Origin of the sequence: Mycobacterium sp. D16R24, assembly GCF_002013385.1 — a bacterium.
Lineage (GTDB): Bacteria > Actinomycetota > Actinomycetes > Mycobacteriales > Mycobacteriaceae > Mycobacterium.
The window spans coordinates 1-113814 of sequence record NZ_MAEV01000002.1; the positions used below are offsets into that span (position 1 = coordinate 1).

Annotated in this window: 115 protein-coding genes and 1 pseudogene (1 of these 116 only partly in view); 78 read left to right on the forward strand and 38 right to left on the reverse strand. The window is 64.1% G+C overall.

Annotated features, from left to right (window positions below):
* Together B4383_RS26130 and B4383_RS00970 are read right to left on the reverse strand one after the other, a co-directional pair.
* Nucleotides 1-367, reverse strand: a pseudogene (locus B4383_RS26130) (hypothetical protein); the annotation flags it as partial.
* Between the two features lie 9 nt (nucleotides 368-376).
* Nucleotides 377-1312: a DMT family transporter gene (locus tag B4383_RS00970; RefSeq protein ID WP_078287825.1), complete on the reverse strand. Its 936-nt coding sequence runs from the start codon at nucleotides 1310-1312 to the stop codon at nucleotides 377-379.
* Nucleotides 1313-1478: 166 nt separating this feature from the next.
* Between B4383_RS00970 and B4383_RS00975 the strand changes: the two genes are divergently transcribed.
* On the forward strand, nucleotides 1479-2345 hold the full coding sequence (locus tag B4383_RS00975) for a LysR family transcriptional regulator (RefSeq protein ID WP_078287581.1): 867 nt from the start codon (nucleotides 1479-1481) through the stop codon (nucleotides 2343-2345).
* On the opposite strand, the gene B4383_RS00980 is transcribed toward B4383_RS00975, so the two are convergent.
* The gene (locus B4383_RS00980) at nucleotides 2342-2995 is read right to left on the reverse strand and encodes a class I SAM-dependent methyltransferase (protein WP_078287582.1); all 654 of its coding nucleotides are present in this window, start codon (nucleotides 2993-2995) and stop codon (nucleotides 2342-2344) included. The genes B4383_RS00975 and B4383_RS00980 overlap by 4 nt on opposite strands.
* Nucleotides 2988-3929 carry an NAD(P)/FAD-dependent oxidoreductase gene (locus B4383_RS00985; protein ID WP_078287826.1) on the reverse strand — a complete coding sequence of 314 codons (942 nt, stop codon included), beginning with the start codon at nucleotides 3927-3929 and terminating at the stop codon, nucleotides 2988-2990. The genes B4383_RS00980 and B4383_RS00985 overlap by 8 nt, the downstream gene beginning before the upstream one ends.
* A 100-nt stretch (nucleotides 3930-4029) precedes the next feature.
* Here B4383_RS00985 and B4383_RS00990 point away from each other — a divergent pair, with 100 nt between their 5' ends.
* Both B4383_RS00990 and rlmN read left to right on the forward strand, forming a co-directional pair.
* Nucleotides 4030-4605: an XRE family transcriptional regulator gene (locus B4383_RS00990; RefSeq protein ID WP_176134248.1), complete on the forward strand. Its 576-nt coding sequence runs from the start codon at nucleotides 4030-4032 to the stop codon at nucleotides 4603-4605.
* 26 nt (nucleotides 4606-4631) lie between these two features.
* Nucleotides 4632-5753 (forward strand): 23S rRNA (adenine(2503)-C(2))-methyltransferase RlmN, encoded by a 1122-nt coding sequence (rlmN, locus tag B4383_RS00995; RefSeq protein WP_078287583.1) that lies wholly within the window; start codon nucleotides 4632-4634, stop codon nucleotides 5751-5753.
* On the opposite strand, the gene B4383_RS01000 is transcribed toward rlmN, so the two are convergent.
* Nucleotides 5754-6014: a DUF2631 domain-containing protein gene (locus tag B4383_RS01000; RefSeq protein WP_078287828.1), complete on the reverse strand. Its 261-nt coding sequence runs from the start codon at nucleotides 6012-6014 to the stop codon at nucleotides 5754-5756.
* A 145-nt stretch (nucleotides 6015-6159) separates the two neighbouring features.
* On the opposite strand from B4383_RS01000, the gene B4383_RS01005 reads away from it, so the two are divergent.
* From B4383_RS01005 to B4383_RS01035, 7 genes are all read left to right on the forward strand, one after another.
* The gene (locus B4383_RS01005; RefSeq protein ID WP_078287584.1) at nucleotides 6160-6630 is read left to right on the forward strand and encodes a toxin-antitoxin system HicB family antitoxin; all 471 of its coding nucleotides are present in this window, start codon (nucleotides 6160-6162) and stop codon (nucleotides 6628-6630) included.
* Between the two features lie 18 nt (nucleotides 6631-6648).
* Nucleotides 6649-7401 carry a DUF4097 family beta strand repeat-containing protein gene (locus tag B4383_RS01010; protein WP_078287585.1) on the forward strand — a complete coding sequence of 251 codons (753 nt, stop codon included), beginning with the start codon at nucleotides 6649-6651 and terminating at the stop codon, nucleotides 7399-7401.
* Nucleotides 7402-7422: 21 nt separating this feature from the next.
* Nucleotides 7423-8598, forward strand: a complete 1176-nt coding sequence (dxr, locus tag B4383_RS01015) for a 1-deoxy-D-xylulose-5-phosphate reductoisomerase (protein ID WP_078287586.1) — start codon at nucleotides 7423-7425, stop codon at nucleotides 8596-8598.
* Nucleotides 8598-9833 (forward strand): M50 family metallopeptidase, encoded by a 1236-nt coding sequence (locus tag B4383_RS01020; RefSeq protein ID WP_078287587.1) that lies wholly within the window; start codon nucleotides 8598-8600, stop codon nucleotides 9831-9833. The genes dxr and B4383_RS01020 overlap by 1 nt, the downstream gene beginning before the upstream one ends.
* A 20-nt stretch (nucleotides 9834-9853) precedes the next feature.
* Nucleotides 9854-11017 carry a flavodoxin-dependent (E)-4-hydroxy-3-methylbut-2-enyl-diphosphate synthase gene (gene ispG, locus B4383_RS01025; RefSeq protein WP_078287588.1) on the forward strand — a complete coding sequence of 388 codons (1164 nt, stop codon included), beginning with the start codon at nucleotides 9854-9856 and terminating at the stop codon, nucleotides 11015-11017.
* A gap of 100 nt (nucleotides 11018-11117) precedes the next feature.
* Nucleotides 11118-11930, forward strand: a complete 813-nt coding sequence (locus tag B4383_RS01030) for a GNAT family N-acetyltransferase (RefSeq protein WP_078287589.1) — start codon at nucleotides 11118-11120, stop codon at nucleotides 11928-11930.
* Between the two features lie 60 nt (nucleotides 11931-11990).
* Nucleotides 11991-13808, forward strand: a complete 1818-nt coding sequence (locus tag B4383_RS01035; RefSeq protein WP_078287590.1) for a penicillin-binding transpeptidase domain-containing protein — start codon at nucleotides 11991-11993, stop codon at nucleotides 13806-13808.
* On the opposite strand, the gene B4383_RS01040 is transcribed toward B4383_RS01035, so the two are convergent.
* On the reverse strand, nucleotides 13805-14170 hold the full coding sequence (locus B4383_RS01040) for a VOC family protein (RefSeq protein ID WP_078287591.1): 366 nt from the start codon (nucleotides 14168-14170) through the stop codon (nucleotides 13805-13807). The two genes, B4383_RS01035 and B4383_RS01040, sit on opposite strands and share 4 nt — an antisense overlap.
* A gap of 116 nt (nucleotides 14171-14286) precedes the next feature.
* Here B4383_RS01040 and B4383_RS01045 point away from each other — a divergent pair, with 116 nt between their 5' ends.
* The 5 genes from B4383_RS01045 (at nucleotide 14287) to B4383_RS01065 (ending at nucleotide 18859) form a co-directional block, all read left to right on the forward strand.
* Complete coding sequence (locus B4383_RS01045; RefSeq protein ID WP_078287829.1) at nucleotides 14287-15027, forward strand: L,D-transpeptidase family protein; 741 nt, start codon at nucleotides 14287-14289, stop codon at nucleotides 15025-15027.
* A 31-nt stretch (nucleotides 15028-15058) separates the two neighbouring features.
* A complete protein-coding gene (gene map, locus B4383_RS01050; RefSeq protein WP_078287592.1) occupies nucleotides 15059-15919 on the forward strand; it encodes a type I methionyl aminopeptidase in 861 nt (286 codons plus the stop codon).
* Nucleotides 15916-17439 (forward strand): cobyric acid synthase, encoded by a 1524-nt coding sequence (locus B4383_RS01055; protein ID WP_078287593.1) that lies wholly within the window; start codon nucleotides 15916-15918, stop codon nucleotides 17437-17439. The genes map and B4383_RS01055 overlap by 4 nt, the downstream gene beginning before the upstream one ends.
* Before the next feature lie 54 nt (nucleotides 17440-17493).
* Nucleotides 17494-18123, forward strand: a complete 630-nt coding sequence (locus B4383_RS01060) for a hypothetical protein (RefSeq protein ID WP_078287830.1) — start codon at nucleotides 17494-17496, stop codon at nucleotides 18121-18123.
* Between the two features lie 109 nt (nucleotides 18124-18232).
* On the forward strand, nucleotides 18233-18859 hold the full coding sequence (locus B4383_RS01065) for an alpha/beta hydrolase (protein ID WP_078287594.1): 627 nt from the start codon (nucleotides 18233-18235) through the stop codon (nucleotides 18857-18859).
* A gap of 1 nt (nucleotide 18860) precedes the next feature.
* Here the strand turns inward: B4383_RS01065 and B4383_RS01070 are convergent, their stop codons facing one another.
* Nucleotides 18861-19850, reverse strand: coding sequence for an alpha/beta hydrolase (locus tag B4383_RS01070; protein WP_078287595.1), 990 nt, complete (start codon nucleotides 19848-19850; stop codon nucleotides 18861-18863).
* Nucleotides 19851-19957: 107 nt separating this feature from the next.
* Here B4383_RS01070 and mqo point away from each other — a divergent pair, with 107 nt between their 5' ends.
* The 12 genes from mqo to B4383_RS01130 all read left to right on the forward strand — a co-directional run bounded on the left by mqo (nucleotide 19958) and on the right by B4383_RS01130 (nucleotide 30934).
* Nucleotides 19958-21442 carry a malate dehydrogenase (quinone) gene (gene mqo / locus B4383_RS01075; RefSeq protein WP_078287831.1) on the forward strand — a complete coding sequence of 495 codons (1485 nt, stop codon included), beginning with the start codon at nucleotides 19958-19960 and terminating at the stop codon, nucleotides 21440-21442.
* Entirely contained in the window at nucleotides 21439-21885 is a 447-nt protein-coding gene (locus B4383_RS01080) for a GNAT family N-acetyltransferase (RefSeq protein WP_078287596.1), read from the forward strand. Before mqo ends, B4383_RS01080 begins: the two co-directional genes overlap by 4 nt.
* A complete protein-coding gene (locus tag B4383_RS01085) occupies nucleotides 21878-23758 on the forward strand; it encodes a VWA domain-containing protein (RefSeq protein WP_078287597.1) in 1881 nt (626 codons plus the stop codon). The genes B4383_RS01080 and B4383_RS01085 overlap by 8 nt, the downstream gene beginning before the upstream one ends.
* A gap of 18 nt (nucleotides 23759-23776) precedes the next feature.
* Nucleotides 23777-24391, forward strand: coding sequence for a cob(I)yrinic acid a,c-diamide adenosyltransferase (cobO, locus tag B4383_RS01090; RefSeq protein WP_078287598.1), 615 nt, complete (start codon nucleotides 23777-23779; stop codon nucleotides 24389-24391).
* Nucleotides 24392-24429: 38 nt separating this feature from the next.
* Nucleotides 24430-25761 (forward strand): cobyrinate a,c-diamide synthase, encoded by a 1332-nt coding sequence (locus tag B4383_RS01095; RefSeq protein ID WP_078287832.1) that lies wholly within the window; start codon nucleotides 24430-24432, stop codon nucleotides 25759-25761.
* 35 nt (nucleotides 25762-25796) lie between these two features.
* Complete coding sequence (locus B4383_RS26875) at nucleotides 25797-26219, forward strand: hypothetical protein (protein ID WP_217697785.1); 423 nt, start codon at nucleotides 25797-25799, stop codon at nucleotides 26217-26219.
* 200 nt (nucleotides 26220-26419) lie between these two features.
* Nucleotides 26420-26707, forward strand: coding sequence for a hypothetical protein (locus B4383_RS27350; protein ID WP_078287833.1), 288 nt, complete (start codon nucleotides 26420-26422; stop codon nucleotides 26705-26707).
* A gap of 236 nt (nucleotides 26708-26943) precedes the next feature.
* Nucleotides 26944-27582 (forward strand): MspA family porin, encoded by a 639-nt coding sequence (locus B4383_RS01110; RefSeq protein WP_078287834.1) that lies wholly within the window; start codon nucleotides 26944-26946, stop codon nucleotides 27580-27582.
* A gap of 2 nt (nucleotides 27583-27584) precedes the next feature.
* Complete coding sequence (locus tag B4383_RS26560) at nucleotides 27585-27884, forward strand: hypothetical protein (protein WP_078287835.1); 300 nt, start codon at nucleotides 27585-27587, stop codon at nucleotides 27882-27884.
* On the forward strand, nucleotides 27881-28174 hold the full coding sequence (locus B4383_RS01120; protein ID WP_078287600.1) for a hypothetical protein: 294 nt from the start codon (nucleotides 27881-27883) through the stop codon (nucleotides 28172-28174). Before B4383_RS26560 ends, B4383_RS01120 begins: the two co-directional genes overlap by 4 nt.
* Nucleotides 28175-28443: 269 nt before the next feature.
* A complete protein-coding gene (locus tag B4383_RS01125) occupies nucleotides 28444-28728 on the forward strand; it encodes a DUF1490 family protein (protein ID WP_078287836.1) in 285 nt (94 codons plus the stop codon).
* A gap of 7 nt (nucleotides 28729-28735) precedes the next feature.
* Nucleotides 28736-30934, forward strand: coding sequence for a cation-translocating P-type ATPase (locus B4383_RS01130; RefSeq protein ID WP_078287601.1), 2199 nt, complete (start codon nucleotides 28736-28738; stop codon nucleotides 30932-30934).
* 5 nt (nucleotides 30935-30939) lie between these two features.
* Here B4383_RS01130 and B4383_RS01135 read toward each other — a convergent pair whose 3' ends face one another.
* The 3 genes from B4383_RS01135 to B4383_RS01145 are packed head-to-tail and all read right to left on the reverse strand — an operon-like array spanning nucleotide 30940 to nucleotide 34804.
* Entirely contained in the window at nucleotides 30940-31551 is a 612-nt protein-coding gene (locus B4383_RS01135; RefSeq protein ID WP_078287602.1) for a TetR/AcrR family transcriptional regulator, read from the reverse strand.
* The gene (locus B4383_RS01140; protein ID WP_139360472.1) at nucleotides 31548-34376 is read right to left on the reverse strand and encodes an RND family transporter; all 2829 of its coding nucleotides are present in this window, start codon (nucleotides 34374-34376) and stop codon (nucleotides 31548-31550) included. Before B4383_RS01140 ends, B4383_RS01135 begins: the two co-directional genes overlap by 4 nt.
* Nucleotides 34373-34804, reverse strand: a complete 432-nt coding sequence (locus tag B4383_RS01145; RefSeq protein WP_078287603.1) for an MmpS family transport accessory protein — start codon at nucleotides 34802-34804, stop codon at nucleotides 34373-34375. Before B4383_RS01145 ends, B4383_RS01140 begins: the two co-directional genes overlap by 4 nt.
* Before the next feature lie 848 nt (nucleotides 34805-35652).
* On the opposite strand from B4383_RS01145, the gene pks2 reads away from it, so the two are divergent.
* The 3 genes from pks2 to B4383_RS01160 are packed head-to-tail and all read left to right on the forward strand — an operon-like array spanning nucleotide 35653 to nucleotide 44050.
* Nucleotides 35653-41934, forward strand: a complete 6282-nt coding sequence (gene pks2 / locus B4383_RS01150) for a type I polyketide synthase (RefSeq protein ID WP_078287604.1) — start codon at nucleotides 35653-35655, stop codon at nucleotides 41932-41934.
* Nucleotides 41935-41945: 11 nt separating this feature from the next.
* Nucleotides 41946-43361, forward strand: a complete 1416-nt coding sequence (locus tag B4383_RS01155; RefSeq protein ID WP_078287605.1) for a condensation domain-containing protein — start codon at nucleotides 41946-41948, stop codon at nucleotides 43359-43361.
* Between the two features lie 2 nt (nucleotides 43362-43363).
* The gene (locus B4383_RS01160) at nucleotides 43364-44050 is read left to right on the forward strand and encodes a GAP family protein (RefSeq protein WP_078287606.1); all 687 of its coding nucleotides are present in this window, start codon (nucleotides 43364-43366) and stop codon (nucleotides 44048-44050) included.
* Here the strand turns inward: B4383_RS01160 and B4383_RS01165 are convergent.
* The 3 genes from B4383_RS01165 to B4383_RS01175 form a co-directional block, all read right to left on the reverse strand.
* Nucleotides 44016-45326: an HNH endonuclease signature motif containing protein gene (locus B4383_RS01165; protein WP_078287607.1), complete on the reverse strand. Its 1311-nt coding sequence runs from the start codon at nucleotides 45324-45326 to the stop codon at nucleotides 44016-44018. The genes B4383_RS01160 and B4383_RS01165 overlap by 35 nt on opposite strands.
* An 87-nt stretch (nucleotides 45327-45413) precedes the next feature.
* A complete protein-coding gene (locus B4383_RS01170) occupies nucleotides 45414-46190 on the reverse strand; it encodes an energy-coupling factor transporter transmembrane protein EcfT (RefSeq protein WP_078287608.1) in 777 nt (258 codons plus the stop codon).
* Nucleotides 46187-48154, reverse strand: coding sequence for a DUF2232 domain-containing protein (locus tag B4383_RS01175; RefSeq protein ID WP_078287609.1), 1968 nt, complete (start codon nucleotides 48152-48154; stop codon nucleotides 46187-46189). The genes B4383_RS01170 and B4383_RS01175 overlap by 4 nt, the downstream gene beginning before the upstream one ends.
* A 76-nt stretch (nucleotides 48155-48230) precedes the next feature.
* On the opposite strand from B4383_RS01175, the gene cobA reads away from it, so the two are divergent.
* Both cobA and B4383_RS01185 read left to right on the forward strand, forming a co-directional pair.
* Nucleotides 48231-49430: a uroporphyrinogen-III C-methyltransferase gene (gene cobA, locus B4383_RS01180; RefSeq protein ID WP_078287610.1), complete on the forward strand. Its 1200-nt coding sequence runs from the start codon at nucleotides 48231-48233 to the stop codon at nucleotides 49428-49430.
* A gap of 37 nt (nucleotides 49431-49467) precedes the next feature.
* The gene (locus tag B4383_RS01185) at nucleotides 49468-50985 is read left to right on the forward strand and encodes an MFS transporter (protein ID WP_078287611.1); all 1518 of its coding nucleotides are present in this window, start codon (nucleotides 49468-49470) and stop codon (nucleotides 50983-50985) included.
* On the opposite strand, the gene B4383_RS01190 is transcribed toward B4383_RS01185, so the two are convergent.
* The gene (locus B4383_RS01190) at nucleotides 50982-51341 is read right to left on the reverse strand and encodes a hypothetical protein (protein ID WP_078287612.1); all 360 of its coding nucleotides are present in this window, start codon (nucleotides 51339-51341) and stop codon (nucleotides 50982-50984) included. The genes B4383_RS01185 and B4383_RS01190 overlap by 4 nt on opposite strands.
* Nucleotides 51342-51426: 85 nt before the next feature.
* Here B4383_RS01190 and B4383_RS01195 point away from each other — a divergent pair, with 85 nt between their 5' ends.
* Entirely contained in the window at nucleotides 51427-53184 is a 1758-nt protein-coding gene (locus B4383_RS01195) for a proline--tRNA ligase (RefSeq protein ID WP_078287613.1), read from the forward strand.
* The gene (locus B4383_RS01200; RefSeq protein ID WP_078287614.1) at nucleotides 53181-53669 is read left to right on the forward strand and encodes an SRPBCC family protein; all 489 of its coding nucleotides are present in this window, start codon (nucleotides 53181-53183) and stop codon (nucleotides 53667-53669) included. The genes B4383_RS01195 and B4383_RS01200 overlap by 4 nt, the downstream gene beginning before the upstream one ends.
* Here the strand turns inward: B4383_RS01200 and B4383_RS01205 are convergent.
* Both B4383_RS01205 and B4383_RS01210 read right to left on the reverse strand, forming a co-directional pair.
* Complete coding sequence (locus B4383_RS01205) at nucleotides 53666-54136, reverse strand: ferritin-like domain-containing protein (protein ID WP_078287615.1); 471 nt, start codon at nucleotides 54134-54136, stop codon at nucleotides 53666-53668. The genes B4383_RS01200 and B4383_RS01205 overlap by 4 nt on opposite strands.
* Nucleotides 54133-54603, reverse strand: a complete 471-nt coding sequence (locus tag B4383_RS01210; protein ID WP_078287616.1) for a hypothetical protein — start codon at nucleotides 54601-54603, stop codon at nucleotides 54133-54135. Before B4383_RS01210 ends, B4383_RS01205 begins: the two co-directional genes overlap by 4 nt.
* A 141-nt stretch (nucleotides 54604-54744) precedes the next feature.
* Between B4383_RS01210 and rimP the strand changes: the two genes are divergently transcribed.
* From rimP to B4383_RS01260, 10 genes are all read left to right on the forward strand, one after another.
* Nucleotides 54745-55272, forward strand: coding sequence for a ribosome maturation factor RimP (rimP, locus tag B4383_RS01215; RefSeq protein ID WP_078287617.1), 528 nt, complete (start codon nucleotides 54745-54747; stop codon nucleotides 55270-55272).
* The gene (gene nusA / locus B4383_RS01220; RefSeq protein WP_078287618.1) at nucleotides 55269-56264 is read left to right on the forward strand and encodes a transcription termination factor NusA; all 996 of its coding nucleotides are present in this window, start codon (nucleotides 55269-55271) and stop codon (nucleotides 56262-56264) included. Before rimP ends, nusA begins: the two co-directional genes overlap by 4 nt.
* A gap of 69 nt (nucleotides 56265-56333) precedes the next feature.
* Nucleotides 56334-56747, forward strand: coding sequence for an Rrf2 family transcriptional regulator (locus tag B4383_RS01225; protein WP_078287619.1), 414 nt, complete (start codon nucleotides 56334-56336; stop codon nucleotides 56745-56747).
* Nucleotides 56748-56751: 4 nt separating this feature from the next.
* Nucleotides 56752-57942, forward strand: a complete 1191-nt coding sequence (locus tag B4383_RS01230) for a globin domain-containing protein (RefSeq protein WP_078287620.1) — start codon at nucleotides 56752-56754, stop codon at nucleotides 57940-57942.
* Entirely contained in the window at nucleotides 57939-58373 is a 435-nt protein-coding gene (locus B4383_RS01235) for a hypothetical protein (protein ID WP_078287621.1), read from the forward strand. Before B4383_RS01230 ends, B4383_RS01235 begins: the two co-directional genes overlap by 4 nt.
* Nucleotides 58374-58467: 94 nt before the next feature.
* Complete coding sequence (locus tag B4383_RS01240) at nucleotides 58468-58764, forward strand: YlxR family protein (protein WP_078287838.1); 297 nt, start codon at nucleotides 58468-58470, stop codon at nucleotides 58762-58764.
* A gap of 88 nt (nucleotides 58765-58852) precedes the next feature.
* Complete coding sequence (gene infB, locus B4383_RS01245; protein ID WP_078287622.1) at nucleotides 58853-61621, forward strand: translation initiation factor IF-2; 2769 nt, start codon at nucleotides 58853-58855, stop codon at nucleotides 61619-61621.
* 1 nt (nucleotide 61622) lies between these two features.
* Nucleotides 61623-62099 (forward strand): 30S ribosome-binding factor RbfA, encoded by a 477-nt coding sequence (gene rbfA / locus B4383_RS01250; protein WP_078287623.1) that lies wholly within the window; start codon nucleotides 61623-61625, stop codon nucleotides 62097-62099.
* A complete protein-coding gene (locus tag B4383_RS01255) occupies nucleotides 62080-63075 on the forward strand; it encodes a bifunctional oligoribonuclease/PAP phosphatase NrnA (RefSeq protein WP_078287624.1) in 996 nt (331 codons plus the stop codon). Before rbfA ends, B4383_RS01255 begins: the two co-directional genes overlap by 20 nt.
* Before the next feature lie 16 nt (nucleotides 63076-63091).
* Nucleotides 63092-64399, forward strand: a complete 1308-nt coding sequence (locus B4383_RS01260) for an MATE family efflux transporter (protein WP_078287625.1) — start codon at nucleotides 63092-63094, stop codon at nucleotides 64397-64399.
* Here the strand turns inward: B4383_RS01260 and B4383_RS01265 are convergent, their stop codons facing one another.
* Nucleotides 64400-64762 carry a hypothetical protein gene (locus B4383_RS01265; protein WP_078287626.1) on the reverse strand — a complete coding sequence of 121 codons (363 nt, stop codon included), beginning with the start codon at nucleotides 64760-64762 and terminating at the stop codon, nucleotides 64400-64402.
* Between the two features lie 120 nt (nucleotides 64763-64882).
* On the opposite strand from B4383_RS01265, the gene B4383_RS01270 reads away from it, so the two are divergent.
* Nucleotides 64883-65104 carry a hypothetical protein gene (locus tag B4383_RS01270; protein ID WP_078287627.1) on the forward strand — a complete coding sequence of 74 codons (222 nt, stop codon included), beginning with the start codon at nucleotides 64883-64885 and terminating at the stop codon, nucleotides 65102-65104.
* A gap of 99 nt (nucleotides 65105-65203) precedes the next feature.
* Here the strand turns inward: B4383_RS01270 and B4383_RS01275 are convergent, their stop codons facing one another.
* Genes B4383_RS01275 through B4383_RS01285 form a run of 3 tightly spaced genes read right to left on the reverse strand, consistent with a single transcriptional unit; the run spans nucleotide 65204 to nucleotide 68309 of the window.
* Entirely contained in the window at nucleotides 65204-65962 is a 759-nt protein-coding gene (locus B4383_RS01275) for an enoyl-CoA hydratase (RefSeq protein WP_078287628.1), read from the reverse strand.
* Nucleotides 65959-67092, reverse strand: coding sequence for an acyl-CoA dehydrogenase family protein (locus tag B4383_RS01280; RefSeq protein WP_078287629.1), 1134 nt, complete (start codon nucleotides 67090-67092; stop codon nucleotides 65959-65961). Before B4383_RS01280 ends, B4383_RS01275 begins: the two co-directional genes overlap by 4 nt.
* Entirely contained in the window at nucleotides 67068-68309 is a 1242-nt protein-coding gene (locus B4383_RS01285; RefSeq protein WP_139360474.1) for an acyl-CoA dehydrogenase family protein, read from the reverse strand. The genes B4383_RS01280 and B4383_RS01285 overlap by 25 nt, the downstream gene beginning before the upstream one ends.
* A gap of 81 nt (nucleotides 68310-68390) precedes the next feature.
* On the opposite strand from B4383_RS01285, the gene B4383_RS01290 reads away from it, so the two are divergent.
* Complete coding sequence (locus B4383_RS01290) at nucleotides 68391-68660, forward strand: DUF2277 domain-containing protein (protein ID WP_078287630.1); 270 nt, start codon at nucleotides 68391-68393, stop codon at nucleotides 68658-68660.
* A gap of 11 nt (nucleotides 68661-68671) precedes the next feature.
* On the opposite strand, the gene B4383_RS01295 is transcribed toward B4383_RS01290, so the two are convergent.
* Nucleotides 68672-69277 carry a DUF3558 family protein gene (locus B4383_RS01295; RefSeq protein WP_078287631.1) on the reverse strand — a complete coding sequence of 202 codons (606 nt, stop codon included), beginning with the start codon at nucleotides 69275-69277 and terminating at the stop codon, nucleotides 68672-68674.
* A gap of 119 nt (nucleotides 69278-69396) precedes the next feature.
* Here B4383_RS01295 and B4383_RS01300 point away from each other — a divergent pair, with 119 nt between their 5' ends.
* From B4383_RS01300 to truB, 4 genes are read left to right on the forward strand one after another with little or no spacing between them, the layout of a single operon-like run.
* Nucleotides 69397-69873 (forward strand): carboxymuconolactone decarboxylase family protein, encoded by a 477-nt coding sequence (locus B4383_RS01300; protein WP_078287632.1) that lies wholly within the window; start codon nucleotides 69397-69399, stop codon nucleotides 69871-69873.
* Nucleotides 69874-69886: 13 nt separating this feature from the next.
* Nucleotides 69887-70840, forward strand: a complete 954-nt coding sequence (locus tag B4383_RS01305) for a metallophosphoesterase (protein WP_078287633.1) — start codon at nucleotides 69887-69889, stop codon at nucleotides 70838-70840.
* Nucleotides 70841-70844: 4 nt separating this feature from the next.
* On the forward strand, nucleotides 70845-71486 hold the full coding sequence (locus tag B4383_RS01310; RefSeq protein WP_176138381.1) for a 4'-phosphopantetheinyl transferase: 642 nt from the start codon (nucleotides 70845-70847) through the stop codon (nucleotides 71484-71486).
* Entirely contained in the window at nucleotides 71483-72379 is an 897-nt protein-coding gene (truB, locus tag B4383_RS01315) for a tRNA pseudouridine(55) synthase TruB (protein WP_078287635.1), read from the forward strand. The genes B4383_RS01310 and truB overlap by 4 nt, the downstream gene beginning before the upstream one ends.
* Nucleotides 72380-72382: 3 nt before the next feature.
* On the opposite strand, the gene B4383_RS01320 is transcribed toward truB, so the two are convergent.
* From B4383_RS01320 to B4383_RS01345, 6 genes are all read right to left on the reverse strand, one after another.
* Nucleotides 72383-73117, reverse strand: a complete 735-nt coding sequence (locus B4383_RS01320) for a hypothetical protein (protein WP_078287636.1) — start codon at nucleotides 73115-73117, stop codon at nucleotides 72383-72385.
* On the reverse strand, nucleotides 73114-74427 hold the full coding sequence (locus tag B4383_RS01325; protein WP_078287637.1) for a polymorphic toxin type 37 domain-containing protein: 1314 nt from the start codon (nucleotides 74425-74427) through the stop codon (nucleotides 73114-73116). The genes B4383_RS01320 and B4383_RS01325 overlap by 4 nt, the downstream gene beginning before the upstream one ends.
* A 1-nt stretch (nucleotide 74428) precedes the next feature.
* Entirely contained in the window at nucleotides 74429-74740 is a 312-nt protein-coding gene (locus B4383_RS01330) for a WXG100 family type VII secretion target (protein ID WP_078287638.1), read from the reverse strand.
* A 4-nt stretch (nucleotides 74741-74744) separates the two neighbouring features.
* A complete protein-coding gene (locus B4383_RS01335; protein WP_078287639.1) occupies nucleotides 74745-75062 on the reverse strand; it encodes a WXG100 family type VII secretion target in 318 nt (105 codons plus the stop codon).
* A 105-nt stretch (nucleotides 75063-75167) separates the two neighbouring features.
* Nucleotides 75168-75740, reverse strand: a complete 573-nt coding sequence (locus B4383_RS01340; protein ID WP_078287640.1) for a DUF4262 domain-containing protein — start codon at nucleotides 75738-75740, stop codon at nucleotides 75168-75170.
* 1 nt (nucleotide 75741) lies between these two features.
* Entirely contained in the window at nucleotides 75742-76464 is a 723-nt protein-coding gene (locus B4383_RS01345; RefSeq protein ID WP_078287641.1) for a metal-dependent transcriptional regulator, read from the reverse strand.
* A 77-nt stretch (nucleotides 76465-76541) separates the two neighbouring features.
* On the opposite strand from B4383_RS01345, the gene B4383_RS01350 reads away from it, so the two are divergent.
* From B4383_RS01350 to B4383_RS01360, 3 genes are all read left to right on the forward strand, one after another.
* The gene (locus tag B4383_RS01350; RefSeq protein WP_078287642.1) at nucleotides 76542-77504 is read left to right on the forward strand and encodes a bifunctional riboflavin kinase/FAD synthetase; all 963 of its coding nucleotides are present in this window, start codon (nucleotides 76542-76544) and stop codon (nucleotides 77502-77504) included.
* 93 nt (nucleotides 77505-77597) lie between these two features.
* The gene (gene rpsO / locus B4383_RS01355) at nucleotides 77598-77867 is read left to right on the forward strand and encodes a 30S ribosomal protein S15 (RefSeq protein WP_078287840.1); all 270 of its coding nucleotides are present in this window, start codon (nucleotides 77598-77600) and stop codon (nucleotides 77865-77867) included.
* A 17-nt stretch (nucleotides 77868-77884) separates the two neighbouring features.
* A complete protein-coding gene (locus B4383_RS01360; protein WP_078287841.1) occupies nucleotides 77885-78391 on the forward strand; it encodes a hypothetical protein in 507 nt (168 codons plus the stop codon).
* A 48-nt stretch (nucleotides 78392-78439) separates the two neighbouring features.
* On the opposite strand, the gene B4383_RS27355 is transcribed toward B4383_RS01360, so the two are convergent.
* Nucleotides 78440-78619, reverse strand: coding sequence for a hypothetical protein (locus B4383_RS27355; protein WP_078287643.1), 180 nt, complete (start codon nucleotides 78617-78619; stop codon nucleotides 78440-78442).
* 58 nt (nucleotides 78620-78677) lie between these two features.
* On the opposite strand from B4383_RS27355, the gene B4383_RS01370 reads away from it, so the two are divergent.
* The 6 genes from B4383_RS01370 to B4383_RS01395 all read left to right on the forward strand — a co-directional run bounded on the left by B4383_RS01370 (nucleotide 78678) and on the right by B4383_RS01395 (nucleotide 86554).
* Nucleotides 78678-80945: a polyribonucleotide nucleotidyltransferase gene (locus tag B4383_RS01370; protein ID WP_078287644.1), complete on the forward strand. Its 2268-nt coding sequence runs from the start codon at nucleotides 78678-78680 to the stop codon at nucleotides 80943-80945.
* Nucleotides 80929-82242 carry a pitrilysin family protein gene (locus B4383_RS01375; RefSeq protein WP_191986382.1) on the forward strand — a complete coding sequence of 438 codons (1314 nt, stop codon included), beginning with the start codon at nucleotides 80929-80931 and terminating at the stop codon, nucleotides 82240-82242. The genes B4383_RS01370 and B4383_RS01375 overlap by 17 nt, the downstream gene beginning before the upstream one ends.
* 29 nt (nucleotides 82243-82271) lie before the next feature.
* On the forward strand, nucleotides 82272-83048 hold the full coding sequence (locus tag B4383_RS01380) for a DUF2182 domain-containing protein (RefSeq protein WP_078287646.1): 777 nt from the start codon (nucleotides 82272-82274) through the stop codon (nucleotides 83046-83048).
* A 9-nt stretch (nucleotides 83049-83057) separates the two neighbouring features.
* Nucleotides 83058-83879, forward strand: a complete 822-nt coding sequence (locus B4383_RS01385; protein WP_078287647.1) for an SDR family oxidoreductase — start codon at nucleotides 83058-83060, stop codon at nucleotides 83877-83879.
* Between the two features lie 132 nt (nucleotides 83880-84011).
* Nucleotides 84012-85532, forward strand: a complete 1521-nt coding sequence (locus tag B4383_RS01390; protein ID WP_078287842.1) for an NAD(P)/FAD-dependent oxidoreductase — start codon at nucleotides 84012-84014, stop codon at nucleotides 85530-85532.
* On the forward strand, nucleotides 85529-86554 hold the full coding sequence (locus B4383_RS01395) for a hypothetical protein (protein WP_078287648.1): 1026 nt from the start codon (nucleotides 85529-85531) through the stop codon (nucleotides 86552-86554). Before B4383_RS01390 ends, B4383_RS01395 begins: the two co-directional genes overlap by 4 nt.
* Before the next feature lie 79 nt (nucleotides 86555-86633).
* Here the strand turns inward: B4383_RS01395 and ald are convergent, their stop codons facing one another.
* Complete coding sequence (gene ald / locus B4383_RS01400) at nucleotides 86634-87749, reverse strand: alanine dehydrogenase (RefSeq protein ID WP_078287649.1); 1116 nt, start codon at nucleotides 87747-87749, stop codon at nucleotides 86634-86636.
* Between the two features lie 96 nt (nucleotides 87750-87845).
* Here ald and B4383_RS01405 point away from each other — a divergent pair, with 96 nt between their 5' ends.
* Entirely contained in the window at nucleotides 87846-88361 is a 516-nt protein-coding gene (locus B4383_RS01405) for an Lrp/AsnC family transcriptional regulator (RefSeq protein WP_078287650.1), read from the forward strand.
* 10 nt (nucleotides 88362-88371) lie between these two features.
* Here B4383_RS01405 and B4383_RS01410 read toward each other — a convergent pair whose 3' ends face one another.
* Nucleotides 88372-90621, reverse strand: a complete 2250-nt coding sequence (locus tag B4383_RS01410) for a SulP family inorganic anion transporter (RefSeq protein ID WP_078287651.1) — start codon at nucleotides 90619-90621, stop codon at nucleotides 88372-88374.
* Nucleotides 90622-90743: 122 nt separating this feature from the next.
* Nucleotides 90744-91019, reverse strand: coding sequence for a hypothetical protein (locus B4383_RS01415; protein WP_078287843.1), 276 nt, complete (start codon nucleotides 91017-91019; stop codon nucleotides 90744-90746).
* Nucleotides 91020-91495: 476 nt separating this feature from the next.
* On the opposite strand from B4383_RS01415, the gene dapB reads away from it, so the two are divergent.
* From dapB to B4383_RS01460, 9 genes are all read left to right on the forward strand, one after another.
* A complete protein-coding gene (dapB, locus tag B4383_RS01420) occupies nucleotides 91496-92224 on the forward strand; it encodes a 4-hydroxy-tetrahydrodipicolinate reductase (RefSeq protein ID WP_176138382.1) in 729 nt (242 codons plus the stop codon).
* On the forward strand, nucleotides 92224-92685 hold the full coding sequence (locus B4383_RS01425; protein WP_078287652.1) for a hypothetical protein: 462 nt from the start codon (nucleotides 92224-92226) through the stop codon (nucleotides 92683-92685). The genes dapB and B4383_RS01425 overlap by 1 nt, the downstream gene beginning before the upstream one ends.
* Nucleotides 92682-93134 (forward strand): flavodoxin family protein, encoded by a 453-nt coding sequence (locus B4383_RS01430; RefSeq protein ID WP_078287653.1) that lies wholly within the window; start codon nucleotides 92682-92684, stop codon nucleotides 93132-93134. Before B4383_RS01425 ends, B4383_RS01430 begins: the two co-directional genes overlap by 4 nt.
* A gap of 10 nt (nucleotides 93135-93144) precedes the next feature.
* Nucleotides 93145-93615, forward strand: a complete 471-nt coding sequence (locus B4383_RS01435) for a hypothetical protein (RefSeq protein ID WP_078287654.1) — start codon at nucleotides 93145-93147, stop codon at nucleotides 93613-93615.
* 180 nt (nucleotides 93616-93795) lie between these two features.
* Nucleotides 93796-95073 (forward strand): acyltransferase, encoded by a 1278-nt coding sequence (locus B4383_RS01440; RefSeq protein ID WP_078287845.1) that lies wholly within the window; start codon nucleotides 93796-93798, stop codon nucleotides 95071-95073.
* Nucleotides 95074-95147: 74 nt separating this feature from the next.
* Nucleotides 95148-95948, forward strand: a complete 801-nt coding sequence (locus B4383_RS01445; RefSeq protein WP_078287655.1) for a thymidylate synthase — start codon at nucleotides 95148-95150, stop codon at nucleotides 95946-95948.
* A complete protein-coding gene (locus tag B4383_RS01450) occupies nucleotides 95945-96451 on the forward strand; it encodes a dihydrofolate reductase (protein ID WP_078287656.1) in 507 nt (168 codons plus the stop codon). The genes B4383_RS01445 and B4383_RS01450 overlap by 4 nt, the downstream gene beginning before the upstream one ends.
* 8 nt (nucleotides 96452-96459) lie before the next feature.
* Entirely contained in the window at nucleotides 96460-97125 is a 666-nt protein-coding gene (locus B4383_RS01455) for a thioredoxin domain-containing protein (RefSeq protein ID WP_078287846.1), read from the forward strand.
* Complete coding sequence (locus B4383_RS01460) at nucleotides 97122-98345, forward strand: crosslink repair DNA glycosylase YcaQ family protein (RefSeq protein ID WP_139360477.1); 1224 nt, start codon at nucleotides 97122-97124, stop codon at nucleotides 98343-98345. The genes B4383_RS01455 and B4383_RS01460 overlap by 4 nt, the downstream gene beginning before the upstream one ends.
* Here the strand turns inward: B4383_RS01460 and B4383_RS01465 are convergent.
* The gene (locus B4383_RS01465; protein WP_078287657.1) at nucleotides 98308-98850 is read right to left on the reverse strand and encodes a YceI family protein; all 543 of its coding nucleotides are present in this window, start codon (nucleotides 98848-98850) and stop codon (nucleotides 98308-98310) included. The genes B4383_RS01460 and B4383_RS01465 overlap by 38 nt on opposite strands.
* 22 nt (nucleotides 98851-98872) lie before the next feature.
* Nucleotides 98873-99565, reverse strand: a complete 693-nt coding sequence (locus B4383_RS01470) for a hypothetical protein (RefSeq protein WP_078287658.1) — start codon at nucleotides 99563-99565, stop codon at nucleotides 98873-98875.
* A 100-nt stretch (nucleotides 99566-99665) separates the two neighbouring features.
* Here B4383_RS01470 and thyX point away from each other — a divergent pair, with 100 nt between their 5' ends.
* From thyX to B4383_RS01485, 3 genes are all read left to right on the forward strand, one after another.
* On the forward strand, nucleotides 99666-100418 hold the full coding sequence (thyX, locus tag B4383_RS01475; protein WP_078287659.1) for an FAD-dependent thymidylate synthase: 753 nt from the start codon (nucleotides 99666-99668) through the stop codon (nucleotides 100416-100418).
* A 69-nt stretch (nucleotides 100419-100487) separates the two neighbouring features.
* Nucleotides 100488-101363: a 4-hydroxy-tetrahydrodipicolinate synthase gene (gene dapA / locus B4383_RS01480; protein WP_078287660.1), complete on the forward strand. Its 876-nt coding sequence runs from the start codon at nucleotides 100488-100490 to the stop codon at nucleotides 101361-101363.
* Nucleotides 101364-103055, forward strand: coding sequence for a ribonuclease J (locus tag B4383_RS01485; RefSeq protein ID WP_078287661.1), 1692 nt, complete (start codon nucleotides 101364-101366; stop codon nucleotides 103053-103055). It abuts the gene before it with no gap.
* Here the strand turns inward: B4383_RS01485 and B4383_RS01490 are convergent.
* Genes B4383_RS01490 through B4383_RS01500 form a run of 3 tightly spaced genes read right to left on the reverse strand, consistent with a single transcriptional unit; the run spans nucleotide 103052 to nucleotide 105061 of the window.
* Nucleotides 103052-103927 carry an SAM-dependent methyltransferase gene (locus tag B4383_RS01490; RefSeq protein WP_078287662.1) on the reverse strand — a complete coding sequence of 292 codons (876 nt, stop codon included), beginning with the start codon at nucleotides 103925-103927 and terminating at the stop codon, nucleotides 103052-103054. The genes B4383_RS01485 and B4383_RS01490 overlap by 4 nt on opposite strands.
* Nucleotides 103928-103929: 2 nt before the next feature.
* Nucleotides 103930-104748, reverse strand: coding sequence for a mycofactocin-coupled SDR family oxidoreductase (locus tag B4383_RS01495; RefSeq protein WP_078287663.1), 819 nt, complete (start codon nucleotides 104746-104748; stop codon nucleotides 103930-103932).
* 1 nt (nucleotide 104749) lies between these two features.
* Entirely contained in the window at nucleotides 104750-105061 is a 312-nt protein-coding gene (locus B4383_RS01500; protein ID WP_078287664.1) for a putative quinol monooxygenase, read from the reverse strand.
* Nucleotides 105062-105161: 100 nt separating this feature from the next.
* Between B4383_RS01500 and B4383_RS01505 the strand changes: the two genes are divergently transcribed.
* Entirely contained in the window at nucleotides 105162-105743 is a 582-nt protein-coding gene (locus tag B4383_RS01505) for a hypothetical protein (RefSeq protein ID WP_078287665.1), read from the forward strand.
* Here the strand turns inward: B4383_RS01505 and B4383_RS01510 are convergent.
* Complete coding sequence (locus B4383_RS01510; RefSeq protein ID WP_078287666.1) at nucleotides 105703-106269, reverse strand: TetR/AcrR family transcriptional regulator; 567 nt, start codon at nucleotides 106267-106269, stop codon at nucleotides 105703-105705. The genes B4383_RS01505 and B4383_RS01510 overlap by 41 nt on opposite strands.
* Before the next feature lie 167 nt (nucleotides 106270-106436).
* Between B4383_RS01510 and B4383_RS01515 the strand changes: the two genes are divergently transcribed.
* On the forward strand, nucleotides 106437-106940 hold the full coding sequence (locus tag B4383_RS01515; protein ID WP_078287848.1) for a hypothetical protein: 504 nt from the start codon (nucleotides 106437-106439) through the stop codon (nucleotides 106938-106940).
* Here the strand turns inward: B4383_RS01515 and B4383_RS01520 are convergent.
* Complete coding sequence (locus tag B4383_RS01520) at nucleotides 106937-108301, reverse strand: oxygenase MpaB family protein (protein ID WP_078287667.1); 1365 nt, start codon at nucleotides 108299-108301, stop codon at nucleotides 106937-106939. The two genes, B4383_RS01515 and B4383_RS01520, sit on opposite strands and share 4 nt — an antisense overlap.
* 147 nt (nucleotides 108302-108448) lie before the next feature.
* Here B4383_RS01520 and B4383_RS01525 point away from each other — a divergent pair, with 147 nt between their 5' ends.
* The 4 genes from B4383_RS01525 to B4383_RS01540 form a co-directional block, all read left to right on the forward strand.
* On the forward strand, nucleotides 108449-108991 hold the full coding sequence (locus B4383_RS01525) for a hypothetical protein (protein WP_078287668.1): 543 nt from the start codon (nucleotides 108449-108451) through the stop codon (nucleotides 108989-108991).
* A 127-nt stretch (nucleotides 108992-109118) separates the two neighbouring features.
* Nucleotides 109119-111611 (forward strand): DNA translocase FtsK, encoded by a 2493-nt coding sequence (locus B4383_RS01530; RefSeq protein WP_078287669.1) that lies wholly within the window; start codon nucleotides 109119-109121, stop codon nucleotides 111609-111611.
* A gap of 610 nt (nucleotides 111612-112221) precedes the next feature.
* Nucleotides 112222-113640: a cytochrome P450 gene (locus tag B4383_RS01535; RefSeq protein ID WP_078287670.1), complete on the forward strand. Its 1419-nt coding sequence runs from the start codon at nucleotides 112222-112224 to the stop codon at nucleotides 113638-113640.
* A gap of 13 nt (nucleotides 113641-113653) precedes the next feature.
* Nucleotides 113654-113814, forward strand: the beginning of a protein-coding gene (locus tag B4383_RS01540; RefSeq protein WP_286150495.1) for a polyprenyl synthetase family protein. Its footprint extends 826 nt past the window's final position; the window shows 161 of its 987 coding nt (coding positions 1-161); it begins with the start codon at nucleotides 113654-113656; its stop codon lies off the right edge, out of view.

Consider the following 113814-nt stretch of genomic DNA (forward strand, 5'->3'; position numbering starts at 1 on the left):
GTGTGTCCGGATCGATATTGCTCGTCATGCATCGTGTCTTGCCCGACGGAGTCTTGAACGCGACGTTGCCACCGAGATCGGTCTTCTGCCCGTCCTGGCTGGTGGCCGAGTGGAAGTTGGTGGCGTCCACCGGGGCTCCCTTGGAAATCCACTGTGCCACAGCGTCATATGGCGCACCTGCGGTGGGTTCCGGTAACTCGATGGGAGTCGTGGTGGTGGTCGAGGTGGGAGCCTTGCTTGTGGCGCTGCTTGATGGCGGAGCACTCGATGAGGGAGTGGTCGGCGAGACCGACGCTCCCTTCGAGCATCCGGCGACCAGGAGCACTGCTCCCAGCATGGTCAGACCACCGAGCAACAGGGCACGCATGCAGCCAGGCTAGCTGGCCGCCACCGGCTGATGGGTAGGCGCGGCGGCTACCACCTCGATTGCGGCGTTCTCGCGAGCCTTGACGGGCCGGCTTGCCCGGGCGTTGAGCCAGCAGGCCAGCGCGCCGATCACCAGGCCGATTCCCATTCCGATATCCACCCGCTGGCCCAGCAGGATCCAGGACAACAGCCCCGCCACGGCGGGGATGACGCAGAACAGCATGGCCACTGCCGCCGCGCCGAACTTGCTGACCGACCGAACGTAGAGCGAGGTGCACAGCGTGGCGTTGAACAGCACCACCGCCGCGACGGCTCCCGCGGCCTTCCATGGGTCGTGCACGGCACTGGGTGTCAGTAACGCCAGCGCTCCGGCGGGCAGCAGCCCGGCGAGATTCTGGATGGCGCTGTTGGCCCGGAAGTCGACATCGGCACAAAACCGCTGCTGGTACACCCCGCCCGCCGCCAAGCCCAACAACGCGACCAGAAGCAGCACCAGCACGGTGTCGATACCGCCCGTGGCGAGCAGTCGATTGGCACATGCGGCCAACACCGCCAGCACTCCCAGGCCAAGGGCGACAATCCGCCAACCATTGAGTCGTTCACCCAGGAACAGGGCTGCCAACACGGCAGTGACCACGGGATTCATGGAGATGACGACGGCGCCCAGGACGGCAGGAGCCCCGTGTTCGAGCGCTTCGTACAGCGCGCAGAACTGCACGGCCTGCATCAGCAGCCCGGCGACGATGACGTGGCCGAGCTTGCGGCCTGTCGGCCAGGCGACCTTCGAGAAGAACGCCCAGGCGGCGAGGATTGCTCCGGCGAGGGCGAACCGGGCGACCAGGACCAACATCGGCGTCATGGCCGACACCGAGAGCGCGCCAATCGGGTAGCCAAGCGCGTACAGAAACGTCAGTGCGACCGCGTAAGACGCCGGCATCTTCTGCATGTCAGCCATCGTCGCCGGTTCGGGCGGCTGATGTCCAACGATAATTACTGATCAGAATCAATCAGTAATTGTGATCGATTGATGTTCAAGCTGCGCGCCAGCACGGTACTAGGTGCGTGGCTGAGGAAATATTGATCAAATATTGTGATCGGACTACGGTGACGATATGGCGAGTTCGACACTCGATATCGCGCCGCTGCGGTCACTGGTCGCGGTCGCGGACTGCGGAGGATTCCATCGGGCCGCGGCCGTGCTGCATCTGACCCAATCCGCGGTGAGTCAGCATGTGCGCAAGCTGGAGACCGCGATCGGGGAGCCGGTGGTTCGACGTGCGGGGCGCGGTGTGGTGTTCACCGACAGGGGCACGCAGCTGCTGGCGCATGCCCGTCGCATCCTGGCCGCGCACGATGCCGCGGTCGACGATCTGATAGCCGGCCAGGAGCGCACGGTGATTCTCGGGGTCACCGAGCACGGCGCGGACTTGATACTGCCGAGCATCACCACGGCACTGCGTAGTCATCTCCCGGACTGGTCGGTGCGCGTGCGCTTCGATCGCAACGTCTATCTCGCCGAGTCCGTCGACCGGGGGAGCATGGACCTGGCCGTCATTCTCGACGGGTCGGGTCTGGACCGTGCCAACGCGGTGGGCACGGTTCGCCTGCAGTGGGTGGCGGCGCGAGGCTACAAGGCGAGTGCCGCTGGTTCTCTGCAGGTCATGACCTTCACCGAGCCGTGTACCTTGCGCGCACCCATGTTCAGCGCGCTGCATACGTTGGGCCGTCAGTACCAGATTGTCGGTGAATCACCGGATTTGTCGGGGCTGTACGCGGGTCTGCGGTCGGGTCTGGGAATGGCCCTGCTGCCCATCATCGGGTGGCTGCCCGACGGCATCGCTCCGGTGGAGGCCATGCCCGCGGCGAACCTGGCGACGCTATCGGTCGTCGGCCGCCGCGGCCTCGACCCCGCGGTGTATGCGGCCGTGGAAGGGGCTGCACGCGAGGCACTTTCGGGAGAGTCCGCGGCTATCGCCTAGATCGTTTCCCCGGCCGGCTTGCGCTCGGCGCGCAGCACCGTATCGGCGATATCGAACTCTTCATCGTCCCGCGTGAAGGTGCGATTGCGTGACTCGGCGACAACGACATTCCATTGGTCCGGGTCGAGGCCGTCGGCGATGTCCTCGGCGGTGAAGTACCAGTCGGGCAGGTCCGGCCGCCCGATCGCCGCTTGCATGTCCGACGGATGGTGACCGACGATCAGCAAGGTGCCCCCCGGGGCCACCGCTGCGGCCAGCGCGGTGAACACGGGCTCGCGAAGCTTTGTCGGCAGGTGCATGAAATGTGATGTCACCAAATCGAATCGACGACTCGGCTGCCATGTGGTCAGGTCGGCTTGCATCCAGGTGATCCTGGTGGCGAGCTCGGGATCTGCCCGGGTGGCATTGTCGGCGGCACGGCGCAAGGCGGTCTCCGCGAAATCCATTCCGGTGACCTGCCAACCCTTCTGGGCGAGCCAGATCGCGTCACCGCCCTCGCCGCAGCCGGCATCGAGTGCGGTGCGTGGCGGCAGTGTCGAAATCTCATTCACCAGTTGCGGATTGGCATTGCCACTCCATAACGCGTCGTGCGATTGGTAGAACTCATCCCACGACTTCTCGTCGGAGGGCGGGTTGTGGTGATCAGACATGTTGTGGCTCCTGGGCGTCGGCGACCGCGAGGTCGGCATTGATGGTTGCGGCGGCCTCGGTTCCGGCCGCCGCCGAGGTGATGACCTGCGCTTTGATATCAGTGACGTTCCCGGCGGCGTAGATCCCCGGCACCGTGGTGGCACCCCTCGTGACCGGCAGGTACGTCCCCAGCAGGTGGTCTCCGAGTCGCATCTCCTGGGGCGTCAGGCCAGTGGGCGCAAGCATGTCGATGCGTGCCGACACCACTGTTGCGACGACCAACGCATCACACGGAACCGTGGCTCCGGTTTCCAGCTCCACCCCGGTGAGTGCGTCATCGGCGATCTGCAGTCGTGTCGCCGGTCCGTCGACGACGCCGATGTCCCGGCGGGTCAACTGCGCGGCGTCCTCGGGTGAAAGCGGAAAATCGTTGTGCCGCAGCAGGGTGACGTTATCGCTGAGCTGGCGGAAGATGAGGGCGTGGTGCACCGCGAGGGGGCCGGTGCCCAGCACCACGATGGCGCGATCGCGCACCTCCCAGCCATGGCAGTAGGCACAGTGCAGGACGTCGCGGCCCCAGCGCTGCGCCAGTCCCTCGATGTCGGGTAGTTCATCCACCGCTCCCGTGGCCACCAGGACCCGGCGGGCGTGGACCGTCGAGCCGTCGTCATTGGTAGCCACGTCGAAATGGCTGTCCGCGTGAGATACCGACGTAACGCGCGCGTCGCGGAAGGTCGCGCCGTACTGCGCGGCCTCACCGCGTCCGATGCCGAACAGCTCCACCGGAGGCGTTGACTCACGCCCGAGGTAGTTGTGAACCCGATCCGCAGGCGCGTTACGCGGATGGTGATCGTCTATCACGACGACCGACCGCCGCGACCGAGCGAGGGTGATGGCGGCCGACAGGCCCGCGGCACCGCCACCGATGATGGCCACATCCCAGAGTTTGTTCATGACACCACTATTGGGGCGAACCTGCGAAACACGCAAGCTTTCTTGCCAAAGTAGCAATTTCATGGTCACTATGGTCGGTATGGACGATCAGAATCAGCGGTTGGAGGCCGTGCTCGATGCCCTGGGGCCGCGGCTGCGGGCCTTGCGCCTGCATCGTCAGGTCACCCTGGCCCAACTGTCCGAGACGACGGGTATTTCTGAAAGCACACTGTCTCGCCTGGAATCCGGACAGCGCCGACCCACCCTGGAGCTTCTTCTGCTCCTTGCCGAGGCACATCAGGTGCCCCTCGACGAGCTGGTGAACGCACCCGCCACGGGGGACCCGCGTATTCACCCTAAACCGTTCACCCGACACGGATCGGTGTATCTGCCGCTGTCACGCCGGCCCGGAGGGGTGCAGTGCTACAAGCAGATCATCCCGCCACATTCGCCGAAGGGGGAACCGAACCTGAAGGTCCACGACGGTTATGAATGGATGTATGTGCTTTCCGGGAAGGTCCGCCTGCTGCTCGGCGAGCTGGATCTGATCCTGCCCGCCGGTGAGGCGGCCGAGTTCGATACGCATATCCCGCATTGGTTCGGTAATCCGACCGATAAGCCCGTCGAGGTATTGCATATTTTCGGCCCGCAAGGGGAGCGGATGCATGTGCGGGCACGTTCTGGTTCGGGGAATTAGCGCGGGCCTGGGATACTGAGTGGGTTATGTCTGCCGACAAAGGGTCCCTGCCGCTGGTGTTCGACGCTCCGCGTCGGGCCATGCCGCCGCGTCACCTGGCCGATATGACCGCCGAGCAGACGCGCGAGGCCGTGACCGCTCTGGGGCTTCCGGCGTTTCGTGCCAAGCAGCTCGCGAACCAGTACTACGGCCGGCTGGTGGGCGACCCGGCGGCGATGACGGACCTGCCTGCGGGTGCGCGCGATGGGGTGGGTGCGGAGCTGTTTCCTCGACTGCTCCACCCGCTGCGCCAGGTGGCCTGCGATTCCGGCGATACTCGAAAGACATTGTGGCGCTTACATGACGGCAGCACCGTCGAGTCGGTGCTCATGCGCTATTCCGACCGCAACACGCTGTGTATCTCCTCTCAGGCCGGGTGCGGTATGGCCTGCCCGTTCTGTGCCACCGGACAGGGCGGACTCACGCGTAATCTGTCGGCCGCCGAGATTCTGGAACAGGTCCGTGACGCCGCGGCATCATTGCGCGACGGCGAGCTGCCGGGCGGGCCCGGCCGGTTGTCGAACATCGTCTTCATGGGTATGGGTGAGCCCCTCGCCAACTACAACCGGGTGCTGACGGTGCTGCGCAAGATCACCGCGCCGCCTCCCGACGGTTTCGGCATATCGCAGCGTGGTGTCACGGTGTCGACAGTGGGACTGGCTCCGGCCATTCGCAAACTTGCCGACGAGGGGTTGGGCGTCACGCTCGCGGTGTCGCTGCACTGTCCGGATGACGAGCTGCGCGACACCCTGGTACCGGTTAACACCCGCTGGGCGATCGGTGAGGTGCTCGATGCCGCGCGTTATTACGCCGATGCCACCGGACGGCGGGTGTCCATTGAATACGCGCTTATTCGCGATGTGAACGACCAGCCGTGGCGTGCCGATCTACTTGCCAAAAAGCTGCGAAAAGCCTTGGGCCAGTTGGTTCACGTCAATCTGATTCCCCTGAACCCGACGCCGGGCAGCCAATGGGACGCCAGTCCGAAGCCGGTGGAGCGGGAGTTTGTGCGACGCGTGCGCGAGCAGGGAGTCTCCTGCACGGTGCGTGACACGCGGGGTAGGGAGATTGCCGCCGCATGCGGACAATTGGCGGCGTCCGAACGCTAGCTAGCGGATGCGGCCCGAGCGGCGGCCGAGGTAGTCGTTCACGGTGAAGGCCAGCACGATGACGGCGAAACCGACGCAGAAGATGTCCTCAACCTTGCCGGCGTGATTTCCCTTGAGCAGGAGCAGCAAGAAGGCCGCGATGGCGAGGCCGAGGATGTGGAAGATCCGGGGGTTCTGGCCCGAGAGCCCGCGCCCGAACGCTGCGGACGGCACGTCCTCGACGTCGACTCCGTCGTGCTTGACAACCTCAGTCGTGGCCACCGCCAGCCCTCCAATCTCAGACATCTACTACAGCCCATAGTGTGCCACGCCCACCCGCTTCTGGGTGAAGGCGGCACCCCCGCCCGGCGGGGAGTCTAGAGAAGTGACACTTGCGATGACACTGAAATGGTGTCACCATGACACCATGGATCTGCAACCGTATGTCGACGCGGTGCGTCAGGAACTCGCTGTTGCCGCTCGAGCCGGAGGGCCTGAGACGGAGGAGCTCGCGGATCGGTTGACCGCCCCGCTGGAATCGGCGTTCCGGCTCGCCCTGCTCGACGCGCTGTCGGCGGCGGCCGAGCAGATCACCCGAGAGCTCGCCCCCGCTTCCGTTGATCTGCGGCTGCGCGGCCGCGAGCCGGAATTCGTGGTGAGCCGGCCGGTGGATCAGCAGCAGGCCGAACCCGCCGTCGCGATCGACGAGGGCGCCGGCACCTGGCGAGTGACGCTGCGACTCCCGGAAAGCCTGCGCGCCATCGTCGAGGCCGCCGCCGGGAACGAAGGGATCTCGCTCAACGCCTGGTTGGTGCGCGCCGCGGCCGCTGCGGCCAAAAAGTCCTCCAGTTCAACAACATTCAGTACAGGTCGCACCATCAGCGGCTGGGTCCGCTAACAAGGGAAAGGGAACACCATGACTGCTCTGCCGGAATTCGAAACGCTCGACCCCATCGCCGCCAAGGTTGAACTCGCCCGCGGCACACTTCAGATCGTTGCGAGCCAGCGCACCAACACCGTTGTGGACGTCCGGCCACGCGATGCCGCCAAGGCGTTGGACGTCAAGACCGCCGAGCGCACCAAGGTCACCTTCTCCAAAGGCGTGCTGTCGGTGTTGTCTTCGCAGGGGCTGACCTTCCGCACCGGCACCATCGACATCATCATCGAGCTGCCCACTCAGTCGATCCTGGACATCGCGGTGGCCTCGGCCGAGGTGCGGGCCGACGGCGCGTTCGGCGATGTGCAATTCCAATCGGCGAGCGGTGACTTGTTGATCGACGTCATCACCGGGGACGCCCGCCTGAACACTGCCTCCGGTGGGGTATCGATCCGTGAGCTCACCGGCGATGCCGGCTTCAACACCGCGCGCGGGGAGCTCGCCGTGAAGGTACTGCGCGGCAATATCAAGGCCGCTTCGTCCTCCGGATCGGTGACCATCGGATCCGCGGTGGTCGGCGGACTGATCTTCGACACGGCCAGCGGCGATACCTCCGTCGGTATTGCGACGGGCACCGCAGCCCGGCTGCAGATCGACACCGCCAGCGGTGTCCTCACCAACTCGCTGGACTCGGTGGACGGACCGTTGGCGGGGGACGAGAAGTTCCTGGTGAAGGTGCGCTCGGCCTCCGGTGATGTCGAACTGCACCGTCCGGTGGGAGTCGCGGGCTAGCGCAGGCCGCACAATATCTAGGTGACACGTAGTTCAAAGGTCTGCCGGGTGCTACTGCTCGGCAGTACTGGGTCCATCGGGACCCAGGCGCTCGAGGTCATCGCCGCCAACCCCGATCGCTTCGAGGTGGTGGGCCTGGCGGCCGGCGGCGGCAACATCGACCTGCTGAGGCAGCAGATCGCCGACACCGGGGTGACCAACGTCGCGGTGGCGGACGCGAGTGCGGCCGAACGGCTCGACATACCCGTATTGAGCGGGCCGGGTGCCGTCACCGAGTTGGTGGAGAACACCGAGGCCGATGTGGTGCTCAACGCGCTCGTCGGTGCCCTGGGTCTGCGTCCCACCCTGGCCGCGCTGAAGACGGGGGCACGACTGGCGCTGGCCAACAAGGAGTCCCTGGTGGCCGGAGGGCCGCTGGTCACCAAGGCCGCCGCCCCCGGCCAGATCGTCCCCGTCGACTCCGAACACTCCGCGCTCGCGCAATGTCTGCGCGGTGGGACCCGTGGCGAGGTGGCGCAGCTGATCCTGACCGCGTCAGGAGGGCCATTTCGGGGCTGGACCTCGCAACAGCTCCAGGACGTCACCCCCGAACAGGCCGGTGCGCATCCCACCTGGTCGATGGGACCGATGAACACCCTCAATTCGGCCTCTCTGGTCAACAAGGGGCTCGAACTCATCGAGACGCACCTGCTGTTCGATGTGCCGTACCGGCAGATCGGTGTGGTGGTGCACCCGCAGTCGATCGTGCACTCGATGGTGACGTTCACCGATGGGTCGACGCTGGCGCAGGCCAGCCCACCCGATATGAAGCTGCCCATCGCCCTGGCGCTGGGATGGCCGGACCGGGTACCCGCCGCGGCCGTGGCCTGCGACTTCAATACCGCCTCTACCTGGGAGTTCGAGCCGCTGGATGCCCAGGTTTTTCCCGCCGTCGACCTGGCCCGGAGTGCCGGAGAGGCCGGAGGATGCATGACCGCCGTCTACAACGCCGCCAACGAAACCGCGGCCGCCGCCTTCCTGGACGGACGTATCGGATTCAGGTCCATCGTGCGAACAATCGCCGATGTGCTCGATGCGGCAAGTAGGTGGGAGGGAACCTCTGCGGAACCCGCTACCGTTGACGATGTACTTGATGCGCAGAACTGGGCTGACCAGCAGGCTGCGCAACTCATCTCCGCGGAGGAAAATCGAACCTGATGGCTGCGTACGTGATCGGAATCGCGCTCTTCGCGCTGGCGATCTTGGTGTCGGTGGCGCTGCATGAGTGCGGGCACATGTGGGTGGCGCAGGCCACCGGCATGAAGGTGCGCCGCTACTTCGTGGGATTCGGTCCGACGCTCTGGTCGACCAAGCGCAAGAGTAACCGCGGCGCCAACGACGTCATCGAGTACGGCTTCAAGGCCGTCCCGTTGGGCGGCTTCTGCGATATCGCGGGCATGACCTCGGTGGAACAGCTCACCCCCGAGGAATCCGACCGCGCCATGTACAAGCAGAAGGTCTGGAAGCGGGTCGCGGTGCTGTTCGCCGGACCGGCCATGAACTTCCTGATCGGCATCGTGGTCTTCTACGGCGTCGTCCTGTTCTGGGGCCTGCCCGACAACAACGCGCCTACACATCCTGAGATCAAGCAAACGAGCTGTGTGGCACCGCAGAAGAGTGCGGATCCCAAGGACATGGCGACGTGCACCGGGGAGGGACCGGCGGCGCTTGGAGGCCTGCGTGAGGGTGACCAAGTACTCGCGGTCGCCGGCAAGCCGCTCAGCACATCCAGCGACATGGTTACCGCCATTCGAGAGTTGCGCGGTCCGCAGGTGTTCGAGATCGTCCGCGACGGTAAGCAGCAATCGCTCCTCGTGACCGTGACCGAGACGCAGCGCTGGGATGAGAAGGCGGGCAAGCTCATCTCGGTGGGTGCAGTCGGTGCCTCACTGGGTACCTATGTGCCGCAGAAGCACTACAACCCGTTGACCGCGGTTCCCGCCACCGGAAACCTCATCGGGACCGTTGCCGTCGAAACCGTGAAGGCGATCGGGAAGATCCCCACCAAGGTCGGCGCCCTCTGGGACTCGATCACCGGCAGTGAGCGGGCGATGGACACTCCCATGAGCATCGTCGGCGCGAGCCGCATGGGTGGCGAGACAGTAGAGCACGACATGTGGATCATGTTCTGGATACTGTTGGCGCAGCTCAACTTTGCGCTCGGCGCCATAAATTTGTTGCCGTTGTTGCCTTTTGATGGTGGACACATCGCGGTGGCCACCTACGAGAAGATCCGCAACATGATCCGGTCGGCCCGCGGCCTCACGGCGGGCGCGCCTGTCAACTACATGAAGTTGATGCCGGCGACCTATCTCGTCCTAGTGGTGGTTGTCGGTTACATGCTGCTGACGATCACCGCCGACATCGTCAATCCGATCAGACTTTTTCAATAGCGATCCAAACGGAGGATCACATGACCAGCCTGGGCATTCCGAGCGCACCGCCACCGACACTGTCGCCGCGGCGTAAGACACGTCAGCTCATGGTCAAAAACGTCGGGGTGGGCAGCGACTCGCTGGTCTCGGTGCAGTCGATGTGCACCACCAAGACCCACGACGTGAACTCCACCCTGCAGCAGATCGCCGAGCTGACCGCTTCCGGCTGTGACATCGTGCGTGTCGCCTGCCCGCGACAGGAGGATGCCGACGCCCTCGCCGAGATCGCCCGCAAGAGCAAGATCCCGGTGATCGCCGATATCCACTTTCAGCCCAAGTACATTTTCGCGGCGATTGACGCCGGCTGTGCCGCAGTGCGCGTGAATCCGGGGAACATCAAGGAGTTCGACGGTCGCGTCAAGGAGGTCGCCAAGGCCGCCGGTGAGGCCGGGATACCGATCCGCATCGGCGTGAACGCGGGGTCGCTCGATCCACGCATTCTGGGCAAGTACGGCAAGGCCACGCCGGAGGCGCTCGTCGAGTCGGCGCTGTGGGAGGCGGGCCTGTTCGAGGAGCATGGCTTCGGCGACATCAAGATCAGCGTCAAGCACAACGACCCGGTGATCATGGTCGCCGCATATGAACTATTGGCCTCGCAGTGTGATTACCCGCTGCACCTGGGTGTCACCGAGGCCGGCCCGGCATTCCAGGGCACCATCAAGTCGGCCGTTGCGTTCGGTGCGCTGTTGTCCAAGGGCATCGGCGACACCATCCGGGTATCCCTTTCTGCGCCGCCCGTTGAGGAGGTCAAGGTCGGCAATCAGATTCTGGAGTCCCTCAACCTGCGACCGCGTGGGCTGGAAATCGTGTCCTGCCCGTCCTGTGGTCGCGCGCAGGTAGACGTCTACACCCTGGCCAACGCGGTCAGCGCAGGCTTGGAGGGGCTGGATGTCCCGCTGCGCGTCGCGGTCATGGGCTGCGTCGTCAATGGTCCGGGGGAGGCCCGTGAGGCCGACCTCGGCGTGGCATCCGGCAACGGCAAGGGGCAGATCTTCGTGAAGGGCGAGGTCATCAAGACCGTGCCCGAGGCGCTGATCGTCGAAACGCTGATCGACGAGGCCATGCGGTTGGCTGAAGAGATGGGCACGGAGATCGGAACCGATGGAACTCCTACAGGCCAGCCGGTCGTCACCGTAAGCTGAACGAAGCTCGGCGTAACGGGACACACGGGAGCGATTGCCGATGACGACAACACTGCCGGCGCCAGGAGCGCCCGGAGCATCGTCGTCCGACGCCGTTCGTGTGCTCGGGTTATCGGATACCGCGGCGATACGCGCCGTCCTGGACCTCGACCCGGTGGCATCCTGCATGCTCGCCGCTCGTGTGGAGGCCCGCGGAGCCGATCCCACGGCCATCGGCGGCGAAATCTGGTCGACGGGAACGTTGGCGGACTCCCTGTGCTTCGTCGGCACCACGATCATTCCGTTGGCGGGCGGGCCCGAGGCCACTCGGCTGTTCGCCGAACGTGCCGTCGAGCAGCACCGCATCTGCCCCTCCCTGGTCGGTCCGGCCGATGTGGTTCTTGACATGTGGTGCCATCTCGATCCGGTCTGGGGACCTGCGCGCGAGGTGCGCGCCTGCCAGCCGCTGCTGGCGATGCTGGATGCGCCGACATGTGCTGTTGACCCCGCGGTGCGGCAGGTACGTGCCGAGGAGCTCGACCAGTATTTGAACGCGTCGATCCAGATGTTCATCGGTGAGATGGGCGTCGACCCGCGTAACGGTGACGGAGGCCGCGGGTACCGACGGCGAGTGGCCGGTCTCATCGAAGCGGGTAGGGCGTGGGCACGTTTCGAGGATGGGCGGGTCATCTTCAAGGCTGAGATCGGATCGCAATCGCTGTCCGTCAGCCAGATTCAGGGTGTGTGGGTTGACCCCGAGTTCCGTGGCCGCGGGCTCGGTACCGCGGGCGTGGCCGCCGTGGCGGCGGCTGTCCATCACAGCGGGCGCATCCCCAGCCTGTACGTGAACAGCTTCAATGAGGTGGCCCGCGCGTCCTATGCCAGGGCGGGATTCACTCGTATCGGCACATTCGCGACGGTTCTCGTTAGCTAATCTCCGGTACATCCGTGTGCCTGCGGGGTTTTGCGGGTTCACGGTCATAGCATCGACCCGATGTTCAGACGTGTTTTGTCCCTGTCGTTGTTCGGCACCGCGCTGCTGGTGGCCGGGGCGGTCGCGTGCACCCCGCGCCCCGATGGGCCGGGGCCGGTGGCGGAGAAGTTCTTCGAGGCACTTGCCAGCGGCGACACCGCCTCGGCGGCGAAGCTCACCGACGACCCGGATGATGCGAAAGTTGGCCTGGATCAAGCATTCTCGGGCCTGCAGGCGACGTCATTCAAGGCCGCCGTGAACGGATCGCAGTACACCCAGGACACGGGCAGCGCCGATGCGACGTACGTCTGGCAACTGCCCAAGAAACGCACCTGGACCTACAACGGGCGCCTGGAAATGCTGCGCACCGGCGGCAGCTGGCAGGTCCGGTGGGCCCCGAGTGATCTGCATCCCAAACTCGGTGAACGCCAATTACTCTCGTTACGCACTGATCCGGCCAAGCGGGCAACGGTCAACGAGGCGGGTGGTACGACCGTGCTGGCGCCGGCCAACCTGTACAAGATCTCTTTCGACGCCTCGCAGGCCGGTACGTCGCTGATGAGCACCGCCACCGCGCTGGCCGATGCCATTCGGCCCTACGACGACCAGATGAACGCCGCGGCGCTCGCCGAGCAGGCGAGCGCGCAAACCTCGCCGATGAACATCATCACGTTGCGCAAGGACGATTGGGACAAGGTGTCCGTTGCGCTGGAGACCCGGCCGGGGGCGTTGCGGCCGGGTGTGGTGATGACACCGATCGCCGACATTCTGCCCACCGATGACAGGTTCGCACCCGACATCGTCGCGCAGGTCAAGAAGGCAGTGCTCGATGAGCTGGACGGCGAGGCCGGCTGGCGGGTGGTCAGTGTCAACCAGAACGGCGTGGACACCGCGGTGCTCAATGAGGTGAAACCCACTCCGGCGCCGTCGAAGACGATCAGCTTGGACCGGGCCGTGCAGAACGCCGCGCAGAACGCCGTCAACACGCGCGGTCAGAAGGCCATGATGGTGGTGATCAAGCCGTCGACGGGGGAGATCCTGGCGGTGGCGCAGAACGCCGCAGCCAACGCGGATGGACCGCTGGCCACCACGGGGCTGTTCCCGCCGGGCTCGACATTCAAGATCATCACCGCGGGTGCCGCACTCGAGCGCGGGATGGCCACCCCCGACACCATGCTGGGCTGCCCGAAGCGAGTCACCATCGGAGACCGCAGCATCCCCAACTACAACGAGTTCGATCTCGGCACGGTGCCCATGTGGCGCGCCTTCGCGAATTCGTGCAACACCACCTTCGCCAAACTCGCCAGCGAGATGCCGTTGGACGGTTTGACCGTAGCCGCTTCGCAATTCGGCATCGGCCCCGACTACGACGTCGCGGGTATCCCGACCATCTCCGGAGACGTGCCGCCCACGGTCAATCTGGCTGAACGCACCGAGGACGGATTCGGTCAGGGCAAGGTACTGGTCACGCCGTTCGGCATGGCGCTGGCCGCGGCGACCGTCGCCAACGGAAAAACACCTGTACCGCAGCTGATTTCGGGCCAGACCACCGGAATCACCGGCGCGCGGCCGCCGGTGACCCCGACAATGATCGACGGTCTACGCGGGATGATGCGCGAGACCGTGCTCAGCGGTACCGCGATGGATCTCAAGGGCGAGGGCTCGGTCTACGGGAAGACCGGTGAGGCCGAGTTCCCGGGCGGATCACACGCCTGGTTTGCCGGATATCGCGGTGACATGGCGTTCGCCACATTGATCGTCGGGGGCGGCGGCTCGGAAGCCGCGGTGCGGGCCACCAGGGTCATGTTCCAGTCGCTACCGCCGGACTACCTGGCCTAGCCGGGACTCGACGCCAGCACGCAGAACTCGTTGCCCTCGGGATCGGCGAGCACGATCCAGCTCGAATCTCCCTGGCCGATGTCAATCGTGGTAGCGCCGTGCGCCAGAAACCGATCCACCGCGGCGTGTTGGTTATCCCCCCGAAAGTCCAGATGCAATCGGTTCTTGGCGACCTTCCGGTCGGGGTTAGCCAGGAAGAACAACGAGGGTGGGTGCCGGTCGGGCTGGAAAACCTCGACGTCTCCGTCCTGATCGATGGAGTACGGCCATTCCAGCGCGTCTGCCCACCAGCGGCCCAATGTGGCTGCATCATGGCAGTCGATCACAATCGCTTCTAGTGTGAGTCCGGCGGACATGCCCATGAAGGGAATTGTGCGCGCTGTCGCTAACGTTCGGCCAGAAGATTACGAACTACCATGTAGTGAAACAGCATCCAGGGAGGATCGAGAGCTTGCGCAGAGCATTTCGTAGTGTGCTTGTGGTGACCGGGCTCGCCGGCCTGCTGATGAACATGGCCATCACCGCACCAGCGACCCTCGGCCACGCAGCGGCCGCGTCCTCCAACGGGGTGGCGTCCGTCTCACCCACGCCGGGGCAGACGGTCGGTGTGGCCATGCCCGTGACGATTCATTTCGCGGCCCCTGTTACCGATCGGCCGGCCGCCGAGCGAACCATTGGTTTCTCCGCGTCGAAGGTTCCCGCCGGGGTGTTCAGCTGGGTCGACGATGCGACGGTCCGTTTCACCCCGAGTGAGTACTGGCCCGCGCACTCGACCATCACCGTGTCCGTCAACGGTGTCAGTGGCATGAAGTACAAGTTCCAGACCGGCTCGGAGGTGCTGGGTATCGCGAGCATCAGCGCCCATACCTTCACGGTCAAGATCGACGGCACGGTCATGCGCGAGATGCCCGCATCGATGGGAAAGCCAAAACACCCCACGCCGATCGGCTCGTTCACCGCCCTGGAGAAGCAGAGTCCCGTGGTCATGGATTCCCGGACCATCGGCATTCCGCTGAATGATCCGGAGGGCTACAAGCTGACCGTCTACTACGCCGTCCGCGTCACCTGGGGTGGCGTCTACGTGCACAGTGCCCCGTGGTCGACGGGAGCTCAAGGTAATTCCAACGTCAGCCACGGGTGCATCAACCTGAGTCCCGACAACGCAGCCTGGTACTACAACACCGTCGGCATCGGCGACCCCATCGTCATCAACGGGTAGCGGTCTCGAGGGGCCCCGCTACGCTGCCTTCATGACTGTTCGTGCCGCACTGCGTCCGGGAACACTGTCCCCCGAGCGCCAGGTTCCCGTGTCGATCGACCGCCCCGAGTACGTGGGTAAGTCCAAGGTCGCGGAAGCCATCGGGGAGCCGTACGTCCAGACACCCGAGGTGATCGAGAAGATGCGCGTCGCGGGCAGGATCGCGGCGCAGGCACTGGCGTTCGCCGGTGAGGCCGTCGCCCCCGGCGTCACCACCGACGAACTGGACCGAATCGCGCACGATTACATGGTTTCCCAGGGCGCGTACCCGTCGACGCTGGGGTACAAGGGATTTCCCAAGTCGTGCTGCACATCGCTCAACGAGATCATCTGCCATGGGATACCGGATTCGACCGTGATCGAGGACGGTGACATCGTCAACATCGATGTCACCGCCTATATCGACGGTGTACACGGAGATACCAACGCAACGTTCCTGGCCGGGGATGTCTCCGAGGAACATCGCCTCCTGGTCGAGCGCACCCGGGAGGCCACCATGCGGGCCATCAATGCCGTCAAGCCGGGTCGGGCACTGAGCGTCGTTGGGCGGGTGATCGAGGCCTACGCAAAGCGGTTCGGTTACAACGTGGTTCGCTCCTTCACCGGACACGGCGTGGGCCCGACGTTCCACAACGGGCTCATTGTGCCGCATTACGACGACCCCAACCTGGACATCGTCATCGAGCCGGGCATGACCTTCACCATCGAGCCGATGATCAACCTCGGATCGCTGGACTACGAGATCTGGGATGACACCTGGACAGTGGCGACCACCGACAAGCTATGGACCGCGCAGTTCGAGCACACCATGGTGGTCACCGACGACGGAGTAGAGATCCTGACCGTGACATGACGGGCGCCGTATCCGGCGCGCTGCTGGTAGGGGGCGTCAGCTCCGACGCCGGTAAGAGTCTGGTCGTTACGGGCCTGTGCCGGTTACTGGCCCGCAAGGGGATTCGTGTCGCGCCGTTCAAGGCGCAGAACATGTCCAACAACTCCGTGGTGACGATGGACGGCGGAGAGATCGGTCGCGCGCAGGCATTGCAGGCACGCGCATGCGGGCTGGAACCGTCGGTGCGGTTCAATCCGGTACTCCTGAAGCCTGGCAGCGACCGCACCTCGCAACTGGTGGTACGCGGGCAGGCGACAGGAAACGTCAGTGCCCGTTCCTACATCGAGCATCGCGAGGAATTACGGCAGGTGGTCGCCGAGGAGTTGCGCGCACTGCGTGCGGAATTCGACGTCGTGATCTGCGAGGGCGCCGGCTCGGTCGCTGAGATTAACCTGCGAGCCACCGACATCGCCAACATGGGCCTGGCGCAGTCCGCGGGCCTGCCGGTGGTGCTGGTCGGTGATATCGACCGAGGTGGTGTGCTGGCGCACCTGTTCGGGTCGGTCGCCGTGCTCGAGCCGGCAGATCAACGACTCGTGGCCGGATTCATCGTCAATAAGTTCCGCGGTGATCCCACCCTGCTGGAGCCGGGGCTGGCGCAGCTCGCCGTACTGACCGGCCGAACCACCTACGGTGTGCTGCCCTACGACGACCAATTGTGGCTCGACGCAGAGGATTCGGTGTCCGTAGTGGCGTCGGCTCAGGTGGGACGCCCGGCCACCCCGGTCGGTCGGGAATGGCTGCGGGTGGCTGCGGTGCGCCTGCCCCGAATCTCGAATTCGACCGATATCGAGGCCATCGCCTGTGAGCCGGGAGTGATTGTCCGGTGGGCGGCACATCCGGCCGATATCGCCGACGCCGATGTGGTGGTTGTCCCGGGCACCAAGGCCACCGTCGCCGATCTTGCCTGGATGCGGAGCAACGGTATCGCCGATGCGGTTGTCGCACACGCCCGTTCGGGCGGGCCGGTGCTGGGTATTTGTGGCGGGTTCCAGATGCTCGCCACCACAATCGAGGACCGCGTCGAGTCGGGGGCCGGCACCGTCGAAGGGCTGGGCCTGCTCGATGTCGATATCGCATTCGAACCGGCCAAGACCCTGCGTCGCTGGCAGCCACCGGACCTGACCGGCTACGAGATTCACCATGGGACCGTCACCCGCTCGGCGGTGGCACCGTGGCTCACCGAGTACCACGAGGGTGCCGCCGAGGGCGCGGTCCGGGGTACCCATTGGCACGGGGTGCTGGACAACGACGAGTTCCGGCGCACGTGGCTCACCGAGGCGGCGGCCGCGGCCGGACGTTCGGGATTTACCGTCGCGGCGGACACCAATGTCGGAGACTGTCGCGCGGCTCAACTGGACAGACTGGCTGATCTCATCGATGCCCATGTCGACGTCGATGCCCTGCAGGCGGTGTGGGAAGAATCCGGGCGGCAGCATTCTGGCCCGTCATACCCGGTAATTGCGGCGCGGGTCGAATAGCCTGTGCGGGTGCATCGGGGCCTCAGGAACATCACAGCTATCGCAGCATCCGCACTGGCGCTTGCGGGTTGCACCCAGACGGTGCCGGGTACTGCCACGTGGCCGGGGGCGCGCATTGCGCAATCGCTACTGACCGCAGATGAGTTGCCGCAGGGCACCAAGTACGACAGGGTTGTCGCCGATCTGGGCCCGGTGACCGTCAACAATCAGCAGGTCGTCGGCGCGATGCCCTCGAATCCGCCGGGCTGCGCGGACGGGCTGTCTCCGCGGCTGGCCAACGCGGGCAGGGCAGGCCCCGAGAACACCGCGCGGTACATCGCTCGTTTCAACGGTGCGAACATCATCGTCAGTCTGCTGCGCGACACCATCGACCTGGCCAACGTCAAGGATGTGGCGACCCGCTGCGCCACATACGAGGTGTTCTTCGACCAGAGTTCGCCCGGCACGCGGATGATCACCGAGCCGGTGCAGGGCGGGCCGGTCGGCGTCCTTACCTTCAAGCAAACAATGATCATGCCCAAGGGCAGCACTTCCCGGTACATGGCGTTCGCGAATGTCCAGGGGGTGGCGATGGTGGCGACATCCTTCGACCTGCGCGATCCGTCGGTCAAGGCCACCGCGACCATGCCCCAGACATTCCTGGATATCGTGGCCAAACAGGTCGACAAGATCGAACGCACGTAACGGGTCCGGGCGAAATTTTCCTGAAAGGGCTGGTTAAAAGCCCAACCGGATCGGTCGTACTCAGGTAGCGTGCGCCCATGCCCAAGGTCTTTGCGGAAGCGGCTCATCCATGAGTCCGACGCCCGAGCTTCGCCGCCCGCGCCCGGGGCCCCCACCTGCGCGTGACGGTGAGTTGCATCAGGTCGTCACGATCGACGGCCGAACGGTGCAGGTCAATGTGTCGGGGCCCGATAAGGGAACCACTGTCGTCATGCTGGCCGCGGCCGGGCACTTCGCGCTCAGTTATCGCTCGGTATGCGAGCGGCTGCACACCGCGGGGTTACGCACCGCGGTGATCGGACACGATCCGCATCTCCACGCCAAGGCCATCACCGGAGTGCTCGACGACATCGGCGTCAAGGTGGCGCTGCTGGTGGGGGACCGTGCCGGTGGCGAACTGGCCTGGGATCTGGCCGCCAGCAAACTTGACAGGTTTATCGGTCTGGTGGCGATCGACCGTGGACATCCGCGGGTGGCCGACCGTGCCGGGCTGATTCGCGACAAGCACTGCCCGCCGGTGGAGATCAACACCACGGTGTTGGTGACCTCGGATGCCACCCGGGCCATCGCCCGCGCCAGCCAGCGCTTCGTGTACGGCGACTACCGGATTGTCGAGCTGATGGGACGCCGGTCGGCGACTCGCGACCTCACTCCGGAGCTGGCCGCCGAGGTGGTGCTGCGCAGCAGCTCATGGTGAGTTAGCTGCCGGCCTCACACCAGTCCAGCCAGGAGTTCAGTTCCTGGTATGCCCGCAGGCGTGGCTCTGTCACCGACAGGAACACATCGTGTTTGGCATCGGGGACCGGGATGATTCGCTGATAGTTGCCGATGCACCCCGCCCAGCGTGCGATCTGCTGAACATCCAGCACCGCATCGCCGTGCAGTGCCGCCGCGGGGTCGACGTCCCCGGGCAGGCTGCGGTCCGAGCGCAGGATCAGATTGGGGACGCCGACATCGAGGCCACGATGCAGCTCGGCATGCCCATGCCGGATGGCACTGATCCACCCGAACCGCACCGGGAAGCCGCCGACCGGCTTCCACTCCAGGTTGTAGTCGAACTCTCCGTGGAAGTCCTTGTGCAGGCTCGCACCGTAGGCGCCTTCGTGCGGTAGCGGGATCGCTTGTTTGGCACGGAACCGCGAAATCGCCTTCACGGCCGCGGTGGTGCCGCCGCTGCGGAGAAAGGGACGGCCCTGAAGATCCAGCCAGGGGCTGTTGAGGATTAGTCCCGCGATATCGCCCAGGCGGTCGGCCACCCGTAGACGGTTGAGCCACAGCGACACGATCAGACCGCCGGCCGAGTGCCCGTAGATGAGCAGCGGTGCGCCCGTGTTCGGCGCCCCGGCCTCCCCGGTGATGATGTTCACCGCGGCGTTGAGTTCGGCGTCGTAGAGCGAAAGATCGCTGATGTAGTGCGGCGTCTGGTGAACGCGCCGAGAACGCCCGCATTTGCGCAAGTCGAGCGCGAAGAAGCGATAGCCGCGAGCCAGGAAATGTTCGGCAAGCTTGGTGTGGAAGAAGTAGTCGGTATATCCGTGCACCATGAGCACCGCGCGTCCGGTGTCCGGCTGAATTTCAGGACGCACCAGTGTGGCGGTAATTACACCTTCGCCGTCAGGGTCAATGCCCAGTTCAATGGTCTGACGAAGGTAGCCATCGAGGACATCGGATTCCCATGTCACGGGCATAGCCTAGTTGAAGGAATGACTGAATTACCCGCGCGATAACCTGTGTGTACTTCCCGGTAGTGGCGAAGCGTTGCCACTCCATCAGATTCGAAAAGGACAGTGAACCGGTGTCAAAAGCGCAGGTGGAGCAGACAGACGTTGCCCTGATTGGGTCAGGGATCATGAGCGCCACGCTCAGCGCCTTGCTGCGATTGGTCGAACCGGACCTGTCGATCACCTTGATCGAACGCCTCGATGCGGCGGCTAGCGAAAGCAGCGACCCGTGGAACAACGCGGGTACCGGTCACTCGGCACTCTGCGAGCTCAACTACACGCCGCAGAAGGCGGACGGCTCGATCGACATCAGCAAGGCCGTCACGGTCAACGAGCAGTTCCAGGTATCGCGCCAGTTCTGGGCGTACGCCGTGGAGAACGGTGTGCTGCCCGACGTCCGCGGGTTCCTCAACCCCATCCCGCATGTCAGCTACGTGCACGGAGCCGACAAGGTCGAGTACCTGCGTAAGCGCCACGACGCTCTGGCCGGTAACCCGCTGTTCGCGAAGATGGAGTTCATCAACGATGACGATGAGTTCGCGCGTCGCCTACCGTTGATGGCGGCCGGACGCGACTTCTCCGATCCGGTGGGATTGAACTGGAGCCAGGACGGTACCGACGTCGACTTCGGTGAGCTGTCAAAGCAGTTGGTCGGCTTCGGCGTTCGCAGCGGCACCAGCGCGATCTTCGGCACCGAGGTCCGCAACATCAGCCGCGAAAGCGACGGCGGGTGGATCCTCAAGCTTGTCAACGGACGTACGGGCGAGAAGCGCAAACTCAAGGCCAAGTTCGTGTTCGTCGGTGCCGGTGGCGGCGCGTTGGGGCTGCTGCAGAAGGCCGGAATCCCGGAAGCCAAGGGCTTCGGCGGGTTCCCGGTCAGCGGCGCCTTCCTGCGCACCAACAACATTGACCTCACCGAGGGGCACAAGGCCAAGGTGTACGGCTTCCCGCCGCTCGGTGCACCGCCGATGTCGGCGCCGCACTTGGACACCCGGGTGATCAACGGAAAGGAATGGCTGTTGTTCGGGCCGTTCGCCGGATGGTCGCCCAAATTCCTCAAGATGGGCAAGGTCACCGATTTGCCCGCGTCGGTGAAGCCCAACAACCTTGCGTCGATGATCGGCGTTGGTCTCACCGAGTTCAAGCTCGCGACTTTCCTGTTGAGCCAGCTGCGTCTCACTCCAGACGACCGGATCGACATGCTGCGCGAATTCGCGCCCAAGGCACAGCGTTCCGATTGGGAGCTGATCACCGCCGGCCAGCGCGTGCAGGTCATTCGGCCGGCCAAGGGCAAGGGTGGTGCCCTCGAATTCGGCACCATGGTGCTCAATTCGGCCGACGGCAGCATTGCCGGCCTGCTCGGCGCCTCGCCGGGTGCGTCCACCGCGGTGCCGGCCATGCTGGACGTCATGCAGCGGTGCTTCCCAGACCGGTTCGCCAACTGGATGCCCAAGCTCAAGGAAATGATCCCGTCGCTGGGTATCAGCCTGTCGGACGAGCCCACCCTGTTCGGTGAGGTATGGGACTGGGGCACACAGGTTCTCGGCCTGGAGCAGTGAACGTCGGGTGGTCCAGGTCTGCTGACCTGGACACCACGACGCTCTACGGACTGCTGCGGTTACGTGCCGAGGCGTTCATCGTCGGTCAGAACTGTGCCTACCAAGATCTCGACGGTCGCGATCTCGAGCCAGAGACCCGGCACTTTTGGATCAAGAATGAGAACGGCGATGTCGTCAGTGGTCTACGGGTGCTCGCGGATCCGCAGGGCGCGGGTTTCTGGATAGGCCGGGTATGTACGGCGGCGGACGAACGTGGCCGCGGGCATGCGGCACGATTGGTCCGCGCCGTGCTGGCCGAGATCGGCGGCGCACACTGTCGACTGAATGCGCAGGCCCACCTGAGAGATATGTATGGCAAGCTGGGATTCGTGGTCTCCGGTGACGATTTCCTCGAGGACGGGATACCGCACGTGCCCATGACCTGGATGGCCGGGAATGACTAGCACCACAGCCGTTCCCGGATACCCGCTCAGCGCGATCGTCGGGCACGACCAGCTGCGGCTGGCGCTTGTGCTCTCCGCGGTGCGCCCCGATATCGGCGGAGTGCTCATTCGCGGGGAGAAGGGCACGGCCAAGTCGACGGCGGTGCGCGCCCTGACCTCCGTGCTGGGTTCTGTCGATGGCGCACGTTTGGTGGAACTCCCGATCGGCGCCACCGAGGATCGGGTCGTTGGATCTCTCGACCTGCAGAAGGTGCTGCGCGACGGCGAACACGCTTTTTCCCCAGGGCTTTTGGCGCGGGCCAACGGCGGCGTGCTGTATGTGGACGAGGTCAACCTCCTGCACGACCATCTGGTCGACGTGATCCTCGATGCGGCGGCGATGGGTCGCGTGCACGTGGAACGTGACGGTGTATCCCATTCCTACGATGCACGATTCGTGCTGATCGGCACCATGAACCCGGAGGAGGGGGAGCTGCGGCCGCAGCTGCTGGATCGCTTCGGATTCGCGGTGGATGTACACGCCTCCCGGGAGGTGCCGGTACGGGCCGAGGTCATCCGTAGGCGGCTTGCCTATGAGGCAGATCCCGCCGGGTTTGTCTCGCGTTACGCCTCCGAGGAGGCTGAGCTGGCGGCACGGATTGCCGATGCCCGGCAGTTGCTACCCCGGGTCACCTTGCCCGATGCGGAGTTACAGCGCATTGCGGCCCTGTGCGCGGCCTTCGATGTGGATGGGATGCGCGCCGATCTGGTGGTGGCGCGTGCCGCCGTCGCCCATGCGGCGTGGCGTGGTGCCGAGGTGGTCGGCGAGCCCGATATCCGGGTGGCCGCCGAGCTGGCGCTGCCGCACCGGCGGCGCCGAGACCCGTTCGACGAGCCGGGCCTGGATCCGGAGCAGCTCGACCAGGCGATGCGCGATAGCGCGCCGCCCCAGGATCAGGATCCTGGCGGGGATGACCCAGACCCCGATCCGGATGGCCCCGGAGGTGGCGCACCCGAGTCTTCCCCGAATCCAGCTAAAGCTGATGATTCGCAGCAGGATTCAGCGCCCTCACCTGCGCCGTCTCGGCCCAGCCCGGCGCCCTCGGCGACATTTCGCGCCAAGACGTTCCGGGTGCCTGGCGTTGGCATGGGCGCCCCGGGACGACGTTCCGCGGCGCGCAACCGCACCGGCAAGGTGATCGCCCCGAGTTCCGACGAGGGATTCGGGGTGCACGTGATCGGCACGCTGATGTCCGCGGCGAGCCGGGTGACCGAACCCGGCAGGCTGCCCAAGCCGGTGCTCTCCGATGTGCAGTGGGCAATCAGGGAAGGACGCGAGGGCAATCTGGTGATTTTCGTTGTCGACGCCTCGGGGTCGATGGCGGCACGCCAGAAGATGTCGGCGGTCAGCGGAGCAACCTTGTCGCTTCTGCGCGATGCCTATCAGCGACGCGACAAGGTCGCGGTCATTACGTTCCGCGGTCAGGAAGCGGCGATGTTGTTGGCACCGACAAGTTCGACGCACATCGCGGGCCGAAAGCTGCAGCAGTTCGATACCGGCGGTAAAACGCCACTGGCACAAGGACTTTTGGCGGCGCGCGATCTCGTGTCCCGTGAGCGTGGCCGTGATCCGCATCGCCGCGCGCTGGTGGTGGTGCTCACCGATGGACGCGCTACCGGCGGGCCGGATCCCTTGGGGCGGACTCGGCGTGCCGCGGGGATGCTGCGTGCCGAGCAGGTCGCTTGCGTGGTGGTCGATTGCGAGACATCCTTCGTGAGAATGGATCTGGCGGTCACGCTGGCTCAACAGCTTGACGCACCGGTGATCCAGCTGGACCACCTGAATGCCGACCGGCTGGCCGGCGTGGTCCGCGGCGCCACTGCCGCTGCGTGAGATAGCGGAGGAGGCTCAATGCCACAGGGACAACCGCTGGTGGTGCCGGAAGATGGGCTCACCACGAAGGCTCGCCGTAATGCCCCGGTACTCGCGGTGCATACCGGCGCAGGAAAAGGCAAGTCCACCGCCGCCTTTGGCATGGCTCTGCGTGCCTGGCATCACGGTGCGGACGTCGCGGTGTTCCAGTTCGTCAAGAGTGCAAAGTGGCGGGTGGGCGAGGAGTCCGTCTTCGGTGAGCTTGCCAAGCTGCACGATGAGCAAGGGATCGGCGGCTCGGTGCAGTGGCACAAGATGGGGTCCGGCTGGTCCTGGTCGCGCCGCGCGGGCACCGAAACCGACCACGCCGCTGATGCTGCCGCCGGATGGGCCGAGATCGCCCGGCGACTGGCCGCGGAGGAACACGGCTTTTACGTACTCGACGAATTCACCTACCCACTCAAGTGGGGCTGGGTCGACGTCGATGAGGTGGTCTCGGTGCTGCGGAATCGTCCAGGTACGCAACATGTGGTGATCACCGGGCGTGATGCGCCACAACAGCTTCTGGATGCCGCCGACTTGGTGACCGAGATGACGAAGATCAAACATCCGATGGACCAGGGCCGCAAGGGTCAACGCGGCATCGAGTGGTAACCGGAGGGTAGAGCGTGGTGTCCGCTAACGTTCCCGCGATCGTGATCGCCGCGCCCGCATCGGGCAGTGGGAAGACCACGGTGGCGACGGGTTTGATGGGCGCGCTGCGACGTGCGGGGCATCGGGTGGCGCCGTTCAAGGTGGGGCCGGACTACATCGATCCCGGATATCACAGTCTGGCGACCGGTAAGCCGGGCCGCAACCTCGACAGTGTGCTCGTGGGCAACGATCTCATTGGGCCGCTGTTCGGCCACGGCTGTCGGGACGCGGATATCGCCGTCGTCGAAGGGGTGATGGGTCTTTTCGACGGCCGGATCGGCGATGCGAAGGGTTCTACGGCCCAGATCGCGGCTCTACTCGGGGCGCCGGTGGTGTTGGTGGTCGACGCGAAGGGGTACAGCCAGAGCATGGCTGCGCTCTTACATGGATTTGTGGTGCACGCCGCCGAGGCGGGGATCAGGATCGCTGGAGTGATTCTGAACCGGGTTGGGTCGGCGCGGCACCGGGTGATCCTCACGGCAGCAGCCGACCGCGCCGGACTGTCCGTGCTCGGGGCGTTGCCTCGTACAGACGAGATATCGGTCCCATCAAGACATTTGGGTTTGATAACGGCTATCGAGCATGGCCAGGCGGCGCTCGATGCGATCGAGGCGATGACGCGGCTGGTCGGGGCGCATGTGGACATACCCGCGATTGTCGCCGCTGCCCGCAGTGAGGTGACGGCCTCTGCATGGGATCCGGCGGAGGCCATCGGCACCCGGGTGGTCGGGGAGCCCGTAGTGGCCCTGGCTGCTGGTTCGGCGTTTACCTTCGGCTACGCCGAACATCGCGAGTTGTTGGCCGCGGCAGGGGCAGTGGTGGCTGAATTCGACCCGCGCCGGGACACGCTGCCCGGCGAGACCGCCGCCTTGGTGCTGCCCGGCGGATTTCCGGAACAGTTCGCCGAGGACCTATCGTCCAATGAACCACTACGCCAACAGGTTCGTGACATGTCGGGACCGATTCATGCCGAATGCGCGGGGCTCACGTACCTGTGTCACGACCTCGACGGCGCGCCGATGTGTGGAGTGATCGACGCGCACGCCCGCTTCACCGATTCGCTCACCCTCGGGTACCGGGACGCCGTGGCGATCACCGGCTCTGCGTTGTTCGACGAGGGGGAACGGTTGAGCGGGCACGAGTTTCATCGCACCACGGTCGACTATCGCGATGACACTGGGTATCGCGCCTGGGCCTGGGGCACCTCCGACGGTGTCCGTCGTGAGGGCGTGGTGGCACGGGAGGGGCGCATCCACGCCTCGTATCTGCACACGCATCCGGCGGCGCACCCTCACGCGGTGGCCCGGTTTGTGTCACGGGCGACAACGTAGGGACATAGACTGCGACTCTGAGCCGAGGGGGCATTGTGACAGATCCACAGAATCCAGAGATTCCGCATCCGGGCTATCCGCCCTATCAGGGGTTGCCTTACCCGCCACCTCCGCAGTACGCGCCTATCCCGGCGCAATATCAACCACCGTATGGCGCAGCCGGATATCGCTACCCGCCGCCCGCCGTCAACATCGCGATGTACGGCCCAGCGATCCCGCGGAAGAGCTCGGGTGTCGCGATCCTGCTCTCGTTCCTCTTCGGGCCACTCGGGATGCTCTATTCGACGGTCAGCGGTGGGCTGATCATGCTGGGGATCAACTTCATGATCTTCATACTCGGCTTCCTCTCCGCGGGTCTCGCGTGGATCCTGTGGTTCTTCACTTGGATCGGCGGCATGATCTGGGCGTACACGGCTGCCGAAGAACACAATCGTCGGATTGCGCCTCTACACCGCTGATGCATACGCCTCGGTCTGGTAGTGACAGTTAAAGCAACTGTGGCAGAGCGTATTTCGAGATCGAAGAGTCTTGAGCCCGGGTCTGCGAAAATTTGCCTGGTACCATCGTTGACATGTCAGGTCGCGGGGTGCCCAAGTACCGGCTGTGCTCCGCGGTCGTGCTGGCAATTCTATGCTTGTTGGTCGGGGGCGCCTGCTTGTTGCCCGGCGAGAGTTCGCATTTAGCAAACGCGGCGACCTCGGTATCGTTGTATGACACTGCCGAGGTTCATCATTGGGAACCGGTGCAGCACGGCATGGCTGTCACCCGTGCTCGCCTCGGGCCGGTGGTGCAGCCGGTTTGGCTGCCTCTCACCGTCTCGGTCTTTGCGCTTGGTGGCGCGGCACTGCTGGTTCTGTTGATGTCACGGCGTAGCGTTCTACTTTCTCATGCCCCGGATAATGCTGGGTGGCAACGACTTCTGTTCTTAGGGATCAATCGGCGCTGAGGGACCGCTGAGTCGGCAATTGCTGCCGTCTTGCGTGTATCAAACCTTCACCAGCCGCGCAATGCCCGTTATCGGGGTGCCTGGGCGGCTCCGTATTTGTTGATTGGACCGGTTCTTGTGGCGACTTCTGCCTCTGTCTGTAAACCTTCGCTGTTTGTGAACGTGCGCCACGATGTGCTGGCGTCTCGTTCTCCTCTCCCCGTGGTATCCCACCTACGCATGGAATGGCGGATTTCGTGATTGCCCGCCTTATAAGTACAGGCTTCTTCATGGCTGCGTGTGGGCTCACAGATGCGGCCACGGCCATCGCAGAGCCAAAAGATATGACCCCGCAGCAATATTCGAGGACTACTCGGGACGGATGGCATCTGGAGATCCGGCTGGAAAACGAGCGTGTGAACTCCGTGCCCAACCTGGCGGCGGCTACGAACTCACGTGAGGCGTTCATTACGCTCTCGGGTACGGCAACCGCGACCGGTGGCAGCAATCCCATCACCGATAGCCTCTTCCTCATCGGCTACCAGCTCGGCTGCCAGTCCGATGTGTCATCGGGATTGCAGATCGGCGGATCCGCCGGTATCGCGCCGTCAGTGAACGTCGGCGTGCTTCCCCTGCAAACGGTGGGAGTTGGAGGCAGCGCCGGAGTGAGCGGATTTGTGCAAACCGTGGTGCAACCGGGTGTCATTGTGAACCTGCCGCTGGGAAATATGGTTCTGTCGCGGGGCAATACGGGGGCGCTCGATCTGGACAACGTCCATGTGAAGGCGGACGCCTGCGGAGGGGACGTCACCGTCCGGTCCTTTGCCTCGCTGCGTGTGTCCACCGAGACCGGCCACACTGAATTCGCCATCTATGGCGACCCGATCAAGATCTGATGATGAAATTCTTCTGTGCCGCAACGGTCTTGATAGGTTCTTTGTGCGGGGCGCCGGTGGCCGCCGCAGACCCGCTGCCGATAAAACCGATGCCCGCAGTGCCGGTGGCAGTGCCTGGGGGAGCTCCTAATAATCAAGCAGCCCTGCCATCGCAACCATCCTTTGGGCTATTGCCTCCGCCGCGGCGCGGTACCCAAATAACGGCTGGGCTCGGCGCGGGATTTACCTCTCGAATCGGTGCCGGAATGACGTCCGGGCAGTTGGAGGACCCACGCGGGACAAGGGAAGGAACGGCTCCATGATTCGATCATTATGTGTCGCAATAATATCCATCGGACTTGCCGTGGTGCTCACCGTACCTGCATCGGCGGAGCTACCGTCGCCCCATCCTGCTCCCTACGGCCCGGTTGACGCTCCCGGGCAGTTGCCTGCGTTGAACATGTCGCGTGGGACCCGGCTGCCGGCTTCGATGTCCGGATCGCGTGGGCCGCAGATATCCGGTGGGGTGGACGGGGCCGGAGCACCCGGCGGTGTCAAGGCAAGCGCTGGGTTCGGAGACGGGAAGCTGGGTGGCTCAGCTGCGATCCCGTGACACGATGACGGACCGCACTAACTGCGAATTGCATTGCTGAAGCCGGTGAGTAGCGGGGTTGCGCATGTCGAGCGCGGTGAGCAAGCGTGTTGTGGCTACGTCGGCGCGCCAATTGGTCGAGCGTCTGCCATACTGGGCGATAATGACAACCGTTATCATTATGACTCAACCGGCCACCTCGAGCCGTGATCGAGAGTAGCTTTTGTTAAAGAGCCGCGGTGCGCGATGGAGCGCGACTCAAATACATTGAGCGGAAAGGTGATTGGCTGATGGTATGGCACGGACTGTTAGTGAAGGCCGCATCAACGGTGGCAACCGGTGCGGTGGGAGTCGCCGCCTACGAAGTCGTGCGCAAGGCCGCGGCCAAGGTTCCCGTCCGCGACGCCAGTGTCGTCGTCACCGCCTGGGGTTTGCGAGGTGTGCGTAAGGCCGAGGAGGGTGCCGAGCGCGCACGGTTGGCGATCGGAGATGTCGTGGCGGAGGCGCGCGAGCGCATTGGCGAAGAGGCTCCGCCGCCCGTGGTGGGAGAAGCCGGTCACGACCACGAGCACTGAGCCGCACATGGTCACTGTCGTATCTGATGCGGCCGGACGTTTACGTGCTGTCGCGAGCGAGTTCAGCGGCGATGTCCGGCGGGCCGTGCTGATCGAGGACACGCTGCAGCATGTGCAGGGAGTCCGTGCCGTACACGCATACCCGCGCACAGCCGCGGTGGTGGTGTGGTACTCGAAGGCAAGTGGTTCGGCCGAGGACATCCTCGCCGCACTGGCCGGCGCCCTCGATGCCCCGTTACCGGAATCGTTGACTCGAGAGCCGCATTCATCCGATGTGCGCAACGGCGACGTGCTGCGCATGGCGGTGGGCGGTGCGGCTCTGGTGGTGCTCGGAGTGCGCCGGTATCCGCTGCGGCGGCCGCCGCTGCTGGGGCCCACAGGTCGGGTATTGGCAACGGCAGTAACGATTTTCAGCGGCTATCCGTTCCTGCGGGGTGCACTTGCCGCACTGCGCAGTGGCAGATCGGCAGGTACGGATCTGTTGGTGTCGGCGGCTACCGTGGCCAGCCTGGTGCTGCGCGAGAATGTGGTTGCACTGACCGTACTGTGGCTGCTCAACATCGGCGAGTACCTGCAGGACCTCACGCTCCGGCGCACCCGACGCGCCATTGCAGATCTGCTGTCGGGCAGCCAGGACACCTCATGGGTCCGTCTGCGTGATGGCACCGAGGTTCAGGTCGCCACGACATCACTGGTGATCGGTGACGAGGTGGTCGTGCACGAGCAGGTGGCCATTCCCGTTGATGGCCAGATAGTGGACGGTGACGCCATCGTCGACCAGTCGGCCATCACGGGCGAAACCCTGCCGGTCAGCGTCGTGGCCGGGGGACAGGTACATGCGGGTTCGGTCGTCATGCGCGGCCGCATCGTCGTGCGTGCCGCGGCCGTCGGCGGGCAGACGATCATCGGCCGGATCATCACCCGGGTGGAGCAGGCGCAGCGTGACCGCGCCCCGATTCAGACTGTCGGCGAGAACTTCTCACGACGATTCGTTCCGGCCTCGTTCCTACTGTCACTCGGCACCCTCGTGGTGACGCGGGATGTGCGGCGCGCGATGACGATGCTTTTGGTGGCCTGCCCATGTGCGGTGGGCTTGTCTACCCCCACCGCCATCAGCGCGGCCATCGGCAACGGGGCCCGCAGAGGAATCCTGGTCAAGGGCGGTTCGCATCTGGAACTGGCCGGCCGAGTGGACGCGTTCGTGTTCGACAAGACCGGAACGTTGACCATCGGACGGCCAGTGGTAACGAATATCGTCGCCTTCAAAGAGGGTTGGGAACCGGAGCAAGTGCTCGCGTACGCGGCGAGCTCCGAGATCCACGCCCGGCATCCCCTGGGGGAGGCGGTCATCCGCTCGACCGAGGAACGCCACATCGCCATCCCCCCGCACGAGGAGTGTGAGGTGCTGGTCGGCCTCGGGATGCGGACTCGTGCGGACGGGCGCACCCTCCTGTTGGGCAGCCCTGCACTGCTGAGCAAGGAGAGCGTCCGGGTGACCCCGGAGGCCGACGAGTGGGTGGCCAAGCTGCGGCGCCGCGCAGAGACTCCGCTTCTGCTGGCAGTGGACGGCGTACTCGTCGGGCTCATCAGTCTGCGCGACGAGATCCGCCCGGAGGCCGCCGAGGTGCTGGCCGCACTGCGGTCATCGGGTGTCAAGCGGGTGGTCATGCTGACCGGCGATCACACGGAGACAGCGCGTGCTGTGGCAGAGGAACTGGGAATCGACGAGTGGCAGGCTGAGGTGCTGCCCGAGGACAAGCTCCAGACCGTGAGCCAACTGCGCAGCGACGGGCATGTTGTCGCGATGGTCGGCGATGGCGTCAATGACGCGCCCGCACTGGCGGCGGCAGACATTGGAATTGCCATGGGACTCAACGGAACCGATGTCGCGGTGGAAACCGCTGACGTGGCGCTGTCCAGTGATGACCTGCGTAAGCTGCTCGATGTGCGCGGTCTGGGTGGCCGGGCCGTGACCGTTATCCGACAGAACTACGCAATGTCGATCGCCGTCAACGCGATCGGGCTGGTGGTGGGCGCCGGAGGTGCGCTCTCACCGGTTCTCGCGGCCATACTGCACAACGCGTCGTCGGTCGCGGTCGTCACCAACAGCTCGCGCCTTATCGGCCACGAACTCGACGGACGACCTTCACTCTCGTCGACGCAACACCGGCAGCAGTCGGTGGATTCAGCTCCCGTAGTGCCCTGACGGACTTACGGTCTCTGAACCAACGGAAGAATCACGTCGTCGACCATGCGGCGCATGTACGTCTCGTCGATAACCGTTCTTTTGAGGGCGGCGGTGAGGCTTAGGCCCAACGGTATGTCGTAGACCAGCGAGAGGTCGCGGTCGCGGGCTATCTCGCCGCGCTCGGCGGCGCGGGCGAAGACGATCTCCATCCGCTTCTGGGTTTGTGACAGCAGCAGGTCATCCAATGCTGCCGCCAGTGTGGAGTCGTTGACGGCCTCGGCGATGATTCCCGCCAGCAGGTTGCCGGTGAGGATGTCGTTATCGCCGAAATCCCTTGCCTCGTAAAGAGCGTGCAAGTCACCACGCAAACTCCCGGTATCCGGAACGTCGTCGAGTTTCCCCAATGAGGGGCGCCCGTGCAGGATGGCATCCGCGGTGAGTGCGGCCTTCGAAGACCAGCGCCGGTAGATGGCTGCCTTGCCCACCCCGGCACGAGCGGCGATCACATCCATGCTCATCGCGTCGTAGCCCTGTTCGGCGAGCACGATGAAGGCCGCCTCCAGGATCGCGAGGTCCAACGACCTGTTCAGCCGTCCGGGTGTTCTCTGCCGTTGAATGGCAGCATTTTTCGTCATGAGGTCCGCGCAGTGGTGTAGTGGCGGAGGTTCAGTGGCCACCAGAACCAGCGGCCCAGCAATGCGGCGATGGCCGGGGTCATGAAGGATCTCACGATCAGTGTGTCAAAGAGCAGCCCGAGGCCGATCGTCGTCCCGAGCTGCCCCACGATGCGCAGATCACTGACCACCATGGCGCACATGGTGAATGCGAACACAAGGCCCGCGTTGGTCACCACCTTGCCGCTGCCGCCCATGGCCCGGATAAATCCGGTCTTGAGCCCACCATGCAGTTCTTCCTTGAAACGTGCGATCAGCAGCAGGTTGTAGTCCGAGCCCACGGCCAACAGGATGATGACCGACAACGGCACCACGAACCAATGCAAGTCCATGCCCAACAGATCCTGCCAAATCAGCACCGACACCCCGATGGATGCACCGAGTGACACCGCCACCGTGCCGACAATGACGAGAGCCGCGACTACGCTGCCGGTGACCAGCAGCATGATGATGAAGATCAGGCACAGTGACGCGATGCCCGCCAGGATGAGGTCGTATTTCGCTCCTTCCTGCAGGTCCTTGTTCGCGGCGGCAGTTCCTCCCAAGTAGACCTTGGCGTTCTCCAATGGGGTGCCCTTGATCGAATCCGCCACTGCCTCTTTGATATTGCCGACGGTCGCGATTCCCTCAACGGAGGCCGGGTTCCCCTGATGTGAGACGGTCATCCGGACGGCCTTCCCGTCGGGGGATAGGAACATCTTCAATCCGCGTTTGAAGTCGGCGTTCTCGAACACCTCGGGCGGCAGATAGAACGAGTCGTCGTTCTTGGCTTGGTCGAAGTACTTGCCGATCAGGGTGGAGTTCTTGGTGCTCTCATCCATCTGATTCATGATCCCGGACATGGTGCTGTGCATGGTCAGCAGCGTGCCGTGCATGGACTTCATGATCGCGATCATGGGCGGAAACTCGGCGAGCATGCGCGGCATCAGGACATCGACCTTGTCCATGTTCACGAGCATGCCGTCCATGTCCTCGACCATCGCGTCAACGCCGTCGAGAGCATCGAAGACCGTGCGGCTCGCCCAGCAGATCGGGATATCGGCGCAGTGCTTTTCCCAGTAGAAGTAGTTGCGAATCGGCCTGAAAAAATCGTCGAAAGTGGCCATCAGGTCTCGCATGTCGTGCATCTTGCCTTGCATGACCTTCATCTGGCCGGTCATGTCGTGCATGATGTCGGTGAGCTCGCGCATCATGTCGTACACACGCTCCATGGTGCCGATCAAGGTTCCCATTTGATCGGCCATGGTCAGCATGTCGGCCATGCGGTCTTTCATGTACTTCATGTTCTGGATCTGGCCGGCACCTTGCAGGCCGATCTGGAACGGTATCGAGCTGTGTTCGATCGGTGTACCGAGCGGCCGGGTGATCGCCTGCACTCGTCCCACGCCACGAGCATGGAACGCCGTCTTGGCGATTCTGTCGATGACCAACATGTCTGCGGGGTTACGCATGTCGTGATCCGCTTCGATCATGAGCATTTCGGGGTTCATCCTGGCCGGGGAGAAGTGCCGTTCCGCAGCGGCGTAACCGACTTTCGAGGGCACGTTGTCCGGCATGTACTGACGGTCGTCATAACCCGGGGTATATCCCGGCAGGGTGAGCAACCCGATGAGTGCAATCCCAATGGTCACAATGAGAATCGGCCCCGGCCAGCGCACCACCGCGGCACCGATACGCCGCCAGCTGCGCTCGTCATGCTTGCGTTTGGGCTCGAACAGTCCGAAGCGGCTACCGATCGCCAGCACCGCGGGAGCCAGGGTGAGTGCCGCCGCGACAATCACGAAAATGACCAGCGCACAGGGCACACCCATGGACCGGAAGAGTGGCAGGCGTGTCAAGCTCAGGCATAGTGTCGCACCGACGATTGTCAACCCCGATCCCAAGATCACGTGTGACACGCCGGAATACGCGGTATAGAAGGCCTCCTCCCGATCTTCTCCGGACTGGCGCGCTTCGTGATATCGGCCCAGCAGGAAGATCACGTAGTCGGTGCCTGCGGCGATGCCCAGCATCGTGACCATGCTGACGGCGTAGGTCGACAGCCCGATCACATTGAGATTGCCCAATGTCGCGACCACTCCCTGGCCCGCCATCAGTTCCACCCCGACGACCACCAGGGCCAGAAACATGGTGATCACCGAGCGGTATACGAAGAGCAGCATCACGACGACGACGCCCACCGCGATAAGCGTGGTCTTCTGCATGCTCTTGTTGCCGGCCGTTCCGGTGTCGGCGCTCGCTGCCGTTCCGCCGGTGACATACGCCTGCACACCATCGGGGCCGGGTGTCTCGGCGATGATCTTGCGGACTGCATCGACGGATTCGTTCGCCAAGGTGGTGCCCTGGTCTCCGGCCAGGTTCACCTGCACGTAGGCGGCTTTCCCATCGGCACTCTGGGCGCCGGAGGCGGTGAGCGGGTCTCCCCAGTAGTCGGAGATGTGCTGCACGTGGGTCGGATCGGCCTTCAGCTTCTTGATGATCTCGTCGTAGAACCGGTGCGCCTCGTCTGCCAGGTCCTGCTTGCCCTCGAGCACGATCATGACGGAGCTGTCCGAGTCGAACTCGCCGAACACCTTGCCCGTGTGCATCATCGCGATCATCGAGGGAGCGTCCTTGGGGGACATGGATACCGAATGTGCCTTGCCCACTTCATCAAGGGAGGGCGTGACGACATTGAGGATGATGGCGACGCCCAGCCAGAACAGGATGATCGGGATGGACAAGACCCGGATAGCCCGCGCGATCCGTGGAGGCCGCGCAGCGCGATCGCCGCCGCCGTGCCTCATGCGGACTTCACCAGGCAGTAGATATAGGCGTTGTGCTCGTTGGAAACTCGCTCCACCTTGACCTCGCCGTTGACGATGATCCGGCAGCCGATGCGGTTGCCGTCACCTTGGGCGACGATGTTTCCGCTCAATGACGGCAAGATCGAGACGATTTTGAACGACCATGGCAGCTGCACGGCGTCGACGCGAGTCGGCTGAGCATCCTCGTTGAAATAGTTCACATCGGCCATGGCGCCAGGTTCTCCGAATACCTCGTATACGAGTGTCTTTGGGTTGTACGGGACGGCGTCCTTCGCGTTGTTGTCGGCAGAGGAGATGAAGGAGTCCGAGCCGAAAATTCCGCGAACCCGGAGTACCGCGAATCCGCCGACTGCCAGTATCGCGGCGATCAGCAGCGGCATCCAGATCCGTCTTATCACACGAAGCATCCCAAACCCCTTTGCGCTCAATATGATTGGCACAGCACTGACGGTCTTACGTCTTGGAACTGCCGCAGCTGGTCGAGATGGGCGTCATTGCCCCACACGGAACTGAAGTTCCGCATGATGGTCCGGACGGTACCCCACTTCGACTCTGCGCGCGACACGAGCGAGCTAACTATGGGGCCGTGTGGGGCGCCCTGATTTGCCCAGCCTCGGCGGCTCGTCTAGGGGAGCGGCGCCGCACCCCGTCACGAGGTGATTGTCGCCGGGGTCCTGGCGCGCCTGGTCGCCCCACCAGTCACAAAACTAATGAATAAGTATGCAGAGATGTTGATCCGGCGCCGGATTGGATCTTGATCGGCGCAAGGCGTGGGAAATTTGGGCTCACGGTGAGTAAATTGCATAAATATTTCATAGAGGTCGTCGGGTTGAATATTCTCTTAATATACGCTCATGGCAAACCATGGAAATTGCTGTGAATGCTCTGTGCATCCGAGTCTTCGCTGCGCGAAATAGCTTGGAAAATAGGTAAATACCTGACCATTGAAACGCTACGCAGGTGGCCAAATGGACTCTTTTGCGTTCGGAGAGCGAATAGTTACAAGTGTCGATGTAATTGTGAATTCCTTGTTTCCCGGCTATCAATGGGCTGTTAATGCGGGACGGGGGTAGGGATGTGAAAGAGGCCATTGTGCGATGTCGCGAGACGGCTCAACGGGGGGCACTGTGATCCTGATCTCCCGAGTCGCGAATTCCTTTCGCGCACCTTATCTTTAGGTCTGTCGGGTTCTACTGCTAGTTGTCTTCGGTTCTACTACCAGGCAGATTGTCGTGTGCGAGGAGGACGTAGCGAGATGAAAAAAGCGTCTGTGACCCCAGTTGCAGTTATCGGGATGGGGTGCCGGCTCCCGGGTGGGATCGAGTCACCCGAACAGTTTTGGCAGGCGCTGCTGCGCGGCGAGGACTTCATTACTGAGGTGCCTCCCGCGCGCTGGGACTTGAGCGAGTATTACGACCCCGAGTCCGGCGTGCCTGGCAAGTCGCCTTCCAAGTGGGGAGCCTTCCTGGAAGACGTCGGTGGTTTCGACGCGGACTTCTTCAGCATCAACGAGCGTGAGGCCGTCTCGATCGATCCTCAGCACCGTGTGTTGCTCGAAACATCCTGGCAGGCAGTGGAACATGCGGGCCTTAATCCGCGAACCCTTGCCGGCTCGCAGACCGGGGTGTTCGTGGGAGTGACCCACAACGACTATCAGTTGGTGGCTGCGGATGCGGCGGATCTCGGCGGTCCCTACGGATTCGCCGGTACAAACTTCTGCATGGCATCGGGGCGTATCTCGTACGCCCTAGGTGTGCATGGACCGTCATTGACGGTCGATGCCGGGTGCGCCGCGGGGTTGGCGACGGTGCATATGGGGTGCCAGAGCCTGGCGGCAGGCGAAAGTGATCTCGTGCTGGCCGGCGGCGTGAACCTGGTCTTGGAACCGCGCAGGTACGTCGGTGCCTCGCAGCAGCGCATGCTCTCTCCGACTGGACGCTGCCACACATTCACAGACGAGGCCGACGGTTTCGTGATGTCTGAGGGCTGCGTCATGATTCTGCTGAAGCGGCTGGACGATGCGGTGCGCGACGGGGACCGGATTTTGGCGGTCGTGCGGGGCACGGCCTCAAATCAAGATGGACGCACGGTAAATCAGTCGACTCCGTCCTCGGAGGCGCAGGCAGCCGCATGCCGCACTGCACTGGCGGCTGGGGGTGTGGACGCCAACACCATCGGGATGGTCGAAGCGCACGGTACGGGCACCCCTGTGGGTGATCCCATCGAGTACACGGGCCTGGCGCAGGTGTACGGAGTCGACGGGCCCTGTGCGGTGGGGTCGGCGAAGACCAACTTCGGACACACCATGTCGGCGGCCGGTGCGCTGGGACTGATGAAGATCATTCTCGCGGTGGAGCATGGCGTGATTCCGCCGAACCTGCATTTCACCGGGATCCCCGACAAGCTTGCTGGTGTCGCAACGAACCTTTTTGTGCCGCAATCGGTTGTCCCATGGCCCGAGAACATTGAGGGACCGCGGCGGGCCGGGGTATCGGCATACGGAATGTCGGGCTCCAATGTGCACGCGGTGGTGGAGCAGGCTCCGCCCGTGGACTCGCCCGAAGCCTCTGCGAAGGAATCACCCCTGGGGTCGCAGGTCATCTTCCCGGTATCGTCGACGTCTGCCGACGAGTTGCGTCGAACTGCGGGCAGATTGGCCGATTGGGTGGCCGAGGGCGCCGATGTGTCGATCGGGGATGTGGGGTACACGTTGGCGCGTCGAAGGGCGCACCGACCCGTGCGCACCACCGTGGTGGCCAATGACGTCGATGAGCTGGTGGCCGGGCTGCGCGAGGTAGCCGACGATGAGGCTCCTTATCAGGCGGCAGTCGCGGAGGATGATCGCGGTCCGGTCTGGCTCTTCTCGGGGCAGGGCTCGCAATGGGCCGGCATGGGTGCTGAACTACTCAGCAAGGAACCGGTTTTCGCCGCGACGATCGCCCGCCTCGAACCCCTGATCGCCGCGGAATCCGGGTTCTCGGTGACCGAGGCGGTCTCGGCGCCGGAGACGGTTACGGGTATCGATCGTGTCCAGCCGACGTTGTTCGCCATGCAGGTGTCGCTGGCTGCCACGATGGTGTCCTACGGGGTCACCCCGGGCGCGGTTATCGGGCATTCGATGGGCGAGGTCGCCGCGGCTGTGGTGTCCGAAGCGCTGTCGTTGGAAGACGGTGTCAAGGTCATCTGCCGTCGTTCCCAGTTGATGCTGCGGATCTCCGGTGCCGGTGCCATGGCGTCCGTCGACCTGCCGGCTCAGCAGGTCGTGACCGAGCTGGCCGACCGAGAGATCCACGATGTCGTGCTGGCAGTGGTCGCTTCGCCGCAGTCCACCGTTGTCGGCGGAGCCACGGAAACGGTTCGCCAGTTGATCGCCGAATGGTCGGATCGCGGTTTGATGGCGCGCGAGGTGGCCGTCGACGTCGCATCGCATTCACCGCAAGTCGATCCGATTCTGGACGACCTGGCGGATGCCCTAGAAGATCTGACACCGCGGACACCCGTTGTCCCGCTGTACTCTTCGGTCGCATTCGACCCGCGCGAAAAGCCAATCATGGACGCCGATTACTGGGTGGACAATCTGCGCCATACAGTCCGCTTCGCAGCTGCGGTGCAGGCGGCACTGGACGACGGGTATCGCGTCTTCGGTGAGCTGGCGCCGCACCCGCTGCTGGTGTATCCGGCGGAACAGACCGCGCGCAGCGTCGATATCCCGATGGTCGCGTTGGCTGCTATGCGCCGCGAGCAGGAGCTGCCGCACGGGCTTCGCGACTTTGTGGGCGACGTGTACGCGGCGGGTGGTGTGGTGGACTTCTCGGTGCTGTATCCATCCGGGCAACTGGTGGATGTGCCGCTGCCCAGTTGGACCCGTCAGTCATATCTGTTGGATCTGTCCGCGCAGACGCAGCCGGGTCAGGCCGGTCACACCGTGGCCGTTCACCCTCTGCTCGGCGCACATGTGCGGCTGACCGAGGAACCGGAGCGCTACATCTGGCAGGCCGATGTAGGCACGGAGGCACAGCCGTGGATCGCCGATCATCAGGTCCGTCATGTTGCGGTGTACCCAGGTGCGGCCTACTGCGAGATGGCGCTTTCGGCGTCGGCCTCCGTATTCGGTGAAGGCGCTGTAGTAGAGGACGTTTCGTTTGAGCAACTGCTGACGTTGGGTGAGGCGACGCCGATCTCGGCGACGGGCACGGTGAAGTCCCCGGACGTGATCGAGTTCGTGGTGGAAACCCATGACGAAGGCGATACCGCCAAACGTGCCACGGCGATCCTGAGCAGCGGCGGCGAGTCCGAGGCTCCCGTGGCATACGACCTGGCGGCCTTGCGTGCGGAGCACCCTCATCACGCGGCGGGCGACGAGCTGCGAGAGTCGTTCGACGAGAGGGGAGTCCAGTACGGACCGGCCTTCCAGGGCCTGGCCGCGGCATACCGCGGCGACGAGTCCGTCAGGTCGGTGCTGGCGGAAGTCTCGCTGCCCCGGTCGGTTCGGGCGCAACAGGGCAGCTACATCGTTCACCCCGCGCTTCTGGACGCCTGCTTCCAATCGGTGATCGCGCTCCCGGATGTCCAGGAAGCCAGCAAGAATGCGCTACCGCTGCCCAAGGGTGTGCGCAGTCTGCACGTATACGAATCCGCGCGTTCCACCCAGTACTGCTACACCAGGGTGACCACGGTGAGCGCTAACGAGGTGGAAGCCGATATCGATCTGCTGGACGAGCACGGCACCGTCCTGGTTGCCGTGCGGGGCTTCCGCTTTGGTACCGGAGCCTCCGTTGACGAGCAGCGTGATCAGCTGCTCAACAACCGGTTGCTGGCGATCGAGTGGCAGCAGCAGCGGTTACCCGAGGCGGTATCGAACGCCCCGCGCCGGTGGCTGCTGGTCAGCACGGGCGAGACCGTGGACCCGTGGGCGACGGAGCTGATTGATTCACTCAAACTCCGCGACAGTGAGGTGGCGTTGATCCAGTGGCGCCCGAACACCGATCGTGTTGCGGGGCTGAAGCTTCTGTATGACCAGCTGGAATTCGGTGGATTCGACGGGGTGCTCGTCGTGACGGCCCCGGGGGCCGACGGCGGTGCGGGTCGAGTCGCCTTGCAAGGTGCGGACCAGGTTCGGCATCTGGTGCGGATAACCCGAGAACTAGTGGATCTGCCGGGCGAGCCGCCGCGGCTGTATGTGCTGACTCGCAACGCCCAGACGGTCGCGCCCGGCGATGTGACCAACTTGGAGCAGGCCGGATTGCGGGGCCTGGTGCGTGTCATCGGCGCCGAGTATCCGCACTTGCGCGTCACGCACATCGACGTCGACGGCCAGACCGCAGCCCAGAACGTGGCGGGCGAGCTGGTCTCCGGCTCGGAGGAGGACGAGACCGCGTGGCGCGGCGACCACTGGTACCGGGCGCGTCTGAACCTGGGTCCGCTCGGCCCCGACGATTGGCGCAGTACCGTTGCGACACCAAATAACGAGGGCGTGCGGTTCGAGGTTCGTACGCCCGGCGATCTGCAGTCGCTCGGATTCGTTGCCTTCGACCGAGTCGCGCCTGGGCCGGGAGAGATCGAGGTATCGGTCACGGCCACCAGCATCAACTTCGCCGACGTGCTGAATGTGTACGGCCGATACTCGAGTTTCGAAGGCCGGCAAGAGCTCGGCGTCGACTTCGCGGGTGTGGTGACTGCTGTCGGGGAGGGAGTCACCCAGCATCTCGTCGGTGACCGGGTCGGCGGTATGACGACCACCGGCGCCTGGAGAAGCTTCGTCGTGGTCGATGCGAATCTTGCCGCGACCCTTCCGGCGGAGGTACCCGATAGGGAAGCGGCCGCTGTCCCGGGTGCGCACGTCACCGCGTGGTACGGGCTGCACGAGCTGGCCAGGATCTCCGCACGCGACAAGGTGCTGATCCATTCCGGCACCGGTGGTGTCGGGCAGGCGGCCATTGCCATCGCGCGTGCCGCCGGGGCAGAGATCTACGCCACCGCGGGCAGCACGGAACGACGGGAACTGTTGCGTAGCTGGGGAATCGAGCACGTCTACGATTCCCGCAGCACGGAGTTCGCTGAGCTGATCCGCCGCGATACCGACGGTTACGGGGTCGACATCGTGCTCAACTCGCTGACCGGTGCCGCGCAGCGGGCAGGTGTGGAACTGCTGAGCTTCGGCGGCCGCTTCATCGAGATCGGCAAGCGCGATATCTACGGTGACACCCGGCTGGGTCTGTTCCCATTCCGTCGCAACCTGTCGTTCCACGCCGTCGATCTCGTCCTCGTGGCGAAGACGCGGCCGGACGCGATCTACCGGACACTGACCGCTCTGTATCAGCAGATGGCGGACGGAGTGCTTCCCTTGCCGGAGATCTCGTCATCTCCATTGCAGGACGCCGCCGAGTCGATCCGCGTGATGGGTGCTGCGGGACATACCGGAAAGCTCGTTCTGGACCTGCCGAAGGCGGGCGAGGTCGACGCGGTGATCCCGGCGTCGCATGCGCCGGCGTTCCGCCGGGAGGGTGCGTACGTGATCACCGGTGGCCTCGGCGGGCTGGGCCTGTTCCTGGCGAAGAAGCTGGCGGCGGCCGGGTGCGGGCGGATCATCCTCAACGGTCGCAGCGCCCCGAAGCCCGAGGCGCTGGAGGTTATCGAGCAGATCCGCCACAGCGGCATCGAGATCGATGTGGTGCTCGGCGATATCGCGGAGCCGGAGACGGCACAGCATCTGGTGGCTGCTGCCACGGAGACCGGTAAGCCCGTGCGCGGCGTGCTGCATGCCGCGGCGTTGGTACACGATGCCACGCTCGCCAACATCACCGACGAGCTGATCGACCGTGGTGACTGGCGGCCCAAGGTGCATGGTGCCTGGAACCTGCACGAGGCCACCGCCGATCAGCCTCTGGACTGGTTCTGCTCCTTCTCGTCTATTGCGGCGCTGGTGGGCTCCCCAGGACAGGGTGCCTACGCCGCGGCCAACAGCTGGCTCGACGGTTTCACGCACTGGCGACGTGCACAGGGCCTGCCGGCAACCGTCATCGCCTGGGGTGCCTGGTCGGAAATCGGACAGGGCACCCACCTGGCCCAGAACGCGGACGCGGCCATCCTCCCGGACGAGGGTGCCTACGCCTTCGACACGGTGCTTCGACACAACCGGGCGTACACCGCCTATGCGCCGATGGCCGGGATATCGTGGCTGGCTGACTTCGTCGAGCGCAGTCCGTTTGCGCAGGCATTCCGGGATGCGAGTCAAAGTCAAACGGAGACAAACAAGTTCCTCGATGAACTCAACGCGCTGCCCCGTGAGGAGTGGCCGACTCGGCTCCGGAAACTGGTCGCCGAGCAGGTTGGCCTGGTGCTGCGTCGCTCCATCGACCCGGACCGGTCCCTCCCGGATTACGGCCTGGACTCGTTGGGCAATCTGGAAATTCGTACCCGTATCCAGGCGGACACCGGCGTCCGTATCGGCCCGGCCGATGTGTCGACAGTGCGTTCATTGGCGACGCATCTGTACGACAAGTTGGCCGAGCAGGAATCCGAAGTCGCATCGTCATAAGGGGATTGAAAATGCGTGGTGGACCAGTAACGGTGTCGCTGACCGACAAGTGGGAGCCCTCCTCGGGATCGGTGATTACCTGGCAGCCCTCACCGGCGTCGTACGCGAAGGCACTCGAAGCGCCGGTCAGCGAGATACCGCCGAGCTTCATGCAGGTGCAGCATCTGCGCACGTATCTGCGGCAGGCAGCGAAGGGACTCGACTTCTCGCGGGTGCTCGTTTTCACGCTGGATATGCCGGGGCGGTGCGACAAGCGCGCTATGGGCCATGTGATCAACGCCCACCTGCGGCGGCACGATACGTACCGCAGCTGGTTCTCGCTCGACGAGGAGCAGAACATTGTCCGGCGCACGATCGCCGATCCGGCAGACGTGGAGTTTGTTCAGGTAAAACTGGGCGAGATGAGCTCCGACGAGGTGCGGGAGCTGGTGGTCTCGGAGACCCCGGACCCGTTCCGGTGGGACTGCTTCCGTTTCGGAATCGTCCAGAGCTCAGGGCATTTCACCTTCTATTTCAGCGTCGACCATCTGCACCTGGACGCGACTTTCGCGCGTCTGCTGATCATGGAGATCCTGATGGGATACAAGGCGCTGGTCCAGGGCGGAGCCCCCATCGATCTTCCGCCGGCCGGCAGCTATGACGATTACTGCATCCGCCAGCACGAATTCCTGTCCGGATTGACCCCCGATTCGGAGCCTGTTCGCGATTGGGTTCGGTTCGCCGGGAACAACCGTGGCAGCCTCCCGGATTTCCCACTGCCACTGGGGGATCACTCGGTGCCCTCCGGGACCTCGATCATCACCGAACAGCTGTTGGATGAGCAGCAGGCGCTGACGTTCGAGTCCGTCTGTGTAGATGCGGGCGCCCGGTTTATCGGCGGTGTGATGGCGGCGCTCGGGTTCGCTGAGCGTGAATTGACCGGCACCGATACGTATTACGGGATCACGCCGAGTGATGCCCGAGCGGAAGCCGATATGTTCACGACGGGATGGTTCACGGGGCTCGTCCCGATATCGGTGCCCGTTGATGGGACCTTCGGTGCTGCCGCCGTGGCGGCACAGGAATCCTTTGACCGTGGCAGGCAGCTGGTGAATGTTCCGTTCTACCGGGTACTGGAATTGGTGCCGGAGCTGAACTGGCCCCGTCCGTACCATCCGATGATCAACTTCTTCGACGGTGGCGCTCCGCCACTTTCGCAGCTGTTCACCAACCCGCTGCTGGTCAGTAATCCCATCGGCCTCTACGCGGAGAGCAAGTCGGTGTACCAGCTGACGATCTTTATCTCGCGGTTCCCGACGGAGACGACGCTGATGATCGCGTACCCGGAAAACCCCATCGCCCGGGAATCGATCACCCGCTACGTAGACCTCGTGAAGTCTATGTTCACGCGGATCTGCCAGCAGAATGACGTTGTGCCCGCGCGGTAGTCATGTGGACCATCGTTTTGTTGATGGCACTTGGGGTGAGCGTTGAGCCCACCCGGCTGGGATTGACGGTCTTGATGCTGAACAGGCCGCGACCGCTGTTACAGCTCTTCGTCTTTCTCTGCGGTGCCTTTGTCATGGGGCTGACCCTGGGGCTCACCTTGCTGTTTGTCCTGCGAGTGTCACCGATGGGGAACGCAGACGTTTCAGGGCCTTACATCCAAGTCGGTCTTGGTGCGCTCGCATTGATGGTGGCGGCGGTGCTGGCCATCACGGCTTTGATCCGCAGGCCTCCCGCAGCGCCACGTGCACCGCGGTCGGGCCTGGCGGAAAAGCTGACGACGCGAGTTCGCGGTTTCCTGCGCAACAACTCACTGTGGGTGGCCGGGGTCAGCGGATTGGGAATTGCCTTGCCGTCGGCGGACTTTCTAGCGGTGATCGCGCTCATCCATGCGTCGGGTGCCACGCAGCCCATACAGTCCATGGCGCTGCTCTTCTTCAATGCGGTGGCCTTCTCGATGGTCGCGCTGCCGCTGCTGAGTTATGCGGCCATGCCGGCGCGGACTTACGAGATGGTGTCGTCCCTGCACACCTGGGTTCGGACGCGTAGACGGATCGACGTCGCGGGGATTGTGGCAGTCCTCGGTCTGATCATCCTCACACTGGGAGCGATCGGGATTCTTCGGGCGTAACGCCGGTGAAATCCAGCTGTGGTGGGGGTATCCATTCGGTGGTGCCGTCGGTGTGTTTTCGGGTGCTCCAGCCGTGCTCGAGCAGGCGGTGGTGTGGTGCGCAGGCGAAGGTGAGGTTGTCGATGTCGGTGGGGCCGCCTTGGGCCCATGCGTTGATGTGGTGGACCTGGCACAAGTACCCAGGAACGTGGCAGCCGGGGTGGGTGCAGCCGCGGTCTTTGGCGTGCAGCACGATGCGCTGATCCGCGGTGGCGATGCGTTTCGAACGTCCGAGATACAGCGGTCGGCCGTCGTCATCGAAGATCGTCAGATAGTGGTGGGCATGGGCGGCCATGCGGATCAGATCACGCATCGGTAGCCGGGTGCCGGCGCCGGTGATCGCCACCCCGGCGGCGCCTTCGATCTCGGCCAGTGTCGTGGAGACGATGACGGTCACCGGTAGACCGTGGTGCGAGCCCAGGTCGCCGGAAGTCAGCGCCATGCGTGACATCGCCTTGAGGGCGTCGTGGTTGCGTTGGGCTGATGTGCGTTGATCGCGTTCGGCGGCTTCGGGGGCCGGTTCTCCGTCCACGAGAGGTGTTTGATCGTTCGGGTTGCACATGCCGGGTGCGGCTAGTTTGGCGAACACCGCATCCAGATAGGCACGCGTCTCCGGATCCAACAATCCCGAGATCGCGGACATGCCGTCAAAACCCTGCTGCCCGATGCTGATCCCACGTCGGCGTGCCCGATCCATATCGGAGAACTCGTCGTCGGGATTCAACAAGGCCATCATCCGATCGGCGCCGATACGCAGCGCCTCGGGCCGAAACCGGGCAGCCATCTGAGCCAACTGCCTCTCGGCGGCCTCGCGGGTTGGCGTATCCACCACCACCGGCAGCCGATCAAAGAAGCCACGAATGATCCGCACATGCTCGTCCCCGATATCGCCTCGACGCAAAGCCTCGGCCACATTCGGCAGCTGCGGCGCCAGTACTTCACCGGTCAACGCCTGTCGCGGCGCCAACTGTTCGGCATCAGCGATCCGGCGCCGAGCCGCACTCTTGCTGATATGCAATCGTCGCGACAGAACATCGGCATACGAAGTACCCCCGAGCTCCACCGGAGAGGCCTGGGCCGTCACCTTCGGCACCAACCCCAGTCCGCTGGCAGACAATCGGCGCTGCACAACCTCCAACCGGGCCAGCACCGTCAGCGCCTCAGATGCGGTCAGCTCCTGGATCGACTCAGCGCAGAAGGCATCAACTGCCGTCTCCAACACTCCAATCGAACCCATGTTCGAATGCTAACGATGCCCACCGACAAAACAGTTCTCGATGTGACAGCAGAAACTACTGTGACAAAAGAGTTTTCGGCCCTAAGTTCAGCCCAGCGCCAATGCGAGCGCGAAGACGCCGATAAGCACCACTGCCGCCGAAGCGTCGCGCCATCCCGGATAGATCGGGTGCGCCGAGATCCGCCCTGCGCCGCCCCGTGCCGTGATGGCGTCGCCCATCTCGGTGGCGCGGCGTAACGAGACGACCATCGCGGCGGTGCAGAGATCAACGACTTCCGCACGCCGCGAGGGCTTCTCCGGTTGTGGCGGCTGGAGTCTGCGTGCGGCCGCCAACAGCCGGAACTCTTCGGACAGCATGGGGAACATCCGGAACGCCAGGGAAATGGTGACCGCCCAATCATCGACCGGCACGCGCAGGATGCGCAGCGGCCGACACAAGAGCGCCACCGCCGGGGCGATATCGGCGACTTGGGTGGTCCACGAGATCACCGCGCCCAGGCCGATCAGGACAAGGCCCAGTGAGGTGACGCGCAGGAAATCCAGGAAGCCGCCGACACCGATGGTGGCCGGTCCGAGCTTCAGCTCGGGAGCGCCCCCGTTGACAATCGTGAACAGGCTGCCCGCCACCACTAGGAGCCAGACCCACCGGGGAACCGACGGGATGCATGTGGGGGAGATCCCGGCGAGCCCGGCCGTCACAAGAATGAGCAGGGCGACAAGCCCGATCGCCGTCCAGGACGGCATCACGGTCAGCAGCACCGATATTGCCAGCACCGCAATGAGTTTTGTTCCGGCCCAGAGCGCGTGGATGGGAGACGGTCCAGGCACCGGGCGCATCAGCATCAACGGGCGTCGCTGACTCATCCGACGGTCACCAACTCACCTTGTTCGAGACGAATGGTGCGTGGACACAGCGGGGACAGGCTGTCGGTGTCGTGGGATATCACGATGACGGCCTGCCCCTGGTTGCGGATATGCACCAGCAGATCTATGAGGTCGGCCTGGGCGTCGACGTCCAGGCCCGCCAATGGCTCATCGAGAATCAGCAGCCGTGGCGAGCGGGCCAGTAGTCCGGCCAGGGCGACTCGCCGCAGCTGGCCGCCGCTGAGCCGATCGATAAGCACCCCAGCAATATTCGGATCCAGGCTGACCGAGGCCAACGCGCCAGCAATGTTGTCGGTGTCGGAGGCTGAGTACCCGGCAAGTGCGGCCACCGCCGCCCCGGCGTGCCCACGCAGCAGTTGCAGTCTGGCGGCTTGGAAGCACAACGCCACCGCACCAACCTGTTCCGCGGCGGGACGGCCATCGAGTAGGCATTGACCCGCCGAGGGATCCAGCAGGCCCGCCATGATCCAGGCCAGAGTGGACTTGCCGGAGCCGTTGCCACCGCAGAGCAGTATCCCGTCGCCGGAACGAACCTGGAAAGAGATGTCTCGCAGGACGGATTGCGACCATGGGGTTCCGACCGCGTAGTCGAAGGAGACTCCCTGTACATCGAGAATTGTTTCACCGCTGACAGATTCGATGGGGGATGGGTGTTCTGCAGGCTCACGCGCGGCCGCCGTGCCGCTGCCGCCAAGTGCCACCACCCGATCGGCGGCATTGGCCTCCTGCGGGTAATGCGTGATGTGCACCAGCCCCAGATCGTGGTGGGAGGTGAGTCCGTCGAGCACGGTGATCAGTGTCTGCCTGCCGTTGTGGTCCACCATGGTGGTCACCTCGTCGGCGATCAGGAGAGCGGGTTCCCGCGCGAGTGCCGAGGCGACCGCGAGCCGCTGGAGCTCTCCACCCGAGAGACCCGCGGTGTCCCGATCACTCATCCCGCTCAACCCCACCTCACCGAGCAGGCTCTCGATGTCGATCTCGCGGTTGTGCGGCAGCCCCCACACGATGTCGTCGCCCACACGTAGTCCCAGCACCTGACTCTCGGGGTGCTGCAGGACCAACGCGGTCCCGCCCACCTGACCCAGGCCCACTCCGGCGGGGCGTTCGATGGTGCCGGTCGTGGGTGTGATGCCCGCCAGGATGCGCATCAGGGTGGACTTGCCGGAGCCGTTGGCGCCGGTCACCGCGATGTGTTCGCCGACGTCGACGCTCATGGACACCGGGGCCAGGGCATCCCGGTCCGCTCCTGCATATCGATAACCGGCATCGGTGAGGACGGTCGGCAGCGGACCCGGTGGTGCACCGTCGTGTCCGGCGGGCAGCATCCCGACCGACGACAGGTCGGTCACCTCCTCGAGTCGCCGCAGTACCGGCGTGAGTACCCGCCATCCGAAAGAGGTTCCGAAGATGACGATGAGCCACACCGAGACCCCAAAGAACCAGGGCCAGTGCACGATCCAGCCCTGTACGGCGTGATCCAATCCTGTTGCGGCGCGGCCGAGAATCGGCACGCCGCTCAAAAGCGTCGCGAACCCGCCGACATTGGCGGCCACCGCACCCAGAACAACCTCGCGCAGATTCCTCAGGGCCGCGAACACGCCGACACAGAAAGAGGAGACCAGCACACCCCACAGCGCCGCGACGGCCAACATTGTTGCCGCGCCGCGATTTCGGCGCCTCACCTGGCCGGCGATGGCGCCCATGTATGCGCATGTCAGCGCCGAAACCAGGCCGCCGAATCCCGCGATCAGGAAGCTGATGAGGCCGGCGGCGACACATGCGGCCAGCGCCACCCGGATGCGATGCCGGTAACAGAGCACTCCCATCGGGACGGCTCCCAGCCAGGCGAACACCACGGCGCCCGGCAGCACAATAGAGACCACGGCGATCGCGCCCATGAGGGCAGCAGTCATCGCGGCCTGGGCCAACTCCGCTGGTTGCATACGATTCGGTTGCACTGGGACCGATTAGAGCATGGCTAACCCAGCCCCGTGATCCACGTCCACGTAAACTCGCGCGGTGACTCATGACGCCTACCTCGTGGGCCTGCGCCTCACCGGACGCAAGGTCGTAGTTGTCGGCGCCGGATCCGTCGCGCAGCGGCGCCTCGGGCTGCTGATCGCCAGCGGCGCCGATGTCCACGTGATCGCGCCCAGCGCCACTCCAGCTGTCGAAGGCATGGCCTCGATCACCCTCAACCTCAGGCCGTATCAGGACGGCGACCTCGATGGGGCTTGGTACGCGATCGCCTGCACCGACGACCCGGCCGTCAATGCCGCGGTGGTGTCCGAAGCGGATCGACGCCGCATCTTCTGCGTCCGGGCCGATTCCGCCCGGGAGGGCACCGCCGTCACCCCGGCGTCCTTCAATCACGACGGCATCGCTGTCGGTGTCTTGACCGGTGGTCAGCACAAGCGGTCCGCCGCTCTGCGTTCGGCCATCCACGAGGCGCTGCAGCGCGGGCTCATCACCGAAATCGCCGAAACGAGACCAGAGGGAGTGGCGCTGGTCGGCGGGGGACCGGGTGATCCTGATCTCATCACCGTCCGTGGACGTCGTCTCCTGGCGCAAGCCGATGTTGTTGTCGCCGACCGGCTCGCCCCCGCCGAACTTCTGGCGGATCTCGGTCCCCACGTCGAGGTCATCGATGCCGCGAAGATCCCCTACGGCCGCGCGATGGCTCAGCAGGAGATCAACCGGGTGCTCGTTGAACGGGCACAGGCCGGCAAGTTCGTCGTCCGTCTCAAGGGTGGGGACCCGTTTGTCTTCGCCCGCGGCTACGAGGAGGTGCTGGCCTGTGCCGAGGCCGGTGTCCAGGTGACCGTCGTACCCGGTGTGACCAGTGCAATCTCCGTCCCCGCGGCGGCCGGGGTGCCCGTCACCCATCGTGCGGTCAACCACGAGTTCGTGGTCGTCAGCGGACACGTCGCGCCGGGACACCCGGAATCGTTAGTCAATTGGGATGCGCTTGCTGCCTTGAAGGGAACCATCGTGTTGCTGATGGCCGTCGAGCGCATCGAGCAGTTTGCGAAGGTGCTCATCGATGGGGGCCGACCTGCGGATACCCCGGTATTGGTGGTGCAACACGGCACCACTGATGAGCAACGGGTGCTACGTGCGGACCTGGCCAGCGCGCCAGAGCGCATTCGCTCACAGGGCATTAGGCCGCCGGCAATCATCGTCATCGGCCCCGTTGCTGCTTACGGCGCCTCTTCGTGACCTAAGGGCACGTTAAGAGGACGGTAAGGTGTCCTCCATGCCTGCCCTCAGCGTCGAGCAGCTCACTCAAAAGGCGCGAGAACTTCTGCCGTCCCGGCACTACCTGTACGCCGTCATCGCGATCGCCGGTATGCAGTTCCTGGCCACCATGGACGGCACCATCGCCGTCGTCACGCTGCCCAAGATTCAGGCCGAGCTGCACCTCAACGACGCCACCCGAAGCTGGGTCATCACCGCGTACATGCTGTCCTTCGGCGGGCTGATGTTGCTCGGCGGGCGCCTCGGTGACACCTTCGGCCGTAAGCGGGTCTTCATCGGCGGCATCGCGTTGTTCACCCTCGCTTCGATCGGGGTGGGCCTCGCGCAGGAGGACATCGGTCTGGCAGTTTTCCGTCTCATCCAGGGTGTCGGTGCGGCCATCGCATCTCCCACGGCGCTGGCCTTGGTAGCGACCACCTTCCCCAAGGGGCCGCTGCGTACCGCTGCCGTCGCGGTGTTCGGTGCCATGACGGGCGTGGGTTCCATCGCCGGACTGATCGTCGGCGGTGCGCTAGCCGAGGTGTCCTGGCGTCTGGCGTTCCTTATCAATGTGCCCGCCGGTGCGCTGATGATCTACCTCGCCGTGCGGTCACTGTCCGAGACCGAACGTGAACCGATGAAGCTGGACGTGATGGGATCGGTGCTGGCGACCCTCGGCTGTACCGCCGCGGTGTTCGGCTTCACCCAGGGACCCGACCGCGGATGGGATTCCCCGTACACGATCGTGTCGCTGGCCGTCGCCGCCGTGCTCCTGATCGCATTCCTGATCGTCGAACGCACCGCGGAGAACCCGGTGCTGCCGCTTAGCTTGTTCAAGGACCGCAATCGGGTTGCCACCTTCGCGGCGATCTTCCTGGCCGGCGGCGTGCTGTTCACCCTGACCATCACCATCGGCCTGTACATGCAGGACCTGATGAAATACAGCCCGCTGCGAACCGGAGTCTCTGCCATTCCGTTCGTCGTCGGTATGGGGATTGGCCTGGCTCTGTCTTCGCAACTCGTCACGCGCATGGCGCCTCGGGTGCTGATCCTGTGCGGCGGCGTCGTGGTGTTCGCGGCGATGTTGTACGGCTCGACGGTTGACCGGGCAATCGATTACTTCCCGGATTTCGCGACGCTCATCTTCGTCGGTGGACTCGGTATCGGCACCATCGTGGTGCCCGTGATCTTGTCGGCCATCACCGGCGTGGACGCCGACCGCATCGGGCCGCTGTCCGCCATCTCTCTCATGCTGCAAAACCTGGGTGGCCCAATTGTTCTGGTGATCATCCAGGCGATCATCACCTCGCGCACGCTGTACCTGGGCGGCGCCAAGGGGCCCGTGCAGAACATGAACCAAGCGCAGCTGCACGCCCTCGACCACGGCTATACGTACGGCCTGCTGTGGATCGCCGGAACGGCCGTGCTGGTGGGGGTGGCAGCGTTGTTCATCAGCTACACCGCTGCAGACGTCGCCCATGCGCAGAAGGCGCAGTCCGCGCACGACCAGGGCCTGGACGAAGAGCAGCCTGTCTAACAGTCCTGCGGGGTGTAGTCCCCAGCGCGGAACAGCAGTCCGTTGGTGACGGGAATGCCGTCATTGACGGTGATGTGACAGGACATCCGGAACACACTCGCAGGTCCGGCCGCGGTCACTCGAAGAACCGGCGGGGCTCCGGTGAGTTTCACCGTGCGCTCCCAGTAGTACCCGGCGAACGTGTGTCCCGACTCCTCCCGGAGCTGATTCCCGTCTTGGTAGGACACGGTGAAGTCGGCATTGCCGATTCCGATGGCCGACAACGAGTACTTGACTGTGGCCGGGGCTGCGTCGGCCGGTGCCGCGACTCCCAGGCCGAACATCGCCACCGCCGGAATGATCGCCCACGCACGCATGCGTTCGATGCTAGCCGGAGGTCCGGGCGGCGCGCCGATATGCTGTGCAACCGTAACTGACGGTCTTCGCCCGAGAGGCTCATCAATGATCACCCGGCTCTCCGAGCTTTTCGTACGCACGCTGCGCGACGACCCGGCCGACGCCGAGGTTCCCAGCCATAAGCTGCTCATCCGCGCGGGCTATGTGCGCCCCATTGCGCCGGGTGTGTACAGCTGGCTACCGCTCGGCCTTCGGGTCCTCCGCAAGATCGAGAACATCGTCCGTGAAGAGATGAATGCCATTGGCGGCCAAGAGATCCTGCTGCCCGCTCTGCTTCCGCGCGCGCCGTATGAGACCACGAACCGGTGGACCGAGTATGGCGATTCGCTGTTCCGGCTCAAGGATCGGCGTGGTGTCGACATGATGCTTGGCCCCACCCACGAGGAGCTCTTCGCGCTCACCGTGAAGGGGGAGTACAGCTCCTACAAGGATTTCCCGGTCATCCTCTACCAGGTGCAGACGAAGTACCGGGACGAGGCGCGTCCGCGTGCGGGCATTCTGCGCGGGCGCGAATTCGTCATGAAGGACTCGTACTCCTTCGATACATCCGATGACGGGCTCAAGACGGCCTATCACGCGCACCGCGAGGCGTATCAACGCATATTCGGCCGACTGGGTCTGGACTATGTGATTGTGGCGGCCACCTCGGGAGCCATGGGCGGTAGTGCATCCGAGGAGTTCCTCGCCGAAAGCCCCACCGGGGAAGACACTTTCGTGCGATGCGTGGAATCCGGATACGCCGCCAACGTCGAGGCGGTCATCACACCGGCACCGCCGGCGCGGCCTGTCGAGGGACTCCCCGAAGCCGTCGTGCATGAGACGGGTGACACTCCGACCATCGCGACTCTGGTGGACTGGGCGAATTCCGCCGATCTGGGCAGGTCTGTGACGGCGGGTGACACCCTCAAGAACATTCTGTTGAAGGTGCGCCAGCCAGGTGGCGAGTGGGAGCTGCTGGCCGTCGGAGTTCCCGGTGATCGTGAGATTGACGACAAGCGCCTCGGTGCCGCGCTGGAGCCCGCCGAGTACGAGCTGATCGGTGACGCGGACTTCGCCAAGCATCCGTTCCTGGTGCGCGGCTACATCGGGCCGAGGGGATTGATCGCGAACGGTGTGCGGTACTTGGTCGATCCGCGGATCGTGGAGGGCTCCAGCTGGATCACCGGTGCCGATGAACCCGGCAAGCACGTGGTCAACCTCGTCGCCGGTCGCGATTTCACCCCCGATGGCACCATCGAGGCCGCAGAGGTGCGCGACGGTGACCCCTCGCCCGACGGCGCCGGGCAGTTGGTGTCGGCACGCGGGATCGAGATCGGCCACATTTTCCAATTGGGCCGCAAGTACACCGACGCATTCACCGTCGACGTGCTCGGCGAGAACGGCAAACCGGTGCGGCTCACCCAGGGTTCCTACGGTGTCGGCGTCTCGCGGCTCGTGGCCGTCGTTGCTGAGCAGCAGCACGACGAGCTCGGGCTGCGCTGGCCCGCTGCGGTATCGCCGTTCGATGTGCACGTCGTCATCGCCAACAAGGACGAGGCCGCGCGGGCGGGGGCCGAGGCGCTTGCCGCCGACCTGGATCGGTTGGGTCATGAGGTGCTTCTCGATGACCGCACCGCCTCCCCGGGTGTCAAGTTCAAGGACGCCGAGCTGCTCGGTGTGCCCTGGATCGTGGTGATCGGCCGCGGTTGGGCCGATGGGACCCTCGAGCTGCGCAACCGGTTCACGGGCGAGGCGCAGTCCATTGCGGTGGCCGACGCGGTGACGTCCGTCACGGAGGCGATTTCGGTAGGCGATAAGGTATAGACATGCCGTCTTTTAAGCTTGCCTCGTTGGTCGAAAGTGATTTCGACACAAGCGATTTCGTGTATACGTTCTCCACTCCGCTGCCCAAGGACGCGGCGACGGTGTGGGCCGAACTCAATGGTGAAAGCCCGCTGCACTGGTGTAAGGCCATCAACAAGATCGGCTGGACTTCGCCGGAGCCGCGAGGTGTGGGCTCCACCCGCACCGCCAAGCTCGCACTTCCCGGTGCCGCCGTCAACGAGCGGTTCATTGTGTGGGAGGAGAGCGCCGAGCGATACCGCAACGCGTTCACCGTCGAGACGGCGACCTTCCCGGGCACCAAACGGTTCGGTGAGCTCTACGAGGTGGTGGGCACCGCGACGGGCTCGCTGTTCACCTGGAGCTTCTTCATCGAGCCGTCCCTAGGCTTCGCCCGCCATCTCAAGCCGGTGATCCGTCGCGGGCTGTCCGGTCTGATCACCGACACCCAGAAACACTTCGCCTAGGTTTCGGTCCCTCCCGGGAACGCGATACTGGCGGGCGTGATGTCGGCGGCCACCCGCCACCGCGCCGCGCGGATCGCGCTCTCGGTGAGCATCCGTACCGCGAACCCACGATCGTCACCGTTGTCGGCCAGTTCGGCGACAGCGCGCCAGCGCGCCGCCGTGTCCGCCTCGACTTGCAGCGCCAGCTTGGTGGCGTCGGAGGGGGTGTTCACCGGGAACGGCGTCTTGTAGCCGGCAGCGGCCACCGGTGCGGCCACCGAACGGCCACGCAGCTTGGCGATGCATTCCTCGCGGCATAGCCGGTGCTCGATGAGGCACTCGGTGACCAGCCAGTTGTTGTCGGGCACCGAGTGTGCCGACACCAGTCCGTACGCGTAGATGGCTGCGTGCTCGTTCGCCAGGGCATCGGCCAGCGCGGTGTCGTCGGCCGATGAGGCGGGCTGCGGTGTGGGTTCGGTTGTGGTCATGGCAGATCAACCTCGGCCGCCGAGGCGCACGAGGCACTGATCGAGGCCAGCAGGCCAGCGCGGTATCCGCTGTGTTTGGTAGCCAGGTCCATCGCTGATCTCGACGAGTCCTTGAGTTGAGTCTTGATCTGCTCAAGCTGTGGTGGTGGTGATGCCGGCGATGTGGTGGTGCTGGACGGCGGCGTGGTCGTGGTCGCGCCCGGGATGCGGGCGAGCTCTTTGGTCAGTGCGACACCGTGCGCGCGGCGGATTGCCGCGACGGCCGTCAGCGCGGGTGCCAGCTCGGCATTGGCAGTGGCCGCTGCGGCCGCCGATGTGGCATCGCGCTGGGCGAGGTCGATCTGGATGAGCAGGTCGTCCACCTCGGGTTTGGCATCAGGTGTCTGCTGGCACGCGGCGGCCACGACGGCAACGCCGAGTGCGGCGCCGCCGATCAACAGGTCGCGGCGCGACAGGCTTCTGAGCATTCGCCCATCCTGCCAGTGTGCGCGGTTGGCGCATGACAGCCCTCGCCGGGCGTAAGGTGGAGTGCTGGTCAGGACGAGAGTCCCGGCTAGTGTGTGCAAGCTGAACCGCCCGACAACTCAAGATGAGGAGCCACAAACGCCATGGGGCTGCCATCCGATGACCAGGTGATCGAGCTGCTCGCTCCCGAGTTCTCCCGGTCAGGCGTCGAGATCGAGAGTGTCGTCGTCAACGAAGAAACGGTTCCCGCCCGCATCACGGTGGTAGTCGACTCGGACTCTCCGGTGGACTTGGACGCGGTCGCCGCGCTGAGTCGCACCGCATCGGCATTCTTGGACGAGGCCGACACCGGCTGGGAGACCTACGACCTGGAAATCACCACACCCGGTGTCGATCGTCCGCTGACCACTGCCGTGCATTTTCGACGTGCCCACGGCCGGCTGGCGCAGATTCGCCTCGCCGATGGTGAGGATCTGCTCGGCCGCATCGGCATCGCGAACGATGACGGAATACAAGTGGTGGTGCGTAAACCGGTCAAGGGCACCGGCTGGACCGTCCGCGATCTCGCGTTCTCCGATATCGAGAGTGCGATCGTGCAGGTGGAGTTCACAACGCCCAACCCGCAGGAACTCAATCTGGCTGGGGCAGCCGAAACTGGAGGTGGCGCGTGAACATCGATCCCGCAGCGGTAAACCTGATGGCTGCCGATAAGGGCATCACCGTCGACGAGGCGATTGACATCATCAAATCGGCGCTGCTGACGGCCTACCGGCACACCGACGGGCATGAGCCGAACGCGCGTATCGAACTCGATCGCAAGACGGGTGTGGTCCGCGTGCTGGCCCGCGAGACCGACGAGGACGGCAATCTCATCACCGAATGGGATGCCACACCTGAGGGATTCGGCCGTATCGCCGCCACCACCGCACGGCAGGTGTTCCAGCAGGGAGTGCGTGATGCGGAGAACGAGCACAAGTTCGGTGAGTTCTCCACGCGCGAGGGCGAGATCGTCGGCGGAGTGATCCAGCGCGACGCTCGGGCCAACGCGCGGGGACTTGTCGTGGTCCGCATGGGTAGCGAGACAAAGGGATCCGAGGGTGTCATCCCGGCTGCCGAGCAGGTGCCGGGCGAGGACTACCGCCACGGAGATCGGCTGCGCTGCTACGTCGTTGGCGTATCCCGAGGTGCACGCGAGCCGTTGATCACCCTGTCGCGGACGCACCCGAATCTGGTGCGCAAGCTGTTTTCACTGGAGGTGCCGGAGATCCACGACGGCTCCGTGGAGATCGTCGCGGTTGCCCGTGAGGCGGGACACCGCTCCAAGATTGCGGTGGCCTCGAAGGTTTCCGGACTCAATGCCAAGGGTGCCTGCATCGGTCCGATGGGGCAGCGGGTGCGCAATGTGATGAGCGAGCTCGCCGGCGAGAAGATCGACATCATCGATTACGACCCGGATCCCGCGCGTTTCGTCGCGAATGCGCTCTCACCCGCCAAGGTGGTATCGGTATCGGTGATCGATGAGGCGGGTAAGGCTGCCCGCGTCATCGTCCCCGATTTCCAGCTGTCCCTGGCGATCGGCAAGGAGGGGCAGAACGCCCGCCTGGCGGCCCGTCTCACCGGATGGCGCATCGACATCAGAAGTGACGCAGATTCCGAAAATTAGCACCGAGTAGCGGTAGGTACTGACCAAAGTCCCTATCGGCACATAACTTGCATCTCATATACAAGTTATGTGCAACTAACGCGATTCACCGACCTGGGTCTACGCATTGTCATGCGGCTGGCCACCGAAGGGCCGGGCGCTCAGCTGCACACCGGTGATCTCGCCGTCCAACTTTGCGTGCCCTACACGCATGCTACGAAAGTCGTTGCCCGGCTTTCGGAAATAGGCGCGATTGAATCCACCCGCGGACGCCGCGGGGGAGTGTGCATCACGCAAGGTGGACTTGACCGTCGGGTGGGATCGCTGGTTCGCACATTGGAGCGCGACGGCGAGGTCATCGACTGTGAGGGAGCCGTGCCCTGCCCGCTCCGTCGCACCTGTCGCCTGCGCGACGCGCTTCGCTCGGCGCAAGAGGCATTCTTCGCCGACCTCGATCAGTGGACTGTGGCCGAAATCGCCCGTCCAACAATGGAAAGGAAGTAGTCACGTGCTATCAGCAGAGTCGCTGGCAGTCATCCGTCAAACCCTCCCCGCAGTGGCGGGGGCGATCGACGAGATCACACCGTTGTTCTACTCCAAGCTCTTCGCGGCGCACCCCGAGCTGCTTCGCGATCTGTTCAACCGCGGCAACCAAGCGGCGGGGGAGCAGCCGAAGGCGCTCGCCGCGTCCATCGCTTCATTCGCCGGTCTTGTGCTGGAAGGCGAAGGTGCCCAGTATGATTCGGTGCTCGACAGGATTGCTCACAAGCATGCCTCGTTGGGAATTGTTGCCGAGCAGTATCCGATCGTCTACGAGCATCTGTTCGCTGCAATCGCGGAGGTGTTGGGGGCCGCGGTGACCGAAGAGGTCGCGAATGCCTGGAGCGAGTTCTACTGGCTCATGGCCGATGAGTTGATCGCGCGGGAGAAGGCGCTGTACGGCGCCGCGGGGGTTGCGCCGGGCGACGTGTGGCAGCAGGTCACGGTGGTGCGCCGCCAGCTGGAATCGGCAGACGTGGCCGGGTTCGAGTTACGCGGGGCATCCGGTGATCTTCCGAGTTTCCTTCCGGGACAGTACGTATCGATACAGGTCACGTTGCCTGACGGGGCCAGGCAGATTCGTCAATACAGTTTGTCACGTGGCACCCATCAGGATGACTGGCGTATTGCCGTCAAACGGATCAGTGGTGGTGGTACTCCTGCGGGAGAGGTGTCGAACTTCATCTACGACAACGTCTTCGAGGGGCAACAGTTGCGAGTCTCACTACCTATGGGCGAGTTCACGCTCGACGATTCGACGGATCCGTTGGTTCTGGTATCCGCCGGCATCGGCTGCACGCCGATCATGGGGATGCTGCAAGAGCTTGTAGCCACGCAGTCGCCACGAGAGGTCGTGGTTCTGCACGCAGATCAGTCGGCTGCCGCGCACGCTTACCGACACGAGTTGGCAGATCTCGTGGGCCGACTGCCCGCCGGGCGGCTGCACACGTGGTACGAACGGGCACATGTGGAGCTTCCCGCGCACGGTATCGGTCGCATGAGCCTGCACCGACTGCCGCTCAACAGGCTATCTACGGTGTTCGTCTGCGGTCCCCGGCCCTTCATGTCGGCCGTCAACGAAGACCTGGTGTCTCTCGGCATCCCGCAGGAGCAGATCAATCACGAGCTGTTCGGACCGTTGGCTTCGGCTATGGCATGACGTGCATAGATGTAGGCGTGGCAGCGCTGGCCGCATTCTGGTTGGGCTTGGTGGTGGCGATCTCGTTCATCGAGGCGCCTCTGAAGTTCCGGGCGCCGGGTGTGACGATCCCCGTGGGGCTCGCGATAGGTCGCTTGGTGTTCCGTGCGCTCAACGCGGTGGAGTGTGTCGTGGCTTCGGCTTTGGTGCTGCTCATGGTGCTGGGCAATCTCTCCGCCGGTGTGATCGCCGCGGTGATCGCGGCATGTGTGTGTCTGGCAATCCAGCTGGTGGCCGTGCGACCAGCCATGATGAGACGAACCAATACGATCCGCGACGGCGCGGAGTATGCCGGGCGTAGCCGTGTACACCTGGCGTATGTCGCGCTCGAGTGCATCAAGGCACTGGCGTTGGTTGGTGTTGTGGCGCTCGTCGCAGCGGGGGTTCGATGACCGGAATACAGCCTTGTCATTCGAGGCTGTGGGCCGATTCATAAATAAGGTGTCGCGGACGGTAGACTAAGCCGTGATCCAGCGCGAGACTTCGGTGTTCGCACATGCCCAAACCGGTAAACCGGTACGGACATGCGTCGGCTGCCGGGGGCGAGAGCTGGCTGCAGATCTGCTTCGTGTGGTTGCTACGGATGATCGACGCGTTGTTGTCGATAGCCGCCGCAGGCTGCCCGGCCGAGGTGCGTGGTTGCATCGGTCGGCGCAGTGTTATCACCTGGCGGTAAAGCGGCGAGCGTTCGCGCGAGCGCTCCGGATCAGCGGAAACCCGGATACCTCCGCGGTCTTCGAACTTGTTGAGGAATACCAAGAGATTGGCAACGACAAACAATGAGCACACCGTGAAGCGTCGATGATGATCGTCCATCACAGCTAACACGAGGCACGGCGCCTGAAGCCGCTGCCTCGCAGACAGGAGAGCAGTGGCAGGCAAGGCCCGGGTACACGAGTTAGCTAAAGAACTCGGTGTGACCAGTAAAGAAGTTCTCGCCCGACTGAGCGATCAGGGCGAATTCGTTAAGTCCGCATCTTCGACGGTGGAAGCCCCCGTCGCGCGGCGTCTTCGTGAGGCATTCGGCGGTGGCGATAAGCCCGCTGCCGCAGGATCCAATGGCGCGCCCGCCGAGACGGCGGCAGCCCCGAAGAAGGCCGGTCCCAAGCCCGGCGCCCCTAAGCCGGCCCCGAAGAAGGTCGCTGAGCCGGTTGTCGAGGCCCCCCCTGCGCCGGAGCCTCCGGTTGCAGCAGCCCCACCTGCGCCCGCTGCGCCTGTCGCACCGGCTGCTCCCCAGCCGGCCGCTGCGGCGTCGCCCGTAGCGGATGCGCCCGCGGCACCGGCAGCACCCGCGCCGGGACCCCGTCCGGGTGCGACGCCGGGTCCCAAGCCTGGCGCTCGCGTACCGCGCGTCGGCAACAACCCGTTCTCCTCGGCGCAGCCGGTCGAACGGCCGGCGCCGCGTCCTCAGGCGCCGCGTCCCGGAGCTCCTCGTCCCGCTGGAGCCTCCCCAAGCAACATGCCCCCGCGCCCGTCGCCCGGATCCATGGGCCCGCGCCCGCCGCGTCCCGGTGGTCCACCCCGTCCCGGTGGTGGCCGTCCCGGTGGTCCCGGTGGTGGTCGTCCGGGTGGTCCCGGTGGTGGTGGCGGCGGTAACTACCGCGGTGGCGGTGCCGGTGGCGGCGCTCCCGCTGGTGGTCCTCCCGGCGCTGCTGCTGGTGGCTTCCGCGGTCGCCCCGGTGGTGGCGGTGGTGGCGGTGGCCGCCCCGGTCAGCGCGGTGGCGCGGCTGGTGCGTTCGGCCGTCCCGGTGGTGCCCCGAAGCGTGGTCGCAAGTCGAAGCGAGCAAAACGCGCCGAGTACGAGAACATGCAGGCGCCGGTCGTCGGTGGTGTGCGGTTGCCGCACGGCAACGGCGAGGTCATTCGACTCGCGCGTGGTGCTTCGCTGAGCGATTTCGCGGAGAAGATCGATGCCAACCCGGCTTCGCTGGTGCAGGCATTGTTCAACCTCGGCGAGATGGTGACCGCCACGCAGTCCGTGGGTGACGAGACCCTGGAGCTGCTGGGCGGCGAGATGAACTACACCGTTCAGGTCGTGAGCCCCGAGGACGAGGATCGCGAGCTGCTGCAGTCCTTCGACCTCACCTACGGCGAGGACGAAGGCGGCGAAGAGGATCTGGAGATCCGTCCGCCGGTCGTCACCGTCATGGGTCACGTCGACCACGGAAAGACCCGACTGCTCGACACCATTCGGCAGGCCAACGTCCGCGAGGGCGAAGCCGGCGGTATCACGCAGCACATCGGTGCCTACCAGGTCTTGACTCAACTGGACGGCAACGAGCGGCTGGTCACCTTCATCGACACCCCCGGTCACGAGGCGTTCACCGCCATGCGTGCACGTGGTGCCAAGGCCACCGATATCGCGATCCTGGTGGTCGCCGCCGATGACGGCGTCATGCCGCAGACGGTGGAAGCCATCAACCACGCCCAGGCGGCCGATGTGCCGATCGTGGTCGCGGTCAACAAGATCGACAAGGAAGGTGCCGACCCGGGCAAGATCCGGGCGCAGCTCACCGAGTACAACCTGGTCGCCGAGGACTTCGGTGGCGACACCATGTTCGTCGACATCTCGGCCAAGCAGGGCACCAATATCGACGCCCTGCTGGAGGCTGTGCTGCTGACCGCTGACGCGGCACTGGACCTGCGTGCCAACCCCGATATGGAAGCCCAGGGTGTGGCGATCGAGGCGCATCTGGACCGCGGTCGCGGCCCGGTGGCCACGGTGCTCATCCAGCGCGGAACGCTGCGGGTCGGCGACTCGATCGTCGCCGGAGATGCGTACGGCCGCGTGCGTCGCATGGTCGACGAGCACGGCGAGGATGTCGAGGAGGCACTGCCTTCGCGTCCGGTACAGGTCATCGGTTTCACCTCGGTGCCCGGTGCGGGTGACAACCTGCTTGTCGTTGACGAGGACCGCATCGCCCGGCAGATCGCCGACCGTCGCAGTGCGCGCAAGCGCAACGCGCTGGCCGCCCGTAGCCGCAAGCGGATCAGCCTGGACGATCTGGATGCCGCGCTGAAGGAAACCAGCCAGCTGAACCTGATCCTCAAGGGCGACAACGCCGGTACGGTCGAAGCCTTGGAAGAGGCGCTGCTCGGTATCGTGATCGACGACGAGGTGCAGCTGCGGGTCATTGACCGCGGTGTCGGTGGTGTCACCGAAACCAACGTCAACCTGGCCTCGGCCTCGGACGCCATCATCATCGGCTTCAATGTGCGGGCCGAGGGCAAGGCGACAGAGCTGGCGAACCGCGAGGGCGTCGACATTCGGTACTACTCGGTGATTTACCAGGCCATCGACGAGATCGAGAGCGCGCTCAAGGGCATGCTCAAGCCGGTCTACGAAGAGGTCGAGCTGGGCCGCGCCGAGATCAGGGCACTGTTCCGGTCGTCGAAGGTCGGCAACATTGCCGGCTGCCTGGTCACCTCGGGCATCATCCGGCGCAACGCCAAGGCCCGACTGCTGCGCGACAACATCGTGGTCGCCGAGACCGTGACCATCTCATCGCTCAAGCGGGAGAAGGATGACGTCACTGAGGTCCGCGATGGTTACGAGTGCGGTCTGACGCTGACCTACAACGACATCAAGGAAGGCGACGTCATCGAGGCGTACGAACTCCGCGAGAAGGAACGGGTCTAAGGTGGCCGATCCGGCTCGCGCGCGGCGACTGGCGAAGCGGATCGGGGCCATCGTCGCCTCGGCGATCGAGTACGAGATCAAAGACCCGAGGCTGACGATGGTCACGGTCACCGATACTCGGGTGACCAACGATCTGCACGATGCGACCGTGTACTACACCGTGATGGGGCAGACTCTGTCCGACGAGCCGGATTACCCCGGCGCGGCGGCCGCGCTAGAAAAGGCAAAGGGTGTGCTCCGAACCAAGGTGGGTGCCGGGACAGGGGTGCGGTTCACGCCCACCCTGACCTTCGTGCTCGACACCATCGCCGATACCGCGCGGCATATGGAGGAACTGCTGGATCGGACGCGTGCGGCTGATGCCGCGCTCGCCGAGGTCCGACAGGGAGCCGTGCATGCCGGTGACACCGATCCCTATAAGGCGTCCCCGGCAGAGGAGCCCGCACCCGACGAGGACGATGAGCGCCGTCCCGATTGAGACGGGTGCCGTGGGGGCACGCGTAGACGTAGAGGGCGCTGTGGCGCTCCTGGCCAAGGCCAGGAGGGTGGTGATCATCTGTCACGTGCACCCCGACGCCGACACTGTGGGCAGCGGGTTGACACTCGGACAGGCGTTGGTGGCCAAGGGCGTTGACGTCCAGGTCAGTTTCGGGGCGCCGGCGGCGCCTCCGGAGTCAGTGGGAACGCTGCCGGGTGCAGAACTGTTGGTCCCGCCGCACGAGCTGCGCAGAGACCCGGATCTGGTGGTCACGGTCGACAGCCCGAGTGTGCGGCGGCTTGGCCAACTGGGCGAGCTGGTTGAGGGTCCGGCACCGGTGCTTGTCATCGACCATCACGTGTCCAATGAGCTCTTTGGTACGGCGAATTACGTTGATATCGAAGCTGATTCGACCACGATGATGGTGGCTCGGTTGCTCGACGCCTGGGGAGTGAAGATCACCCCCGAGATGGCGCACTGTTTGTACGCCGGTTTGGTCACCGACAGTGGGTCTTTCCGCTGGGCCACCGCGCAGGGGCACCGGCTGGCGGCCCGTTTGCTGGACTTGGGTGCCGACGGTGTGAACATCACCCGCACCTTCATGGATTCACACCCGTTCGTCTGGCTGCCGATCTTGTCGCGCGTGCTGGGCACCGCGCAGTTGATTCCTGATGCGGTCAAGGGTGCGGGTCTGGTGTATGCCGTTGTCACCCATGATGTGTGGTCCTGTGCGCGCACCGAGGAAGTTGAGTCGATCGTCGACATCGTCCGTACCACCACCGAGGCCGAGGTCACGGCGGTATTCAAGGAGATCGAGCCCGAGCATTGGTCGATATCGATGCGGGCCCGTTCCGCGGTGGACCTGTCCGCGGTAGCGGGCACCTTTGGTGGCGGTGGACATCGGCTGGCCGCCGGGTTCTCGGCGACCGGCCCGGTCGACGAGGTGGTGGCGGCGCTGGTTCGCGCCCTTGACTGACGCCGGTAGGGCCGGGATGTCCGGGCTGGCCCGCCGAATCATCGCTTTGGCGGTGCCCGCGTTAGGCGTGTTGGCGGCCGAGCCGTTGTATCTGCTTTTCGATATCGCCATGGTGGGCCGTCTGGGCGCAGTGTCTTTGGCCGGTTTGGCCGTCGGGGGACTGGTGCTTTCGCTCGTGGCAACGCAGTTGACCTTCCTCTCGTACGGCACCACCGCCCGTGCGGCACGACTGTTCGGCTCCGGTGACCGCCTGGGCGCTGTCCATGAGGGTGTGCAGGCGACCTGGTTGGCGCTTCTTATCGGGGCCGCCCTGGTGCTCATCGTGAATATGGTGGCCGCGCCGGTGGTCCGGGCCATCGCCGCGGCACCGGATGTGGCCGCTCAGGGTCTGACGTGGGTGCGTATCGCCATCTTCGCGGCGCCCGCAATCCTGGTCTCGCTCGCCGGTAACGGGTGGATGCGGGGAGTGCAGAACACGGTCAGGCCGTTGCGGTATGTGATTGTCGGCTTTGCGGTTTCGGCAGTGCTGTGCCCGGTGCTGATCTACGGATTGCTCGGAGCACCCCGGATGGGTGTGGCGGGGTCTGCCATCGCCAATCTGGTGGGGCAGTGGCTGGCCGCGATCCTTTTCTTACGCGCCCTGCACGTCGAGCACGTTCGGCTCGGGATGGATCCTCCTGTGCTGCGCGCACAGCTGGTGTTGGCGCGCGATCTGCTGGTGCGCAGTCTGGCGTTCCAGGCCTGCTTCATCAGTGCCGCGGCGGTGGCTGCACGGTTTGGGGCGGCAGCGCTGGCGGCGCATCAGGTGGTCCTGCAGATGTGGAGTTTTCTTGCGCTGGTTCTTGATTCCCTTGCCATCGCGGCGCAAACGCTCGTCGGTGCCGCGCTGGGGGCGGGCCGGGTGTCGGAGGCCAAGTCGGTGGCGTGGAAAGTGACGGCGTTCTCGCTGGGCTTCGCGGTAGTACTGGCGGCCCTTCTTGCCCTCGGCGCTCCGGTACTGCCGGGGCTGTTCACATCTGATGCCACGGTGTTGCATCAGATGCACGTGCCATGGTGGTTCCTGGTGTGTCAGTTGCCGATTTCGGGTCTTGTGTTCGCGCTGGATGGGGTGCTGCTGGGTGCCGCCGATGCCCGGTTCATGCGCAACGCCACCATGATCAGCGCGCTGTGCGGGTTCTTGCCGCTGGTGTGGTTGTCGTTGGCCTTCGGGTGGGGGCTCGCCGGAATCTGGTCCGGGCTCACTCTTTTCCTGGTGCTGCGGCTGCTGTTGGTCGGATGGCGCACAGCATCGGGCCGCTGGGCGGTGCCAGGAACCGGCTCGTGATCAGTGCACCGGGGGGTACTGCGGATACTGCGGCTGCGGGTATCCGGCCGGCGGCGGTGGGTATCCCGCAGCCGGGTAGCCCTGGTATGTCGGGGGCTGCGCTGCCAATCGCCGAATCTGCTTGATCTGCCCCATGTTTCCGAAGAGCGCGACCCAGTTCATGACGAGAATGGACAGGAAACTCCACCATCCGGCGGCCAGATTGTGGGTCTGCGCGTCGCGGTAGGCGGCCTCGCACTGCTCAAGTGTCCCGGTGATCGTGTACGACCGGGTGCTGAACATGATCAGCATCCCGGTGTGCTTGGTCAGCCGTACCTGAAAGTACCTGGGCGGTGTGGCCGGATATTGCTGTGGATAGGACATGTTTCTCCCCCTGATCGTGTAGCTCACCCGATGATATCGGGGGTTTGCCAGCGCTTGACTATGTGATCCAGGTCACTTGCGGAGTATTCTGGGAAACGCTGGATGAGGAGGTGTTTCGAAATGAACCTTGATCGATTTGCCGTGTGGACCGGCTACTTCCTTGGACTGGTGTCGGTCACGATCACCGCGTTGGGGCTGGCGGCGTTGGCCTCCGGACATCACGGCTGGGGAATGGTCGCGGCCATCACGCTATTGGTCACCGCGGGTTTGGGATTCGCGGTGGTAGGCGGCACCGTGCATCACGACCATAAAGTCCACAAAGAGACGCCGCACCTGATGTAAGGGTCACCGCGGCGTTTCGGAGTGAAACCGGCTACTGCCGTTTGCGGTACTCGTGGCCGACCCAGCATGTCGCCGGATCGCGCTATGTCGCTTGGACCATTAGGCGTTCTGGTTGCGACCGCGCTCCATGATGGCCGCCCGACGTTCCTCAACACCCTCGGCGATGGAGTTCTGCTCGATCCACCGGTGGGCGTCGTCGAGGGCCACCTGAAGGCCGTTGCCGACGAGCTCGGACTCGATGCGGCGGTAGGAGGCCAGGAGTTCACGCACTGCGGGCTGGTTGTTGCCGGCGATAGTGGCGGCGAGCCGCTTGGCCGCCGGCAGCAGCTCCTCATGGGCAACCACCTCGGTGACCAGACCGGCGCTTAGCGCGTCCTCGGCCGACAGGTAGTCGCCGGTGAGGCTCATGCGCCGTGCCAGCCCGCGTCCTACCGAGAGCGGGAGCAGGGTAGTCAGTCCCCAGGTGGGCAGAATGCCGACGCGAGCATGGGTATCGGCGAAACGTGCCTTCTCCGAGGCGATCAGGATGTCGCAGGCCAGCGCCAGCTCCAGCCCACCGGTGACGGCGGCCCCATTGATGGCGCCGATGACGGGTTTGGACAGCTCTGGCCACCACGGGTCCAGGGTATCGGCACGGTCACCGCTGCCCAGTTCCTTGAGGTCGACACCCGCGCAGAACACCGGGTCGGCGGCGGTCAGGATCATCACGTCAACATCGTCGTCGGCGTCGGCCGCGGTGACGGCCTTGACGATCTCCTCACCGAGGGCCTTGCTCAGCGCATTACGGGCCTGCGGCCTGTTCAGCGTGATGGTGCAGATCCGGTCTTCGGTCTGCGTCAAGAGAATCTGTTCGGTCATGCGTCGATAACCTCCTTGGCGATACGTTCGGCGTGGATGGCGCGGCCTCCGAAGAGTGCCGAATTGCTAACGGCCCGTTTGTAGTACAGGTGGGCCGCGTGTTCCCAGGTAAATCCGATGCCGCCATGGCTCTGGATGGCCTTGGCGGTTACTTCTACCGCACCGGCCGATGCCACCTGCTGGGCGATGCTGCTGGCCAGCGCGGGATCGTCCAGGCTCGGGTCGTCATGCGACCAGGCCGCGTGATAGGCGGCGCCACGCACGTTCCCGGCTGCCGCGGCCATATCGGCGAGGCGGTGCTTGACAGCTTGGAACGACCCGATGGTCCGCCCGAATTGAATTCGGGACTTGGCGTATTCGGTTGTCACATCCAGCATATAGGCGGCGATACCGGCTTGTTCGGCCGCTAGTACGGTGGCGGCGACGTCGAGTGCCGTGGTCACGACATCCGCGCCCTGCCCTTGCTCGCCGACTACGCGCGCCGGAGTGGAGTCGAAGTGGATGTTGGCCTGGCGCCGGGTCAGATCGAGGGTGGCCAGAGCGTGCCGGTCGACTCCCGATGCGTTCCCGTCGACCGCGAAAAGGGTTGGACCCGAGTCGGTATCGGCGAGCACCAGAATCACGTCGGCGGTGGCGCCGTCCGGAACGTGCTCGGCGTCCCCGGTGAGCTTCCATCCGTCGGCGTCGGATTCGGCTGACACGGTGACGGCGTCGGCCAACCGGGTGCGGCCGCCAGCCAGCGTGATCGTTTTGTCACCGGAGGCCAGAGCGGGTACCCATTCGGCAAGGGCGTCACTGTCGCCGCTGGCCGCCAGCGCGGTAGCACCCAGTGCTGCGCTCGATATCCACGGCAGGCAGGCCAGTGTGCGTCCCAGTTCCTCTGCCACGATGGACAATTCGATAACGCCCAGGCCGCCACCGCCATATTCTTCGGGCAGGCTCAGCCCCACCACGCCCAGCTCGGAGCCCAGGGCATGCCAGGCGTCGAGGTCGACGGTGCCGGCGTCGGCGATCTGGCGCACATGCTCGGGTGTCCAGACCCGTTCGCACCAACTACGTACCAGCGAGCGCAGGTCGCCGTGCTCTTCGGTGAACTCGAACTCACTCATCCGCGGGGCACGTCCTTCCATGCTTTGTCGGTATCAACCCGAATATCGCCGGGTAGTCCGAGAACGCGTTCTCCGATGATGTTGCGCATCACGTCGGAGGTGCCGCCCTCGATGGTGTTGGCCTTGGACCTTAGGAATGCCCACATGGTGTCGGCGCGGCGGTCATCCTCAACGACGCGCCGCATGTCGTAGGAGGCGTACAGGGTCGCCTCAATGCCCAGCAGTTCGACGCAGAAGTCGTAGATCTGCTGGTTGAGTTCTGCACCCATCAGCTTGCCGATCGACCCCTCCGGCCCCATCGGTGCATCGCCCTGCGCGGCGATCCGCATCTGTGTGCCGTAACGGTTTCCCTCCGAGCGCACGAACAGATTCGTCAGCTTGGCTCGCAGCTCGGGGGTGTGCAGGTCGGGTCGCTGCTTCCAAAGATCTAGGGCGTTGCCGATCGATCCGCCACCACGGCCGTGGTCGAACGCCCCGCCCAGCGCGCTGCGCTCGTTCATCAGCGTCGTCATCGAGACTCGCCAGCCATCGCCTTCATTACCCAGACGCTGGGAGTCTGGGATGCGGACATCGGTGAGATAAACCTCGTTGAACTCCGCATCACCGGTCATCTGGCGCAGTGGACGGACCTCGACGCCGGGATCTGTCATGTCGACCACGAAGTAGGTCAGGCCGCGGTGCTTGGGTACCTCGGGATTGCTCCGTGCCACCAGCAGCGCCCAGCGCGCCTGGTGGGCGCCTGATGTCCACACCTTCTGGCCGTTGATGATCCAGTCGTCGCCGTCACGCACCGCGCGGGTGGCCAGGCCCGCCAGGTCGGAGCCCGCGCCAGGCTCACTGAACAGCTGACACCAGAGTTCCTCGCCGGTGAATAGCGGACGCAGGATCCGCTGGGTCAGTTCGGGCTGTCCGTGTGCGAGCACCGTGGGAGCCGCCATGCCGTACCCGATCACGTTGATAAACAACGGATCTGGCATGCCCGCCGCACGCAGGATGGTGTCGGAGACGGCCTGTAGTGCGGGCGGTGCGTTCAGGCCGCCGAGACCAACCGGGAAGTGGACCCAGGCCAGGCCCGCGTCGTAGACGGCGCCGAGCAGTTCGGTGACCGGGGTGGAGGCAGGGGGGTGGGTGGACAGAACCTCGTGTGCGGCGGCGGCGAGCCGGTCGCGTTGCGATGAACCGCTCGCGTGAAGAGCGTTGGATCCCGCGCTAGACGGCTCCGATGACGTCACTGGCATGACTTACGTATACACGCGCATGCAAACTAACCGGTGGGTGGGGCATGGCGTCTTCGGGAATGTCTTCCTACTGTCATAGGTATGTGCAGGAACATCACCGAACTACGCGGGCTGGAGCCTGCCGCGACCGACCAGGAGATCGAGGCGGCGGCACGGCAATACATCCGCAAGATCAGCGGGATTCAGAAGACCTCCGATGCCAATCGGGAAGCGTTTGAGCACGCGGTGACGGAGGTGACGGCCACGACGATGCGTCTGCTCGACTCATTGCCGGCACGTCGGCAGCCACCCAAGACAGTGCCGCCGCTGCGACGTCCCGAGGTGCAAGCCCGCATCGCGGCGCGCGGCTAGCGCGCCCGATCTCAGAACTTGTAGGCGGGCGCGAGAATGTTTGCGACCCGCCGGTTTTCCACGAGACAGCCGGGGCCGTCGGGGGAGTACTTCTGGGATGCGTAGTACAGCGACTGCTGGACAACGCCGTAACTGGTCTTGAAGGTGATCATGCAGGACACCCACCACTGGTTGTTCCAGTCTGTCGGTTTCATGATGTTGTACTCGGCCGCGCGGTGACCCTGGATGGTCGTCTCCACGCCGTCGGCCGGTAGCGAGTCTTCATAGGTGCGCCACACGACCGCCTCGACGGCCAATTGGTAGTTGTTGCGCGAGTCGTACCGGCAGCGCAGGCCCTCTTCGGGAGCGGGCGGCGTCTGGTCAAGACCTGCTGCGGCGATGACCGAGCCGGGGATGTCGTAACAGGGATCGAAAGGGCGAGGATCTGTGACCGGGACGACCGGCCACTTGATCGTGGTGGTGGCCCCCGTGCCTGCGGTGGCGGTCATGGGCGCCGTGGAGAAACGCAGCTCGATCGGTGCGCTGGTCGCGTGTTCGGCTGGGGCGGTGCGCCAGACAACAAGACCGCTCAGCGTCAGCGCCATCAGCACTATGACCAGTCCAGCCCTTCGGGCCATGCGAATCCACCTCAATCTGATCGGCCGCGGTGCGCCGAAGTCTAGCCGCGTGCCTCGCGGTCTCATACGGAACACCGAAAACACTAGAACACGTTCTAGTCTCGGAGTATCGTGACGCCATGGCACGAATTGGGAACTACGCGGACGACGATGTGGCCGGCTGGCTGATGGGTTCACCCGAGATGACGCCCGGCTTTGCGGGATTTTCGGACGCGGTCTACAACCGCAGCCGGCTTCCGATCGGGGTCCGAGAGCTCGCACGTATGGCTGTGGCCTTCGCGAATGAATGCTCCGTCTGTCAGAACACCCGCTTCGTTCAGAGCGGCGAGTTGGACGGCGACTTCTATGCGGACGCCGAGCAGTGGCGCACTTCGCCGCGGTACAGCGAGGCTGAGCGGACCGCGGCCGAGTTCGCACACCGCTTTGCAACCGATCACGTGGGGTTGCGTGAGGACGACGAGTTCTGGGAACGGGCGCGCTCGCACTTCGACGACGGGCTGTTGACCGACCTGGCGCTGTCCTGCGCGTTCTGGGTGGGAAGCGGACGAGCGCTCCGGGTTCTCGACGTGGGACAGAGTTGCAAGATAAACCTGTAGGTACATTGGCCGGATGACGCAGGAACGGGAGCCCAGGCTCTGGGCTATCAGCGACCTGCATGTCGGGCAGTCGGCCAACAAGTCCGTTCTCGAAGAACTTCATCCGGCCTCACCCGAGGACTGGCTGATCGTCGCCGGTGATGTGGCCGAGCGCACTGATGACATCCGGGCGGCGCTGGATCTGTTGCGGCGCAGGTTCGCCAAAGTGATCTGGGTGCCGGGGAACCATGAGTTATGGACGACGGCGCGCGATCCGATGCAGATCTTCGGACAGTCCCGCTACGACTATCTGGTCAACATGTGCGACGAGATGGGTGTCGTCACGCCCGAGCATCCATATCCGGTGTGGATAGAACAAGGTGGTCCCGCGACCATCGTGCCGATGTTCGTGTTGTACGACTACACATTTCTGCCGGAGGGGGCCAATACCAAGGCCGAGGGTCTGAAGATCGCCCGCGACCGCAATGTCGTGGCAACCGATGAGTTCCTACTCTCCAGTGAACCTTTCGCAACACGTGACGCCTGGTGCCGAGATCGGTTGCGGTACACCAAGAAGCGGCTGGACGATTTGGACTGGATGACGCCGACGGTCCTGGTGAACCATTTCCCGCTGGTGCGGGAGCCCTGCGATGCGTTGTTCTATCCCGAATTCTCGCTGTGGTGCGGGACCACCGAGACCGCGGACTGGCACACCCGCTACAACGCGGTGTGCTCGGTGTACGGCCATCTGCACATCCCACGCACCACCTGGTATGACGAGGTGCGCTTCGAGGAGGTCTCGGTTGGCTATCCGCGGGAATGGGCACAACGCAAACCGTATTCGTGGCTTCGGCAGATCCTTCCCGTCCCGCATTATCCGGCCGGCTATCTCAACGAGTTCGGAGGTCATTTCGAGATCACCGAGCAGATGAGGGTGACGGCCAAGCGATTCCGTGAACGGCTTGCCAAGGAGCGTGCCAGTGAGTGACCAGTTGATCGCCTCGGTAGTTCCCGATGTGCTGTCCTCGGCCGAACTCTATGAGGATCCGCCCGGGCTGGTTCCGCTGCCCGAAGAGGAACCGCTGATCGCCAAATCGGTGGCCAAGCGGCGCAATGAATTCATCACAGTGCGGTACTGCGCGCGCCAGGCCCTATCCGTGCTCGGAGTGCCCGAAGCCCCGATTCTCAAGGGGGACAAGGGGCAGCCGCTGTGGCCCGACGGGGTGGTGGGCAGCATGACACACACGGAGGGATTCCGCGGCGCGGTGGTAGGGCGAGCAGGGGAGGTGCGCTCGGTGGGGATCGACGCCGAACCGCACGACGTGCTACCCAACGGTGTGCTCAAATCGATTACCCTGCCGGTCGAGCGTGATGAACTTGCGGCGCTACCTGGCGGTACACATTGGGACCGGCTGCTGTTCTGCGCCAAGGAAACGACGTACAAGGCGTGGTTCCCGCTGACAACTCGCTGGCTTGGCTTTGAGGACGCCCACATCACGCTCGATCCCGACGGGACTTTCACCTCGCGAATCCTGATAGACGGCAAGGCCAATGACGGCAGTGTGCTGTCGGTGTTCGACGGGCGTTGGATCATCGACAAGGGCCTGATCTTGACCGCGATCGTGGTGCAGTGACCGATCCCTTGAGTCGCGCCGGCCTTGTGATTGTGGACAAGCCCGCCGGGATGACGAGCCATGACGTGGTATCGCGTTGCCGGAGGCTGTTTTCCACTCGCAAGGTGGGGCATGCCGGGACTCTCGATCCGATGGCCACCGGTGTACTGGTGATCGGCATAGAACGTGCCACCAAGATCATGGGACTGCTGACACTGACGACCAAGTCGTACGTGGCCACCATCCGGCTTGGGCAGAGCACCAGCACCGATGACGCCGAAGGCGAGGTGTTGCAGACGGTTTCGGCATCCCACGTGACCGATGAAGATATCGAGGCGGCCGTGGCACCGCTGCGTGGGAATATTGAACAGGTGCCGTCCTCGGTGAGTGCGATCAAGGTCGACGGGCAGCGTGCCTACAAGCTGGCGCGGGAGGGACAGTCGGTCGAGCTGGCGGCCCGACCCGTGAACATCTCGAGGTTCGACGTGCTGGCAGTGCGCAGGCCGGGCGATGGGCATGTCGATGTGGATGTGGAAGTCGATTGCTCCTCGGGGACGTACATCCGGGCGTTAGCCCGTGATGCGGGTGCCACGCTGGGTGTGGGTGGACATCTGACGGCATTACGCCGCACCAGGGTTGGTGATTTCACGTTGGAGCGTGCGCGCACACTCGAGGAGCTGGCCGAGGACGCGACGTTGACCCTGGACCTTGACACCGCGTGCCGGGACGGGTTCCCCCGGCGCGATCTGGATGCGGCAGAGGTCGACTCGGTGCGCAATGGACGGCCGTTGTCGGCGGCCGGCATCGGAGGCACCTACGCCGCGGTGGATTCCGACAATCGGGTCATTGCGTTGTTGGCGGACAAAGGTTCTCGGACGACATCGGTCGTGGTCCTGCGCCCGGCGAATCTGTAGCGGTTACCCGAAGATGTCGTTGTGCCAGTAACGCTTGGGGTCGCTATACCAGGGGTCGAGGCGACTTGTGAAAAGAACTCGTAGCTCTCTTATGTCGATGTTGTATCTGCGATACAAGGCAACGAATTCTGCGGGGTCCCATTCCTCGCCGATGTCTGGGTTCACGGCGATGCGCAGTGTTGAACCCTGCCCTTGATAGGACTCAAAACCAGGTATTCTGTTGAGCCACTGAAAAAATGCCTTTTCGTCGCCGTGGGAGTAGAAAGTGACACCTCGTGCGACGAGTTCTACCTTGGTATCGCTGTTACCGTCAGTGTTAGGCCAGACGTTTGCATGACTGTCGTGAGCTTCTCGAGCATCCCACTTGTGACCTTTGTCTTCCCAAGGGTCAAGTTCTGCGCTTGACCGCAACTCATTGTCTATCGGTCTCTGGCCGAAAACTTCGTTGTACCACCAACGATCTGGGTCACTGAACCAAGCTCCGAACCGCCCAGCGTTCAAGACCCGCAATTCCCTCGGCTCAATGTCGTACCGACGATAGAGTGCGACGAACTCACGTAAATCGTCCTCGTCGATAGAGTCAAGGCTTACGGTGATCACTTCCGTCCGCCCATGGCCTCCGGCGTACGACTGGACGGCGGCGATGCTGTCTAATCGGCCGAAAAATGCAGCCTCGTCATTTTGGGAGCCATAGCTAATGCCTGTTGCCTCAAGGGCTACCGTTTGTCCGTCGGTCATGGTTTTCCTCCGCTAGCTTCTGGCTCTGGTAGTGGCGGCCGAACATTGTCGTACGTGCCATCGGGATGTTGCACGTCCCAGTGCGGCCCACCGTGAGCGAGTCCTGGGCGCGGGCCGGTGGGAACCCAGACGTTTCCGCTAGCATCCTCCCAGCCGAAACCTTTGCCTCTAGGGTTCGGGTTAGGCACCCATTTGGGACCGTCCTTCGGAGGTATGAACTCCCGTGGCAATGACCCCGCTGGATAGTCACCCGGATAGCCCGGCGCCTTGGCTCCGTTCTTGTCAAATGCGTCGTTGGGCGGCTTGCGATTCGAATAGACGATTGTTTCGCCCGTAATCGTTGCAATCGACAGTCCTATGATCGCGCCGAGCCCGGCCGCGGTAATTGATCCCGCGCTAAAGGTGATGCCGCCCAACGTCGTAAGGAACGGGGGGACGCATGCCGCGAGCGCTGATGCACAGGCGTCTACTGCTGTGGCTGCGATCTCCGCACCTCCCGCGGTAGCACGCCCGCGAGTGATAACGGCGATCGCGGCGATGGCGGCTATTCCAACACCGAGAGTGCTGGCGACCGCGAACTGCATATCTGAGCGCAGCTGATTGAGCGCCGCGTAGTGGGCGGTCGTCGAGGTCGCGAGATCGCTTGCGGCCAGCCTGATTCTGCCTGCACTTGTCGAGAGCGTCGTGAGATGATCGCTGAGGTTCGGGATATCTGGGGCATGAAAGTTACTCAATGCGTTAGCCGAGAGCCTGAGGTCTGATTCACCCCGTGAGATCGCGTCGTTATCGGCAAACGTCTTCCATGCCTTGGCCGCACGATCGAGCTTGTCGGTATCACCGTCCGGGATCTCGCCGCCCGCCACCTGCGCAACGACCTTCTTATACAGGTCGGGCACATCCGACTCAAGACCTGGGCCGTTGTGTTTTGACGATGCCACACCGACGACAACGTCTGCCCCATAAGGTAATTCAGACGGGATTGTCCGAGGGCAGGCCGGGCCCGTGCCCTTGTTGGGATCGCGATTCGCTCGCCAGTCGGCTATTGCCCAGTTGTAGCCGGCCGCAATGAGAATGTCTCCCAGGCGTTGTAGCGCTCTGGCGTAATCAGTAGTCACCATCACGAGAGCGCCTGCACGTTCGTCGTAGCCGCTCGACCAAGCCTTAACGGCCTGATAGCCGCCCGCCATTCCGCTAGTTTCGAGAGTCAGGACACGGGATAGCGGCTTGAACGCGGCTTGGATGTCGGTCGAGAGTTTGTAACAGGTGTTGGCGGCCGCGTAGTACGCCGCTGATTCGACGACAACTGGCACATCAACCCCGCGTCATTCGAAGATTGGCTTCTTGGGCCTCCGAGTAGGCGCCATGAGCGGTTCGCGCGGCCTCTTCCATCTGGTTCAACCCCTCGACAAGCTCACGTGCCGCGTCCATCCACTCCTTGTGGGCCTCGGCGTATCCGGCGGCAGCGGCACCGGTCCACTGTCCGCTTTGCACCAGCTTCTGTGCGCGCGACTCCAGCTGGTCGAGGTTCTCGGTGACAAACTCCTTGAAACCCCGAGCGCGCGATGTCACCTGCTCGATGTGGTCGAGATCGAAGGAGAACTCCGATTCCACGTGGGCGGCCATTCCGTCAGCTCGCCTGTGTCGCAGTGATGGATGACGCGGTTGAGGTCTCCTGCGCATGGAATGCCCCAGCATTTGAGTCCAGCGTAGAGGCGATATCCGTCAGCGTATTCCACACTTTCGTTGCGCCGTCCTGCATTTCGTCCCATCCGGACCGGTACGAGTCCGCGGCACTGCCCTTCCAGACGCCGAACAACGACTGGACCTCGCGATCCAGTGAACTTGACCCCGCTCTCATTTGGTCCGCAAGGTCCGCGGCGAACTTGCTGAGCGCACTGACCTCGTCGATTACCACCTGCAATGGCGCATTGCCGGTTGACGTCATTACCTCGCCCTCCCTGGGTTCGATGCGGTTCTTTATGGGTCTGACGCGGCTAGTCGTGATTCGGTTCCATCTTTTCCGCGGATGTTCATGCTCACAAAAAACAGATCAATCGACCGGACGGATCCACCGGCTCGGCGGGTGTAACTCCCTGGGCATCCACATCAATGGCTGGCGGTCGGCGAAATGCGGATCGAGCTCGGGGTTCCCTGGAAAGCGGCCCTCGCCATCGGGCCAGAGGATCTGCAGGTACCGCACGTGGTTGGTCCGGTTGAACCACAATCCGAATCCGAATTCGTTGTGATACCAACTCGGGTCGACAGGGGAGAGCTTCACCTGGTAGTCCGTCACCGCAGGTAGCGCGAGGACATCCTCGAATGTCTCTCCGACCTGCAGGACCCGCCCTTCCTGTGCCTGTTTGGCAACCGCGTTGAGGGCGCGCTGCATCATCGTGATGTCGTTGACTCCGTAGATCGCTAGCTCGGGCAGACGCATGGTGTGCCACAGCCCTACGGTGTAGGCGAACGGCGGGCTTTCCTCCGACGATGTGGGGCCGATTCCCAGTGCACTCCAACCGTATTCGGTGACGCTGCCGATGATGTCACGATCGCTGTCGTTGTAGTCATGGCGGTCGCCGTAGTCGATGCACAGTAGGCACTCACATGCGACGTGGTCGGTCATTTCAATCGAGTACGACCCAAATTGATTGCGCTGCAGGGTTTCCCAGCTCTAGCTTCTTCTCACCGCTGCCCGATCTGTCGCTGTCAATTGACACCGAGATGGTTCCGGCGAAGTCTCGCCGCTCGTCGACCGTCACGCGGGCATCCAGTGCCACGCCGACGGTGTCGAAGTAGCGCAGCATTTCCGGATCTGAATCGGAGATCCGGGCCACCACGCCGGTATCGCCGTTGGCGCAGTCCGACAGCTGGCGGGCCGGGGGAGTGGGCACCTGCCCGTCAGGGCCGGGAATCGGGTCTCCGTGCGGATCGCGCTGCGGATGACCGAGCTTCGCATCGATCTTGGCTAACAGCAGATCCGAGACCGCGTGCTCGAGCACCTCGGCCTCGTCGTGCACCTCGTCCCAGCCGTAGCCGAGCTCGTTGACCAGATACGTCTCCAGCAGACGGTGCCGGCGCACCATGAGTACCGCCGCCTTGCGTCCCTGGTTCGTCAGGGTCACGGCGCCGTACTTCTCGTGATCCACCAGACCCTGGTCGGCCAGCTTGCGGATCGATTCGGACGCGGTGCTTGCCGACACGCCCATGCGTTCGGCGAGCATCTTGGTGCTCACCTTCTCGTGTGACCACTCCTGGGCGGTCCAGATCACCTTGAGGTAGTCCTGGGCCACCGTCGTCAGGTCGATATCGGTGGATCCGGCGGGCCGGTCGGATCGAGTGGGGCTCACGGGGCCCAGCCTAGCCAGGCAGCGACCTCTGAAAGCCAAGTCGGCCTTCCCGCATCTTCCGAAGTAGGCTTTAGGCCGTGCAACGCTGGCGCGGGCAAGACGAAATACCGTCCGACTGGGGTCGGTGCGTCCTGACCATCGGCGTGTTCGACGGTGTACACCGTGGCCACGCCGAACTCATCGGGCGCGCGGTGAAGGCCGCACGCGAACTCAACCTCAAGAGCGTCTTGATGACGTTCGACCCGCACCCGATGGAAGTTGTGTTTCCCGGAACCCATCCGGCGCAGCTCACGACCTTGACCCGGCGCGCCGAGTTGGCCGAGGAACTGGGTGTCGATGTCTTCCTCGTGGTGCCCTTCACCCCCGAATTCATGAAGCTCTCGCCCGAGCGATACGTGCACGAGCTGCTGGTCGAGCGTTTACACGTGGCCGAGGTGGTGGTCGGAGAGAACTTCACTTTCGGCAAGAAGGCCGCCGGTAACGTCCACATGCTCAAGAAGGCGGGCGAGCGATTCGGCTTCAAGATCGACGCCGTCTCTCTCGTCACCGAGCATGCGGTCACGTTCTCCTCGACATACATCCGGTCCTGTGTGGACGCCGGCGACATGGTGGCGGCCACCGAAGCCCTCGGCCGTCCCCACCGGGTCGAAGGCGTCGTGGTCCGCGGTGACGGGCGCGGCCGGGAACTGGGATTCCCCACAGCCAATGTGGCGCCGCCGATGTTCGCCGCCATTCCCGCCGACGGCGTCTACGCGGCCTGGTTCACGTTGTTAGGGCACGGTCCCACCATGGGCACCGTTGTCCCTGGTGAGCGCTATCAGGCGGCGGTCTCGGTGGGCAGCAACCCGACGTTCTCCGGTAAGGCCCGCACCGTCGAGGCGTTCATCATGGACACCGCGGCAGACCTGTACGGCCAGCATGTGGCCGTCGATTTCGTGGCACGGGTCCGCAGCATGGAGAAGTTCGCTTCGGTGGATGAACTCGTGGACGAAATGGGCCGCGATGCCCAGAAGGCCCGCACGATTTTGGCGCGAGGCTAACCCGCCGGTACACTTCAACACCGGTGTGAGCTGCAGTTCGCGGTGGCCCACCAGAAACATTCGACGCGAACCCCAGTGATGGAGAAGCTTGCCGTGGCATTGACTACCGAGCAGAAGAAAGAAATCCTCACCCAGTACGGGGTGCACGAGACCGACACCGGTTCTCCCGAAGCCCAGGTCGCGATGCTGACCAAGCGCATCGTCGATCTGACCGAGCACCTCAAGACTCACAAGCACGACCACCACAGCCGTCGTGGTCTGCTGCTGCTGGTCGGCCGTCGTCGCCGCCTGCTGAAGTACATCGCAAAGGTCGACGTCGCGCGCTACCGCTCGCTGATCGAACGCCTGGGCCTGCGCCGCTGACTTTGGCTTCCCCTCGACTGGGTCGATCTGGAATCTCAGGTGCGATATCCATCGTTCTTGTCGCTGTCGGTGCGGCCGTGTTGTCGGCATGTTCGATATCGGCCGCCACCGACGGCCTGACCGTCGGCGACTGCGTCAACCTCAGCGGTTCCGATCAGCACGCCAAGATGATCAAGGAACCGTGCGGCAGTCCCAAGTCCAATTTCAAGGTCTTCGCTAAGACTGCGACGGATGCGGACTGTCCACGCGATGCCGACTCTTCCTACTACGCCAAGCGCGGTTTCGGTCGCAAGAGTCAGGCTCTGTGTCTGGACATCGACTGGGTGGTCGGCAGCTGCATGAGTGTCCCCGACAAGTGGGACGGTGACCCGGTGCGTGTGGACTGCAACGACGGCAACGCTCAGAACAAGAAACGCGTCACCCAAGTTCTGCAGGAAGTCTCGACAGCAGATGACTGCATCACCGGACTTGGCTACCCCTATGTCGACCGCAACTTCACCGTGTGTGTGGAGGAACTGCCCTGATCAAGCTGCATGGCCGCAAACGCCGCAGGTGATAGGGTGTCTGGGTTGTCATGCTGGTCCCGCCGGGTAACGGGCGGTCTTCGGTAGTGGCTGCCGGGTTCGGAGCTTGCGCTCTTCGCGCAAGTGGATCATCGATCCCCGGCCGCTTCGATCGAACGGCCGTGGCCGATCACCTTCCGGGTCCACTTCGCGCTGGTACGTCCGCGCGCTGACCGCGTGATGGCACATATGCCCAATACAGCCACGTGCTGCCAACTGAGAACGTACGAGAGGTATTCCAGAACCCATGTCTGCAACAGAAATTGAAGAAGGCGTCTTCGAGTCCACCGCCACCATCGACAACGGGACCTTCGGCACCCGCACCATCCGGTTTGAGACCGGACGGCTGGCCCAGCAGGCCGCCGGCGCCGTCGTCGCGTACCTGGACGACGAGACCATGCTGCTGTCGGCCACGACCGCCAGCAAGAGCCCCAAGGACCATTTCGACTTCTTCCCGCTGACCATTGACGTCGAGGAGCGTATGTACGCCGCGGGTCGCATCCCCGGCTCGTTCTTCCGCCGCGAGGGACGTCCCTCCACCGATGCCATCCTGACCTGTCGTCTGATCGATCGGCCGCTACGTCCGACCTTCATCAGCGGGCTGCGTAACGAAATCCAGGTTGTGGTGACGGTGCTGAGCCTGAACCCCGCCGACCTGTACGACGTGCTGGCCATCAACGCCGCATCGGCATCCACCCAGATCTCCGGGCTGCCGTTCTCCGGCCCCGTTGGCGGTGTGCGGGTGGCCCTGATCGAGGGCCAGTGGGTGGCGTTCCCCACCGTCGAGCAGCTGGAGTCGGCCGTGTTCGACATGGTGGTCGCGGGCCGTAGGGCGGGCGACGATGTCGCCATCATGATGGTCGAGGCCGAGGCCTCCGATAACGTCATCGCTCTTATCGAGGGTGGCGCCGGTGCGCCTACGGAAAGCGTTGTCGCCGAGGGTCTTGAGGCCGCCAAGCCGTTCATCGCCGCGCTGTGCACCGCGCAGCAGGAGCTGGCCGAGAAGGCCGCCAAGCCTGTCGCCGAGTACCCGCTGTTCCCCGATTACCAGGACGATGCTTTCGCTGCGGTCGCCGCGGTGGCCACCGAGCCGCTGTCGCAGGCCCTGTCCATCGCGGGCAAGGCCGAGCGCGACGAGAAGACCGACGAGGTCAAGGTTGAGGTTCTCGGCCGTCTGCAGGAGGGCTTCGATGGCCGCGAGAAGGAGATCGGCGCGGCATTCCGCTCGCTCACCAAGAAGCTCGTGCGCCAGCGCATCTTGAAGGACCAGTTCCGCATCGACGGCCGCGGTGTCACCGATATCCGCGCCCTGTCGGCCGAGGTCGCCGTGATCCCGCGGGCGCACGGCAGCGCGCTGTTCGAGCGTGGCGAGACCCAGATCATGGGCGTCACCACCCTTGACATGGTCAAGATGGCGCAGCAGATCGACTCGTTGGGGCCGGAGACCTCGAAGCGCTACATGCATCACTACAACTTCCCGCCGTTCTCCACCGGTGAGACCGGTCGCGTCGGCTCGCCGAAGCGTCGCGAGATCGGGCACGGCGCCCTCGCTGAGCGTGCGCTCATGCCGGTGTTGCCGAGCGTCGAGGAGTTCCCGTACGCCATCCGTCAGGTCTCGGAGGCGTTGAGCTCCAATGGATCCACCTCGATGGGTTCGGTCTGCGCCTCGACCCTGTCACTGCTGAATGCCGGTGTGCCACTGAAGGCTCCCGTCGCCGGTATCGCCATGGGCCTGGTGTCCGATGACATCGAGCTCGCCGATGGCACCACCGAACGCCGCTTTGTTGCGCTCACCGACATCCTGGGTGCCGAGGATGCCTTCGGCGACATGGACTTCAAGGTCGCCGGTACCAAGGACTTCGTCACGGCTCTGCAGCTGGACACCAAGCTCGACGGCATCCCGTCGCAGGTGCTGGCCGCCGCGCTGTCGCAGGCCAAGGATGCCCGCGCCACCATTCTCGAGGTGATGGCCGAGGCCATCGACGCTCCCGACGAGATGAGCCCGTTCGCGCCGCGCATCACCACGATCAAGGTGCCGGTCGACAAGATCGGCGAGGTGATCGGGCCCAAGGGCAAGATGATCAACTCGATCACCGAGCAGACCGGCGCCAGCATCTCCATTGAGGATGATGGCACCGTGTTCGTGGGCGCCTCCAACGGCGAGGCAGCGCAGGCGGCGATCGACTTGATCAACGCGATCGCCAACCCGCAGTTGCCCAAGATCGGTGAGCGTTTCCTCGGAACGGTGGTGAAGACCACTGACTTTGGAGCTTTCGTTTCCCTGTTGCCGGGCCGCGACGGACTGGTGCACATCAGCAAGCTCGGTAAGGGCAAGCGGATCGCCAAGGTTGAGGACGTGGTCAAGGTCGGCGACAAGATTCAGGTCGAGATCGCCGATATCGACAACCGCGGCAAGATCTCGCTGGTTCCGGTCGGTGACGATGACGCCGCGGACGCTTCCGCCGACAATAACGGTGCGGCCGAGGCCAAGCCGGCAGATGCCGTCGCGGAGTAGCGTTCCGAACGCGGTCCGCCGCACGGTCCTTCCTGGTGGTCTCCGAGTGGTCACCGAGGCAATGCCCTCGGTGCGCTCGGCGTCCGTCGGGGTGTGGGTCGACGTCGGGTCACGCGATGAGGGGCGCAGCGTCGCCGGTGCGGCGCACTTCCTCGAACACCTGCTGTTCAAGTCCACGCCCACCCGGTCGGCGGCCGATATCGCAGAGTCGATTGACGCCGTCGGCGGTGAGCTGAACGCCTTCACCGCACGCGAGCAGACGTGTTACTACGCACATGTGCTGGACTCCGACCTGGAGCTGGCGATCGATCTGGTAGCCGACGTGGTGCTGCGCGGGCGATGCGCCAGTGAGGATGTCGAGGTCGAGCGCGACGTCGTGCTCGAAGAAATCGCGATGCGCGACGATGACCCTGAGGACCTGTTGGGGGAGGCATTCCTCGGGTCACTTTTCGGCGATCACCCGATAGGCCGCAGCGTGCTCGGTAGCTCGGAATCGATATCGACGATGACGCGGGCACAGTTGCATTCCTTTCACGTACGGAGATACCGCCCCGAACGCATGGTGCTGGCCGTGGCCGGGAACATCGAGCACGATCGCGTAGTGCGGTTGGCGCGCAAGTACTTCAAGTCGCATCTGGACTCAGCGGTGACGACGGTGGCGCCGCGCAAGGGGAGCGGCCGAGTCACGGCCAAGCCGGGACTGGAATTGGTGTCGCGCGACGGTGAACAGGTACATCTCTCTCTGGGTGTGCGCACCCCGGGACGCGGCTGGCAATACCGCTGGGCGCTGTCGGTGCTCAACAGCGCATTGGGCGGTGGGCTCAGTTCCCGCTTGTTCCAGGAGATTCGCGAGCAGCGTGGGTTGGTCTACGCCGTCTACTCGACGGTGGATACCTTCTCGGACACCGGTGCGTTGTCGGTGTACGCGGGCTGCTCGCCGGAGCGCTTCGACGAGGTGGCCAAGGTGACATCGCAGGTACTGGCGTCGGTGGTCGAGGACGGGTTCACCGCAGTGGAGATCGACCGGGCTAAGGGGGCCTTGGCCGGTGGACTTGTTCTGGGGCTTGAGGATTCAGCATCCCGCATGAACCGAATGGGCCGCAGTGAGTTGAACAACGGTAAGCACCGCACGATTTCCGCGACCCTGGACAAAATCGCCGCCGTGACGACCGACGAAGTCAATGGCATCGCGCGTCAGTTGCTCAGTAGTCCCGCCGGGGCGGCGGTGGTGGGTCCGTACCGATCCAAGCGGACGTTGCCGCGCGCACTGCGAACGATGATTGAATCCGCACGCTAGGTGACCGCCGGCAAGATACTCTTGAGCTGATGGTCGCCAACGCGATCCAGCGCGTCAGGGAACTGGTCGCTGGCAGATATACGGGGATCACGACCGCGATAATTCTGTTGTCGTGGTTGGGTTTCGCGTTCCTCCCGCAACATGCGGCCGGCCATACGCCAGCCCCGGTCACCGGGCATATGCATGGCATGGACCATGCAAACATGGCACCGATGGCCACCCCCGTGGTGCATCAGCCGGTGCTGTGGGTCGCGATCGTCTCCTGGATTGTCATGACCATCGCGATGATGGGGCCGGCCACTTTGCCCGCGGTTCAGTACGTCGAGCAGAACACCCCGCGGGGCCGCGGGCGCGCGCTCACGGTCTATGCGGCGGTGTGGCTGGCGCTGTGGACCGCGGTTGGCCTCCTCATCACCCTCGCGCTACCGATGGCCGCCAACATCAACCGATGGTGGATGTTCGGGGGTGCGCTCCTACTGGCGGCAATCTGGCAGCTCACCCCATGGAAATGTCGGGCGCTCGGCGACTGTCACCGGTCGACACCGCTGCCGCCGGGTGGATGGCCGGCGGCCAAGGGCCTCATAGGGTTCGGGGCAGTCAGTGGGTGGGCGTGTATCCGATCCTGCTGGGCCATGATGCTGACAATGGCCGTCGCGCCCTCGGCGCACCTCCTGTGGATGGTGCCGTTGACGGTTGCGGTCACGTGGGAGCGATTCACTCGGTATCCCCGCCGGACAGCACGGATTCTTGCGGTGCTTTTTGTCGTCGCGGCCGCCGCGGTCGGGATCTTTGCGGCCGTCCAATAGGGTTCGAACATGGATATCAACGGCAGCGTCGCCATTGTCACCGGAGCCGGTTCAGGAATCGGACAGGCTCTGGCTTGGGGTCTCGCGGACGCGGGCGCCAAGGTGGTCGCATCCGATATCGACGGAGATGCCGCCCTGCGTACCGCCGCAGCGGCATCAGACCCGTTAGCCATCCTCGGACAGCAGGCCGATGCCAGTTCTGTCGCCGATATCGAGAATCTCATTGCGTTGGCGGAGAAGGAATTCGGCCCTGTCGATCTTTACGCCGCCAATGCCGGCATCGCCGGAGGGCTCGGACTCGACATCGGGGAAACCGCGTGGGACCTCACCATCGACGTGAACCTGCGCGCGCATATCAGGGCCGCCACTGCGCTGGTTCCGGGTTGGCTGGAACGCGGGCGCGGATACTTTCTGTCGGTTGCATCGGCGGCCGGGCTGCTGACACAGATCGGTTCACCTGCCTACTCGGTGACCAAGCACGCGGCCCTCGGATTCGCGGAATGGTTGTCGATTACGTATGGCGACAAGGGGATCGGGGTGAGCTGTTTGTGCCCGATGGGGGTCAAGACCGCGCTGCTGGACGGCCTCACCGATTCCGATGACCCCGACGTGCAAGTGGCGGGAACGTCGATCACTGCCGCAGGCGAGGTGCTCGAGCCCGCAGCCGTCGCGGCGATGACACTCGACGCAATCCGCGAGGGCGCGTTCCTGGTGCTGCCGCACCCGCAGGTGCTCGACATGTACCGGCAGAAGGGTGCCGACTACGGTCGGTGGATCGCCGGTATGCGGCGCTACCAGCGTGCACTCGAAGAGCAGCTCAAGCCTCAGTAGCGCGGTGTGGCCCATCCAATTGTGATGTGGATCACTTATTTGCAACGGGTGTGACTGACTCGTCTCTTGTCGTATCAGGCCCTCTGCCTGCTAGCGTTGACGTAACTTAGCGATTCGTCAACGAAGATGAGGGTGGTATCCGCACACATGGCAGTCAATAACCCCGTTGACGTTGTGGTCATCGGCGCCGGCATGGCGGGGCTGGGAATGGCGGTCAGATTGCGCCAGGCCCGGGTGGAAAGCCTGCTGATTCTCGAACAAGCACCCGACGTTGGCGGTTACTGGCGACGCAGCACATTTGCTCCCGTCACGGGCGACGAGTTGGCCGCCCAGCAGTCGTATGCGTTTTCGCCCAACACGTCTTCCCGTTCGGTGTGGGCTTCACGTGAAGGTGTGCTGTCGTATCACCGCGATCTCATCGCGCGGCATGATCTGGAGCCGGTACTGCGATTGCGGCATCGGGTGACCGCGCTTGCCTTCGAACCCGCGCAGGCCACCTGGCGGATCACGGTGGCGGGCAAGAAGTCGATTTTCGCGCGGCGAGTCATCCTGGCGGTTGGCGCCGGAACATCACCGTTGCCACCGGAACTGGACGGTATCGAGCAGTTCGACGGACCGGTCCTGAGCACAGCGGACTGGGATCCGAACTTCGATTTCACGGGCCGCAACGTCGCGGTGATCGCCGCGGGGGCCAGCGCGGTGCACGTAGTGCCCGAGCTGGTCAAGACGGCAGCGCGCGTGCGGGTGTTTCAGCGCACCCCGGATTGGGTGCTCCCACGCTGGGGTGCCGAATCGTCGAGCGTGGTCGGACGACTGTTCTCCCGTGCGTCGGGGTCCATTGCGGGACGGCTGGCTAGCCGCTCGCATGACGCGCTGCGTCGCGGTCTGGTGTGGCGCGGAGTGGGCACCCGGTTTGTCGAGGCAGTGGCCGAGAACCACCTCAACCGCAATGTGAAGGACCCCTGGCTGCGTCGTAACCTGCTGCCGGCCTACCGTGTGGGCAGCCGCCGGATTCTTTTCTCCGATGACTTCTATTCGGCGTTGCAGCAGGACAATTGCAAGCTGGTGCCGTGGCCCGTCACGGGAGTGAGTGCCGTCGGGGTGCGGTCGGCCGATGCCATGACCCACAAGGCCGACTGTCTGGTCTTCGCGCTCGACGACCCGGAGGTGCTGGTCGAGGCACCCTTCGCCATCAAGGGGGCGGACGGTTCGACACTGGACGAGCAGTGGGGTTCACAGCCGAAGGCCTTCCGCGGTGTGAACGTGCCGGGATTCCCGAATCTGTTCTTGCTCACCGGACCAGGTTCCGGGTCCAACGCGTTGGCGGGCGTTTCGCATATCGAGGCGCAAATCGACTATGTGACAGCGTCTTTGGCATTGGTTGATTCGTTGGCTTTTGTCTCAATCGAAGTGCGCCGGGAGTCTCTCGAACGTGAGCAGGCGCGTGCCGTACGACGATTCGATCGAACCACCTGGCGCGATGGTGCGTTCCGCTGGTACAAGCCCGCGGAAACCGTCGCCAGCGAGCTCTTCCCCGGCACGACAAGTGAATTCCGGCGTGTGTTGGCCGATGTCGACGCTGCCGACTACAAGATCCTCACCCAGCAGGAACTCGATTCCGCCCATTCCGCGAAGTTAGGGGTAGCCCAATGACCGCTGTACTGCCAGACGAGCTGACCAGAGAGAACACCAAAGACATCTCGAAGAACGACGAATTCTTTGAGAATGTCCTCGTCAAGATCAAGGCCAGGCAGTGGACACTGGCGGACTTTGACTGGGCCAAGCCCGGGGCCGAGACCATCAACCCCGAGCAGTTCGACGATCTCAAGCAGTTCATGTCGGATCTGGTGTGGATCGAGCACATCGGCGGTCGGATGATGGGGACGTTGGGTATCACTGCCCCGAACGACACATTGCGGGAGATCTACAGCTATTTCCACGCCGAGGAACAGCGGCACGCCAACGCCGAGATCGCACTGATGCGCCGGTGGGGCATGCTGGAAGAGGGCGAGATTCCGCCGCAGTCCGGGGACATCAAAGCCTTGCTGCAGGCGTTACGCGGGTTCGACAACCTCGGTGACCGGCGCCTCCCGTTCGTCTACATGGCTACCGTCATCCCGTTCTTCGAGGTGGGGCTCGATGGCGCCGTGCTGAAGTTCCTGTCCGGTGAGGTCGAGGATCCGCTGTTCCATGAGGTGTTCGCCAAGATCAACTCCGACGAATCACGGCACTTGGCAATCGGTTTCGCGGTCATGGACATGCTGGGCACCCGCAAGTTCTCCAGGATGCTGGTGGAGGACGTGGCGCCGCTGCTCAAGCCGGTGACCATCGTCCGTGCCGTCGGGTTGGCCAATCCTCACGTCATCCGGTTCGCGGGCTTCCTGACCCGGGTGGGTGATGCGATGCGGAACATGGGTATCGACACGATTCTGATTCAGCGTGCGTTCGATCGCTATGCGGAATCAGGGGGCCGCAAGAGCAGCAATGCCAGCCGGTTGCCGATCTTCCGGGTGCTGCGGTACCCGATCGTCAACAGCACCTACTTCACGGACTTCGATCATCCGCTGCACAAGGTGGGTCGCGCGGTGAACAAGTTCAACGACAAGGTGCCGTATCGCAAGAAGATCAAGACACCGACGTGGACCAACGACCTCACCGCCGAGACCGCGGTGTAGTCAGTGCCCGCCTTAGAGCAATAGTTCCCCGGGCCGACCGGGTGTGTCGCTCAGAGGCGGGCACCTCGGAACGTGTTCTCTAGAACAGCAGTTCCGCGGGATCGGTGAACGCCAGACCCAGGTCGTACGCGACATGCGTATTCAGCAGCGCACCCTCATGTGTCGAGAGTCCCTTGGCCAGTGCTGCATCGTCGCGGCAGGCCTGCCGCCAGCCCTTGTCGGCCAGTGCCAGTACGTAGGGCATGGTGGCGTTGGTCAAGGCGAAGGTGGATGTCCGCGGCACGGCGCCGGGCATGTTGGCCACGCAATAGAACACGCTGTCGTGCACCGAGTAGGTGGGCTCGTCGTGCGTGGTGGGGCGCGAGTCGGCGAAGCATCCGCCCTGATCGATCGCGATGTCGACCAGTATCGAGCCCGGTTTCATCTGGGCTACAAGTGAATTCGACACGAGTTTGGGTGCCTTGGCACCCGGGATGAGCACGGCGCCGATCACCAGGTCAGCGCGCTTGACGGCACCCTCCAGTTCCAATGTGGATGAGTACCGGGTCCGGATGGTGCCCCCGAATTCCGCGTCCAGTTCACGCAGTTTGTTGAGGTTGACGTCGAAAACCGTGACGTGAGCTCCCATTCCGGCGGCGATCCGCGCGGCGTTGTATCCGGCGACGCCCCCGCCGATGACGACCACGTCGGCGGGGCCGACACCCGGTACGCCGCCCATCACCACGCCGCGGCCGCCCACCGGAGTCATCAGGTGGTATGCACCGACCTGCGCGGAGAGCCGCCCGGCCACTTCACTCATCGGGGCCAGCAGGGGGAGTGCGCCGTCGGCGGTCTGCACGGTCTCGTACGCGATCGACGTGGTTTCCGACTTCAGCAGCGCCTCGGTGCATGGCAGTGATGCGGCCAGGTGCAGATAGGTGAAGAAGGTCTGGCCGCGACGCATCAGCGCGTACTCGGGCTCGATCGGTTCCTTGACCTTGAGCAGGAGATCAGCCTCGGCCCAGATCTGTTGGGCGCCGTTGATGACCTGTGCGCCAGCGGCTTTGAAGTCCACATCGGAAATCGAGGAGCCTTCGCCCGCGCCGGACTGGATGATCACCTCATGGCCACGGCGGGTCAGCTCGGCCACGCCTGCAGGGGTGGTGGCCACACGGTACTCGTTGTTCTTGATCTCGGTCGGGATCCCTACGCGCACAATCTTCTCCTGTTCAGAACTAAGTCTCATGTTCAAGTGTGAAGAAGCGTCGAGAAAGGCGCAATATTTATGTGAAAGATTCGGTACATTGCAAAAATGGCCGCAAAATCACCAGAATCTCGGTTCGACATGCCGCCCACGCCGAATGATGTTCGGCGCGTGGATCTCGATGACGTGGACCGCCGCATTCTGATGGAACTGCACGATGACGCACGAATACCCAACAGTGCGCTCGCGGACGCCGTGGGGATCGCGGCGTCCACCTGCCATGGACGGGTCCGACGTCTTCAGGAATCCGGGGTGATCCGTGGATTCTTCACCGACGTCGATCCGGCCGCCATCGGACGACCGCTGCAGGCGATGATCTCGGTGAGCCTGCAGGCCAACGCGCGAGGGAAGATCCGCACGTTCATCCGGGATATCCGTGAGCTGCCACAGGTCATCGACGTGTACTTCCTGGCGGGCGCCGACGACTACATCCTGCACGTGGCGGCCCGCGACACCGAGGACCTGAGGTCCTTCGTGGTTGAGAAACTCAACGCACAGCCCGATGTCGCGGGCACGCAGACGTCATTGATCTTCGAACATCTACGCGGGGGAGCCCCCCTGTAGATGTCGCCGATCAGCTGGCTGCCGGTGCCGGATCCTCCACGACGTCATTAGCGCTGCCGTCCTGGCCCACGATCCCGTTCTCATCCACCTCGTACACATGTGCTTCGGCGATGTTGAAGAACGTGCCGACCACGCGCACCCGTCCGGATACCACGGCCCCGGCCAGGATCGGGTGGTGAATAAGGCGTTCCACCTGGATTGCCACATTCACGACGCCGAGCTGATCGACTTCGTTGAATCCGTGCGCCTCGGCGCTGGACCGTGCCGGGTGGTATTCCTGGAATGCGATGAGGCTGTCGCGGGCGTAGTCGAGCCAGCGTCCCACCGGAGTGGTGGGCGTATCGGTCGATTCGGTCAGCAGTGCCTTCATCGCTCCGCATGAGGAATGTCCGCATACCACAACCGAACTCACGTTCAATTGGTTGATCGCGAAGTCGAGCGATGCGTCCACCGAACCATCGGCGGGATCGGTGGGCACCACATTTCCCACATTGCGGATCGTGAACAGGTCGCCGGGACCACTGGCCGTGATCACATTGGGCAGGATGCGCGAATCGCCGCAGGTAAGGAACAGCGCATCGGGATCCTGGTAGTCGGCCAGCTCACTGACATGGGGTCGCAAAGCACCCGAACCGCGGTTGTTGTACTCGTTGATGCCGTCGATGATCGACGCGCCCGCACCGTCGTTCTCGCTGCGACGCCACGACCGCCACGGCACCAAACCAACAGCGCGCGAAACGAAATGCCGCTGTGGCCGGGTGGTGTGGGCGTGGTGCAGCTTGGCGTGTGAGGACTCCACGATCATCACGGTGCCGCCCGCGGCCTCGTGAGCGCGCTTCCAGTCGGCGATGGCCTCGGAGATGGCGTGATCGACGTAGTCGGCATTGATCGCCAGCGTGACATGTGCGCCCGGGGGGACCGTGCTGAGTGTCTTGGTCAGCCGGGGCAGCGACAGGAAGCTCAGTGTGCCGTCGAGCTCGACATGCCACTGCCGTGATCCCTCGGTGCCGAACGGGCGCGCGTCCATGTGCGCCCGCATGACCCGGCCCACGAGGATGCCGATGGCCACCACGAGTCCGATGCCGACACCTTCGAGCAGGTTGAGGAACACGACACTGACCATGGTGATGGCGTAGACAGCCAAATCGCCTGTGCGCCAGGCGAGTTTCATGTGAGCCAACTTGACCAGCTGGACGCCGATGACAATCAGCAGGCCGGCGAGCGCCGCCTTGGGGACGAGTTGCACGACGCTGCTGAACAGCGACGCGAACAGCAGCACCCAGATGCCGTGCAGGATGGCCGAAGCACGAGTCTTCGCGCCCGCGGCCACGTTGGTGGAGCTGCGGACGATCACGCCGGTGATGGGCAGGCCGCCGAGGAAGCCGGACACCATGTTGGCGCTGCCCTGGCCGATCATTTCGCGATCGAAGTTGGTCCGGGGGCCGGTGTGCAGCTTGTCGACGGCGACCGCGGACAGCAGCGACTCGACACTCGCGATGAGGGCGATGGTCAGCACACCCAAGAGCACTCCGGCCCAGTCGCCATTGGCAGGCCCGGTCAGGGTCGGCAGGCTGAGTGCGTCAAAGAAGTCACCCGACAGCGAGATCCGCTCGGCCGGGGAGTTGGTGAGGACGGCGAAGGCGGTCGCGGTCACGATCGCAATCAGGGCGCCGGGGATCATCCGAATCTTGGGCGGCAGCTTGGGCCACAGCAGCAGGATCGCGATCACCATCACGCCGATGATCACGTCGGGTAGGTGATGGTTGAGGACGCCCTGGGGCAGTGCCTTGATGTTCTGCCACGCGGAGCTCTGCGATGCGCCGCCCATGAGGACATGGATCTGCTGTAGCGCGATGGTCACACCGATACCGCCGAGCATGGCGTGCACCACGACCGGCGCGATGGCGAGCGCCGCGCGGGCGATACGGCTCAAGCCGAACAAGATCTGCAACAGGCCCGCACCAATGGTGATCAGGCAGGTCATCTGCCAGCCGAACTTGTTGATGATCTCGGCCACCACGACGGTCAGGCCGGCGGCCGGGCCGCTGACCTGTAGCGGTGAACCACCGATGGCGCCGGCGACGATGCCACCGACCACGGCCGCGATGAGACCCGCCATCAGCGGGGCTCCGGAGGCGATCGCGATACCGAGCGAAAGCGGCAGCGCGACGAGGAATACGACGAGGGAGGCCGGGAGGTCGTGCCGCAGATTCTGCAGTAACGACGGCTTCGAAGCCTGCTCGGTGACGGAAGTCGTCATGACAGTAAGCCCTATCGGGATGAAGGGTCGCGGCAGCTGCGGCTAAACGCGCGTGCGCGACGAAATGGATAGATCTGCGGATGAGACGCGTATGACGGCGTCATTGCCGTCAGGGCGACGGCTCAGCGTCGATTTATCCCGATGGTGATAAGGCGTTGTCGTCCCAAATTATCGGGGGCTCGTGAGAATACGTAGCCCCGCGAGGCCAGGAGCGCCAACAAGCTGGCGCCCAAGAGCACTGTCATCACGATCGCGGCCGGAACCGGTAGCGAGGTGGGTTGCTGGCGGATCCGCGTAACGGTCGCGCTCAGCGGGCTCTTGACGTGCTCGTGGACCTCTTCCGGCAGCAGGTTCGATGCTGGCGAAGTTCCGATGACTGCTGTTCGCCAGCCGAACATCTGCCCATGTGTGGCCGGTCCGAGGAAGCACAGGGTCGCAAGGAGGGCAATCGCGACACCACCCACACGCGCGTATCGCTTGCGGCCCGACATGGGTTCCAGAGTACCAGTGCGGGCCTCAAACTGGTCGTATCGCAGCTAGAGATATGTTTCTGAGAGGAACCTGAGAGCGCGCCGTGACCCCGGCAAATGGTAGCCAGAGTCGTGACTACCGTCACAGCTGGTTGCTCGGACGACCAGGATTACACCCGATCGTTGGACCAAAAAAGGGGCTCAACCAGGAGTTGACATATTCGCCTGGCAAATCGATCAAGTGATAGACATTGCGTAGCTCGAGTGAATCCCGCGTGGTGTGCTGGTGAACTTCCGACGGTGTGGCAACACCGCCCTCCTGACGCGCGCGATTTTGGCGCTTGTAGTCGGGCGCCGCATCCGTTGTCGTGGCGTCGAGGTTTAGGGTGACCGGCGTGACTAACATCGCGACCGGAGTGCTCGGAGCGCAGGGCAAGGTTGGCCAAGCCATGTGTCAGGCCGTTGAGGCGGCAGACGATCTTGACTTGGTGGCCGCCGTGGATAAGGACGACTCGCTGGAGGCGTTGACCGCCGCCCGCGTCGTCATCGACTTCACCCATCCAGACGTCGTCATGGACAATTTGAAGTTCCTGATAGGCAACGGTATCCACGCGGTTGTCGGCACCACCGGCTTCACCGACGAGCGGTTGGATCAAGTGCGTACCTGGTTGGCGGACAGCCCGGGAACGGCAGTGCTGATCGCCCCGAATTTCGCGATTGGCGCCGTGCTGTCGATGAAGTTCGCCCAGCAGGCCGCCCGATTCTTCGAATCGGTGGAGGTCATCGAGCTGCACCACCCCAACAAGGCGGACGCCCCGTCGGGAACGGCCACGCGCACCGCACGGCTGATCGCCGAGGCGCGTAAGGGATTGCCGCCGAGCCCCGATGCGACCAGCACCGGGATCGAGGGAGCTCGCGGCGCCGATGTCGATGGCGTGCGGGTGCACGCGGTGCGCGTCGCCGGACTTGTTGCCCATCAGGAGGTGCTGTTCGGGACTACCGGTGAGACGTTGACCATCCGCCACGACAGCATTGACCGGTCGTCCTTCGCGCCGGGTGTGCTGTTGGCTGTGCGCAATGTCGCGGCCCGGCCCGGCCTCACGATCGGCATCGAGCCCCTGCTGGAGCTGTAGTGTCCGCCGCCGCCCGGATCAAGATCCTCATCGCGTTCATGTGCGCGGCGATGGTCGTCTACTTCCTGATCCTGGGCCGGATGGGTGTCGCGTTGATCGACAGCGGAAAGCCCGCGGCGATCGGGATGGGTATCGGCGTGCTGATCCTTCCGTTCATTGGTGCGTGGGCGATGATCGCCACCCTGCGCGCAGGGTTCGCGCATCAGCGGCTCGCAGGTCTGGCCACCGAGTTGGGGCGCGATCTCGATGTGAGCGCCGTGCGCAGGACGCCGTCGGGGCGCGTCAATCGCGAGGACGCCGACGCACTCTTCGCGACCGTGAAGGCGGAGGTCGAGGCAGAACCCGACGATTGGGTGGGGTGGTACCGGTTGGCGCGCGCGTATGACTACGCGGGAGACCGGGGCCGTGCGCGCGAGACCATGCGCACCGCGGTGCAGATGCAGCAGGACGCGACAGGATGAGGCGTCTGCTGGTGGTGCACCACACCCCGTCGCCGGCGACCCGAGAATTGTTGGAGGCCGTGCTGGCGGGCACGAGGGACCCCGACATCTCCGGAGTCGAGGTGGTCGCCAGGCCCGCTCTTGCCGCGACGATCCCCGACATGCTGGAGGCCGACGGGTACCTGTTTGGCACCACCGCGAATTTCGGATACATGTCGGGTGCCCTCAAACACTTCTTCGACACCGTCTACTACCCGAGCCTGGACCATGTCGCCGCCCGCCCCTACGGCCTGTGGGTGCACGGCAACAACGACACGGTGGGCGCGGCATCCGCGGTGGACAAGATCGCGACCGGGCTGGCCCTGGAGAAGGCCGCCGATGTGCTCGAGGTGGTCGGGCCGATCAACGCATCCGTGCGCGAGCAGGCCTATAACCTTGGCGGCACGATCGCCGCGATCTTGATGCATTGAGGAGACTGGCATGCCCGGACTTGCCGAACTTGCCCTGGGAGCCGCGCCTATTGCCGGAGGTGCTCTGCTGGGAGCGGTAGCGGGCAATCTCAAGCCCCCAGACTTTCGGGCGTTGATCGCCAAAGACCTCGATCTGCTCGATCGCATCCCCGAGGAGCAGACCGAACGTCGCGCCGCGTTCCAGCGCACCATCGATCAGCGGATCGACGATCTGATCGCCGGCACCGATCGGGGACGTTCACTGCGTGAGGCCGCTTTCTCCTATGGCGGCGGCTGGCGCGACATCCTGGTGTTCGTCGGGGCTGTTCTGTTCACCGTGATCTGGTGGAACGTCGAACACACCCGGACCAACTGGCTGGTCATGTTCCTGGTGATGCTGGCGTTGACCCTGGTCGCGGGGTTCTATGCGCTGCGCACGACGCTGCGCGGACTGCACGGCCTGGGTGGAAGATTGCGACATCGATCCTCGGGAACCTCGTAACCGCAGGGCCCGGTAATTCACCGGCGAATTCGAATCTGTCATATTCGATTTAGTCTGTTAAATCGGACTTCAGAGATTACGAGATATTAATAGAGCTGAATCTCTGGATACGTGGAGTATCCATGTGATGGACATAGAATAACGCTCATCTATTCAGTCCATATGAAATCGGAATTTGCCTTGAACGCGACACTACGCACGGCCGAAATCGTTGATGTTCAGCGGATGCTCTCGGTGGCAGAGTCGGAATTGAATCATCTACGCAAGTACACAACCATCTGGTACGTGGCCTGGCTGCGGGGCGACCTGGACGTAGCCGCATTGAGCGCGGCCGCGACGGCTCTGCAACGTAAGCACCCTTTCCTCGCGGCACGGGTCGATCCCGTTGGCCGCCGCTTTCGGGTGACCACCGAGCCGGTACGAGCTTCCGTGGTCTCTTTACTGGCTGAGCCGCTCGAAGATGTCGCGACACTGCCGGTGCTCTCGCTCGATGATGGAACGTTGGCGGTCCTGGTCCATCCGCGGGACGGCGGTAGCGCGGTCGCGGTGGGGGTGGATCATTCGATCGCGGATGCTCGCCTGAGTTACGTCTACTTCCACGAATTGTGGGAGCTCTACACCCGAATCGTGACGACGGGCCAAGCTCCGCAGCCGCAGCGCCAGCCGATTCCGGTGGCTCCGGAGTACGCGATGGAGAGTCGCGGCTTGCTGCGCACCACCCTTCCGGTCAAACACTGGTTCGGTGCCACGGCCTGGGGCGGTCAGCGGCAGGAAAGCCCCACTGTGCCGCGAACCGTGCTGGGCTGGAAGCAACGCTTCGACCCCGAGATCTCCGCGGCGTTGCGCACGGCGGCGCGGCAATGCCACACGACCGTGAACACGCTCATCACCGGTGTCATCGCCCTTGCGGAACGTGCGTTGATCCCCGTCGATGACGGCGTGCCGGTGAACCTGGGCTTCGAGTCGCTCGTGGACTATCGCAAGCACCTGACGCCTCCCGCCGAACTCGGTGAGATCGCCAACGGAATCATGATCGCGCGAAGTCAAGTAATGGTCCGCATAGACGATGACGCCGTGCAGATCGGCACCGAGGTGGCGCGTCAAATAACCGAGGACATCGACAGCGGATTTCTCCTGCAGAGCGTGCACCACATCGGTGACGGGTTCTTGGCGGGGGATTTCGGGCCGTTCATCCGGATCACCAATCCGGGAATTCTGCCCATCCCACCCTTGCCACCGGACCTGATCCTGGAAGACTTCGACGCTCAGCTGACAACACCGCCAACCACGATCGCCGACGGTGCACCCGGGCCGCAGGCATCCCGCTACGAGGTCTACTCCATCGGCGAGGAGTTCACCATCGTGTGCAAATTCCCCGCCGAGTCGCTTACCGACGCACAGGTGGGCGCGCTGCGCGCGGACATCGTCGCGCGGGTTGACGCACTCGCGAAACGGTAGAAGGCGCTCTGTGCAGGGCGCTCTCGGTGCGTCGGGGCCCCGGGATCGTCGGAGCCGGGAAGTAAGCTAGCTGCGTGCCCGTTCCCACTCCTTACGAGGATCTGTTGCGTCTCGTGCTCGACCAGGGCACACCGAAGTCGGATCGCACCGGCACCGGCACTCGCAGCGTCTTCGGACACCAGCTGCGCTACCGCCTGGACGACGGCTTCCCGCTGATCACCACCAAGAGAGTTCATCTGAAGTCGGTGATCTACGAGCTGCTGTGGTTCCTGCGCGGCGAGTCCAACGTCCGCTGGCTCCAAGAGCGCGGGGTCACCATCTGGGACGAGTGGGCATCGGAGGCAGGCGAGCTGGGGCCGGTGTATGGGGTGCAATGGAGATCCTGGCCCACCCCGTCGGGGGAGCACATCGACCAGATCAGTGCTGCGCTCGGCCTGTTGCGCACCGACCCCGATTCGCGCCGCAACATCGTCTCGGCCTGGAACGTGGGCGAGATTCCTCAGATGGCACTGCCGCCCTGTCACGCCTTCTTTCAGTTCTATGTCGCGGACGGCAAGCTGAGCTGCCAGCTGTATCAGCGCAGCGCCGACCTATTCCTTGGGGTTCCCTTCAACATTGCGAGCTATGCGCTGCTCACCCACATGATGGCGGCGCAGGCGGGGCTCGGAGTGGGCGACTTCGTGTGGACCGGTGGTGACTGCCATATCTACGACAACCACATCGAGCAGGTGACCGAGCAGCTCAGCCGCGATCCCTATCCGTATCCGAGGCTGATTCTGGCGCAGCGTGATTCGATTTTCGACTACGAATACGAGGACATCACGGTCGAGAACTATCAGCATCATCCCGCCATCAAGGCGCCTGTCGCGGTATGACGGGAACCATCGGGCTGATCTGGGCACAATCCCGCGACGGCGTCATCGGTGCGGATGGCGCCATACCGTGGCGGCTACCGGAAGATCAGACGCGTTTCAAGGCAATCACCATGGGGCACACGGTGATCATGGGGCGCAAGACCTGGGAGTCGTTGCCCGCCAGTGTTCGCCCGCTGCCGGGGCGGCCCAATATCGTGCTGACCCGGGATGCGTTGTTCGAACCGGACGACGCGCTGGCCGTCGGATGCGTGGACGCCGCATTGGCCGCCTCTGATGAGGCCCCCTGGGTCATCGGAGGCGGGGAGATCTACCGGCTGTTCCTGCCCTTGGCGCAGCGATGCGAGGTGACCGTGGTGGACGCCGATGTGCCGGGCGATGCGCTCGCGCCGGAACTCGACGAGAGTTGGGTGGTCGAGGACTGCGCTGGTGACAAAAGTGATTGGCAGACAAGTGCATCCGGATTGCGATACCAGTTCCTGAGCTACCGGAAGGCCGACGTGTGAGGCATACGCTGCTCCGGGTGGCCATCGTGTTGGCCACCGCGGTGCTGGTGCTCACCGGCTGCAGCCGCGTCGTTGACGGCACCGCGTCGGCTCCCGCGGAAGCCGCGGGCTGGGGGAACGGCCAGGGCGCCGGTGTGACGGTAGGTGGCGCCGGTGATGTCGCCACGGGGATTACCGTGTTCGTCGATTTCCAATGCCCGTTCTGCCAGCGATTCGAAGCCGAATACGGCGAGGAGATCACGAAGTACGTCACCGAGGGGCGACTGCAGGTCACCTATCGACCGGTGAGCTTTCTGGACCCGATCTCGGTCAGCGGTGACTACTCGTCGCGGGCCGCGGCCGCCCTGTTCCTGATCGACAACTCGGGTGCCGCGGACCCAGTGATTCTGGGCTTCATCGGTGAGATGTTCCGAAGACAACCAGCCGAGGGCATGGGGAACCTCACCAATCTGCAGATCAGTGAAATCGCCGCCGGGGCCGGAGTGACAGGCGATGTGCTGCACGAGATTTCATCTCTTCAGGTCACCGATGCCGATCGCCAGCGGACGGCGGGCAATGAGCAGCAGCTGACAGATCACGGCCTGGGCGGCGTCCCCGCCGTGATTGACAGCTCGGGGGAGATGGTTGATCCCTCCGACGCCGACTGGCTGGCCCGCCTTGTGGGAACGCGGTGAGTCGCTCGACACTGAACGTCACACAGGCGCGTCGCATCGCGATCGCGGCGCAGGGCTTCACCGGTGCGTCAGCGACCTCGGTGACCCGTGCACACCTGCGCAAGCTCATCTCCAGAATCCAGGTGCTGCAACTCGATTCGGTATCTGTTGCGGTACGTGCCCACTATGCGCCGGTGTTCAGCAGGCTCGGGCCCTACGATCGCGCGCTTCTGGACGACGCCGCCTGGACTCACAGCGCGCGCACGCCACGGCTGCTCATCGAGTACTGGGCGCACGAGGCGGCGCTGATGTCCATCCAGGACTGGCCGCTGATGCGGTGGCGTATGCGCGAGTACCAACACGGGCGGTGGGCGCGAAAGTTCGTCGAGGAGAATCCGCGCCTGGTTGAGGAGGTACTCGCGGCCGTCGCCGAGCTCGGACCGTGCACAGCCGGACAGATCGAGGCTTACCTGGAAAGGGAGGCGCCGGGCCGTAAAGGCCCGTGGTGGGACCGCAGCGAGACCAAGTGGATTGCCGAAGCGCTGTTCTCCTCGGGAGAGCTGACCACCGATAAACGCGTAGGGTTTTCGCGGCATTACCAGTTGGCACACAAGGTGATTCCCGCTGACATCTACCAGCGTGAAGTCTCCGATGAGGAGGCGGTACTGGAACTCACGCGTCGCGCGGTGCGTGCGCTGGGCCTGGGAACCGAGGCTGATATCCGCGACTACTTCCGGCTCGCGGCGGGACAGATCAAACCGGCATTGGCCGCGCTCGCCGAAGCGGGGGAAGTGGAGAAGGTGGTCGTCGACGGGTGGAGCGCACCTGCCTATCTGGACGTCGGGCAGACGATTCCACGCGTGGACCGTGGCACTGCGCTGCTGTGTCCCTTTGATCCGCTGATCTTCTTCCGCCCCAGGGTCGAGCGCCTCTTCGACTTTCACTATCGCATCGAGATCTACACACCGGCGCCCAAGCGGCAGTACGGCTACTACGTCTGGCCGTTTCTGCTCGACGGGCATCTCGTCGGCAGGGTCGACCTCAAGGCCGATCGCGGCGCCGGGATCCTCAATGTCGTCGGGGCATTCGCGGAACAGGGGCAGGATCCGTCGCGCATCGCCGGGCCGTTGGCCGAACAGCTCCGCACCATGGCGTCGTGGCTCGGTCTTGAGGGAGTCGCCGTCGGGAAGCGCGGTGACGTGGTCAAGCCCCTTGGCGGCGTCCTTCGAACGACACGGTGACCAGGTCGGCGACCTTCAGCGATCCCATCGCCATCGAAAACGGCTTCACCTGGTAGGCCCGCTGTGACACCTCTGTGGTGAGGCTCAGCTGCTGGCCGTCGCCGTCTTCGATAACAGCAAGGTCGATATCGACAACCTGAGTTACCCCGTGAATGGTCAGGGAACCGTGCATGCGGTAGCCGGCGACCGCCTCAGTGATCTTCTCGGCACGGAACTCGATAGTGGGAAATCGTTTGGCATCCAGTGTCTTCAGCGCGTTGACTCGCACGACCGCCTTCTCTGGCGTGCTCAGCGGCGTCAGCCCGCCCTCGCCACTGTCGACTCGCAGCGAGTTCACGCCGACAACAAGTTCGGCGGACGATGGTTGGCCGTCGGCTTCCTCGACGGAGATGGTCCAGGAGTCCATGACGATGGAGAGACGGTGGCCCATACGTGCTGCGCGTCCGGCGACGCCGGTGCGCAGGGTCAGCGTGCCGTGCTCGGGTCCGAGCGTCCAGGAACTCACCGGCCGATCGTAAAGGTGCCGTCTAGCGTGCCGGCGGGGAGCCGACCGGCAGCGGTTTGCGCCACTGATCGGCATGCACTTCGATCCTGGTCTTCCCCGACCCGGACCACGATGTGTTGAGGCCGAAGTGCTGGGCCAGCTGCACAATTCGGCGGCCGACGGTGGCATCGGTACGTTCGTGAACCTGGGCCTCGGCGCTCGGATCGCTGCGCTGATAGGCCTCCAGCAGGTCTGTCGGCAACCCGGGGTGCGCGCGAAACGCGCTGTACCCCAGGTAAAGAATCGGATTGTCGTCGGCCAGGCGCAGTGCATCCTGCTCGTGGAAATAGGTGTACGCCCACTGCTGGTAGCGGTACCAATCAGGCGGATCCGGATTGATGGTGCGCTCGAAGTCGATCTCGGAGGTGGCGCAGGTTCTGCAGCAGGCGAAGCACATGCGCGCGAGGATGCCCTCGGATTCCAGGTGGGCGAACGTGTACTGGAGCCGGCCGTAGTCGCCGGTGTTGGCCCACGTCGCCTGTTCGGCGAGACGTTCGTTCCACATCTGCCGCACCAGTGCCGCGGCCTCGTCGGGATCGACCTGCCCGGAATCGTCCACCCACTCGGCGACAGACTCTTCTATCTGGTCCCGCGACCAGAAGCCGGCGATGAGGTATTGGCGGATGAAGACTCGCAGCTCATCTCGATCGCCGGTTTGCCATTCGAGGATGCGCACACGTCAAAGTTAGCTGGGGAAGTTGCCGAATGCATATCGAGAATGATGGCGGGCCTGTGCTGGTGATTGGTCGGTCACGACCGCCGATAGGGTGTGGCGCGTGGCAGAGATAGTGCCGCTGCGCGTGCAGCTGATAGCGAAGACCGACTTCATCGCACCTCCGGATATCGACTGGAGTACCGATGCCGACGGCGGCCCGGCGCTCGTCGAATTCGCCGGCCGGGCCTGCTATCAAAGCTGGTCCAAGCCCAACCCGCGCACCGCCACCAACGAGAGCTATCTGCGCCACGTCATCGAGGTGGGACATCTCTCGCTGCTCGAGCACGCCTCGGTCACCTTCTACATCACGGGAATCTCCCGTTCGTGCACGCACGAGTTGATCCGCCACCGCCACTTCTCCTACTCGCAGCTCTCGCAGCGATTTGTCCCCGAGGCGGACTCCAACGTGGTGCTACCGCCTGCTGTCGAGGATGACCCCGAGCTGGTGGAGCTGCTGCGTAAGGCCACCGATGCCAGTCGTGCGGCTTACGTCGAGCTCCTGGAGAAGCTGGAATCCAAGCTCGCCGACGTCCCCAACGCCGTGTTGCGGCGCAAGCAGGCGCGACAGGCGGCCCGGTCGGTGCTGCCCAACGCCACCGAGACCCGCATCGTGGTGACCGGGAACTACCGGGCCTGGCGACACTTCATCGCGATGCGCGCCAGCGAGCACGCCGACGTGGAGATTCGCCGGCTGGCGATCGCCTGCCTGCGCCAGCTCGCCGACCTGGCGCCGTCGATCTTTGGCGACTTCGACATCGCAAACCTGGCCGATGGCACCGAGGTCGCGATCTCCCCGCTGGTTTACGAGGGATAAGACACACGGGTCACGGCATATTCACTTGGTCGCGGCGGGTATTCTCATGCCGTGACAGCAGGTGAAACAGTGGCGCGGCTCGGCACCGTGCTCACCGCGATGGTGACCCCTTTCGATGCCGATGGCGCCCTTGACGTCGATACCGCGGTCCGGTTGGCCGCGCATCTGGTCGACGCCGGGTGCGATGGGCTCGTACTCTCCGGCACCACCGGCGAGTCTCCCGTTACGTCCGACGCCGAGAAGCTGACCCTGCTGCGCGAGGTGGTGGCCGCCGTGGGTGACCGCGCACGCATCATCGCGGGGTCCGGCACCTACGACACCGCCCACAGCATCAAGCTCTCCCGGGAATGCGAGGCCGCCGGGGCCGATGGGTTGCTGGTCGTCACGCCCTACTACTCTCGGCCCTCGCAGGCAGGGCTGCTGGCACATTTCACCGCAGTCGCCGACGCGGTGAATGTGCCCGTCATCTTGTACGACATTCCGCCGCGCTCGGTCATCCCGATCGACTTCCATGTCATCCGTGAGCTCGCCGCGCACCCGAACATCGTGGCGGTCAAGGATGCCAAGGGCGATCTGCACGGTGGTGCCCAGATCATCGCCGGTACCGATCTCGTCTACTACTCCGGTGACGACCCGCTGAACCTGCCCTGGTTGTCGGTCGGAGCGGTCGGATTCGTCAGCGTCATATCGCATTTCGTCGCGGGGCCGCTGCGTGAGTTGCTGGCCGCCTACAACGCCGGCGACGTAGAGACAGCCCGCAAGCTCAATGCGCAGGTTGCGCCGGTGACCGAGGCCTGTAGACGTCTGGGTGCCGTGGGTGCCATCAAGGCCGGGCTTCGGTTGCAGGGCATCGAGGTTGGCGATCCTCGTCTGCCGAATGTCCCGCCGAGCGCGGAACAGATCGAGGGATTGGCCGCGGATATGCGCGCTGCCGGGGTGCTGTAGGTGGCTCTAACACCACCCGATAACCTGCGTGCGCCCGGACCGCTCGCCGAGGGCGCGCTGCGGGTCACGGCACTCGGCGGTATCAGCGAAATCGGCCGCAACATGACGGTTTTCGAGCTTCGCGGCCGTCTGCTCATCATCGACTGCGGAGTGCTGTTCCCGGGCCATGAAGAGCCCGGCGTGGATCTGATCCTCCCGGATATCCGACTTATCGAAGATCGTCTCGACGATGTCGAGGCGCTGGTCCTCACGCATGCGCACGAGGATCACATCGGGGCTATCCCGTTCCTGCTCAAGATGCGCCCCGATATCCCCGTCGTCGGCTCGGCGTTCACGCTGGCGCTGGTGGAGGCCAAGTGCCGGGAACACCGCATCACCCCGCGGTTCGTCAAGGTCGCCGAGGGGGAGCGGTCCACCCACGGCGCCTTTGAATGCGAGTACTTCGCGGTCAACCATTCCATTCCGGACGCCCTCGCCATCGCCGTGCACACCGAGGCAGGGACCGTCCTGCATACCGGCGATATCAAGCTCGATCCGCTGCCCCCGGACCGCCGCCCGACCGACTTGCCCGGACTGTCCGGGCTGGGCGATCGGGGAGTCGACCTGTTCCTCGTCGACTCCACCAACTCCGAGATTCCCGGGGTGGGCCCGTCGGAGAGTGAGATCGCTCCGACGCTCAACCGGCTCATCGAGACCGCCCGCGGCCGAGTGATCATCGCGTGTTTTGCCAGCAATGTGGCCCGAGTGCAACAGATTATCGACGCCTCGGTGGCGCACGGCCGCCGCGTCGCATTGGTGGGCCGATCGATGGTGCGCAACATGGGCATCGCCCGCGATTTGGGCTTCCTCGATATCGACGACCGCAATCTCATCAACGTGGAAGTCGCGAACGAGCTTGCACCGCAACGGGTTGTGATGATCACCACCGGTACACAGGGTGAGCCGATGGCTGCGCTCTCGCGGATGGCGCGGGGCGACCACCGCCAGATCACACTCACCACCGATGATTTGGTCATCCTGTCCTCGTCGTTGGTGCCCGGAAACGAGGAGGCGGTCTACGGCATCATCGACTCTCTCGCGAAGGTGGGCACCCGGGTGGTAACGAATACCCATGCGCGGGTCCATGTTTCGGGCCATGCCTACGCGGGAGAGCTGCTCTATCTGTATAACGCGGTGCGGCCACGCAATGTGATGCCGGTGCACGGCACCTGGCGGCATCTGCGCGCCAATGCTGGGCTGGCCGTCAAAACCGGTGTGGACGATGACCGAATCGTGCTGGCGGAGAATGGTGTGAGCGTCGATCTGCACAACGAGCGCGTTCGCATCTCCGGCCGTGTACCGGTGGGCAAGATGTTTGTCGATGGTCTGGTCGACGGTGACGTATCCGATGTCACTGTGGGGGAGCGCGTGGCCCTGGGTGGCGGTGGGTTCATTGCGATCACCGTCGCGGTGCGTAGCGACGGGCGTGCCGTCGGCAGGCCGCAGCTGTTCTCACGCGGCTTCTCAGATGATGCCAAGGCACTCGACCCGGTGACCGAACTCGTCATCGCGGAGTTGAATTCGCTTGCCGAACAGTCGGTTACCGATACCGGACGCATCGCGCAGGCTGTGCGGCGCGTGGTGGGCAAGTGGGTCGGCGAGAAGTACCGCCGCCAGCCGATGATCGTGCCAACCGTGCTGACCGTCGGCTAGATCTTTTCGGCGAGCACAGTCCGTTCCAGTTCGGTGGTCGAGAGGTCACGTCCAGCGGGTGTCAGGTAACGCTCCTGGAACTCGGGACCGCTGACATCCTCGACGACCCGCCAGCCGTACTCGCCGAGCAGGGGTGCCACCGCATCGGGCGCGAGACCGAACATCCATACCTGGCTGCGTAGACGAAACCTCTTGTACAGGATCGTGTTCCCGTACAGGTTCGAGCCATCGATGAAATCGCTTTGCACGTAGGTGAAGGCGAGACGGCTGCCCGGTGCGGCCGTGCTCAGGTAGTCCAGTGTGGACCGGACCGCCGGTTCGGGAAGGTATTGCGTGACGCCCTCCCAGATGAAGAAGGTGCGTGCGGTGACGTCGTGCCCGGCCCGGTGTAACGCGTCGCCCAGGTTGTCGTGCTGGAACTCGACGGGAACAAGGAGCACCGACGGCGGCAGTGCGCCGACTGCCTTCTGGATCGTGCGCCGCTTGGCCGCGATGTTTACCGGCTGATCGACCTCGTACACCGGTATCGGTGAGGTTCGGGCCAGTCGGCATCCGCGGGTGTCCATTCCGGCGCCCACATTGACTACCGATTCCACTGAGTCTGCCCATGAGGCGAGTTGGTCATCGATGTAGCGCTTACGGCACACGAATATCGACCAGGCGCCCCGGCCGCTTCGCTCTGCCAGCCTGATCAACAGGTTGCGCAGCGTCGTCCAGGCTGTGACACGGACAAACCAGCGCAATCCGGCGGGCAGGATTGCGGCGGCCAGATCGTCATGGACGATCCGGGACCCGCGCGGTTCATGCTGCTCGATCGCCGCGATGGCCATGGGGCCGTACGCGGTCTGTGCTGCCGGGTTTGTCCGTGCCATGTCTAGCGCCTGTTGGTGAATCCAGCATCGACCGGGAGTGCGACACCCGTGACATACCGGGCGTCCTCCGATACCAGCCATGCCACCGCGTTGGCCATATCCTCCGGCGGCATGAGAACTACCGGCAAGGCATGCCCGGTATCGGACATGCCTTCGGGCGCGCCATTGGAGAACAGCTCCTCGGTCACCGGATTTACCAGCATGGGCGTCGCGACACCGCCCGGGTGAATCGTATTCACCCGAATATTATGTGGCGCAAGCATGTTGGCATAGGACCGCATGAGCCCGACCAGCCCGTGTTTGGCGGCGGTGTAGGCCAGCCCGCCCGGGGTGTTCATCACCATGCCGGTCAGTCCGGCTACCGAGCTGGTCAGCACGATCGAACCGCCGGCGCCACGGTCCACCATCGACGGTCGGGCCACCTCGACTGTGTGATAGACGCCGGTGAGGTTGACGTCGAGCACATCGGTCCAGCCCTGCTCGCCACTTTCAGGAGTGAGAGTGGCAATGCCGGCGTTCGCGACCACGATGTCGACCGGCCCGAGGGCCTGGACGCCGGCATCGAAGGCAGCCTGCAGTGCATCCCGGTCGCGCACATCGGTCTCGTGTGCCGAGATGGCACGCCCCAGGGCGCCGACCTCCTTGACGGTGAGGTCCAGATCCTCGGTAACGGCCATCGGGTATTCGACCGAGGGGATCTGTGCGCAAATATCGACCGCGATGATGTCGGCTCCCTCAGAAGCCAGCTTGATCGCGTGGGCGCGGCCCTGCCCGCGGGCCGCGCCGGTGATAAAGGCGACCTTGCCGTCGAGCTTGCCCATATCAGTGCGTCAGATCACCCTTGGCGGGATCACCCGCTGGAAGTGCTTCGGCAACAACAATTTCCGGGGCTTGACCGAGCAGTGGGCCCAGTTTGCCGAACAGTGCGGTGAGGGCGGGCGCTTTCCCGTGCTCGGCCAGCGTCTCGTTGCTCGCCCAGGACTCCACGAAGACGAAGCGATCATGGGCCTCGTGTAGCGAGTAGAGATTGCAGCCCGGCTCGTCGTGGACCTGGGGGATGGTCTCGAGCAGCGCGGCACGGACCTCGTCGCGCTTGTCCGGCTGGGGATACAGGAACGCCACCACAGTGGGCATGGAACACCTCTCGTCGTCGGGAGTCGATCGAATTCCACCGTACCGAAACAGTGCCGAGTGCCCGTCGGTCGATAGGCTGTGCGGGTATCAAGGGAGGGACATGACCTATCAGCACCCTGTGGCCGGGCCACCGATCCGCACCGAGGTTGTGCTCACCGAGGATGGACGAGGCAACCTTACGAAGGGCGCGCTCCGTACAGTCGCACGATCGTGGGGCGTCTGGATTCTGCTCGTTGGGGCCGTGCTGTACGTCGCGTTCTTCTTCGTGTTTGTTGGCGCTCCCGCCGGTCTGGTGATCCTGATCGTCGTGGTCGCGGCGGCAGCCCTGATCGCGTCGAGGATTCGATCCCGTACTCGGCTGTCCATGCAGGCGATCCCGCCCGGGACGGTGCAGCGCGCCGAGTTCGGAGCGTCGGACTTTACGTACTGGGTACTGCGTCCTACGACGAATGCTTTACTCGGGCAATCTTTTCTGACCACTCGGCTCATGGTCTTGCGTGACTACGCCGAGATCAAGAACGTCGTGGTGAACGACAATGCCGTGGGAATCTTGTTCTCGGCCCGGCCGGGAACGCGTGAAGCCTTCCCCCGTGCGTTGTTTCCCGACGAGGCGCTGGCACTGATGTCCCGCTACACCAAGGTCACCGGGAAGTGGTCGCCTCTACCGGCACCGACGAATTGACCCAGACGGAGTACTCGTCGAGTGCGGCATTGAGACGCTCGCGATCAACGCGCGTACCTATCTGCTGGGCACCGACCAGGACACTGAATCCGATGCGGGCCAGGGTGTCCGCTCGGTCCGGTTCGAACCCGGCCTCGATGTAGTGCTTGGTGAGATGCTTGTGCCGTACCTGGTCCACGCGGTGCTGTGCCGCAGCGACGTAGCGGTCCTCCATCGCCCAGGCGCGAATTGCCTTCTCCACCTCGTGATCTGCATCGCGCGCGGCCTGTTCCAGTACGGCCAGCCGTTCCCGCGGGTTGGCCACCTCGTCGATGCGTCGGCGTTGTGCGGTAGTGACGTCGTTTTCCCAGTAGTCGATGACGGCGTGGTAGAAGCCGACGCCGCTGCCGAAGTGGTGGTACAGCGAGCCTGTTGTCACGCCGATCCTTCGGCATACAGCCGTCGTGGTGAGTGCGGGTTTTCCGCTCGCAGCCAATAGTTCGAACGCTGCAGTGAAGTAGTCCTGGCGGGAGACCTTCTCGGTCATGCATCCGACCATAGATGAATCTACGGGTTAGGGGAAGAGGAAAGTAAAAGGTAGCTGCGTCTGACTGGAGAGATTTCACAGTTAACAATTTGTGTATGATTTCCTATGTGGTACTGCACGCGAAATGCGTAGTGCAGCGATACTGGGAAACAGGGGAGGTGCAAACGATGTCGCAGAAGTGGTTTGCGATGGTGGGCGCGGTAGCAGGTTTGGCGATGTCAGTGGGGGCGGCGTTGCCCGCTGCGGCGGACCCGCCGAAGAATCCGTACCCGGACACCAGCAAGTACGCCAAGCTCGATTTCGAGGGGTTCCGTATCGCCGACAAGCCCGGCCTGTGGTTCTCTACCCCATTCGGCCTGGACTGTGGGATATGGGAGGACAGCAGCTTCGGATGCACCGGTGCAATTCCGGGTGCTCCCGGCGGCGCCAACCAGGTTGGCTGGTTCAAGGGAGAGTCGGCGGCGCACTTCGATAACACTGGGCAGCCGAGGTTCTCGTCGGGGCAGGCTCAGCGTGTGTTGCCTGCTAACAATTACATCGAACTCGGTAGCACACGTTGTGCCACGACACCGGAGAACAATGTGTACTGCACCGGGGGTGGCAACTATGCGAGTTACTCGAGCCAGTTCATGGTGTCACCCGGCAAGACCTGGCTGGGAGCCCAGAACTAGGCGCTGACACGTGGGGCGTGCGGCACCGGGCACCCTGCCGGTGTCGCCGCCGTCGCGTCATGGTGGGTGTATGAGGTGTCGTGCATGCCGCCGAGCTTGGCCAGCGCCTGATTCATAACCGTCGCCGACCACCACAGCAGCTCGCCATTGCGTTGTTGTGCACGGCGTTTGGCGCCAGGAAGGCTGTCGGTCAGCCGGCGCAACTGGACGTTGGCGTGCACCGCGGCACCCGTCAGCCAGGTCCACGGCTGTAGTCGGGCGTCGCGTAGGGGAGTGGCGCGCACGAGTGCCCGCACCAGATCTTCACCGCCGTAGTACGCGGCGATACCGAGAACCGGAGTGAACACCAGTCGTCCAATGCGCCCCGCTACTCCCTTGTCGACGAAGCCGAATGCCGCACTCATCATCGCGTCGGTCCATTCGGAGGGGCCACCGGCATAGGCGACCATGTAGTCCATCGTCTCCATCCCCTCGGCCACGGATTTGGGAATCAGTTCCTCGGCCACACCGAACACGTAGGCGATGTACGCCCAATACATCACGGCGGCTTCAAGATCGGCCATGCTGCGGGTGCGCCCGTGTTGATGGTCGATCAGCGGAGGGATGAGCCCAAAGGTCATCGCGGCACCCATCGTCATGGAATTGGAAATCGGGTTGCCGTGGTGGGCGAATTGTTCGTCGCCCCAGGAGCGTCGGAGTCCGGCACGAACCTGTGCGTGCATCAGACGTACCAGGACGGTGTCCTTGAATGGCTGCGAAAAGCGTTCCAGAGCACCGCGATAGGTCATCTTGCGAAACCATGCGGTGGTTTCCAGGTTGCGGCGCAGGGTGTCGTTGACGAATCTGCCGGTCGCGCCGGTGGCGTAGGCGACCTCATCGCCCACAAACGTGCCGAAGGTGTCGCCGAAGCCCATCCCGAACTTGGCCGCCAACGAGGAGTTGTTCCATAGCTGTCGCCCGCGTTCCCAGAGCGCGGCGTCGTACCACGCAGGTGGGTTGTCGAGCTGGTCGAACAACGCGACGAACTCCGCCGGCGGATTCTCGATCGACTCGATGCCTTGATCGAGGGCCCGGGTGAGCATCGCCCGACCCTGGCGCGCCGGCATCTTGCGGATGCGGTCCACGACCGCATCCATCAATTCGTCGCCCTGCCAGAGGTGATCGGCGAGCAGCCGGGTGCGCGGCGTCTCCCTGGGGACCTCATGGAAGTCCATCCACGGCGTCAGGATGTCCTTGCGGGACTGGGTCCACATCGCATCGAATCGCAACCGCGCAGGTGCCGGGCGTAGAGCCATGCCCGCCCGCCAGTAGTAGTCGTTCGGATGGGTGCTGACTGTCGATAGGGCGTCGTTGCCACTCATGGGCACAGGCTAGCGAGCACTGAGGCATGTTGGCAACACTCATTGTCAAGTGTCTGGCTGGTTTTCCCTCACGGGGTTGATCTGATCAATAGAATCGGCCTCGCTATTTTGCTGACTTGGTAACCACGAATATCGGGAGGGGTTGGAATGCGGCTGCTGACTCGGTTGGCGGGCATCATCGCGCTGGCACTGGGACTTATCGTCCTATCGGTGTCCTCCGCGATGGCGGATCCGGACATCTCGGGGGACCCGAATCCGTATCCCGACGTCAACAACACCACCAAGTTCAAGCAGGCCGACTTCGAGCAGTTCCTGCGTGACGACACCGACGGGGCCTGGTTCGCGACGCCCCGTGGGTTGACCTGTGCCATCTGGATCGACGGCAGTTTCGGCTGCAACGGTTCGTTCCCCGGGGCGCCAGCTGGGACGAACCAGGTGGCCTGGTTCCCGGGCGATTGGCGTGCCCATTTCGACACCACCGGAGAGTCCCTGTTCACTCCGGCGACGCGTCCGCCGGTGCTCACGCCGGGTAACTACTTCAATTACCGGGCGGTCAAATGTGCCGTCACCAAGGACGAGGGCGTCTACTGCTTCCGGGGTCATTCAGCCAGCAGTTACAACGGCGATCAGTTCTACATCGCGGCGAATCAATCCTGGCTGGGTGAGACCAAGCCGCGTCCCGACCGCTAAGCCGGGTTTCTCAGGTCACGAGACTGTCTCAGGGTGGCCTCGCGTAGGTGACAAAACATTTGCTTACTAGCGGTTTTAGCCGTGTTGCAGATGGTGCGGATGTGGCTGTTGCGACTAGGCTGTCGCCATGGCGAGTAAGACTGTCAGCCGTTCGCGCGGCCGGACCACCAAATCGGGACCCCGGTCGCGCAACACCACGCCGACCCGTCGTCCGGCGCCGCGCCGCCGCAATCAGCGTCGTAGCCAGCACTGGACGACGCCGTTGGTGGCGTTGGGTCGCGGGGTGCGCACCGGGTGGCATGCCTGCGCCCATGGTGTCGGGTCGTTGTTCCGGTCGGTGGGCCGCGCTCACGACATCGAGCATGGACATCGGCGCGACGGCATCGCGTTAGCGTTGCTGGGCCTGGCGTTCGTGGTGGGCGCGAGCTCTTGGTTCCACGCCGCCAAGCCCGTTGGTGGCTGGATCGACGATGTCTTCCGGGCGGTGGTGGGCTCCGGTGTGGCGCTGGTTCCTGTCATCGCGCTTGTCATTGCCGTGTTCTTGATGCGCACCGAGCCGAACCCGGAGGAGCGTCCGCGCCTGCTGCTGGGCTTCGCCATGGTCGCGCTGCCGATCCTCGGCCTATGGCACCTGTTCGCGGGTTCCCCCGATTCCCCCGAGGGGCGCTCGTCCGCGGGAGGATTCGTCGGTTTCGTGATCGGCGGACCGCTCGCGCAAGGCCTTACCGCGTGGATCGCCGCGCCGCTGCTCGTGATGGCAATCGTTTTCGGCGTGCTGTTGCTGACCGGCACCACGATCCGCGACATCCCGGACACCCTGCGAAACATGTTCTCGCCCCAGGAGTACGACGAATGGGACGAGGAGGACCCGGACTCGGATTGGGACGAAGAGGATCTCGAGCCGGAAGATGACTATGAGGCGACTCGCGAATTCAAGCGCGGGACAACGCCGATGGAGAACTACCCGCTCGAGGAAGAGGCAGCTGCGGCTCCCGAGCCTCCAGTCGCGACCGTGCCCAAGCCGGTGCCCGCGGTCAAGTCGACCAAGAAGTCCAAGCCGAAACCACAGATGCCCGTTGTCGACCGGGTGATCGAGGGCCCTTACACCCTGCCATCGCTGGATCTGCTCATCGCGGGAGATCCGCCGAAGGAAAGTAGCGCGGCGAACGACGAAATGATCGCCGCGATCACCGGGGTTCTTGAGCAGTTCAAGGTCGATGCCGCGGTCACCGGATTCAATCGCGGCCCCACCGTCACCCGCTACGAGGTAGAGCTCGGACCCGGCGTCAAGGTGGAGAAAATCACCGCCCTGCAACGCAATATCGCGTACGCGGTGGCCACCGACAGTGTGCGCCTGCTCGCACCGATCCCTGGCAAGTCCGCGGTGGGCATCGAGGTGCCGAACACCGACCGGGAGATGGTGCGGCTGGCCGACGTGCTGACCGCACCCGAGACCCGCAGGGATCACCATCCGCTGTTGATCGGCCTGGGCAAGGACATCGAGGGCGACTTCATTTCCGCCAACCTCGCCAAGATGCCGCACTTGTTGGTGGCCGGATCTACCGGTTCGGGTAAATCGAGCTTCGTCAACTCGATGCTCGTCTCACTGCTTGCACGTGCCACCCCGGAGGAGGTCAGGATGATCCTGATCGACCCGAAGATGGTGGAACTGACTCCCTACGAAGGCATTCCGCATCTGATCACCCCGATCATCACCTCGCCGAAGAAGGCGGCAGCCGCCCTGGCGTGGCTGGTGGAGGAGATGGAGCAGCGCTACCAGGACATGCAGGCCAGCCGGGTCCGGCACATCAACGACTTCAACGCGAAGGTGCGCTCCGGCGAGATCACCACACCGCTGGGCAGCCAGCGTGAGTATCGCCCGTACCCCTTCATTCTCGCCGTTGTCGACGAGCTTGCCGATCTCATGATGACCGCCCCCCGTGACGTCGAGGACGCCATCGTGCGCATCACCCAGAAAGCACGTGCGGCCGGTATCCACCTGGTGTTGGCCACTCAGCGCCCGTCGGTGGATGTCGTCACCGGCCTCATCAAAACGAATGTGCCGTCGCGTCTTGCCTTTGCGACGTCATCGCTTACCGACAGCCGAGTCATCCTGGACCAACCCGGCGCCGAGAAGCTCATTGGTATGGGAGATGGACTGTTCCTGCCGATGGGGGCCGGGAGGCCCATTCGCATGCAGGGCGCCTTCATCACCGATGAAGAGATCAGCGCCGTGGTGTCGGCCGCCAAGGAACAGGCCGAGCCCGACTACACCGAGGGCGTCACCGCCGCCAAGGTCGGCGGCGGCCCCGGCAAGGACGACGTCGACCCCGATATCGGTGACGATATGGACGCCTTCCTGCAGGCCGTCGAGCTCGTGGTATCGAGCCAATTCGGCTCGACCTCAATGCTTCAGCGCAAGCTGCGGGTCGGCTTCGCCAAGGCGGGCCGTCTCATGGACCTGATGGAGACGCGCGGAATCGTAGGCCCCAGTGAGGGATCCAAGGCGCGCGAGGTCATGGTGAAGCCCGAGGATCTCGGCAGCCTGATGGCGTCGATCCGTGGCGGCGGGGGAGCCGATGAGGACGAAGACGACGGCGGAGTCCCGGAGGACTTCTGAGTCCCGAAGACTTCTCGGGTACTGAGCGTTTTCCGGGTGTCGATGGTGGAGCCCGGGCCTGACGACAGCAGCCTGCTTCATTGCTGCAGCAACTAAGTAGATCTTGGTTGGTACTTCCCTGAGTGTGCCCGGCGGGTTCCGCTAGACGGGGAGTCCGTTGGGTTCTCATCTCGCAAGAGTGGATACGTGTATTAGCCAGAATTGCAGTGTCCGACATGTCCGCAGTAACTCTTTTACTCAGTTGCCGACAGCTTTCTGGCCAATAGGCCATCTCCGTTGTCTGGCGAATTCCGCACCAGCCGGGAGCACGCGGCTGCGCTGAGGCGTGTCCCATATACACAGGTAAATAGGCATATGCCCGGGTTCTGTGTTATTGGGCTATTGGTTCAGTGAGACGATCACTGCGCTTGTAGTATGGATGAATCTTGCTGTCAAGGCCTTGGCAGAGTGACGATTGACACACCATTCAGCAAATTAATTCCCCTTGGATGCCGACTGACGTTGTGGGAGTGTTCCTCCCCAAGTGGCGTGTGACCTAGATCGCACGGATGACGACATATGGTTCTTGTCATATCGAAAGGCTGCTTGTATGAGGCTCTCGAGATCGCCCATGGATAAACCTGCAGCTAATGCTGCCGATGATGGATTTGCGGACAGCCCACGGGCGCCGCTAGCCCCCGGAGCTCCCTTGCTGGGGAGCATCTCGGCGTTCCGTCGGGACATTCTCGAAGCGACCCGGATCGGGTGGGAACGCTATGGGGGAGTGGTTCGCTACCGTCTTGGCCCATTGCAGGTTTACTGCGTCTCCGATCACCAACTTGCCGCCGAAGTACTTGCGAACACGGCTGTTTACGGCAAGCTCGGCAACACCAGCCCGCTGCGTTTGGTATTGGGGCAGGGATTACTGACGACCGCCGACCATGAGCACTGGAAACGCAATCGCCGGATGATGCAGCCCCTTTACTCGCGGCCCAGCATCGCGGGGATGTACTCCACGATGGTTGAGTGCGCGGAGGCCATGCTTGCCGATCTGGCCGAGGTCTCCCGAAGCGGCGCTGTCGTCGACATCCATCCAGTCATCATCCGGGCGACCCTGGATATTGTGTCGCGCTGCATGTTTGGCATGAAGGCGGCCGATGCCGAAATCATCGTCACGCCGGAATCGGTCGAGGAGATCCTGACTTACGCGTTCAACCGGCAGCAGAATCCTTTCAGCCCGCCATTGGCCGTGCCGACTCCGGCGAACCGGCGCTTTCGGGTGTTGATGGGTTCGTTCGACGATTTCGTATATGGGCTGATTCGGTCGCGGCGGCGGGGGCCTGGGTCGGGAGGCGACCTGCTTGACATGCTCCTCAATGCGCGGGATGCCGACACCGGAGAGGTGCTCAGCGATACCGAAATCCGGGACGAGGTGATCACGACCTTCGCCGCGGGCCACGAGACGATGGCGCAAACCCTCACCTGGGCGCTATATCTGCTCTCGCAGAACGATGATGCGCGCAATGCGTTGGAGGCGGAAGTGGATAGCGTGCTGGGTGGCCGCCTTCCCGCGTTGGATGACCTGGCGTACCTGCCCTACACGCAGCAGGTGGTGAGCGAGGCGTTGCGGCTCTACCCCTCTGCGCCAATCCTGCCGAGGCTGGTCAGTGAGGACACCGTACTCGGGGGCTATCGGATACCCAAGGGCGCGCGGCTGCTTATCAGCGTCTTCAATATCGGGCGTGATCCCGAGCAATGGCGCGACCCGGGACAGTTCGACCCTGCTCGATTCGTTGGAGACAAACCGGCAGGTGTTCATCACCGCGCGTATGTGCCGTTTGGCGGTGGACCGCATGTCTGCATAGGTAAGCATTTTGCCCTGATGGAAGGCCAGCTGGTGTTGGCTGCGCTGATTCAAAACTATCGGTTCGAACACGACCCCGGGCACCGAGTGGAGATGTTGTCGAAGATAACGCTTCGTCCCAAACATGGGATGCGCCTGGCGGTATCCCCGAGAAGATCGTTGAAGGGGGCCGTCCATGTCGGCTAGCGGCGGAGTCTTGGTGAGCGGCATTGATCTGGGCGATCCAGTGCTTACGCAGATCGCGCGGCAAGGACTCAAGGATGTGGAGCGGCGGTTCGCCATTGAGCTGGATGACTACGACGAGCGTGTCCTGGACGCAGTGTCGCATCTCTCGCGGGCCGGCGGGAAGCGCTTCCGCTC

Bases quoted from the DNA above. Each gene is read 5' to 3' on its own strand.
- B4383_RS00970 (WP_078287825.1), bottom strand. From the start codon at position 1,312: ATGCAGAAGATGCCGGCGTCTTACGCGGTCGCACTGACGTTTCTGTAC.
- B4383_RS00975 (WP_078287581.1), top strand. From the start codon at position 1,479: ATGGCGAGTTCGACACTCGATATCGCGCCGCTGCGGTCACTGGTCGCG.
- B4383_RS00980 (WP_078287582.1), bottom strand. From the start codon at position 2,995: ATGTCTGATCACCACAACCCGCCCTCCGACGAGAAGTCGTGGGATGAG.
- B4383_RS00985 (WP_078287826.1), bottom strand. From the start codon at position 3,929: ATGAACAAACTCTGGGATGTGGCCATCATCGGTGGCGGTGCCGCGGGC.
- rlmN (WP_078287583.1), top strand. From the start codon at position 4,632: ATGTCTGCCGACAAAGGGTCCCTGCCGCTGGTGTTCGACGCTCCGCGT.
- B4383_RS01005 (WP_078287584.1), top strand. From the start codon at position 6,160: ATGGATCTGCAACCGTATGTCGACGCGGTGCGTCAGGAACTCGCTGTT.
- B4383_RS01010 (WP_078287585.1), top strand. From the start codon at position 6,649: ATGACTGCTCTGCCGGAATTCGAAACGCTCGACCCCATCGCCGCCAAG.
- B4383_RS01020 (WP_078287587.1), top strand. From the start codon at position 8,598: ATGGCTGCGTACGTGATCGGAATCGCGCTCTTCGCGCTGGCGATCTTG.
- ispG (WP_078287588.1), top strand. From the start codon at position 9,854: ATGACCAGCCTGGGCATTCCGAGCGCACCGCCACCGACACTGTCGCCG.
- B4383_RS01035 (WP_078287590.1), top strand. From the start codon at position 11,991: ATGTTCAGACGTGTTTTGTCCCTGTCGTTGTTCGGCACCGCGCTGCTG.
- B4383_RS01040 (WP_078287591.1), bottom strand. From the start codon at position 14,170: ATGGGCATGTCCGCCGGACTCACACTAGAAGCGATTGTGATCGACTGC.
- map (WP_078287592.1), top strand. From the start codon at position 15,059: ATGACTGTTCGTGCCGCACTGCGTCCGGGAACACTGTCCCCCGAGCGC.
- B4383_RS01055 (WP_078287593.1), top strand. From the start codon at position 15,916: ATGACGGGCGCCGTATCCGGCGCGCTGCTGGTAGGGGGCGTCAGCTCC.
- B4383_RS01065 (WP_078287594.1), top strand. From the start codon at position 18,233: ATGAGTCCGACGCCCGAGCTTCGCCGCCCGCGCCCGGGGCCCCCACCT.
- B4383_RS01070 (WP_078287595.1), bottom strand. From the start codon at position 19,850: ATGCCCGTGACATGGGAATCCGATGTCCTCGATGGCTACCTTCGTCAG.
- B4383_RS01085 (WP_078287597.1), top strand. From the start codon at position 21,878: ATGACTAGCACCACAGCCGTTCCCGGATACCCGCTCAGCGCGATCGTC.
- cobO (WP_078287598.1), top strand. From the start codon at position 23,777: ATGCCACAGGGACAACCGCTGGTGGTGCCGGAAGATGGGCTCACCACG.
- B4383_RS26560 (WP_078287835.1), top strand. From the start codon at position 27,585: ATGAAATTCTTCTGTGCCGCAACGGTCTTGATAGGTTCTTTGTGCGGG.
- B4383_RS01120 (WP_078287600.1), top strand. From the start codon at position 27,881: ATGATTCGATCATTATGTGTCGCAATAATATCCATCGGACTTGCCGTG.
- B4383_RS01125 (WP_078287836.1), top strand. From the start codon at position 28,444: ATGGTATGGCACGGACTGTTAGTGAAGGCCGCATCAACGGTGGCAACC.
- B4383_RS01130 (WP_078287601.1), top strand. From the start codon at position 28,736: ATGGTCACTGTCGTATCTGATGCGGCCGGACGTTTACGTGCTGTCGCG.
- B4383_RS01135 (WP_078287602.1), bottom strand. From the start codon at position 31,551: ATGACGAAAAATGCTGCCATTCAACGGCAGAGAACACCCGGACGGCTG.
- B4383_RS01140 (WP_139360472.1), bottom strand. From the start codon at position 34,376: ATGAGGCACGGCGGCGGCGATCGCGCTGCGCGGCCTCCACGGATCGCG.
- B4383_RS01145 (WP_078287603.1), bottom strand. From the start codon at position 34,804: ATGCTTCGTGTGATAAGACGGATCTGGATGCCGCTGCTGATCGCCGCG.
- pks2 (WP_078287604.1), top strand. From the start codon at position 35,653: ATGAAAAAAGCGTCTGTGACCCCAGTTGCAGTTATCGGGATGGGGTGC.
- B4383_RS01155 (WP_078287605.1), top strand. From the start codon at position 41,946: ATGCGTGGTGGACCAGTAACGGTGTCGCTGACCGACAAGTGGGAGCCC.
- B4383_RS01160 (WP_078287606.1), top strand. From the start codon at position 43,364: ATGTGGACCATCGTTTTGTTGATGGCACTTGGGGTGAGCGTTGAGCCC.
- B4383_RS01165 (WP_078287607.1), bottom strand. From the start codon at position 45,326: ATGGGTTCGATTGGAGTGTTGGAGACGGCAGTTGATGCCTTCTGCGCT.
- B4383_RS01170 (WP_078287608.1), bottom strand. From the start codon at position 46,190: ATGAGTCAGCGACGCCCGTTGATGCTGATGCGCCCGGTGCCTGGACCG.
- B4383_RS01175 (WP_078287609.1), bottom strand. From the start codon at position 48,154: ATGCAACCAGCGGAGTTGGCCCAGGCCGCGATGACTGCTGCCCTCATG.
- B4383_RS01185 (WP_078287611.1), top strand. From the start codon at position 49,468: ATGCCTGCCCTCAGCGTCGAGCAGCTCACTCAAAAGGCGCGAGAACTT.
- B4383_RS01190 (WP_078287612.1), bottom strand. From the start codon at position 51,341: ATGCGTGCGTGGGCGATCATTCCGGCGGTGGCGATGTTCGGCCTGGGA.
- B4383_RS01195 (WP_078287613.1), top strand. From the start codon at position 51,427: ATGATCACCCGGCTCTCCGAGCTTTTCGTACGCACGCTGCGCGACGAC.
- B4383_RS01205 (WP_078287615.1), bottom strand. From the start codon at position 54,136: ATGACCACAACCGAACCCACACCGCAGCCCGCCTCATCGGCCGACGAC.
- B4383_RS01210 (WP_078287616.1), bottom strand. From the start codon at position 54,603: ATGCTCAGAAGCCTGTCGCGCCGCGACCTGTTGATCGGCGGCGCCGCA.
- rimP (WP_078287617.1), top strand. From the start codon at position 54,745: ATGGGGCTGCCATCCGATGACCAGGTGATCGAGCTGCTCGCTCCCGAG.
- B4383_RS01235 (WP_078287621.1), top strand. From the start codon at position 57,939: ATGACGTGCATAGATGTAGGCGTGGCAGCGCTGGCCGCATTCTGGTTG.
- B4383_RS01255 (WP_078287624.1), top strand. From the start codon at position 62,080: ATGAGCGCCGTCCCGATTGAGACGGGTGCCGTGGGGGCACGCGTAGAC.
- B4383_RS01260 (WP_078287625.1), top strand. From the start codon at position 63,092: ATGTCCGGGCTGGCCCGCCGAATCATCGCTTTGGCGGTGCCCGCGTTA.
- B4383_RS01265 (WP_078287626.1), bottom strand. From the start codon at position 64,762: ATGTCCTATCCACAGCAATATCCGGCCACACCGCCCAGGTACTTTCAG.
- B4383_RS01270 (WP_078287627.1), top strand. From the start codon at position 64,883: ATGAACCTTGATCGATTTGCCGTGTGGACCGGCTACTTCCTTGGACTG.
- B4383_RS01275 (WP_078287628.1), bottom strand. From the start codon at position 65,962: ATGACCGAACAGATTCTCTTGACGCAGACCGAAGACCGGATCTGCACC.
- B4383_RS01280 (WP_078287629.1), bottom strand. From the start codon at position 67,092: ATGGAAGGACGTGCCCCGCGGATGAGTGAGTTCGAGTTCACCGAAGAG.
- B4383_RS01285 (WP_139360474.1), bottom strand. From the start codon at position 68,309: ATGCCAGTGACGTCATCGGAGCCGTCTAGCGCGGGATCCAACGCTCTT.
- B4383_RS01290 (WP_078287630.1), top strand. From the start codon at position 68,391: ATGTGCAGGAACATCACCGAACTACGCGGGCTGGAGCCTGCCGCGACC.
- B4383_RS01295 (WP_078287631.1), bottom strand. From the start codon at position 69,277: ATGGCCCGAAGGGCTGGACTGGTCATAGTGCTGATGGCGCTGACGCTG.
- B4383_RS01300 (WP_078287632.1), top strand. From the start codon at position 69,397: ATGGCACGAATTGGGAACTACGCGGACGACGATGTGGCCGGCTGGCTG.
- B4383_RS01305 (WP_078287633.1), top strand. From the start codon at position 69,887: ATGACGCAGGAACGGGAGCCCAGGCTCTGGGCTATCAGCGACCTGCAT.
- B4383_RS01320 (WP_078287636.1), bottom strand. From the start codon at position 73,117: ATGACCGACGGACAAACGGTAGCCCTTGAGGCAACAGGCATTAGCTAT.
- B4383_RS01330 (WP_078287638.1), bottom strand. From the start codon at position 74,740: ATGGCCGCCCACGTGGAATCGGAGTTCTCCTTCGATCTCGACCACATC.
- B4383_RS01335 (WP_078287639.1), bottom strand. From the start codon at position 75,062: ATGACGTCAACCGGCAATGCGCCATTGCAGGTGGTAATCGACGAGGTC.
- B4383_RS01340 (WP_078287640.1), bottom strand. From the start codon at position 75,740: ATGACCGACCACGTCGCATGTGAGTGCCTACTGTGCATCGACTACGGC.
- B4383_RS27355 (WP_078287643.1), bottom strand. From the start codon at position 78,619: ATGTGCCATCACGCGGTCAGCGCGCGGACGTACCAGCGCGAAGTGGAC.
- B4383_RS01370 (WP_078287644.1), top strand. From the start codon at position 78,678: ATGTCTGCAACAGAAATTGAAGAAGGCGTCTTCGAGTCCACCGCCACC.
- B4383_RS01375 (WP_191986382.1), top strand. From the start codon at position 80,929: ATGCCGTCGCGGAGTAGCGTTCCGAACGCGGTCCGCCGCACGGTCCTT.
- B4383_RS01380 (WP_078287646.1), top strand. From the start codon at position 82,272: ATGGTCGCCAACGCGATCCAGCGCGTCAGGGAACTGGTCGCTGGCAGA.
- B4383_RS01385 (WP_078287647.1), top strand. From the start codon at position 83,058: ATGGATATCAACGGCAGCGTCGCCATTGTCACCGGAGCCGGTTCAGGA.
- B4383_RS01395 (WP_078287648.1), top strand. From the start codon at position 85,529: ATGACCGCTGTACTGCCAGACGAGCTGACCAGAGAGAACACCAAAGAC.
- B4383_RS01405 (WP_078287650.1), top strand. From the start codon at position 87,846: ATGGCCGCAAAATCACCAGAATCTCGGTTCGACATGCCGCCCACGCCG.
- B4383_RS01410 (WP_078287651.1), bottom strand. From the start codon at position 90,621: ATGACGACTTCCGTCACCGAGCAGGCTTCGAAGCCGTCGTTACTGCAG.
- B4383_RS01415 (WP_078287843.1), bottom strand. From the start codon at position 91,019: ATGTTCGGCTGGCGAACAGCAGTCATCGGAACTTCGCCAGCATCGAAC.
- B4383_RS01430 (WP_078287653.1), top strand. From the start codon at position 92,682: ATGAGGCGTCTGCTGGTGGTGCACCACACCCCGTCGCCGGCGACCCGA.
- B4383_RS01435 (WP_078287654.1), top strand. From the start codon at position 93,145: ATGCCCGGACTTGCCGAACTTGCCCTGGGAGCCGCGCCTATTGCCGGA.
- B4383_RS01450 (WP_078287656.1), top strand. From the start codon at position 95,945: ATGACGGGAACCATCGGGCTGATCTGGGCACAATCCCGCGACGGCGTC.
- B4383_RS01490 (WP_078287662.1), bottom strand. From the start codon at position 103,927: ATGGCACGGACAAACCCGGCAGCACAGACCGCGTACGGCCCCATGGCC.
- B4383_RS01495 (WP_078287663.1), bottom strand. From the start codon at position 104,748: ATGGGCAAGCTCGACGGCAAGGTCGCCTTTATCACCGGCGCGGCCCGC.
- B4383_RS01500 (WP_078287664.1), bottom strand. From the start codon at position 105,061: ATGCCCACTGTGGTGGCGTTCCTGTATCCCCAGCCGGACAAGCGCGAC.
- B4383_RS01505 (WP_078287665.1), top strand. From the start codon at position 105,162: ATGACCTATCAGCACCCTGTGGCCGGGCCACCGATCCGCACCGAGGTT.
- B4383_RS01510 (WP_078287666.1), bottom strand. From the start codon at position 106,269: ATGACCGAGAAGGTCTCCCGCCAGGACTACTTCACTGCAGCGTTCGAA.
- B4383_RS01515 (WP_078287848.1), top strand. From the start codon at position 106,437: ATGTCGCAGAAGTGGTTTGCGATGGTGGGCGCGGTAGCAGGTTTGGCG.
- B4383_RS01520 (WP_078287667.1), bottom strand. From the start codon at position 108,301: ATGAGTGGCAACGACGCCCTATCGACAGTCAGCACCCATCCGAACGAC.
- B4383_RS01525 (WP_078287668.1), top strand. From the start codon at position 108,449: ATGCGGCTGCTGACTCGGTTGGCGGGCATCATCGCGCTGGCACTGGGA.
- B4383_RS01530 (WP_078287669.1), top strand. From the start codon at position 109,119: ATGGCGAGTAAGACTGTCAGCCGTTCGCGCGGCCGGACCACCAAATCG.
- B4383_RS01535 (WP_078287670.1), top strand. From the start codon at position 112,222: ATGGATAAACCTGCAGCTAATGCTGCCGATGATGGATTTGCGGACAGC.